At 70.7% G+C, this 112,054-nt stretch carries 105 protein-coding genes, 1 tRNA gene and 1 riboswitch (2 of these 107 only partly in view); of the genes, 73 read left to right on the forward strand and 33 right to left on the reverse strand.

Annotated elements, in window-relative coordinates; translation table 11 throughout:
* A protein-coding gene (locus D3A60_RS03015; RefSeq protein ID WP_119717202.1) for an outer membrane protein crosses the window boundary here: on the reverse strand, positions 1-176 show its 5' portion. 670 nt of this gene lie to the left of the window's left edge; only the first 176 of its 846 coding nucleotides appear in the window; the start codon lies at positions 174-176; the stop codon falls past the left edge of the window.
* A gap of 192 nt (positions 177-368) precedes the next feature.
* Here D3A60_RS03015 and rpe point away from each other — a divergent pair, with 192 nt between their 5' ends.
* The 9 genes from rpe to D3A60_RS03060 all read left to right on the forward strand — a co-directional run bounded on the left by rpe (position 369) and on the right by D3A60_RS03060 (position 8,491).
* On the forward strand, positions 369-1,055 hold the full coding sequence (gene rpe, locus D3A60_RS03020; protein ID WP_119717203.1) for a ribulose-phosphate 3-epimerase: 687 nt from the start codon (positions 369-371) through the stop codon (positions 1,053-1,055).
* A gap of 214 nt (positions 1,056-1,269) precedes the next feature.
* Positions 1,270-2,223: a lipid kinase YegS gene (gene yegS / locus D3A60_RS03025; protein ID WP_119717204.1), complete on the forward strand. Its 954-nt coding sequence runs from the start codon at positions 1,270-1,272 to the stop codon at positions 2,221-2,223.
* A gap of 180 nt (positions 2,224-2,403) precedes the next feature.
* Complete coding sequence (gene trpE, locus D3A60_RS03030) at positions 2,404-3,897, forward strand: anthranilate synthase component I (RefSeq protein WP_196778624.1); 1,494 nt, start codon at positions 2,404-2,406, stop codon at positions 3,895-3,897.
* An 83-nt stretch (positions 3,898-3,980) separates the two neighbouring features.
* Positions 3,981-4,754 (forward strand): SIMPL domain-containing protein, encoded by a 774-nt coding sequence (locus D3A60_RS03035; protein ID WP_119717205.1) that lies wholly within the window; start codon positions 3,981-3,983, stop codon positions 4,752-4,754.
* Positions 4,755-4,757: 3 nt separating this feature from the next.
* Positions 4,758-5,336 carry an anthranilate synthase component II gene (locus D3A60_RS03040; RefSeq protein ID WP_119717206.1) on the forward strand — a complete coding sequence of 193 codons (579 nt, stop codon included), beginning with the start codon at positions 4,758-4,760 and terminating at the stop codon, positions 5,334-5,336.
* Positions 5,337-5,380: 44 nt separating this feature from the next.
* Complete coding sequence (trpD, locus tag D3A60_RS03045) at positions 5,381-6,415, forward strand: anthranilate phosphoribosyltransferase (RefSeq protein ID WP_119717207.1); 1,035 nt, start codon at positions 5,381-5,383, stop codon at positions 6,413-6,415.
* A gap of 46 nt (positions 6,416-6,461) precedes the next feature.
* The gene (locus D3A60_RS03050) at positions 6,462-6,821 is read left to right on the forward strand and encodes an antibiotic biosynthesis monooxygenase family protein (RefSeq protein ID WP_119717208.1); all 360 of its coding nucleotides are present in this window, start codon (positions 6,462-6,464) and stop codon (positions 6,819-6,821) included.
* A 130-nt stretch (positions 6,822-6,951) separates the two neighbouring features.
* Positions 6,952-7,743: an indole-3-glycerol phosphate synthase TrpC gene (gene trpC / locus D3A60_RS03055; protein ID WP_119717209.1), complete on the forward strand. Its 792-nt coding sequence runs from the start codon at positions 6,952-6,954 to the stop codon at positions 7,741-7,743.
* A 10-nt stretch (positions 7,744-7,753) separates the two neighbouring features.
* Positions 7,754-8,491 (forward strand): haloacid dehalogenase-like hydrolase, encoded by a 738-nt coding sequence (locus D3A60_RS03060; RefSeq protein WP_119717210.1) that lies wholly within the window; start codon positions 7,754-7,756, stop codon positions 8,489-8,491.
* 54 nt (positions 8,492-8,545) lie between these two features.
* Here the strand turns inward: D3A60_RS03060 and D3A60_RS03065 are convergent, their stop codons facing one another.
* Entirely contained in the window at positions 8,546-8,992 is a 447-nt protein-coding gene (locus D3A60_RS03065; RefSeq protein WP_231120373.1) for a GNAT family N-acetyltransferase, read from the reverse strand.
* A gap of 14 nt (positions 8,993-9,006) precedes the next feature.
* Entirely contained in the window at positions 9,007-9,672 is a 666-nt protein-coding gene (crp, locus tag D3A60_RS03070) for a cAMP-activated global transcriptional regulator CRP (RefSeq protein ID WP_119717212.1), read from the reverse strand.
* Positions 9,673-9,886: 214 nt separating this feature from the next.
* Between crp and speD the strand changes: the two genes are divergently transcribed.
* The gene (gene speD / locus D3A60_RS03075) at positions 9,887-10,681 is read left to right on the forward strand and encodes an adenosylmethionine decarboxylase (protein ID WP_119717213.1); all 795 of its coding nucleotides are present in this window, start codon (positions 9,887-9,889) and stop codon (positions 10,679-10,681) included.
* A gap of 146 nt (positions 10,682-10,827) precedes the next feature.
* On the opposite strand, the gene coq7 is transcribed toward speD, so the two are convergent.
* Together coq7 and D3A60_RS03085 are read right to left on the reverse strand one after the other, a co-directional pair.
* Positions 10,828-11,469 (reverse strand): 2-polyprenyl-3-methyl-6-methoxy-1,4-benzoquinone monooxygenase, encoded by a 642-nt coding sequence (gene coq7, locus D3A60_RS03080; RefSeq protein ID WP_119717214.1) that lies wholly within the window; start codon positions 11,467-11,469, stop codon positions 10,828-10,830.
* A gap of 9 nt (positions 11,470-11,478) precedes the next feature.
* Complete coding sequence (locus D3A60_RS03085) at positions 11,479-12,657, reverse strand: (Fe-S)-binding protein (protein ID WP_119717215.1); 1,179 nt, start codon at positions 12,655-12,657, stop codon at positions 11,479-11,481.
* A 169-nt stretch (positions 12,658-12,826) separates the two neighbouring features.
* Between D3A60_RS03085 and rplM the strand changes: the two genes are divergently transcribed.
* The 5 genes from rplM (at position 12,827) to maiA (ending at position 15,858) form a co-directional block, all read left to right on the forward strand.
* Entirely contained in the window at positions 12,827-13,255 is a 429-nt protein-coding gene (rplM, locus tag D3A60_RS03090; protein ID WP_119717216.1) for a 50S ribosomal protein L13, read from the forward strand.
* 9 nt (positions 13,256-13,264) lie between these two features.
* Positions 13,265-13,657 carry a 30S ribosomal protein S9 gene (gene rpsI, locus D3A60_RS03095; RefSeq protein WP_119717217.1) on the forward strand — a complete coding sequence of 131 codons (393 nt, stop codon included), beginning with the start codon at positions 13,265-13,267 and terminating at the stop codon, positions 13,655-13,657.
* Between the two features lie 24 nt (positions 13,658-13,681).
* Positions 13,682-13,756: transfer RNA gene (locus D3A60_RS03100), tRNA-Gln, on the forward strand.
* Between the two features lie 259 nt (positions 13,757-14,015).
* On the forward strand, positions 14,016-14,999 hold the full coding sequence (locus tag D3A60_RS03105; RefSeq protein WP_119717218.1) for a fumarylacetoacetate hydrolase family protein: 984 nt from the start codon (positions 14,016-14,018) through the stop codon (positions 14,997-14,999).
* 175 nt (positions 15,000-15,174) lie between these two features.
* Positions 15,175-15,858, forward strand: coding sequence for a maleylacetoacetate isomerase (gene maiA / locus D3A60_RS03110; RefSeq protein WP_119717219.1), 684 nt, complete (start codon positions 15,175-15,177; stop codon positions 15,856-15,858).
* A 72-nt stretch (positions 15,859-15,930) separates the two neighbouring features.
* On the opposite strand, the gene D3A60_RS03115 is transcribed toward maiA, so the two are convergent.
* Positions 15,931-17,046: a PilT/PilU family type 4a pilus ATPase gene (locus D3A60_RS03115; RefSeq protein WP_196778625.1), complete on the reverse strand. Its 1,116-nt coding sequence runs from the start codon at positions 17,044-17,046 to the stop codon at positions 15,931-15,933.
* Here D3A60_RS03115 and D3A60_RS03120 point away from each other — a divergent pair.
* The 5 genes from D3A60_RS03120 to D3A60_RS03140 all read left to right on the forward strand — a co-directional run bounded on the left by D3A60_RS03120 (position 17,039) and on the right by D3A60_RS03140 (position 21,650).
* Positions 17,039-17,521, forward strand: coding sequence for a DUF4398 domain-containing protein (locus D3A60_RS03120; protein ID WP_231120374.1), 483 nt, complete (start codon positions 17,039-17,041; stop codon positions 17,519-17,521). The genes D3A60_RS03115 and D3A60_RS03120 overlap by 8 nt on opposite strands.
* Before the next feature lie 17 nt (positions 17,522-17,538).
* Entirely contained in the window at positions 17,539-18,480 is a 942-nt protein-coding gene (locus D3A60_RS03125; RefSeq protein WP_119717222.1) for an OmpA family protein, read from the forward strand.
* A 383-nt stretch (positions 18,481-18,863) separates the two neighbouring features.
* Complete coding sequence (locus tag D3A60_RS03130; RefSeq protein WP_119717223.1) at positions 18,864-19,082, forward strand: HP1242/YdcH family protein; 219 nt, start codon at positions 18,864-18,866, stop codon at positions 19,080-19,082.
* Between the two features lie 247 nt (positions 19,083-19,329).
* Positions 19,330-20,706 carry a pyridoxal-phosphate dependent enzyme gene (locus D3A60_RS03135; protein ID WP_119717224.1) on the forward strand — a complete coding sequence of 459 codons (1,377 nt, stop codon included), beginning with the start codon at positions 19,330-19,332 and terminating at the stop codon, positions 20,704-20,706.
* A 53-nt stretch (positions 20,707-20,759) separates the two neighbouring features.
* Positions 20,760-21,650 carry a 2OG-Fe(II) oxygenase gene (locus D3A60_RS03140; protein ID WP_157981385.1) on the forward strand — a complete coding sequence of 297 codons (891 nt, stop codon included), beginning with the start codon at positions 20,760-20,762 and terminating at the stop codon, positions 21,648-21,650.
* A gap of 1 nt (position 21,651) precedes the next feature.
* Here the strand turns inward: D3A60_RS03140 and D3A60_RS03145 are convergent, their stop codons facing one another.
* Positions 21,652-22,659: a hypothetical protein gene (locus D3A60_RS03145; protein WP_157981386.1), complete on the reverse strand. Its 1,008-nt coding sequence runs from the start codon at positions 22,657-22,659 to the stop codon at positions 21,652-21,654.
* Positions 22,660-22,714: 55 nt separating this feature from the next.
* Here D3A60_RS03145 and D3A60_RS03150 point away from each other — a divergent pair, with 55 nt between their 5' ends.
* The 12 genes from D3A60_RS03150 to D3A60_RS03205 all read left to right on the forward strand — a co-directional run bounded on the left by D3A60_RS03150 (position 22,715) and on the right by D3A60_RS03205 (position 35,567).
* On the forward strand, positions 22,715-23,893 hold the full coding sequence (locus D3A60_RS03150; RefSeq protein WP_119717227.1) for a cystathionine gamma-synthase: 1,179 nt from the start codon (positions 22,715-22,717) through the stop codon (positions 23,891-23,893).
* Between the two features lie 46 nt (positions 23,894-23,939).
* The gene (locus D3A60_RS03155; RefSeq protein WP_119717228.1) at positions 23,940-24,776 is read left to right on the forward strand and encodes an ABC transporter permease; all 837 of its coding nucleotides are present in this window, start codon (positions 23,940-23,942) and stop codon (positions 24,774-24,776) included.
* Positions 24,766-26,187 carry an ABC transporter ATP-binding protein gene (locus D3A60_RS03160; protein WP_119717229.1) on the forward strand — a complete coding sequence of 474 codons (1,422 nt, stop codon included), beginning with the start codon at positions 24,766-24,768 and terminating at the stop codon, positions 26,185-26,187. Before D3A60_RS03155 ends, D3A60_RS03160 begins: the two co-directional genes overlap by 11 nt.
* A gap of 40 nt (positions 26,188-26,227) precedes the next feature.
* Positions 26,228-28,123: a hypothetical protein gene (locus D3A60_RS03165; protein WP_157981387.1), complete on the forward strand. Its 1,896-nt coding sequence runs from the start codon at positions 26,228-26,230 to the stop codon at positions 28,121-28,123.
* The gene (locus D3A60_RS03170; RefSeq protein WP_119717231.1) at positions 28,120-29,748 is read left to right on the forward strand and encodes a glycosyltransferase family protein; all 1,629 of its coding nucleotides are present in this window, start codon (positions 28,120-28,122) and stop codon (positions 29,746-29,748) included. The genes D3A60_RS03165 and D3A60_RS03170 overlap by 4 nt, the downstream gene beginning before the upstream one ends.
* Entirely contained in the window at positions 29,745-30,806 is a 1,062-nt protein-coding gene (locus tag D3A60_RS03175; protein WP_119717232.1) for a glycosyl transferase, read from the forward strand. The genes D3A60_RS03170 and D3A60_RS03175 overlap by 4 nt, the downstream gene beginning before the upstream one ends.
* Before the next feature lie 226 nt (positions 30,807-31,032).
* Entirely contained in the window at positions 31,033-31,641 is a 609-nt protein-coding gene (locus D3A60_RS03180; protein WP_157981388.1) for a hypothetical protein, read from the forward strand.
* An 86-nt stretch (positions 31,642-31,727) separates the two neighbouring features.
* Positions 31,728-33,167, forward strand: coding sequence for a hypothetical protein (locus D3A60_RS03185; protein WP_196778626.1), 1,440 nt, complete (start codon positions 31,728-31,730; stop codon positions 33,165-33,167).
* A 133-nt stretch (positions 33,168-33,300) separates the two neighbouring features.
* Positions 33,301-34,086: a glycosyltransferase family 2 protein gene (locus D3A60_RS03190; RefSeq protein WP_157981390.1), complete on the forward strand. Its 786-nt coding sequence runs from the start codon at positions 33,301-33,303 to the stop codon at positions 34,084-34,086.
* Positions 34,086-34,460: an EamA family transporter gene (locus D3A60_RS03195; protein WP_119717236.1), complete on the forward strand. Its 375-nt coding sequence runs from the start codon at positions 34,086-34,088 to the stop codon at positions 34,458-34,460. Before D3A60_RS03190 ends, D3A60_RS03195 begins: the two co-directional genes overlap by 1 nt.
* Positions 34,461-34,509: 49 nt before the next feature.
* Positions 34,510-35,199: a glycosyltransferase family 2 protein gene (locus D3A60_RS03200; RefSeq protein WP_119717237.1), complete on the forward strand. Its 690-nt coding sequence runs from the start codon at positions 34,510-34,512 to the stop codon at positions 35,197-35,199.
* Positions 35,196-35,567 (forward strand): DUF2304 domain-containing protein, encoded by a 372-nt coding sequence (locus tag D3A60_RS03205; RefSeq protein ID WP_119717238.1) that lies wholly within the window; start codon positions 35,196-35,198, stop codon positions 35,565-35,567. Before D3A60_RS03200 ends, D3A60_RS03205 begins: the two co-directional genes overlap by 4 nt.
* Here the strand turns inward: D3A60_RS03205 and D3A60_RS03210 are convergent.
* From D3A60_RS03210 to D3A60_RS03225, 4 genes are all read right to left on the reverse strand, one after another.
* Positions 35,540-36,109 (reverse strand): class I SAM-dependent methyltransferase, encoded by a 570-nt coding sequence (locus D3A60_RS03210; RefSeq protein WP_157981391.1) that lies wholly within the window; start codon positions 36,107-36,109, stop codon positions 35,540-35,542. The two genes, D3A60_RS03205 and D3A60_RS03210, sit on opposite strands and share 28 nt — an antisense overlap.
* 68 nt (positions 36,110-36,177) lie before the next feature.
* Positions 36,178-37,251: a UDP-glucose 4-epimerase GalE gene (galE, locus tag D3A60_RS03215; RefSeq protein WP_119717240.1), complete on the reverse strand. Its 1,074-nt coding sequence runs from the start codon at positions 37,249-37,251 to the stop codon at positions 36,178-36,180.
* A 6-nt stretch (positions 37,252-37,257) separates the two neighbouring features.
* On the reverse strand, positions 37,258-38,196 hold the full coding sequence (locus D3A60_RS03220) for an electron transfer flavoprotein subunit alpha/FixB family protein (protein WP_119717241.1): 939 nt from the start codon (positions 38,194-38,196) through the stop codon (positions 37,258-37,260).
* A 94-nt stretch (positions 38,197-38,290) separates the two neighbouring features.
* Positions 38,291-39,043, reverse strand: a complete 753-nt coding sequence (locus D3A60_RS03225; RefSeq protein ID WP_119717242.1) for an electron transfer flavoprotein subunit beta/FixA family protein — start codon at positions 39,041-39,043, stop codon at positions 38,291-38,293.
* Positions 39,044-39,272: 229 nt separating this feature from the next.
* On the opposite strand from D3A60_RS03225, the gene D3A60_RS03230 reads away from it, so the two are divergent.
* The 8 genes from D3A60_RS03230 (at position 39,273) to D3A60_RS03265 (ending at position 49,191) form a co-directional block, all read left to right on the forward strand.
* The gene (locus tag D3A60_RS03230; protein ID WP_119717243.1) at positions 39,273-40,685 is read left to right on the forward strand and encodes a mannose-1-phosphate guanylyltransferase/mannose-6-phosphate isomerase; all 1,413 of its coding nucleotides are present in this window, start codon (positions 39,273-39,275) and stop codon (positions 40,683-40,685) included.
* 100 nt (positions 40,686-40,785) lie between these two features.
* Positions 40,786-41,841: a dTDP-glucose 4,6-dehydratase gene (rfbB, locus tag D3A60_RS03235; protein ID WP_119717244.1), complete on the forward strand. Its 1,056-nt coding sequence runs from the start codon at positions 40,786-40,788 to the stop codon at positions 41,839-41,841.
* Positions 41,838-42,734, forward strand: a complete 897-nt coding sequence (gene rfbA, locus D3A60_RS03240; RefSeq protein WP_119717245.1) for a glucose-1-phosphate thymidylyltransferase RfbA — start codon at positions 41,838-41,840, stop codon at positions 42,732-42,734. The genes rfbB and rfbA overlap by 4 nt, the downstream gene beginning before the upstream one ends.
* Positions 42,731-43,297, forward strand: a complete 567-nt coding sequence (rfbC, locus tag D3A60_RS03245; RefSeq protein ID WP_119717246.1) for a dTDP-4-dehydrorhamnose 3,5-epimerase — start codon at positions 42,731-42,733, stop codon at positions 43,295-43,297. The genes rfbA and rfbC overlap by 4 nt, the downstream gene beginning before the upstream one ends.
* Before the next feature lie 3 nt (positions 43,298-43,300).
* A complete protein-coding gene (gene rfbD / locus D3A60_RS03250; protein WP_119717247.1) occupies positions 43,301-44,197 on the forward strand; it encodes a dTDP-4-dehydrorhamnose reductase in 897 nt (298 codons plus the stop codon).
* Between the two features lie 100 nt (positions 44,198-44,297).
* Positions 44,298-45,038: a CoA transferase subunit A gene (locus D3A60_RS03255; protein WP_119717248.1), complete on the forward strand. Its 741-nt coding sequence runs from the start codon at positions 44,298-44,300 to the stop codon at positions 45,036-45,038.
* Positions 45,038-45,664, forward strand: coding sequence for a CoA transferase subunit B (locus D3A60_RS03260; RefSeq protein ID WP_119717249.1), 627 nt, complete (start codon positions 45,038-45,040; stop codon positions 45,662-45,664). Before D3A60_RS03255 ends, D3A60_RS03260 begins: the two co-directional genes overlap by 1 nt.
* Before the next feature lie 188 nt (positions 45,665-45,852).
* Complete coding sequence (locus D3A60_RS03265) at positions 45,853-49,191, forward strand: FG-GAP-like repeat-containing protein (protein ID WP_196778627.1); 3,339 nt, start codon at positions 45,853-45,855, stop codon at positions 49,189-49,191.
* A gap of 21 nt (positions 49,192-49,212) precedes the next feature.
* Here the strand turns inward: D3A60_RS03265 and D3A60_RS03270 are convergent, their stop codons facing one another.
* Positions 49,213-51,306 carry a glycoside hydrolase family 99-like domain-containing protein gene (locus tag D3A60_RS03270; protein ID WP_119717251.1) on the reverse strand — a complete coding sequence of 698 codons (2,094 nt, stop codon included), beginning with the start codon at positions 51,304-51,306 and terminating at the stop codon, positions 49,213-49,215.
* Positions 51,307-51,316: 10 nt separating this feature from the next.
* Entirely contained in the window at positions 51,317-52,933 is a 1,617-nt protein-coding gene (locus D3A60_RS03275; RefSeq protein WP_119717252.1) for an electron transfer flavoprotein-ubiquinone oxidoreductase, read from the reverse strand.
* Positions 52,934-53,096: 163 nt separating this feature from the next.
* On the opposite strand from D3A60_RS03275, the gene D3A60_RS03280 reads away from it, so the two are divergent.
* Entirely contained in the window at positions 53,097-53,687 is a 591-nt protein-coding gene (locus D3A60_RS03280) for an alpha-ketoglutarate-dependent dioxygenase AlkB family protein (protein ID WP_119717253.1), read from the forward strand.
* A gap of 75 nt (positions 53,688-53,762) precedes the next feature.
* Here D3A60_RS03280 and D3A60_RS03285 read toward each other — a convergent pair whose 3' ends face one another.
* The 4 genes from D3A60_RS03285 to D3A60_RS03300 form a co-directional block, all read right to left on the reverse strand.
* Positions 53,763-54,422, reverse strand: a complete 660-nt coding sequence (locus tag D3A60_RS03285; protein ID WP_119717254.1) for an ABC-type transport auxiliary lipoprotein family protein — start codon at positions 54,420-54,422, stop codon at positions 53,763-53,765.
* Complete coding sequence (locus tag D3A60_RS03290; RefSeq protein ID WP_119717255.1) at positions 54,419-55,345, reverse strand: MlaD family protein; 927 nt, start codon at positions 55,343-55,345, stop codon at positions 54,419-54,421. Before D3A60_RS03290 ends, D3A60_RS03285 begins: the two co-directional genes overlap by 4 nt.
* Positions 55,346-55,433: 88 nt before the next feature.
* Positions 55,434-56,264 carry an ABC transporter ATP-binding protein gene (locus D3A60_RS03295; protein ID WP_119717256.1) on the reverse strand — a complete coding sequence of 277 codons (831 nt, stop codon included), beginning with the start codon at positions 56,262-56,264 and terminating at the stop codon, positions 55,434-55,436.
* 76 nt (positions 56,265-56,340) lie between these two features.
* Complete coding sequence (locus D3A60_RS03300; RefSeq protein ID WP_119717257.1) at positions 56,341-57,456, reverse strand: ABC transporter permease; 1,116 nt, start codon at positions 57,454-57,456, stop codon at positions 56,341-56,343.
* A gap of 98 nt (positions 57,457-57,554) precedes the next feature.
* Here D3A60_RS03300 and D3A60_RS03305 point away from each other — a divergent pair, with 98 nt between their 5' ends.
* Positions 57,555-58,802 (forward strand): threonine/serine exporter family protein, encoded by a 1,248-nt coding sequence (locus tag D3A60_RS03305; protein ID WP_119717258.1) that lies wholly within the window; start codon positions 57,555-57,557, stop codon positions 58,800-58,802.
* A 223-nt stretch (positions 58,803-59,025) separates the two neighbouring features.
* Here the strand turns inward: D3A60_RS03305 and D3A60_RS03310 are convergent, their stop codons facing one another.
* The 4 genes from D3A60_RS03310 to D3A60_RS03325 all read right to left on the reverse strand — a co-directional run bounded on the left by D3A60_RS03310 (position 59,026) and on the right by D3A60_RS03325 (position 62,221).
* Positions 59,026-59,391 carry an H-NS histone family protein gene (locus D3A60_RS03310; RefSeq protein WP_119717259.1) on the reverse strand — a complete coding sequence of 122 codons (366 nt, stop codon included), beginning with the start codon at positions 59,389-59,391 and terminating at the stop codon, positions 59,026-59,028.
* A gap of 309 nt (positions 59,392-59,700) precedes the next feature.
* Positions 59,701-61,419 (reverse strand): proline--tRNA ligase, encoded by a 1,719-nt coding sequence (locus D3A60_RS03315; protein WP_119717260.1) that lies wholly within the window; start codon positions 61,417-61,419, stop codon positions 59,701-59,703.
* 92 nt (positions 61,420-61,511) lie between these two features.
* Positions 61,512-61,793 carry a DUF4124 domain-containing protein gene (locus tag D3A60_RS03320; protein ID WP_119717261.1) on the reverse strand — a complete coding sequence of 94 codons (282 nt, stop codon included), beginning with the start codon at positions 61,791-61,793 and terminating at the stop codon, positions 61,512-61,514.
* 8 nt (positions 61,794-61,801) lie between these two features.
* Positions 61,802-62,221, reverse strand: a complete 420-nt coding sequence (locus tag D3A60_RS03325; protein ID WP_119717262.1) for a DUF4124 domain-containing protein — start codon at positions 62,219-62,221, stop codon at positions 61,802-61,804.
* A 186-nt stretch (positions 62,222-62,407) separates the two neighbouring features.
* Between D3A60_RS03325 and pssA the strand changes: the two genes are divergently transcribed.
* The 3 genes from pssA to rimI are packed head-to-tail and all read left to right on the forward strand — an operon-like array spanning position 62,408 to position 64,069.
* Positions 62,408-63,178 carry a CDP-diacylglycerol--serine O-phosphatidyltransferase gene (pssA, locus tag D3A60_RS03330; RefSeq protein WP_119717263.1) on the forward strand — a complete coding sequence of 257 codons (771 nt, stop codon included), beginning with the start codon at positions 62,408-62,410 and terminating at the stop codon, positions 63,176-63,178.
* Positions 63,175-63,558, forward strand: a complete 384-nt coding sequence (locus D3A60_RS03335; protein WP_231120375.1) for a hypothetical protein — start codon at positions 63,175-63,177, stop codon at positions 63,556-63,558. Before pssA ends, D3A60_RS03335 begins: the two co-directional genes overlap by 4 nt.
* A 19-nt stretch (positions 63,559-63,577) precedes the next feature.
* A complete protein-coding gene (rimI, locus tag D3A60_RS03340) occupies positions 63,578-64,069 on the forward strand; it encodes a ribosomal protein S18-alanine N-acetyltransferase (RefSeq protein WP_119717264.1) in 492 nt (163 codons plus the stop codon).
* A gap of 138 nt (positions 64,070-64,207) precedes the next feature.
* Here the strand turns inward: rimI and D3A60_RS03345 are convergent, their stop codons facing one another.
* The 3 genes from D3A60_RS03345 to D3A60_RS03355 form a co-directional block, all read right to left on the reverse strand.
* Complete coding sequence (locus D3A60_RS03345; protein ID WP_119717265.1) at positions 64,208-66,988, reverse strand: valine--tRNA ligase; 2,781 nt, start codon at positions 66,986-66,988, stop codon at positions 64,208-64,210.
* A gap of 84 nt (positions 66,989-67,072) precedes the next feature.
* On the reverse strand, positions 67,073-67,498 hold the full coding sequence (locus D3A60_RS03350) for a DNA polymerase III subunit chi (RefSeq protein WP_119717266.1): 426 nt from the start codon (positions 67,496-67,498) through the stop codon (positions 67,073-67,075).
* A gap of 46 nt (positions 67,499-67,544) precedes the next feature.
* Positions 67,545-69,011, reverse strand: coding sequence for a leucyl aminopeptidase (locus D3A60_RS03355; protein WP_119717267.1), 1,467 nt, complete (start codon positions 69,009-69,011; stop codon positions 67,545-67,547).
* 203 nt (positions 69,012-69,214) lie between these two features.
* On the opposite strand from D3A60_RS03355, the gene lptF reads away from it, so the two are divergent.
* Together lptF and lptG are read left to right on the forward strand one after the other, a co-directional pair.
* Positions 69,215-70,309 carry an LPS export ABC transporter permease LptF gene (gene lptF, locus D3A60_RS03360; protein WP_119717268.1) on the forward strand — a complete coding sequence of 365 codons (1,095 nt, stop codon included), beginning with the start codon at positions 69,215-69,217 and terminating at the stop codon, positions 70,307-70,309.
* Positions 70,306-71,406, forward strand: coding sequence for an LPS export ABC transporter permease LptG (lptG, locus tag D3A60_RS03365; protein WP_119717269.1), 1,101 nt, complete (start codon positions 70,306-70,308; stop codon positions 71,404-71,406). The genes lptF and lptG overlap by 4 nt, the downstream gene beginning before the upstream one ends.
* A 674-nt stretch (positions 71,407-72,080) precedes the next feature.
* Here lptG and D3A60_RS03370 read toward each other — a convergent pair.
* Positions 72,081-73,064 (reverse strand): MBL fold metallo-hydrolase, encoded by a 984-nt coding sequence (locus tag D3A60_RS03370; RefSeq protein WP_119717270.1) that lies wholly within the window; start codon positions 73,062-73,064, stop codon positions 72,081-72,083.
* A gap of 146 nt (positions 73,065-73,210) precedes the next feature.
* Entirely contained in the window at positions 73,211-73,675 is a 465-nt protein-coding gene (locus tag D3A60_RS03375) for an RDD family protein (RefSeq protein ID WP_119717271.1), read from the reverse strand.
* A gap of 29 nt (positions 73,676-73,704) precedes the next feature.
* Here D3A60_RS03375 and xerD point away from each other — a divergent pair, with 29 nt between their 5' ends.
* The 3 genes from xerD (at position 73,705) to purL (ending at position 80,685) form a co-directional block, all read left to right on the forward strand.
* Positions 73,705-74,676, forward strand: coding sequence for a site-specific tyrosine recombinase XerD (gene xerD / locus D3A60_RS03380; RefSeq protein ID WP_119717272.1), 972 nt, complete (start codon positions 73,705-73,707; stop codon positions 74,674-74,676).
* 1,092 nt (positions 74,677-75,768) lie between these two features.
* Positions 75,769-76,617 carry a DsbC family protein gene (locus tag D3A60_RS03385; RefSeq protein WP_119717273.1) on the forward strand — a complete coding sequence of 283 codons (849 nt, stop codon included), beginning with the start codon at positions 75,769-75,771 and terminating at the stop codon, positions 76,615-76,617.
* A 114-nt stretch (positions 76,618-76,731) separates the two neighbouring features.
* Positions 76,732-80,685: a phosphoribosylformylglycinamidine synthase gene (purL, locus tag D3A60_RS03390; protein ID WP_119717274.1), complete on the forward strand. Its 3,954-nt coding sequence runs from the start codon at positions 76,732-76,734 to the stop codon at positions 80,683-80,685.
* A 123-nt stretch (positions 80,686-80,808) separates the two neighbouring features.
* Here the strand turns inward: purL and D3A60_RS03395 are convergent, their stop codons facing one another.
* Positions 80,809-83,238 (reverse strand): PxKF domain-containing protein, encoded by a 2,430-nt coding sequence (locus D3A60_RS03395; RefSeq protein WP_119717275.1) that lies wholly within the window; start codon positions 83,236-83,238, stop codon positions 80,809-80,811.
* Positions 83,239-83,498: 260 nt separating this feature from the next.
* Between D3A60_RS03395 and gspE the strand changes: the two genes are divergently transcribed.
* The 13 genes from gspE (at position 83,499) to D3A60_RS03465 (ending at position 96,387) form a co-directional block, all read left to right on the forward strand.
* Positions 83,499-85,214, forward strand: coding sequence for a type II secretion system ATPase GspE (gspE, locus tag D3A60_RS03400; RefSeq protein ID WP_407062756.1), 1,716 nt, complete (start codon positions 83,499-83,501; stop codon positions 85,212-85,214).
* A gap of 3 nt (positions 85,215-85,217) precedes the next feature.
* Positions 85,218-86,435, forward strand: coding sequence for a type II secretion system protein XpsF (gene xpsF / locus D3A60_RS03405; RefSeq protein WP_119717277.1), 1,218 nt, complete (start codon positions 85,218-85,220; stop codon positions 86,433-86,435).
* 346 nt (positions 86,436-86,781) lie between these two features.
* Complete coding sequence (gspG, locus tag D3A60_RS03410; protein WP_119717278.1) at positions 86,782-87,216, forward strand: type II secretion system major pseudopilin GspG; 435 nt, start codon at positions 86,782-86,784, stop codon at positions 87,214-87,216.
* Positions 87,217-87,237: 21 nt separating this feature from the next.
* Positions 87,238-87,693: a type II secretion system protein XpsH gene (gene xpsH, locus D3A60_RS03415; protein WP_119717279.1), complete on the forward strand. Its 456-nt coding sequence runs from the start codon at positions 87,238-87,240 to the stop codon at positions 87,691-87,693.
* A 35-nt stretch (positions 87,694-87,728) separates the two neighbouring features.
* Complete coding sequence (xpsI, locus tag D3A60_RS03420; protein ID WP_231120404.1) at positions 87,729-88,178, forward strand: type II secretion system protein XpsI; 450 nt, start codon at positions 87,729-87,731, stop codon at positions 88,176-88,178.
* Positions 88,175-88,891 carry a prepilin-type N-terminal cleavage/methylation domain-containing protein gene (locus D3A60_RS03425; RefSeq protein WP_119717280.1) on the forward strand — a complete coding sequence of 239 codons (717 nt, stop codon included), beginning with the start codon at positions 88,175-88,177 and terminating at the stop codon, positions 88,889-88,891. The genes xpsI and D3A60_RS03425 overlap by 4 nt, the downstream gene beginning before the upstream one ends.
* On the forward strand, positions 88,888-89,790 hold the full coding sequence (locus tag D3A60_RS03430) for a type II secretion system minor pseudopilin (RefSeq protein ID WP_119717281.1): 903 nt from the start codon (positions 88,888-88,890) through the stop codon (positions 89,788-89,790). The genes D3A60_RS03425 and D3A60_RS03430 overlap by 4 nt, the downstream gene beginning before the upstream one ends.
* Positions 89,787-90,947, forward strand: coding sequence for a PilN domain-containing protein (locus D3A60_RS03435; protein WP_119717282.1), 1,161 nt, complete (start codon positions 89,787-89,789; stop codon positions 90,945-90,947). The genes D3A60_RS03430 and D3A60_RS03435 overlap by 4 nt, the downstream gene beginning before the upstream one ends.
* The gene (gspM, locus tag D3A60_RS03440) at positions 90,919-91,563 is read left to right on the forward strand and encodes a type II secretion system protein GspM (RefSeq protein ID WP_331250539.1); all 645 of its coding nucleotides are present in this window, start codon (positions 90,919-90,921) and stop codon (positions 91,561-91,563) included. The genes D3A60_RS03435 and gspM overlap by 29 nt, the downstream gene beginning before the upstream one ends.
* Positions 91,553-92,368 carry a general secretion pathway protein GspN gene (locus tag D3A60_RS03450; RefSeq protein WP_157981392.1) on the forward strand — a complete coding sequence of 272 codons (816 nt, stop codon included), beginning with the start codon at positions 91,553-91,555 and terminating at the stop codon, positions 92,366-92,368. Before gspM ends, D3A60_RS03450 begins: the two co-directional genes overlap by 11 nt.
* A 7-nt stretch (positions 92,369-92,375) precedes the next feature.
* Positions 92,376-94,586 carry a type II secretion system secretin GspD gene (gene gspD, locus D3A60_RS03455; protein WP_119717284.1) on the forward strand — a complete coding sequence of 737 codons (2,211 nt, stop codon included), beginning with the start codon at positions 92,376-92,378 and terminating at the stop codon, positions 94,584-94,586.
* Positions 94,583-95,503, forward strand: a complete 921-nt coding sequence (locus tag D3A60_RS03460) for a glycosyltransferase (protein ID WP_231120376.1) — start codon at positions 94,583-94,585, stop codon at positions 95,501-95,503. Before gspD ends, D3A60_RS03460 begins: the two co-directional genes overlap by 4 nt.
* A 14-nt stretch (positions 95,504-95,517) precedes the next feature.
* The gene (locus D3A60_RS03465; protein ID WP_196778640.1) at positions 95,518-96,387 is read left to right on the forward strand and encodes a glycosyltransferase family 2 protein; all 870 of its coding nucleotides are present in this window, start codon (positions 95,518-95,520) and stop codon (positions 96,385-96,387) included.
* A 73-nt stretch (positions 96,388-96,460) separates the two neighbouring features.
* On the opposite strand, the gene pyrF is transcribed toward D3A60_RS03465, so the two are convergent.
* Positions 96,461-97,288 (reverse strand): orotidine-5'-phosphate decarboxylase, encoded by an 828-nt coding sequence (pyrF, locus tag D3A60_RS03470; RefSeq protein ID WP_119717286.1) that lies wholly within the window; start codon positions 97,286-97,288, stop codon positions 96,461-96,463.
* Between the two features lie 62 nt (positions 97,289-97,350).
* Positions 97,351-99,012, reverse strand: coding sequence for an energy-dependent translational throttle protein EttA (gene ettA / locus D3A60_RS03475; protein WP_119717287.1), 1,662 nt, complete (start codon positions 99,010-99,012; stop codon positions 97,351-97,353).
* A gap of 252 nt (positions 99,013-99,264) precedes the next feature.
* Between ettA and glyA the strand changes: the two genes are divergently transcribed.
* From glyA to thiL, 9 genes are all read left to right on the forward strand, one after another.
* The gene (glyA, locus tag D3A60_RS03480; protein WP_119717288.1) at positions 99,265-100,530 is read left to right on the forward strand and encodes a serine hydroxymethyltransferase; all 1,266 of its coding nucleotides are present in this window, start codon (positions 99,265-99,267) and stop codon (positions 100,528-100,530) included.
* A gap of 15 nt (positions 100,531-100,545) precedes the next feature.
* Positions 100,546-101,064: a transcriptional regulator NrdR gene (nrdR, locus tag D3A60_RS03485; protein ID WP_119717289.1), complete on the forward strand. Its 519-nt coding sequence runs from the start codon at positions 100,546-100,548 to the stop codon at positions 101,062-101,064.
* On the forward strand, positions 101,064-102,227 hold the full coding sequence (gene ribD / locus D3A60_RS03490; protein ID WP_119717290.1) for a bifunctional diaminohydroxyphosphoribosylaminopyrimidine deaminase/5-amino-6-(5-phosphoribosylamino)uracil reductase RibD: 1,164 nt from the start codon (positions 101,064-101,066) through the stop codon (positions 102,225-102,227). Before nrdR ends, ribD begins: the two co-directional genes overlap by 1 nt.
* Positions 102,228-102,287: 60 nt before the next feature.
* Positions 102,288-103,043, forward strand: a complete 756-nt coding sequence (locus D3A60_RS03495) for a class I SAM-dependent methyltransferase (RefSeq protein ID WP_119717291.1) — start codon at positions 102,288-102,290, stop codon at positions 103,041-103,043.
* Positions 103,044-103,132: 89 nt separating this feature from the next.
* A riboswitch (FMN riboswitch) is annotated at positions 103,133-103,307 on the forward strand.
* 131 nt (positions 103,308-103,438) lie between these two features.
* Complete coding sequence (locus D3A60_RS03500) at positions 103,439-104,035, forward strand: riboflavin synthase (protein WP_119717292.1); 597 nt, start codon at positions 103,439-103,441, stop codon at positions 104,033-104,035.
* 61 nt (positions 104,036-104,096) lie between these two features.
* Positions 104,097-105,209, forward strand: coding sequence for a 3,4-dihydroxy-2-butanone-4-phosphate synthase (gene ribB, locus D3A60_RS03505; RefSeq protein WP_119717293.1), 1,113 nt, complete (start codon positions 104,097-104,099; stop codon positions 105,207-105,209).
* A gap of 78 nt (positions 105,210-105,287) precedes the next feature.
* Entirely contained in the window at positions 105,288-105,755 is a 468-nt protein-coding gene (ribH, locus tag D3A60_RS03510) for a 6,7-dimethyl-8-ribityllumazine synthase (protein WP_119717294.1), read from the forward strand.
* Positions 105,752-106,213, forward strand: a complete 462-nt coding sequence (nusB, locus tag D3A60_RS03515) for a transcription antitermination factor NusB (RefSeq protein WP_119717295.1) — start codon at positions 105,752-105,754, stop codon at positions 106,211-106,213. The genes ribH and nusB overlap by 4 nt, the downstream gene beginning before the upstream one ends.
* Positions 106,214-106,342: 129 nt before the next feature.
* Complete coding sequence (gene thiL / locus D3A60_RS03520) at positions 106,343-107,305, forward strand: thiamine-phosphate kinase (protein WP_231120407.1); 963 nt, start codon at positions 106,343-106,345, stop codon at positions 107,303-107,305.
* Here thiL and D3A60_RS03525 read toward each other — a convergent pair whose 3' ends face one another.
* The 4 genes from D3A60_RS03525 to D3A60_RS03540 are packed head-to-tail and all read right to left on the reverse strand — an operon-like array spanning position 107,306 to position 111,158.
* Positions 107,306-107,908 carry a uracil-DNA glycosylase family protein gene (locus tag D3A60_RS03525; RefSeq protein ID WP_119717297.1) on the reverse strand — a complete coding sequence of 201 codons (603 nt, stop codon included), beginning with the start codon at positions 107,906-107,908 and terminating at the stop codon, positions 107,306-107,308. It lies immediately after the preceding gene.
* Positions 107,905-109,293 (reverse strand): FAD-binding oxidoreductase, encoded by a 1,389-nt coding sequence (locus D3A60_RS03530; protein ID WP_119717298.1) that lies wholly within the window; start codon positions 109,291-109,293, stop codon positions 107,905-107,907. Before D3A60_RS03530 ends, D3A60_RS03525 begins: the two co-directional genes overlap by 4 nt.
* A gap of 38 nt (positions 109,294-109,331) precedes the next feature.
* A complete protein-coding gene (locus D3A60_RS03535) occupies positions 109,332-109,769 on the reverse strand; it encodes a YraN family protein (protein ID WP_119717299.1) in 438 nt (145 codons plus the stop codon).
* A gap of 33 nt (positions 109,770-109,802) precedes the next feature.
* A complete protein-coding gene (locus D3A60_RS03540) occupies positions 109,803-111,158 on the reverse strand; it encodes a penicillin-binding protein activator (RefSeq protein ID WP_196778628.1) in 1,356 nt (451 codons plus the stop codon).
* A gap of 117 nt (positions 111,159-111,275) precedes the next feature.
* On the opposite strand from D3A60_RS03540, the gene rsmI reads away from it, so the two are divergent.
* Positions 111,276-112,054: the 5' portion of a 16S rRNA (cytidine(1402)-2'-O)-methyltransferase gene (gene rsmI / locus D3A60_RS03545; RefSeq protein WP_119717301.1), read on the forward strand. The gene runs 46 nt beyond the window's last position; 779 of the gene's 825 nt are visible here — the first part of the coding sequence; its start codon is at positions 111,276-111,278; its stop codon lies beyond the right edge, outside the window.

The raw sequence follows: 112,054 nt of genomic DNA on the forward strand, positions 1-112,054 counted from the left end.
TTGGTGTCGAACAGGAAGCGGTCGCTGTCGCCGTTGTCGGGCTTGTCGACGATGCCGGCGTACGCGCCGACGTAGCCGCCGTTCCAGCTGCCCTTGGCGTCCTGCGCGTTGGCCAGCGGTGCCGCGGCGACCAGCAGGCCAGCCACCAGCGCCGCGCTCATCCGATTCAGTTTCATGTGGTCTCTCTCCGTGTGATGTCGTGCGGGGTGCCGTGATGGCGGCATTGCGCGGCCCGTCCCATGCCGGTCCGCTGTGCCTGTTTACGTGAGGCTGCGGCGAGCGGATGCGTGCCGCGCGCGACGCAGCGGGTTTGGCGCGGCCACTCAAGGCGGCGACAATGGCGTCCTTCGCCCGCCCGAGCGCCGCCCATGCAGTCGACCGTCATCGCTCCCTCGATCCTCTCGGCCAACTTCGCCCGGCTCGGCGACGAGGTCGACGCCGTGCTCGCCGCGGGCGCCGACTGGGTGCACTTCGACGTGATGGACAACCACTACGTGCCGAACCTGACCATTGGCCCGATGGTCTGCGAGGCGCTGCGCAAGCACGGCGTGACCGCGCCGATCGATGTGCACCTGATGGTCGAGCCGGTCGACCGCATTGTCCCGGACTTCGCCAAGGCCGGCGCGTCGATCATCAGCTTCCATCCGGAGGCCAGCGCGCACGTGCACCGCACCGTGCAGCTGATCAAGTCCCACGGCTGCCAGGCCGGCCTGGTGCTGAACCCGGCCACGCCGATCGAGGTGCTCGACTGGGTGCTCGACGAGCTCGACCTGGTGCTGGTGATGTCGGTCAACCCGGGCTTCGGCGGGCAGAGCTTCATCCCGTCTGCGCTGGAAAAGCTGCGCCGCGTGCGCGAGCGCATCGACCGCAGCGGCCGGCCGATCCGGCTGGAGATCGACGGCGGGGTCAAGGCCGACAACATCGCGCAGATCGCCGCCGCCGGCGCCGACACCTTCGTCGCCGGCTCGGCGATCTTCAACGCGCCGGGCGCGGCCGAGCACGGCTACGCCGACATCGTCGGGCGCATGAAGGCCGCGGTCGCCGCGATCCGCTGACGCGCGCCAAAAAGAAAGCGGCAGGCCCCGGGGAAGGCCCGCCGCTGGAAGATTGGAGGCAATCCCGCCTCCTTCCGTCGTCCTTGCGATGGCCTCCCATGCTCCGCACGGGCGATGACGCGGTGATGACAGCGCGGCCTCGCGCGGAGTTCACGGCGGCCGCGCGCGTCGCTGCTAGCCTGCGATGCCCCGTCCCCCGCCGAGATCGTCCCCGATGCCACGCTGGCGCCTGATCCTCAACGGCAAGTCCGCCGGCGACGATGCGCTGCGCGACGCGGTGATGGCGCTGCGCGCGCGCGGCGTCGAGCTGGACGTGCGGGTCACGTGGGAATCCGCCGACGCCGAACGCTACGTCGCCGAGGCCATCGCCGACGGCGTCGACACGATCATCGCCGCCGGGGGCGACGGCACGCTCAGCGAGGTCTCGACGCGGCTGGCGCGTCGCGACGCACCGGCCGATGCGCTGCCGTCGCTGGCGCTGGTGCCGCTGGGCACCGCCAACGACTTCGCCGCCGCGGCGGGGATTCCGCTCGAACCCGAGCGCGCGCTCGCGCTCGTGCTGGCGACGCCGCCGCGACCGATCGACCTGCTGCGGATCACCGCCGACGGCGGGGACCACTGGTGCGCCAACCTGGCCAGTGGCGGCTTCGGCACGCAGGTCACGGTCGAGACCGACGAGGGACTGAAGAAGATGCTCGGCGGCCTGGCCTACCTGCTGACCGGGATTTCGCGGCTCGGCAAGATCGATCCCGTGCCGGCGCAGGTGCGCGCGCCCGGGGTCGAGTGGCGCGGCGAGCTGATCGCGCTGGGCCTGGGCAACGGCCGCCAGGCCGGCGGCGGGCAGGCGCTGTGCCCGGAGGCGCTGGTCGACGACGGGCTGCTGGACCTGACCATCGTGCCGGAACTGTCCGGCGAGGTCGCCGCGACGCTCGGCACGCTGGTCAGCGAGGGCCGGCAGGCCGCGCTCGAGCGGGTCGCGATCCAGCACCGCGTGCCGTGGGTCGAGATCGACGCCGAGCCGGCGCTGACGCTGAACCTCGACGGCGAGCCCGTGGCCGCGCGCCGCTTCCGCATCGACTGCGTGGCCGGCCGCGTGCGCATGCACCTGCCGGCGGACTCGCCGCTGCGGCAGCCGCACGGTCCCCCCGTCGAGCCGGCGCCGCGCTGACCGGTGTGCGGCGCGGCGGTCCCGTCGCGCCGCCGCCGTCCAGCCGCTACAGTAGGCGCATGGACGTTCGCGCGACCCAGATGCTGCTGAATCCAGTGCTCCGTGCCGGCCACCCGGCGTGGCGATGGTGGCCGCAGGCCCGCCTCGCCGTCGCCCCGTCGCCCACCAAGGATTCGCCGCGTGATCTCGCCCGCCCAGTCGCAAGAGCTCTTCCAGCAGCAGGCCGCTGACGGCCACACCCGCATCCCGGTCGTCCGCGAGGTCCTGAGCGACCTCGACACGCCGCTGTCGGTCTACCTCAAGCTCGCCGACGGCACCCACACCTACCTGTTCGAGTCGGTCGAGGGCGGCGAGCGCTTCGGCCGCTACTCGATCATCGGTCTGCCGGCGCGACGCGTGTACGCGTTCGCCGGGCATTCGCTGTTCGTCACCGAGGACGGCGAGCTGGTCGAGTCGCGCGAGGTCGCCGACCCGTTCGCCGAGGTCGAGCGCCTGCGCGCGTCGCACTCGGTGCCGAAGATCCCCGGCCTGCCGGGCTTCACCGGCGGGCTGGTCGGCTGGTTCGGGTTCGAGTGCGTGCAGTACATCGAGTCGCGGCTGGCCGCGGCCGGGCACGACAAGCCCGACGAACTGGGCACGCCCGACATCCTGCTGATGCTCAGCGAAGAGCTGGCGGTGTTCGACAACCTCAAGGGCCGGCTGTACCTGATCGTGCACGCCGACCCGCGCGAACCGCGCGCGTTCGCCCGCGCGCAGCGCCGGCTCGACGAGCTGACCCACCGCCTGCGGCAGGGCGGCCCCGGCTACCCGGAGACGCGCGACGCCAACGTGCTCGACGAGGCCGACTTCGTGTCCGGCTTCACCCGCGACGGCTTCATCGCCGCGGTCGAGAAGTCCAAGGAGCTGATCCGCGCCGGCGACATCTTCCAGGTCGTGCTGAGCCAGCGCCTGTCAGTGCCGTTCAAGGCGCGGCCGATCGACGTGTACCGCGCGCTGCGCGCGCTGAACCCGTCGCCATACATGTACTACCTCGACGTCGGCGGCACCCAGGTGATCGGCTCGTCGCCGGAGATACTGGTCCGGCTCGAGGGCGGCGAGGTCACCGTGCGCCCGATCGCCGGGACCCGCCCGCGCGGCGCCACGGCCGAGCAGGACCAGGCGCTGGAGGCCGAGCTGCTGGCCGACCCCAAGGAGCGCGCCGAGCACCTGATGCTGATCGACCTGGGTCGCAATGACGTCGGCCGCGTCGCGCAGCCCGGCACGGTCGAGGTCGGCGAGCAGTTCGTGATCGAGCGCTACAGCCACGTCATGCACATCGTCAGCGAGGTCACCGGCCGCCTGCGCGACGGGCTCAGCTACGCCGACGTGCTGCGCGCGACGTTCCCGGCCGGCACGGTCAGCGGCGCGCCGAAGATCCGCGCGCTCGAGGTCATCCGCGAGTTCGAGCCGGTCAAGCGCAACGTGTACTCCGGCGCGGTCGGCTACATCGGCTGGCACGGCGACGCCGACACCGCGATCGCGATCCGCACCGCGGTGATCCAGGACGGCCGCCTGCACGTGCAGGCCGGCGCCGGCATCGTCTACGACTCCGACCCCGCGGCGGAGTGGGACGAGACGATGAACAAGGGCCGCGCGCTGTTCCGCGCGGTCGCGCAGGCGGCGCAGGGGCTGTGAGCGCGCGCAACCCCGCCGCGGGCGCCCGCGCGTTGCATTCAGGGCGCCGACGCGGCGCGACCGATTCGACAAGGAGTCCGACCATGCACCGCACCCTGATGATCCTGCTCGCCGGCTGGCTGCTGGTCGGCGCCGCGCACGCCCAGGTCAACGCCCTGCCGCCGACCCGGCACATCCTCGTCTACGGCGATGCGCAGGCGCGCGCGATCCCGGACCGGTTCCGCATCACCATCAACCTGCAGGCGGTCGACCTCGACGCCGACGCCGCGCGCAAGCGCGTCGAGGCCAGCCTGGCGCAGGTGCTGCGCCAGCTCGATACCGCCGGCGCGGAATCGAACGAGACCGTGGCGACTTCGCTGAAGATCGAGACGCGCCGGCGCTACGACGACCAGCTCCGCGAAGAGGTCTTCATCGGCACGTCGGTGAACCGCAGCGTCACCGCCCGCTTCGACGCGAAGGAAAAGCTCGAGCGCTTCATCGCCTCGGTGCAGACCTCGAAGGAGCTGACGATCGGCGGCGTCGACACCGAGCTCGCCGGCGAGCCGGCCCTGCGCGCGGCGCTGCGCGAGAAGACGATCGCGTCGACTCGCGAAAAGGCCGAGGTCATCGCGCGCGCCTACGGTGCGCGGCTCGGCGGCGTCTACAGCGTGTCCGATGTGGCCCCGCAGTTCGAGTACGGCGTTCGCGAAGGCCGCTGGCCGGCGCTGTACGAATGGCGCGGCCGCGCCGGTGCGCAGTCGCTCGACCGGATCGAAATCAGCGGCACGCGCATCTCGCCCGAGCAGGCCGAGTCGTTCCGCACCGGCTACGTCACCTACACCGACAAGATCTACACCGTGTTCCTGCTGGCGGACTGACCCATGCTGTTGATGATCGACAACTACGACAGCTTCACCTGGAACCTCGTCCAGTACCTGCAGTCGCTCGGGGCCGAGGTGCGGGTGGTGCGCAACGACGAGCTGACCGTGCCGCAGATCCGCGCGCTGCAGCCCGATCGCATCGTGATCTCGCCCGGGCCGTGCACGCCGAACGAGGCCGGGGTGTCGGTCGACGTGATCCGCGAGCTCGGCGCCGACACGCCGATCCTCGGCGTTTGCCTCGGCCACCAGTCGATCGGCCAGGCCTACGGCGGCGACGTGGTGCGGGCCAAGACGATCATGCACGGCAAGACCTCGCGCATCCGCCACGCCGGGCGCGGCGTGTTCGCCGGCCTGCCCGACGCGTACGAGGCTACGCGTTACCACTCGCTGGTGGTGGCGCGCGACACGCTGCCCGATGCGCTCGAGGTCACCGCCTGGACCGACGCCGACGACGGCGGCTTCGACGAGATCATGGGGCTGCGGCACCGCGAGCATCCCGTCGAGGGCGTGCAGTTCCACCCCGAGTCGATCCTGACCGAGCACGGCCACGCGCTGCTGAATAACTTCCTCGAGCGCTGACGGCCGCCCGTCACCGCCGACCCGATACGACGCACGGACCCGCCATGCCCCTGACCCCGCAAGAAGCGCTGCAGCGCACGATCGAGCACCGCGAGATCTTCCACGACGAGATGGTCGACCTGATGCGCGCGGTGATGCGCGGCGAGGTCTCGTCGGTGATGACCGCGGCGATCCTGACCGGCCTGCGGGTCAAGAAGGAGACCGTCGGCGAGATCGCCGGCGCGGCCAGCGTGCTGCGCGAGTTCGCGCGTCCGGTCGACGTCGCCGATCGCACCCACCTGGTCGACATCGTCGGCACCGGCGGCGACGGCGCGCACACGTTCAACATCTCCACCGCCAGCATGTTCGTCGTCGCGGCGGCCGGGGCGAAGGTCGCCAAGCACGGCAACCGCAGCGTGTCGTCGAAGTCCGGCAGCGCCGACGTGCTCGAGGCGCTCGGCGCGGCGATCGAGCTGCAGCCGGAGCAGGTCGCGCGCTGCATCGACGAGATCGGCATCGGCTTCATGTTCGCGCCGGTGCATCACCCGGCAATGAAGGCGGTCGCGCCGGTGCGGCGCGAGATGGGCGTGCGCACGATCTTCAACATCCTCGGTCCGCTGACCAATCCGGCCGGCGCGCCGGCGATCCTGATGGGCGTGTTCCACCCGGACCTGGTCGGCATCCAGGTGCGCGTGCTGCAGGAGCTCGGGGCGCAGCGCGCGCTGGTCGTGTGGGGTCGCGACGGCATGGACGAACTGTCGCTTGGCGCCGGCACCCTGGTCGGCGAACTGCGCGACGGCGTGGTGCGCGAGTACGAGCTCCACCCCGAGGACTTCGGCATCACGATGGCGCACAGCCGCAACCTGCGCGTCGAGGACGCGATCGAATCGAAGGCGATGGTGCTGCAGGCGCTGTCCGGCGCGGACGGCCTGCCGCGCGAGATCGTCGCGTTCAACGCCGGCGCCGCGCTGTACGTGGCCGGCGTGGCCGACAGCATCGGCGACGGCATCGCGCAGGCGCGCGCGGCGATCGCGTCCGGCGCGGCGCGTGCGCGGCTGGACGCGTTCGTTGCGTTGACCCGGTCGCTGGCTGCAGCGTGAGCGCGGGGTCTGCGATCATGCCCGCCCCGCACCGGACCACTTGCCGATGAGCCCCGCGTTCGCCCGCCTGCCCGAACCGCCGTACTACGCGGTGATCTTCGCCTCGCTGCGCAACGGTCACGACGAGGCCGGCTACCAGGCCGCGGCCGAGCGCATGATCGAGCTCGCCGCGCAGCAGCCCGGGTACCTCGGCGCCGAGTCGACGCGTGGCGCCGACGGCTTCGGCATCACCGTGTCGTACTGGGACAGCGAGGCCGCGATCGTCGCGTGGAAGCACCAGGCCGAGCACGCGGCCACCCGCGCGCACGGGCGCACGCACTGGTACGAGCATTTCGAACTGCGCGTGGCGAAGGTCTCGCGGGCGTATGGAAAGCCCGCCCCCAGCGTCACCAGGTCGCCACCATGAAGAATGCCGCGCGGGCGGCCTGCGTCGGTAGACAGCAGCGTGCACTCCCACGGGTTCATCGCCCCCGGAACGCAATGCGCAATAGCCCCTCTATCGAACACGCGCACCACACCATGACTGGATTGAACGCATGAGCGACATCCTCAACACCATCCTCGCGCGCAAGCACGAGGAGATCGAGCAGCGCAGCCGCGTGCGCTCGCTGGCCGACCTGCGCGCGCGTGCGGCGGTGCAGCCGGGCACCCGCGGATTCGTCCGTGCGATCCAGCGCCGCCTCGACGCCGGCGACGCCGCCGTGATCGCCGAGATCAAGAAGGCCAGCCCGTCGAAGGGGGTGATCCGCAAGGACTTCCACCCCGCGCAGATCGCCGCCAGCTACGAGCGCGGCGGCGCGGCCTGCCTGTCGGTGCTGACCGACGTGGACTTCTTCCAGGGCAGCAACCTGTTCCTCGGCGAGGCGCGCGGCGCCTGCTCGCTGCCGGTGATCCGCAAGGACTTCATCGTCGATCCGTACCAGGTGTACGAGGCGCGGGTGATCGGCGCCGACGCGATCCTGCTGATTGTGGCCGCGCTCGAGGACGGGCCGATGATCGAGATGGCCAACCTCGCCCACGAGCTCGGCATGGACGTGCTGGTCGAGGTGCACGACATCGACGAGCTCGAGCGCGCGCTGCAGACCGACTGCCAGCTGATCGGCGTCAACAACCGCAACCTGCGCACGTTCGAGGTGTCGCTCGAAACCACGCTCGCGCTGAAGCAGGCGGTGCCGCCGGACCGCACCCTCGTCACCGAGAGCGGCATCGCGACGCGCGACGACGTGCAGCGCATGCGCGCCGCCGGCGTGCATAGCTTCCTGGTCGGCGAGACCTTCATGCGCGAGCCCGATCCCGGGGTCGCGCTGCAGCGCCTGTTCGCGGCGTGAGGGCGCGGGCGTGAGCGTCAAGGGCCGCCAGTACCCGAAGTCGCAGGCCGGCGCGCCGCTGGTCGTGTTCGACTTCGACCACACGCTGTACGACGGCGATTCCGGCAGTCATCTGTTCAAGTGGCTGATCCGCCGCGCGTGGTGGCGCACGCTGCTCGCGCTGCTGGCGGCGCCGCTGTTCGCCCCGATGATCGCGTTCCTGCCGACGCGGCGGCGCGGCATCGGCGCGTTCGTGTGGATCGGCACGGTCGGCTTCCACCGCCGCCGCGACCTCGACGAGCTGATCGCGCGCTACGTGGCCAAGCACCGCGACGCGATCCGCCCGCGCCTGCTGCCGATCGCGCTCGACGTGCTGCACCGCCATCGCGAGGCCGGCGACCGCGTGGTCGTCGCCACCGGCGCGCCGCCGGAGCTGGCGCGCGCGATCCTGTCGTTCGTCGCGCACGAAGACGTGCCGGTGGTCGGGACCGAAGTCGGCCCGCGCCTCGGCGCGGTGGTGGCCACGCGCCACTGCCACCACGAGATGAAGCTGACGATGCTGCGCGAGGCCGGCTTCCACGGCGACGTCGCGACCGCCTACACCGACAGCAGCGCCGACCTGCCGCTGCTGCGCGCGGCGCGCGCGCCGGTGGTGGTCAATCCGAAGGCCTCGCGCGTGGCGATGTTCCGCGCCGAGCTGCCGCCGGGCACGCCGATACTCAACTGGGGCTGCCCGGGACGCGCCGGCGAGCCGGTCACGCCGCGCTGATCGCCGCGCGCGACGCGGTGTCCTCCGGCGTCGGCTTGCGCGGGGCTGAGGCGATCAGTCGCCCAGGCGCTTGATCAGGTGCTGCGAGCCGTCGCTGAAGCCGCAGCACTGGTAGAACGCATGCGCCCCTTCGCGGGCGGCGCTGGCCGTGACTTCGACCCGGACCGCGCCGGCGCGGCGGGCGATGCCCTCGACCTCGCGCAGCAGCCGGCGGCCGATGCCTTGGCCGGCGCAGTGCGGCGACACGACCAGGGCATTGATGCGGGCCAGGTCGGCGCCGCGGGTGATCGAGAAGCGCACGTCGAGCGCTGCCAGCCCGCACGCCATGCCGTCGATCTCGGCGATCAGCAGGTGCTGGCGCGGGTCCTGGCGGACGTGGAGGATGCGGTCACCGGCTTCCTCGCGGGTGCACGGGTAGCCGAGCACGTCGAGCAGGGTCGCGACGTCGCAGGCGTCGCCGAGCGCCGCCTCGCGCACGGTGATCGCGCTGGCGACGGACACGGCGACCGGCTCCATCAGCGGGTGCCGTACAGCACGACGGTCTTGCCGCGGGCGTGCAGCTTGCCGTCGGCCTGCAGCTTCTTCAGGACGCGACCGGCCATCTCGCGTGAGCAGCCGACCAGCCGCGACAGCTCCTGCCGCGACACGCGCAGCTGGGTGCCCTGCGGGTGGCTCATCGCCTCGGGTTCTTTGGCCAGGTCATGCAGCGCGCGCACGATCCGGTCGGTGACGTCGAGGAACGCCAGGCGGCCGGCCTTGCGGCTGGTGTCGAGCAGGCGGCGGGAGATCTGCGCGGCGATCGAATACAGCAGCTTCGGCGCGTCGAGCGACAGCCGGGTCAGCAGCAAGTCGTAGAAGCGCTCGTGGCCGATCTCGGCCAGCTCGCACGCGCTGCGGGTGCGCAGGATCACCTCGCGCTGGTCGTTCTCGACGAACAGGCCGAGCTCGCCGACGAATTCGCCCGGGCCGAGGTAGCCCAGCACCAGCTCACGGCCGTCGTCCTCCTCGGTGATGATGCTGACCGAGCCGGACACGACGTAGTAGAGGGTCGTCGCCGGATCGCCGGGGCGGAACACGTCGGTGCGCGACGGGTAGCGGCGGCGGTGGCAGTGGGCGAGGAAGCGCTCGATCGTCGCCCCGTCGGGCAGCAACGGGCTGTGGGTGCGGTGCAGGGCAATCAATTCGGTGTCCGTCCAGGCAAGGGATGGGCGGGGGGTAATCGGGGCGAGCTTAGGGCGAAAGCGTGTCGACCCGCAAATTGGGTCAGTTGTTGTCCATCCGCGGCAGTCCCCCGCGTCGTTGCGCGGCCGGCGCGCGTGAAGGCCCTTCGTTTCCCCCCGGGGTCAATTGCCGCATAATCCCCGGCCTCCACCGCCAGACCGGAATCCCCCCATCGTGGTCAAGCCGTTGCCGCGCCTGAGGTTGCAGGGTTTCAACAACCTCACGAAGGCCCTCTCGTTCAATATCTACGACGTGTGCTTCGCCGCGTCCGAGGACGAGCGTCGCCGCTACATCGATTACATCGACGAGGCCTACAACGCCGACCGCCTGACCCAGATCCTGACGGACGTGGCGGAGATCATCGGGGCGAACATCCTCAACATCGCGCGTCAGGACTACGACCCGCAGGGCGCGTCGGTGACGATCCTCATCTCCGAGGAGCCGGTCATCGACAAGAAGGACGCGGGCAAGGAGATCATCTCCGACGCCGTCGTCGCGCACATGGACAAGTCGCACATCACGGTGCACACGTACCCGGAGACCCACCCGGACAACGGCATCGCGACGTTCCGGGCCGACATCGACGTGGCCACCTGCGGCGTGATCTCGCCGCTGAAGGCGCTGAACTACCTGATCGAGAGCCTCGAATCGGACATCGTGATCATGGACTACCGGGTCCGTGGCTTCACCCGCGACGTAAAGGGCCGCAAGCACTACATCGACCACAAGATCAATTCAATCCAGGACTACCTGGCCAAGAACGTCAAGTCGCGCTACGAGATGCTCGACGTCAACGTCTACCAGGAAAACATCTTCCACACGAAGATGCACCTGAAGGAATTCGACCTCGACAACTACCTGTTCGAGGAGAAGGCCAAGAACCTGTCGTTCAAGGAGCGCATGAAGATCGAGGCGCGCCTGCGCCGCGAGATCGAAGAGCTCTACCACGGGCGCAACCTGGTCGACTGATCGACGCGCCCCGTTCGCCGCCTGCGTGGCGATGCGTGCAACGAAAAGGCCCCGGATCCGGGGCCTTTTTCATGGGGCCGCAGGGGGCTACGAAGCGGGACGCCGCTTTGTTGCCGAAACGCGCGCGGGGCGCGTGGTCCGTGGACTCACACGCGGTAGGCGACGGCCTTCATCAGGTTCGACGCGGCGGCCATGACGCCCGGGACCGGCGCCGGGAGCCGGCGCGCACCGGCGGACTCGGCGTGGTCGGCGTGGCGCGCCTCGTCGGCCTTCATGACCTGCAGGATCGCGCGGCTGCGCGCGTCCGCGGCCGGCAGCGTGTCGAGGTGGTGGTCGATGTGGGCCTCGACCTGGCGCTCGGTTTCGACCACGAAGCCGAGGTTCCACCCATCGCCGCGCAGCCCGGCCAGCACGCCGATCGCGTAGCTGCCCGCGTACCAGACCGGATTGAGCAGGCTGGGCCGGCTGTCGAGCTCGACCAGGCGGTCGGCACACCAGGCCAGGTGGTCGGTCTCCTCCTGCGCCGCATCGAGCAGGTGCTCGCGCGTACCGGGGTCGCGCGCGACGGCGGCCTGGCCCATGTACAGCGCCTGCGCGCAGACCTCTCCGACGTGGTTGATGCGCATCAGCCCGGCGGCGTGGCGGCGCTCGGGCTCGTCGAGCACCACGTCTGGCACGTCGGCGGCCGGGTTGGCGCGTTGGGCGGGCGGCGCGCCGTGCACGGTTTCCAGCGCGCGCTGGACGTCGGACAGCAGTCGGTCGAAAGGCGAGAGCGAGCGCGAGGTCATGCGCGAAGTCTACGCCGGCGGCGGCGGGCCGCTGTCGACGGCGATGACCGCGGCGGCGAGGAATTCGAGCGGGTGCTGCACCGGCAGGTGCGTGCCGTTGGCCAGGTGCAGCCGGCATCCGATATTGGCGCTGAGCACCGCGACGACGCCGCTGCGCGCGATCTGCTCCAGCAGCGGCGCGCGCAGCGCGGCGGCCCGGGTCGGATCGGTCAGCATCTGCGTGCCGGCGGCGCCGCAGCAGCCAAAGCCCGCGTCGAGTTCGATCACCGTCAGTCCCGGCACCCGGGCGAGCAGCCGCCCCAGCGCCGGCACCGCCTGCCGGTCGCGCCGCTGGGTGCACGGCAGGTGCAGGCCGATGCGCAGGTCGCGCCGGGCGAACTGCAGCGCAGGCGCCGCGCGCTCGAGCCACGCCACCGCGTCGAGCACCTCGTGCGTGTCGCCCACGGAGTCGCGGAGCGCCTCGCGGCAGCCGCTGGCAAGGGTCAGCACCGGGCTCTGTCCGGCGAACGCGGCGCGGTTGCGGACGCCCAGCCGGGCGGCGCCCGTCGCATCGCCGGCGTGCGCGTGCACGGCGCCGCAGCACCCCTGGCCCGCAGGCACATGCAGGGCCAGGCCCGCGGCCCCGCACAGCCGCGCCAGCGCGTCGCGGAGCGGCGCTTCGTAGCTGTCGGCGATGCAGCCCACGAACACCGCGGGGTCGGCAGCGCCGCGTGCGGGGCCGGCGGAACCGGGCGAGCGGCGCCCGCGCCGCGGCGGACGCGGCAGCCAGCGCAGCGCCGGCGGAAGCGCGGGATACAGCGCCCGGTACAGCGCCAGGCCGCCGCGCAGGGATCGCGGGCGTCGCACCATCGCTTCGGCGAGCCGCTGGCGCCACGCCGGCGCAACGCGGTCGCGCTGGCGAACCCGCGCCGTATCAAGCAGTTCGCCGTACGGCACGCCGGCCGGGCAGACGGACTCGCAGCGCCCGCAGGCCAGGCAGTGGTCGAGGTGGGCGTCGCCGGTCGGCCCGGGCTCAAGCTCACCGGTGGCCCAGGCCCGCATGAGTGCGATGCGGCCGCGCGGGGATTCGGCCTCCTGCCGCGACAGCGCGTACGTCGGGCACGCCGGCAGGCACAATCCGCACTGCACGCAGCGGTCGGCCATCGCCACCAGCGGGTCGGCGGACGGCGGGCAGGGCGGGGCGGGCATGGGCCGCGATGCTAGCACGGGGGTCTAGCCCGACTTGCGGCGATCCGGATCGCCCGCTATCATTCCGCCTCTTTCGTTCCGCAATCACACAACGCGCGGCGAAATTCCGCCCCGCGGCCCGCCCGGGCCGTGCGCGGAATCAGCCCGACCAGGTGCCCATAACGCCGTCATGAAGACTTTTACTGCTAAGAACGAGACCGTCCAGCGCGACTGGTACGTCGTCGATGCCGAGGGCAAGACCCTTGGTCGCCTGGCCTCCGAGCTCGCCCGCCGCCTGCGCGGCAAGCACAAGCCGGTCTACACCCCGCACGTCGACACCGGCGATTACCTGGTGGTGATCAACGCCGAGAAGATCGCGGTCACCGGCAACAAGCTGGCCGACAAGCAGTACCACCGCTTCACCGGCTACATCGGCAACCTGAAGACCGAGACGCTCGCCCAGGCGCTCGAGCGCCACCCGGAGCGCGTCCTCGAGACCGCCGTGAAGGGCATGCTGCCGAAGAACCCGCTCGGCCGCGCGATGTACCGCAAGCTCAAGGTCTACAAGGGCTCCGAGCACCCGCATTCGGCCCAGCAGCCGCAGAAGCTGGACATCTAAGGCACGCACATGGCAACCACCCAGAACTACGGCACCGGCCGCCGCAAGTCGTCCACCGCTCGCGTGTTCCTGCGCAAGGGCGACGGCAAGATCACCATCAACCAGCGTTCGATCGAGGAGTTCTTCGGTCGCGAGACGGCGCGCATGATCGTGCGCCAGCCGCTCGAGCTGACCCAGTCCACCGACAAGTTCGACGTGACCGTGACGGTCGCCGGCGGCGGCATCACCGGCCAGGCCGGCGCGATCCGCCTCGGCATCGCCCGCGCGCTGGTCGAGTACGACGAGACGCTGAAGTCCGACCTGCGCAAGGCCGGCTTCATGACCCGCGACGCCCGCGAAGTCGAGCGCAAGAAGGTCGGCCTGCACAAGGCACGCCGCGCCACCCAGTTCTCCAAGCGCTAATCACTGCGCTAAAATCGGTTCCATAGCCCCGTCGCCAAGCGGTAAGGCACCTGACTCTGACTCAGGCATTCGGTGGTTCGAATCCATCCGGGGCTGCCAGATCCAACAAACGACCCGCCGAAAGGCGGGTTTTTTGTTGGCTGCGCGCGCAACGCCAGCATCGTCGCGGCGCCACAGCTGGGCCCGGCACGGTGGGTGACGGTCGCCGCGGCATCGTCTGTCGCGAGCGCTGCGCTCACCACAGCGCGCGTTTTTCGTGTCCGCACGCCGACAGCACGAACGGCACGGTTGTCGCCGGTCGCGAAGCCCAAGTTACAATTGAAACCATCGCGCCGAGGCGCCCGACAGTGGAGTTGCGATGAAGCTGGGATCCCTGAAGGAAGGCGGCCGCGACGGCACGCTGATCGTCGTCTCGCGCGACCTGTCGCGCGCCGTGCGCGCTACCGGCATCGCCGACACGCTGCAGCGCGCGCTGGAGGACTGGTCGAACGTCGCGCCGCGTCTCAACGCGCTGTCCGATGCCCTGAACGCCGGCACCGCCGACGGCGCCTTCGACGTCGACATGTCGGCGCTCGCTGCGCCGCTGCCGCGCGCGTACGAATTCGTCGACGGCTCGGCGTACCTGCCGCACGTCGAGCGCGTGCGCCGCGCGCGCGGCGCCGAGGTGCCGGAGAGCTTCTACGTCGATCCGCTGATGTACCAGGCGGTGAGCGCCGGCTTCTACGGCCCGCGCGACCCGGTCCGCGTGCCGAGCGAGGAGTACGGCATCGATCTCGAGGCCGAAGTCGTGGCGGTCACCGACGACGTGCCGATGGCCGTCACGCCCGAGCAGGCCGCCGGCCACATCCAGCTGGTCGGGCTGGTCAACGACGTCTCGCTGCGCAACCTGATCCCGAACGAGCTCGGCAAGGGCTTCGGCTTCCTGCAGTCCAAGCCCCGCTCGGCGCTGAGCCCGGTGTTCGTGACGCCCGACGAACTCGGCGACGCGTGGCTCGACAGCAAGGTGCACCTGCCGCTGACCACGCACATCAACGGCGCCTGGTTCGGCGCGCCCGAGGCCGGCGTCGACATGCAGTTCAACTTCGGCCAGCTGATTGCCCATGCGGCCAAGACCCGTCCGCTGTCGGCCGGCACGATCGTCGGCTCCGGCACCGTCGCCAACGAGGACACCTCGCTCGGCGCCTCGTGCTTCGCCGAGAAGCGCACCGTGGAAACGCTCGAGACCGGCAAGCCGATCACGCCGTTCATGTCGTTCGGCGACGTCGTCCGCATCGAGATGCTCGACCGCGACGGCCACAGCGTGTTCGGCGCGATCGAGCAGCGGATCGACCGGGCCGGCTGAGCCGTTACCGGGCCGCGACCGCCGGATCGGCGGCCCTCCGTCCCCGGCGGCCGGCGACCGGCGCGACTGGGATCGCGGTAAGGTCGTGCTGCGGGCGGCGTTCGCATCGCCGCTGCCAGAGACCTGCCGCGCGGGCCCGCCATGGGGCCGCCGGCTGCCAGGGGACATCGACGACATGACGCGTGATCCGGCGCCCGCCAGCGAGCGCCTGCAGCTGTACTCGTACTGGCGCTCGAGCGCCGCCTACCGCGTGCGCATCGGCCTGAACCTCAAGGGCCTGCGCTACGAAACCACGCCGGTGCACCTGCTGCGCGGCGGTGGCGAGCAGCACGCCGCGCCGTTCCGCGACGCCAACCCGCAGGGCCTGGTCCCGGTGCTGCAGCACGGCGACCGGCGCATGCGCCAGTCGGTCGCGATCCTCGAGTACCTCGACGAGACCTGGCCGTCGCCGCCGCTGCTGCCGGTCGGCGCGCGCGAGCGCCAGCGCGTGCGCGCGCTGGCGCAGGTGATCGCGTGCGACGTGCACCCGCTCAACAACCTGCGCGTGCTGCAGTACTTCGAGCATACGTGGGGCGTGCCCCAGGCCGAGCGCGAGGTCTGGGTGCGGCACTGGGTTGCGGACGGCTTCGCGGCGATCGAGGCGATGCTCGCCGACCATCCGTCGACGGGGCGCTTCTGCGAAGGCGACATGCCGACGATCGCCGACTGCTGCCTGATCCCGCAGGTCTACAACGCGCGCCGCTTCGACGTCGACCTGTCGCCATACCCGACGATCCAGCGCATCGACGCGGCGTGCGTGGCGCTGCCGGCCTTCGATCTCGCCCGGCCCGAACTCCAGCCCGACGCGCCGCCGCAGTAAGCGATCGCGCGCAGTCCATCGCGCGCAGTCCGTCGCGCCGGCTTGGCCGGCGGGCGGCGAGGGTGCGGCGCCTCAGTGCGCCGACTGGGTGTCGAACACGTCGGCGTACGGGTCGTGCTCGCCGGTGCCGCCCTCGCTGAGGCGGAACTTCAGCGCGAGGCCGTCGCGCGAGTCGGCCGCGCGCAGCGCCTCTTCCATCTCGATGCGGCCTTCCTTGTAGAGGCGGAACAGGCACTGGTCGAAGGTCTCCATGCCTTCTTCCAGCGACTCCTCCATCGCCTGCTTGATCTCGTGCACCTGGCCGCGGCGCATCAGGTCGCGCACGTGCGGGGTGTTGATCAGCACTTCGGCGGCCGGCATGCGGCGGCCGTCGAGGCCGACCACCAGTCGCTGCGAAACGACGGCCTTCAGGTTCAGCGCCAGGTTCATCAGCACATTCTTGTGCGCCGACTCGTTGAAGAAGTTCAGGATGCGCTCGAGCGTCTGGTCGGCATTGTTCGAGTGCAGCGTCGCCAGGCACAGGTGGCCGGTCTCGGCGAATGCGATCGCCGCCTCCATCGTCGTCGCGTCGAGGATCTCGCCGATCAGGATCACGTCCGGCGCCTCGCGCATCGCGTTCTTCAGTGCGTTGTGGAACGCGTGCGTGTCGAGGCCCACTTCGCGCTGGTTGACGATCGACTTCTTGTGCCGGTGCAGGTACTCGATCGGGTCCTCGATCGTGAGGATGTGGCCCGACGTGTTGCTGTTGCGGTAATCGATCATCGACGCCAGCGTGGTCGACTTGCCCGAGCCGGTCGAGCCGACGATCAGCACCAAGCCGCGCGGCTCCATGATGATGCTCTTGAGCACCTGCGGCAGCTGCAGCTCCTCGATCGACGGGATCACGCTGCGGATCGCGCGGATTACCATGCCGACTTCGCCGCGCTGCTTGAACACGTTGATGCGGAAGCGCCCGGAGTCCTGCATGGCCAGCGCCATGTTCAGTTCGAGGTCGCGCTCGAACTGCGGCACCTGGCCTTCGTTCATCAGCGAATACGCGATCTTCTTGACCATGCCGGGCGGCAGGCCGGTGTTGCCGAGCGGATAGAGCTTGCCTTCGACCTTGATGTACACCGGCGCGCCGGTGGTCAAAAACATGTCAGACGCGTTCTTCTCCGTCATCAGCTTCAGGAAATAGCCGATGTCCATGCAGGCAACCCTCATTGGCGATGGCGTACCGTTGCAAGCACGCCGCCGGCTTCCGACAATGGCCGCGCGATACCCCGTCCGCCACGGCACCCCTATGAACCCAAGCTTCGCACATATTCGTTTCGGGCTGTTCGCACTGGTTCTCGCTTCGACATTGGTCGCATGCGCGAGCCTGCCGCCGCCGACCGGCGAGATCGCCGCGGCCCGCCAGGCGGTCGTGCGTGCCGAAGGCGCCGATGCGGACCAGTACGCCGGGCCGTCGATCAACGCCGCGCGCAGCGCCCTGTCGCAGGCCCAGTCGGCGCTCGCCGACGGGCGCGAGGACGATGCGCGCCGGCTGTCGCTGGCCGCCGCCGCCGACGCGGACCTCGCCTATGCGCGCAGCCGCGAGGCACTCGCCACCGCCGAGCTCAGCCAGCGGCGTGCCGAGGTGGCCGAACTGCAGCAGCGACTGCAGACGGGAGGCACGCCGTGATCGGCGGTCGTTCCGGAATGCGCACCCTGTGCGCGGCACTGCTCGTCGCGGCCCTGTCCCTGCCGCAAGCGGCGATCGCCCAGTCGGGTGACGCCTCCGCACGGCTCGGCGCACGGCTGACCGCGCTCGACGCGGACCCGCAGCTGGCGTCGCTGGCTGCATACGAGCGCCTGCAGGCGCGGCAGGCGCTCGACGCACTGCTGCAGGCCCGCGGACGCGCGCGCGACGGCGCCCTGTACGTGGCCGAGCGTCGCGTCGAGATCGCCGAGATCACCGCACGCACCCAGGCCACGCAGCGCGACATCGACCGACTGGACCGCGAGCGCTCGGAGCTGCTGGTCGAGGCCAGCCGCCAGGATGCGGCGCGCGCGCGTGCCGAGGCCGAGCGGCTGCGGATCGAGGCGCAGATCCAGGCCGAGGAGGCCGAGCGCCTGCGCCAGCAGGCCGCCAGCACCGACCAGGCGATGCAGGACGTCGAGGCCGCGCTCGAGGGCGTGGCCGGCGTGCAGGCCGCCAAGCTCAGTGCGGCGCGCGAGCGCGAACTGGCGCTGGCCCGCGAGGAGGCCGAACTGGTCGCCGGTGCGAAAGTGCCGGCGTCGACGCGGGACAGCCGCGGCGAGGTGTTCACGCTAGCGGGCGATGCGTTCGCGTCCGGCCAGGCGACCCTGACGGCCGCGGCGGCCGCGAGCGTCCGCGCGATCGGGGCCTACCTTCAGGCGGGCGCGGCGCTGGACGTGCGGATCGAAGGGCACACCGACAGCCAGGGTCAGCCGGCGGCGAACCAGGCGCTGTCGCAGCGTCGTGCCGACGCCGTGCGCGATGCCCTGGTGGCGGCGGGTGTCCCGCGCGCCCGGATCGAGTCGCGCGGGCAGGGCTCGGCAAAGCCGGTCGCCGACAACGCCAGCGCGGCCGGCCGTGCGAAGAACCGCCGCGTCGAGATCATCCTGAAGTCAAAATAGCGTTATGAATCAGTAGGATGACGTTAATCCTCCGGGCGAGCGGGCGGCGGGGCCCCCGCTCGTCGGCCGCGGGGCCGGATGACGCCGGCAACGGGTTGCCCCTGCCGGACTGGAGGAGTAGCTTCAATACCCCAAGCGGCCGGTAACCGCTTGGCGATGAGCCAGGCCGATGACGCAGCAGCCCAGCCAGAAGGATCCCGCCGCCGATCGCTCGGTGGCAGCGGTCCGGTTGAACCCGGCCCGCTGCGCCTCCTGGTCCATCCCAACGCCCCTCGCGAACGCCTCGGCCCGAACGGCCGGGGCGTTTTTGCGTGCGGGCGTCGCTCCCCGACAGCCCGGCCGATCCCGACCGGACTCCCTGACGTGCTGAAGGAGGCAAATCCATGTTCGAAGAACAGCCGCAGCGTGACATCGACGCCCTGATCAAGGCCGATCCGGAATTCAAGCAGCTCTACCAGCGCCACCGCGAACTCGACAAGAAAGTGCTCGATGCCGAGCTCGGCGTGCTCCCGATCGACGACATGCGACTGGGCCAGATGAAGCGGGAAAAGCTCGCGGCCAAGGAACGATTGATGCGCATCTACGAAGCACAGCACCACTGACAGCTGCATCCCGCCGCGGGCGGTGGTGGCCTCCCTCGTCGGCCACCACCGCCCGCGTTGCCTGGGGTGCGACGCCGCTCCCCACTCGCGGTCGGCGCCATCGCACCCGCCCCTGCCGCAACCTGATCGCGCTGCCCCCGCTTCGCGCCCCCGCTCGGGGTGCCCGCGCCGCGCCGCCGATGGAAAGGGGCCCGGGTAGAATCGACCGGTCCGCCGCGCCCGCGGCCCGAACCACACCGGTCCCTGCATGCCCATCCATTCCTCCGTCCTCGACCTGATCGGGGCGACGCCCGTCGTCCGCTCGCAGCGCCTCGACACCGGCCCGTGCGAGCTGTACTTCAAGCTCGAGTCGCAGAACCCCGGCGGATCGATCAAGGACCGCATCGGCCTGCGGATGATCGAGGCCGCGGAGCAGCGTGGCGACATCAAGCCCGGCGACACCCTGGTCGAAGGCACCGCGGGCAACACCGGCATCGGCTTGGCCCTCGTCGCCCAGCAGAAGGGCTACAAGCTGGTGCTGGTCGTGCCCGACAAGATGAGCCGCGAGAAGATCTTCAACCTCAAGGCGATGGGGGCGCAGGTGGTGCTGACCCGCTCGGATGTCGCCAAGGGCCATCCCGACTACTACCAGGACCTCGCCGAGCGGCTGGCCCGCGAGACGCCGGGCGCGTACTTCATCAACCAGTTCGGCAACCCGGACAACCCGGCCGCGCACGAGTTCGGCACCGGGCCGGAGATCCTCGCGCAGATGGCCGAGGTCGGCGGCCTCGACGCCATCGTGTTCGGCTGCGGCAGCTCGGGCACGATGACCGGCCTGTCGCGCTGCTTCGCGCAGCACTCGCCGCACACCGAGCTGATCCTCGCCGACCCCGTCGGATCCATCCTCGAGGAATACATCAACCGCGGCACGCTGTCGGACAAGTCGGCCAGCTGGATGGTCGAGGGCATCGGCGAGGATTTCCTGCCGCCGATCTCCGACTTCAGCCGGGTCAAGAAAGCCTATGCCATCAGCGACAAGGAAAGCTTCCTGACCGCGCGGGAGGTGCTGGCGAAGGAGGGCATCCTCGGCGGCTCCTCGTCGGGCACGCTGGTCGCCGCCGCGCTGCGCTACTGCCGCGAGCAGACCAAGCCGAAGAAGGTGCTGGTGTTCATCTGCGACACCGGCAACAAGTACCTATCGAAGATGTACAACGACTACTGGATGCTCGACAACGGCTTCCTCGAGCGCGAATCGACGAACGACCTGCGCGACCTGATCCTGCGGCCGTTCTCGCAGCGCGACACGGTGGTGGTGGGCCCGAAGGACCTGCTGGTCACCGCGTACCAGCGGATGAAGCTGTACGACGTGTCGCAGCTGCCGGTGATGGACGGCGACCAGCTGGTCGGCATCGTCGACGAGAGCGACGTGCTGCTGCACGTCTACGGCGACGAGGCGCGCTTCCGCGATCCGGTGTCGACGGCGATGGTCAGCAAGCTCGACAAGGTCGACGTGCGCTCGCCGATCGAAACGCTGCTGCCGGTGTTCGACCGCGGCCACGTGGCGATCGTCACCGAGGGCGAACGCTTCCTCGGCCTGATCACCCGCATCGACCTGCTGAACTTCCTGCGGCGCCGGGTGCAGTGACCGCGACGGCGTCACCGCGACTGCTGCCGGGCGATCGCCTGCCGGACGTCCTGTTGACGCCCTTCGACGGCGGGGCACGGGTCCGCCTGCATGCCGAGTTCGGCGGCCGCCCGCTGTGGCTGGCCATGCCCGCCGACGCGGCGCAGGCGTCGGCGCTGCCGGCGCCTGCTGCCGGGGTCGACGCGCTGTGCCTCGTGGTGGATGACGCGGTCGCCGGCGCGACTGGCTGGACGCGTTACCGCGTCGACGCGGCGTCGCGCGATGGCCTCGGAGCCGGGTGCCTGTGGGTCGCCGACGGCAACTTCCGTCTGCAGGAGCGCCGCGATCTGCCGCTGCACTCGCCGCTGCCGCGGCCCAGCGAGCCACCCGCGCTCGACGCCCCGGCGACGTGGTCGATCGCGCCGGTGCTGCAGATCCCGGGCGTTTTCGAAGTGGATTTGTGCGCCGAACTGGCCCGCCATCTCGTCGACGAATGCGGCGGTGGCGAGCCCTCGCGCGTGGTCGTGTACGAGGGCGGCCGCGCCCAACCGGTGGTCGACCCGTCCGTCAAACTTCGCAGCGAAACGCCGCCCCGCGATCCGGTGCTGGAGGCGCGCATGCACGAACGCGTGATGCGCCGCGCGCTGCCGGAAATTGCCCGCGCGTTCAACTTCGCCGTGATGCGCCGCGATCCGTTCAAGCTGCTGGCCTATCCGGCCGGTGCGGGCTATTTCCGCGCGCACCGCGACAACGACACCCCGGACGTCGCCCACCGCCGCTTCGCGCTGTCGGTCAACCTCAACGCCGGCGACTTCACCGGGGGACAGTTCCGGTTCCCGGAATTCGGCCCGCATCTGTACTCCCCGCCGACCGGCACCGCGCTGGTGTTTTCGTGCTCGCTGCTGCACGAGGTGGTGCCGGTCGAGCGCGGCGTCCGCTACGCGATGACAACCTTCCTCGCCTGACTCAGGGTGGTGCCCGGAGCCGTGCCGACAGGCCGTGTTCGTCCCCGCGGGCCAGCTCGCGCGCTGCCCATTCCACGCCGGCATCGATCGCTTCGCGACACCGCGCGTACGCGTCGTCGAGTTCCTGGCGGCGCGTCGCGGCGTCGAACGGCTGCGCCGCGTCCTTGGCGTAGCGGCCCATCAGGCCTGACGTTTCGATCCGCCGTTCGAGATCGTCGGGCGCTGCGAGCCCGAAGTGGCGGGCGAGCCGGCGTGTCGCGTCGGCCGGCGCCGCGAGCAGCGTCTCGAAATCCGCGTCGATCGCGCGCCCGGGCTGCGCAGCGGCCAGCGAGGCCCAGTGCAGGTGCGTCGCAAGCCAGGATCGCGCGAGCTGGCAGGCAGCGCCGTCGGCCGGCGGCAAGGGACTCGGGCGGAGCCGTTCGGCCAGCGCGGCGTCGTCCAAGGCGCGCGCGACCAGCGCGTCGCTGCGGAGCATTGCCGCGAGCCAGCGATCCAGCGCAATCCACAGCAGGCACGCGCGGCCCCCGCTGAGCGCCAGCAGCCGGGTCGCGTCGGCCGTGACCACGCTCGTGGGCTTCACGATAACGGCGCGCGTGTCGGCGAAGCCGCGGCCGAGCAGGCGCACCGTCGGCGCCAGCCAGTCGGCGGCGCGTGGCTGCGGCGCGTGCATCAGCTGCAGCAGCGGCAGCGGTTCGCGGAGCCCGAGCACCCCGGGCACCTGATCCAGCAGCCGGCTCGCCAAGGTGGAGCCGCAGTGGCCGATGTGGAACAGCCAATGCACGGGGATTGCCGCCGCGCCGGCGGTGCCCTGTGACTCGTTCAGTTCGGCCCGGCCCACGTCCCACCCGGCCATGCCCGGCCGCAGGCCGCGCTGGTCCAGGAAGGGCGCGCTGGCGTAGTCGCCGGCTTCGAAGTGCAGCACCCACCCGCGATCCTGAACCGCATCGACCGCGTACAGCGGATACGCGGCACTTGTCGCGAAATCGGGGGGCAGTCGGGAGGCCGGCATCGCGCCCGATGCTAGAATGCCCGGCTGCGAAAGCAAGCTGAATTGGAAGGACGCAATGAGCTCATCCCCGACGGACGACGGGGCCCGCAAGCCGGGTCTCGGCACGCTGGCGATCCACGCCGGCCAGTCTCCCGACCCCAGCACGGGTGCGGTGATGACGCCGATCTATGCGACCTCCACCTACGTGCAGCGCAGCCCCGGCGAACACCAGGGCTTCGAGTACTCGCGCAGCCACAACCCGACCCGGTTCGCGTACGAGCGCTGCGTCGCGGCGCTCGAGGGCGGCACCCGCGGCTACGCGTTCGCGTCCGGCCTGGCCGCCACGTCTACGGTGCTCGAGATGCTGGACGCCGGCAGCCACGTCATCGCGATGGACGACGTATACGGCGGCACGTACCGCCTGTTCGAGCGCGTCCGCCGCCGCTCGGCGGGCCTCGATTTCAGCTGGGTCGACCTCAGTGATGCCGCCGCGTTCGAGGCGGCGATCCGCCCGAACACCAAGATGGTTTGGATCGAGACGCCGACCAATCCGCTGCTGAAGCTGGTCGATATCGCCCAGATCAGCGCGATCGCCCGCAAGCGCGGCCTCATCGTCGCGGTCGACAACACCTTCAGCTCGCCGATCGTGCAGCGCCCGCTTGAGCACGGCGCGCACCTGGTCATGCATTCGGCGACCAAGTACCTCAACGGCCACTCCGACATCGTCGGTGGCATGATCGTGGTCGGCGACGACGCGGCGATCGCCGAGCAGATGACGTTCCTGCAGAACGCCGTCGGCGGCATCCAGGGCCCCTTCGACAGCTTCCTCGCCCTGCGCGGCCTGAAGACGCTGCACCTACGCATGAAGGCGCACTGCGAGAACGCACAGGCGCTGGCCGAATGGCTGGAAACGCACCCGGCGATCGAGAAGGTCCTGTACCCGGGGCTCAAGTCCCATCCGCAGCACGGGCTGGCCAGCAGCCAGATGGACGGCTTCGGCGGGATGATCTCGATCTACCTGAAGGGCGGGTACGACGCGGCCAGGCGCTTCTGCGAGCGCACCGAGCTGTTCGCGCTGGCCGAGTCGCTCGGCGGCGTCGAAAGCCTGGTCAACCACCCCGCCGTGATGACGCATGCGTCGGTGCCCGCGGAGCGGCGGGCGGCGCTGGGGATCAGCGACAACCTGGTGCGGCTGAGCGTGGGGGTGGAGGACGTGGTGGACCTGCGCGGGGATGTGAGTCGCGCTCTGTCATGACGCTGGCCACGTTGTGTCCAGCGCACAGGCGACCGGCTGGCCAGTCATGAATGCAAGCGACACGCATCCGGTTGGCGTGGGGTTTCTCCTCAAGTCGATTTATGGACACCGAGAGCTGTTGAGGCAGCTCACGTGGCAGGAGATCGTCGGTCGATACCGCGGCTCCGTGATCGGGCTGTCGTGGTCGTTTCTCGCTCCGCTGCTGATGCTCGCCGTCTACACCTTCGTGTTCTCGGTGGTGTTCGGCGCGCGCTGGAACCTCCCGCAGTCGCAGCCGCAGGACAACGCCCAGTTTGCCGTGATCCTGTTCGCTGGCCTGGCCGTCTTCAATATATTCGCGGACTGCGTCAATCGCGCGCCGGGGATGATCGTGGCCAATACCAACTACGTGAAGCGTGTGGTTTTTCCGCTCGAGCTGCTACCGATCATCGCGCTGGGAAATGCACTCTTTCATTTCTCCGCGAGCATGCTGGTGTGGCTTGTCGTCACTGTGGTGATGCTCGGTGGAATTCCGTGGACCGCGGTGCTGTTGCCGATCGTTCTGTTTCCGCTGGCATTGGCGACGCTTGGAGTGACCTGGTTTCTCGCGTCCCTTGGTGTCTATCTACGCGATGTGAGCCAGATCACCTCGATTGTTGTCACCGGGCTGTTGTTTCTGTCCCCGATCTTCTTTCCCGCCGAAGCGGTCCCGCCGCAGTACCGCGCAGTGGTGCTGCTCAATCCCCTCGGCTACATCGTGGAGTCTGCGCGTCGCGTACTGATATTCGGCGAGTTGCCCCATGGGCCGGGTCTGTTGATCGCGATGGCCGCGGGCAGTGCCATCGCATGGGTCGGTTTCTGGTGGTTTCAAAAGACACGGAAGGGGTTCGCGGATGTCCTCTGAGCGAGCCGCCATCCGGATCGAGAACGTGGGCAAGTGCTACCCGCTCTACGAGCGTCCCGCCGACCGGCTCAAGCAGTTCATCCTGCCCCGCTTCAGCCGACTGGCCCGACGGGAGCCTGCCCGATATTTCGAGGAGTACTGGGCGCTCAGGGACGTCTCGTTTGAGGTGGCCCGTGGCGAGCAGGTGGGCATCGTGGGACGCAATGGCGCCGGTAAGTCGACCCTGCTGCAAATCATATGCAACACCTTGGCGCCCACCACTGGGACCGTGAACGTCGAGGGCAGAGTGGCGGCCCTGCTGGAGCTTGGCGCCGGCTTCAACCCCCAGCAGACGGGGGAGGAGAATGTGTTCCTCAACGGCTGTGTCCTCGGCCTGAGCCGCCAGCAGGTGGAGGAGCGGTACGACCGCATCCTCGCATTTGCGGATGTCGGTGACTTCATCGCGCAACCGGTCAAGAACTACTCCAGCGGCATGTACATGCGTTTGGCATTTGCCATCGCGGTGCACGTCGAGCCTGACGTCCTCGTCGTAGACGAGGCCCTCTCCGTCGGCGATGAGGCGTTCCAGCGCAAATGCCATGCACGAATCAAGAAGATCCGGGATGACGGAGCGACCATTCTGTTCGTCTCCCATTCTGCCGGCCACGTGACCGAGGTCTGCAGTCGCGCGATCTTGCTTGACGGAGGTGAACTGCTGTCGGTGGGACCGGCGAAGCACGTGATTTCGCGGTACCAGAAATTGCTTTACGCACCCGCGAGCCGAGCGCAGGCGATTCGCGACGAGCTCAGGCATGAGCATCTGCAGGGCGGGTCGATTGGGCCGCTGCACGAAGAGGCGCCCAGCGCCGGAGCCGGCTTGGCGAGGCCCGACTCTGCCGATACGCCGCAATCGGCGGACGGCGTCGACACGGCCTACTTCGATCCCGGCCTGGTGCCGCGCAGCACCGTTGTCTACCCGTCCCTGGGTTGTGCAATCGAAGATCCGCACTTGCAGTCCCTCGAGGGGCGACGGGTCAATGTCCTGCAGGCGGGCAGGGAGTATGTATACGCCTACCGCGCGCATTTCGACGCCGCCGCCGTAGCGGTGCGGTTCGGGATGATGATCAAGACCGTCACCGGCGTGGAGCTTGGTGGGGCGGCCTCCGCGCCCGAGGTGGCACCGCATGCATACTTCGCCGGCGGTCAATCGGTCGCAGTGCGTTTCCGTTTCCGCGCGATGCTCGCACCGGGCACGTATTTTCTGAATGCCGGCGTGGTGGGCCTGTTGGGCGAGCAGGAACAATACCTGTGCCGGTATGTCGATATCGCGATGTTTCGCGTCGGGCCGGTGAGCGACGGGATGGCGACGGGGATGGTTGATTTTGGTATCACGCCGGAGATCCGGGTGGCGGACGATGACAGCTCCAGCTGAACGACCCGGCACCGGCACAGATGCGATCCTGGTGCTTGGCATGCACCGCAGCGGCACGTCGGCCGCCGCTGGCGCCCTGCGTCTGCTCGGCGCCCGATTGGGCGACCGGCTCGTGCCTGCCGCGGATGACAATGCCAAGGGCTACTGGGAAGATGCCGACGTAGTCGACCTGCACGAACGCTTGCTCGAAGGGCTGTCGCGCAGCTGGGACGACGTCCGCGCATTGCCTTCACAGTGGGGCTCGGCGGAGTGCACCCGCCAGGCGAGGGGCCACATCCGTCGGGTGGTGGCGGGCTTTGCCGGGGACGCGCTATGGGCGGTCAAGGATCCGCGCATGGCGAGGTTCGTCCCGCTTTGGCTGGAGGAAATCGGCCGAGCGCGCCAGCGCGCTGCCTGTTTGCTGGTCGTGCGCCATCCGGACGAAGTAGCGGCCTCGCTCCGTGCGCGTAATGGACTACCCAGTCTGGTTGGGCACCTGCTGTGGTTGAGACACGTGCTTGAATCGGTGCGGGACTCCGCCGGCGCGCCTCGCGTGATGATTCGGTACGAGCAACTGCTCGGCTCGCCCACCGAATGCTTGCAGCGGGTTGGGGCGCACTTGGGACTCACGTGGCCGGTTTCGATCGAGCAGGCGCGCAGCGCGCTGGAGCGCTTCGTCGACAGCGCCGAACGCCACCAAGCCGCTGCTTCTGGCATGCCGGCCACTACCGGTCCACTTGGCCAGCTTGTTCACGATGTGTACGCGCACTGCCTGGCCGTCAGCCAGGACGAGGGACAGTGGGCCGGATTCGCGCCGTTGCTCGACGCCGGCGCGGCGGCCCTCGACGCGGCGGCGACCTGGACCGACGCCATCGGGGAAGTTCAAGCGGCCGATGCAATGGCGTTGCGCAGGTATGACGCCACCCACCGGATGCGAATGGAAGCGGTTGAAGGCGCCAAACGCGACGCGGAGCAGATGGCCATCGATCGGCTGCGGGAGCTGCAACGCACGACAACCGAACTCGAGGAAACGCGCCGCTTGGCGTTGGACCGTGAGAAGGAGCTCTCGGCGCTCGGTGCAGCACTGTCCGAGGCGCAGCAGCTCGCACTGCAGCGTCTGGCCGACACCCAGACGATCGCGAAGGCGCTCTCGGCGGCCGAGACGCTTGCCGTGGCCCGGCGGGAGGAGCTGGAGGAATTGTCACGCGCGCACCGCGCCACTCAAGAGCTCGCCGTGTCGCGTTTGAACGAGGTCGAGCGACTCGCAGTGGCGCTGGATGATTCCAATGCGCTAGCGCTGGAACGACAGGCGCAGCTGGAAACCCTGACGGCGGCGCACCACGACGCGGAGCGGCTCGCCCGACAGCGCTTGGGCGAACTCGAGCAGCTTTCTGCGGCGCACCAAGACGCTGAGCGTCTCGCCCGACAGCGCTTGGGCGAACTCGAGCAGCTTTCTGCGGCGCACCAAGACGCTGAGCGTCTCGCTCGACAGCGATTGGGCGAGCTCCACCAACTCTCCGCCGCTCACGACCAGGCTGCGGAATTGGCCCTGAAGCGCCTGTCGGAAGTCAGAGAGCTATCTCTCGCACTCGACGCCTCCAATGCGCTGGCGCTGGCCCGACAGGATGAGCTCGAGGCGTGGGCGAAGGCGAAGGAAGATATCGAGCAGTTGGCGTTGGCGCGACTGACTCAGATCGAGGCGCTGTCGGAAAGTCTTGCGCGCTCGCAAGAACTGGCACGTAAGCAGGAGATCGAGCTGGAGCAGACGCGCGGGGAGCTGGCGAGCGCCAAGCAGGCAATGGCCGATCAGTACGCCCTCATCGAGCGGCTCGAGAGCGAGGTGCTCGCGTTGCGGACCGAGCTGATTGCATTGCGTTCAACGCTGTCCTGGAAGGTTGCTGCGCCGGTCCGGGCCGTTGAATCCTGGAATCGGCGCCGGGCCGCGAGGGACGCATGACGGTGCACTACGCGGTGGACCAGTTGACCGTTCGTGATGGACGGTTCTTCGGTTGGGGATGGCTGTTGCACGAGTCGATCCCCGCGCGACGCGTGGAGCTGCGGGTAACCCTGGACGACCGAGTCGCCGTCGTTGAATGCCTGCGGGCGGGCCCACGGCCTGACCTCGCGGCCGCGTTTCCCAACGTGGCCCACGCGGCAGGGTGTGGTTTCCTGCTGGTCGGGCGAGTCGATGGACTGCCGCCGAGGGCGCCTGCAACGCTGGTCGCCCATCTTGAGGACGGCAGCAAGGTCGAACGGCAATTGCCCGACTTTCCAGCGCGATACGTGGTCTCAACGGCGTTGGCGACGCGCGTGCGCGCGCGGCTCGTATCCCTTGTGCGCCATGTGCGCGACGACGGGGTCGTCACGACCATCCGCGCCATGGCCGATCGGCTCGAGGGTGTCGCCAAGCGGGTTCAGCGCTGGCTGGCCACGGGCCTCAGCCGCGTCAGGCCCGCCCGACCCATCGTGGTCTTCGATCACGCCATGGGGGGGGGCGCCAACCGGTTCCGCGACGAGCGCATAGCAGATTACCGCGCGGCGGGGCGCGACGTGTGCCTGGTCACCCCATCGCTTGCGCGACTCTCGTATCACGTCCTCGAGTGGACGAGCGTCGGCGAGCGTTGCCGCGAGGTCGCGACTCTGTTTCAGGCACTTGAGCACTTGGAATCGTACGGCGCATGCGACGTGGTTCTGAACGATCTTGTGTCATTCAGTGAGCCGCTCACGGTGGTCGACTGGGCGCTACGCCAGAAGGCCAAGGGCGGCAGGCTGAGCTTCTTCCTGCACGACTACTTCGCTGCATGTCCCTCCTGGACATTGGTGGACGACCGAGGACGCTATTGCGGCATTCCTGAGATGGAGCGCTGTGCACAGTGTCTCGCCCACAACCGCGTCCCGTTCTTGACGTTCTACGGCGAAATTTCGCTACCGCAATGGCGAGCAGCTTGGTCGGCCTTGCTGGGCGTCTGCGACGATCTCGTGGCGTTCTCGGTTGCGTCGGCCGACATCCTCGTCAAGGCCTTCCCGGAGCTGCCCCGCGAGGGCATCCGCATCGAGCCGCATCGGATGGATTATCTTCCGTCCGGACTGCGGGCCCGGCCGGCGCTAACCAAGCCGCTTACAGTCGGCATCGTGGGCCACATCAGCGAACATAAGGGCGCCGCGCTGGTCCTTGCCTTGGTCGACGAGGTCCGCCGCACCGGCGCACCCCTGCGGTTCAAGGTCTTCGGGACGCTCGAAGGCACGGCGCCGCCCGGTCTGCTTGACGTGCTGGGCCGGTACGATGCAGCCGATCTGCCCGCCCTTATGGAGCGCCACGGCGTGGGGATCTGCTTGTTGCCCTCCATTTGCCCAGAGACGTTCTCGTACGTGACCTCCGAGTTGATCCACTTTGGAATGCCGCTCGCGGTATTCGACCTCGGCGCCCCTGCCGAGCGCACCCGGGGGTATGCCCTCGGGCGGGTGCTCGAGTCCATGGAGCCCGCCCACGTCGTGGCCGAGCTGCTGGAGTTCGGCGACTCGATGCGCACCCGCTTATCACTTCCTGTGCCCCCACATTCGTCGAGCTATTGCCCGCAATGAGAACCATAGCCTTCACCTCCGCCGCGCTGAACTACCTTCCCAAGGTCCGGAAGTTGTGCGCGTCCATCAAAAGGTTTCATCCGGAGTTCGAGGTAGTGCTGGCGCTCTCCGACGAGCGGAGCACCGAGGTCGACTTCTCGCAAGAGCCCGTGGATCGCGTGTTGGCCGTCAGCGATCTGGACATTCCCGATCGCACTCGATGGGCGTTCTTCCATACGATTGTGGAGCTCTCGACGGCGATCAAGCCGTTCGTGCTCCAGCGCCTTCTTGCCGAGGGCGACGTTGCGCGGGTCATCTACTTCGACCCTGATATGGTGCTGTTCTCGCGTCTCGACGACATGCTCGCGACGCTCGACGAGAGCAGCCTCGTACTTACGCCGCACCAGACCAAGCCCGAGCTTACCCTCGAAGCGGTCATGGACAACGAGATGTCGAGCCTGCGCCATGGCGTCTACAATCTCGGGTTCCTCGGGGTGCGGCCCACCGACGAGGGGCGGCGATTTGCCCAGTGGTGGGCGGATCGCATCTACCACTTCTGCATTGCGGATATCCCTCGCGGTCTGTTCACCGACCAGCGATGGATCGACTTGGCCCCGGCCTTTTTTGACGGAGTCGGCATCCTCAAGTCCCCGCGGTTCAACGTGGCCACCTGGAACTTGACCACCCGGCACCTCAGCGGCCATGCCGGGTCGGGCTTCCAGGTGGACGGAGAGCCGCTCGGTTTCTATCATTTCACCGGGTTCGATAGTGGAGCTCACCGCACGATGGCCGGCAAGAATGCGCCGGGCAACGATTCGGTGATGGAGCTCGTGGATTGGTACCAGGAGGCGACCCGATTCGACCGGGAGGATCCCGTGTCCCGGATTGCGTGGAAGTTTTCCACTTACTCGGATGGTTCTCCAATTCCCCTGGCGCACCGCCGCCTTTATCGCGCCCGTCCCGACTTGCAAGTTGTATTTCCTAATCCTTTCGACGTTTCGGCGGGATTCAACCTCAGGGGATGGATGGAAACGCAGGGGCGGATCGAGCATCCGGAGTACTTCGAAAAAAAAAACTAGCGTCCTCGCGTCCGAGCCTGTCGCGCACGCGCCAGTTGATCGCGCTGTCGCGCCTCGCGTTGGTGGACTCGAATGTCCGATCGAACCTGGTGCAGCGCGCGGTCCGCAGAATCCGCCTCCACGGCTTCTGGAGTAGCGTCAGGGCCTGGATCGTCGGGGCGTAGGGCAACAGCGCCCGACCGGTCCAAACCTTCATTTCTTTCCCACCATTCCCGGAGATATACGCATGAACAAGCTGCAAGCAGGATCCCAATCCATCCGGATCGCCGCACTGGTCGCGGTCGTGGTCCTTTCAGCGTGTAGCGAACGAGCCGACCGCGCTCCCACCGCCGCCGCCCCGGCGGCGGAGCAGACACCCGCGACCGAGCAGCAGGCCAAGCCCGCACTGGCGCCGGAGGCACGCTTCGCCGCGTCGACGGAAACGCTCGAAGGACTGATGGCGATGCAGACGACGGGCGTGTGCTCGCTGGAGAACGTCGTCACCATCGACGCCAACGAATCAAGTCCGGGCGACAAGCCGAACAGCTACAAGGTGGACCGCGGCCAGAACTACCGAATCGTCGGGTTCGCGACGAACAAGGACCGTGGCGTGGTCCCGGCCGACATCGAGATCGTGCTGGCAGGCATGCGCACCTACTCGATCCGCCTGTCGACCGGGCGGCCCCGCGAGGACGTCGCCGACTTCTTCGACAATCCCAGCTTCGCCAACGCCGGCTACCTGCACGATGCGGACTTCGCCGCTGTGGAGCCGGGCGAGTACGCGGTGTTTGTGGTGGAACACCATGCCGACGCGAAGGCAGCGTGCTCGACCAACCAGTCGGTGACGGTCATCTGATCTTTTCGCTGGTGCTGCCTGCCCGCCGCGGGCCGGCACTCTCCGGGACCGTGAAGGTCGTGGTCGCCAGCCCACCCATTGAGCCCATGCCCTTGAAGATCCGCTTCGCTACTTTAGGCCCCGCCTTCGTCCTCGCCGCCGCGGCCCTAGCGCTCGTTGTCCTCAGCGTGCGCGCACACCTGCCTGGGCAGGTGTCGATGGATGCGAGCATGCAGCTGTACGAAGCGAGCCTGGGACGGTCGATCACCTGGAATCCGCCCTACATGACCGCGATCCTGCGGTGGCTGGGGGGCGGGCCGGGGGCATCCAGTTGGATGGTGGTGTTCAACAGCGCCGTGACCTACCTGACGCTGGCGCTTCTCGCAGGCGCGGTCCTAGTCAAACGCGCCGTCGTCCATCGCACGGGCCACGGCTGGCAATGGCTCCGCGCGGGTCTGATCCTGCTGCTGCTGGCCAACCCGATCCTTTACCTGTACGTCGGCATCGTGTGGAAGGACGTTCTCTTCAGCTCACTGCTGATGCTGGGCCTGGCGCTTGGTTTGGCTGCGTGCCTGGCCGATGATCGCCGGGCCGCAGTGGCGTGGGCGGTGGGCGCCACCGTGGCGCTGGCGGTGGCGATGAAAGTGCGCCAGCAGGGTATTTTTATGTCTCCCGTCCTGCTCGGCGTGCCCCTGATTGGATTGACCCTGGGGCGAGGGCTGAGCCGGACGGCCGCCGCGACGACCTGCGTGGTTTTCGTGTGCTTGTTCGCAGGCGCGTCGATGGCGATGAGCGCACTGGTGGCCCGCACGATCCAGACCGAAGAGCGATTCGGCAACAGCGTGGGCTACAAGGGCGTAATGCAGTACGACATCGCCGGCATCGTCGCGCTCTCACCTACGGCTACGGACAAGCTCGCCATCCCGATGACGGAGGAGCTGCGCAGCGAGATCCGCCGTCTATACACGCCCGACCGGGGCGACTTCCTGTGGCGCAGTCCGGCCGTGACGCAATGGCAGTCGTCACCCACCTACGAGGTGATCAAGGATCGCTGGACGACCCTGATCCGCGCCGAACCGCGCGCCTACGCGGAGCACAAAGCGAGGGCGTTTGCCGCGGTACTTGCGGTCGACGGCGTCAAGGCCTGTCTGCCCGTCCACGTCGGCATCGACGGCAACCACGAGTATCTGCGCGAGATTGGCTTCACGCCGGGTGTGGACGCACGGGATCAGGCGCTGTGGGGTCTGTCGCAGGACATCATCCGCTGGCCGGTCTACCGTCACTGGGTCTACGTTCTGGCCTTGGTTGTGGCGGCCGTAGCGCTCGTCACGCTGCGGATGCCAGTGCGCCTGCGCGCGGGCGCCCTGGTGGCTGCCTTGGCAACGGCGCTGCTCTATCTCTCGTACCTCCCCACTTCGATCGCCTGCGATTTCCGGTACTTGTTCGCGGGTATCTGTCTCGTTTCGCTGCTCTGGGCCGTGATCCTGGCGGGCGCCTTCGGCGCACCGCGCGTGCCGTCCTTGAGGGCGGTCTGGGCGCGGCGATGAGCCACGTAGGGGACATGGGCGCCAGCGGACAGATTCGACGGTGTCGGACGGTCCCCCTGCACCGCGAGCCATGTGGTCCCTGCCAGTGGCCAAGCAGTGCACGTTGTCGTCCGTCAGAGCGGCGGGATGCTCGATGAAGGAGCATTCGTTCGTCGTGCCGACGTACGGGCGTTCGCCCCACCTCGAGGCATGCCTGGCGTCGCTCGCGGCGCAGCGCGTCCGGAGTGAGGTCGTGGTCTGCACGTCCACTCCGTTTCCCGAGTTGCCATCGCTGTGCGAGACGTTCAGAGCCCGTCTTGTCGTGCACGGTCCGAATGCAGGCATCGGGCGCGACTGGAACGCCGCGCTCGCGGCGAGCGAGAGTGCGCTGGTCACCATTGCGCACCAGGACGACCTGTATGGCTCTGGGTTCGTCGAAGAAACTTTGGAGACCCACCGCCGGTGGCCCGACTCGGTGCTGTACTTCTGCGATGCGGAAGAGATCACCGAGGCCGGCCAGCCCCGTGCAGGAGGGCGAAACAGCGCCCTCAAGCGCCTGATGGTGGCCGCTGCGTACGGTGGCGGGGAGACTATTCGTAGTGCGATTGCCCGCCGCGCGCTTCTCGGATTCGGCAATCCGATCGTCTGCCCGACCGTTACGATCAACCGCCGGGTCGCCGCCGACTTCAGATTCCGCGAAGAACTTCGCACAAACATGGATTGGCTGGCCTGGCTGGACCTCAGCGGGATGGGGCCCGTCACCCGTATCAGACGCCCTCTGGTCAGCCATCGCGTGCATACCGATAGCGAGACAGCGCGTTGCCTCGACGATGGCGCGCGTTGGGCGGAAGACCAGATGGTTTTCAGGCAATTGTGGCCGACCCCGTTCGCCAACCTGCTGGCGCGCGTCTATAGCTACTCGTACGGGGGATACCTCTGATGGCCTTGACTTACCTGCTCATTGCGACCACGACGCTGTGCACGCTCGCCGCGCAGCTGATCCTGAAGAAGGCGGTGACCGGTGCCGACCTGAAGGTGGCGCTGGCGGACGGCCCTCTTTCCTTCATTCTGGGTGCGGCGATGCATCCGCTCGTCTGGCTGGCGCTCGCGCTCCAGGTCTTCGGATATGTCGTCTGGTTTTTCGTGCTGACACGGGAGAAGCTGGCCGTCTCGTTCGCCCTCAGCGGAGCGCTGATTTACACCATCACGGCGTTCGCCGCCTGGTATCTCTATGGGGAACGCCTGGGCCCGATGCAGTGGGCCGGCATACTCATGATTTCGGCCGGAGTGCTGCTCGTGGCCTATCACAACTGACGAATGGTGACGTCAGGTCGGCTGTTGGATCCCTTACCCTTGGTTTGCGATGCCTACTGAACAACAATCCGGTGCTGCGGTGGTGATCGCGGCCTACAACGAAGCCAAGATGATCGGCGAGGTCGTCGCCGACGTCAGGCGCGTGTTCGATCAGGTGATCGTGGTCGACGACGGTTCGCGCGACGGCACCGCCAGAATCGCGCGGGACGCGGGCGCAACCGTGCTGGTTCATCCGATCAATCTGGGGCAGGGCGCCGCGCTGCAGACGGGAATAGCGTACGCGCTGCGTTTAGGCGCGGAGCAGGTGGTGACGTTTGACGCCGACGGCCAGCATCGCCCCGAAGATGCGCTCAACATGATCGCGGTGATGGCCAGAGAGGAGGCACAAGTTGTTCTGGGCAGTCGATTCCTCGGCGCTACGGAGAACATGCCGGTATCGCGCCGTTTGTTGCTGCGAGCCGCGACGGTGTTCACGCGGCTCACGACAGGTCTCAAGGTGACGGATGCACACAACGGGCTGCGCTTGTTGCGCGCCGACGCAGCGGCCTCTATCCGGATCCGACAGAACCGCATGGCGCACGCCTCGGAGATCCTGGAGGAAATCGCGCGACACGGACTAAGCTACGTGGAGGCGCCCGTGGTTGTGCGTTACACGGAATACTCCCGCGCCAAGGGCCAGTCTGGATTTGGAGCCTTCAATATCCTGCTCGACCTACTGCTTGCGAGGATGCGGAAATGATCAAGCTCGTCCTCAGCGTTTTCGCTCTCCTGGTAGTCGCCTATGGGCTGAGAGAATGGCGGCGCTCCCGGGTGGTGGGGCTTTCCCTGATCGTGGTGAGCGCCATTGGTGCGCTCTTCGTCTGGTTCCCCGCGGTGGCCGACAGGATCGCCATTGAGTTCGGCGTGAGCCGCGGCGCGGATCTCGTCCTGTATTGCTACAGCGCCATCAGCTTCCTGATGATTCTCAACTTGGGGCTAAAGCAGCGCGAACTCCATCAGTCGATTACAGAGTTAGCGCGACACATCGCCATGGCCTCACCGCCTACGTCGGGCGCGGCACCGCGAGGTGGCGGGGCCGATCACTCGGCGGAGAACTCAAGAATGTAGTTCGGTCGATTTCTAGGCAACAGCCCTAGCTCTTTCGATTTCCTGCCGGGGGATGCAGCTTCAACGATTCTGGTTAGCTCATGCATCGAGACGAGCGAGACCCCTCGGTCACCGCTGATGTAAAGGTCCGAATAGAGACTTAACGTTGCGACTGGGTGCCCGGGCTCGATGTCCTTCACAAAGAGCGGTGCGTTTGGTTTCAGTGCAAGGCACACATCCCGAATGAATCCTTCGCGGAAGTCTGTGGGAATGTGGTGCATCACGTCGCTGACGATCGCGGCGTCGTACTTTTGCGCTGCGTCGACGACGTGACGTTCAATTGGGGTGGCCGGAAGAAACGTCACCCGCGAGAGGTGCTCCCGCTCAAGAAAGCGACCTACCGACGGAGCTATGTCAACCATCGATACAGTAAGGTCGTGCCGCAGTGACAGGAGGCTGTTGAGGAGTTCCCCGTCTCCACCCCCGATGTCAAGCACATGGGCGTTTGGTGGCAAGGCTGTAGCAAGGTGATCCGCGACCTTGTGGAGATCAACGAAGATCAAGCGATACGCTTGGGCTGCGCGTCTTTCAAGGGAGTACGGCAGGAGGCGGCGAATAGCTGGCCCTAGCTTCATGACCTTGTTCCAAGAGTAGATGGACTAGCGATAAAGGGTGAGTCTGCGAGTTGGCTATTCCCGCTCTTATTATTGCTCACGCGACACTGCCAGCGCCATGCGTCAGCGCACATTTGATCCAAGTCGAGTTGAGCGCGCCAGCCGAGTACGTCCTCCGCCAGCTTTGTATCGGCAAAGCAACTCGACACATCGCCGGGCCGCCGCTCCACGATGCGCCGCTCAATTTCGTGTCCACACGCCTTCTCGAACGCTGCGATTACCTCAAGAACGCTGTGCCCGCGCCCCGTTCCGAGATTCACCGTAGTGTTCCGACGATTCGACGCAAGATAGTCCAGCGCGTCCACATGGGCGCGAGCTAGGTCCACGACGTGCAGGTAATCGCGCACACCCGTGCCGTCCGGCGTGGGGTAGTCCCCCCCGAAGACCCTGACGAACTCCCGCTCTCCTGCCGCAACCTGGGCGACAAAAGGCAGGAGGTTGTTCGGAACGCCGCGCGGGTTTTCCCCCAACAATCCCGAAGGATGTGCACCCACCGGATTAAAGTATCGCAGGATAGCCGCGTTGAAACCGCGCTCTGCGTGGCCGTAGTCGGTGATGATCTCCTCTGACATCAGCTTGGTACGTGCGTAGGGATTGGTCGCCCGCGTGGGGGCATCCTCGCGGATCGGAAGCGTTTCCGGCTCCCCATACACGGTTGCTGATGAACTGAACACCAAAGCGCCCGCGCTCGTCGCGGTCATTGCATGAAGCAATGAAAGCGTCCCACCGACGTTGTTGTCGTAATAGGCCAGCGGGCAAGTCCAAGACTCGCCCACCGCTTTAAGTGCGGCAAAATGCAGGACGGCATCTACGCGGAACTCCGCCATGACGTGCTCTAGGTGCTTCTGGTCGCGGACGTCACCCTGATGGAATGACACCACTCGTCCAGAGACTGCTTCGATGCGGGAAACAACATCGCTGCTGCTGTTGGACAAGTTGTCGAAAATGACCACCTCATGCCCGCGGGCAAGTAGGTCGATACAGGTATGCGACCCCACGTAACCCGTACCGCCTGTAACCAGTGTGCGCATCGGGAGTTACAGCTCCGCTTCCAAGGCAGGCAAGAGCTGGAATAAATCCGCCACCAGCCCGATATCCGCAATCTCGAAGATCGGCGCATCGCCGTCCTTGTTGATCGCCACGATCGTGCCCGCATCCTTGATGCCGGTCAGGTGTTGGATCGCACCGGAGATACCGACGGCGATGTACAGCTCGGGGGCGATGATCTTGCCGGTCTGGCCGACCTGCAGCTCGTTGGGCACGTAGCCGGCGTCGACCGCGGCGCGCGAGGCGCCGACGGCGGCGCCGAGCTTGTCGGCGAGGTCGTAGACGATCTTGAAGTTTTCCGCCGAGCCGACGCCGCGGCCGCCCGACACGACGCGCTTGGCGCTCTGCAGGTCCGGGCGGTCCGATTTGCCGGCGGCGAGGCCGACGAAACGGGTGTGCGTGGGCAGCGTCGCCGCGACGGCAGCGGTCTCGATCGCGGCGCCGCCGCCCTTGGCGGCCTCCGGCCACGAGGCCGTGCGCACGGTGGCGACGACGGTCCGATCGGCGGGCGCCTGCACGGTGACGATGGCGTTGCCGGCGTAGATCGGGCGCTTGAAGGTGTGGCTGCCCTCGACCGCCATGACGTCGGAGACCTGCGGCACGCCGAGCACCGCGGCGACGCACGGCATCAGGTCCTTGCCGAACGTCGTGCTCGGCCCGAACACATGGGTATAGCCGGCGGCGAGCGCGGCGACCTGAGGCGCCAGCACCTGCGCGATCGGATTGGCGTTGGCCGGGTTGGCGACGGTCAGCACCTTGGCTACGCCGGCGATCTGCGCGGCCTCGGCGGCGACGCCGGCGGGATCGGCGCCCAGCACCAGGACGTGGATCGCCTCGGGCTGCAGCGCCTGCGCGGCCGACACGCACTTGGCGGTCGAGGCGTTGAGCTTGCCGTCGAGGTGCTCGGCGATGATCAGGACGTTGGACATGAAGCGTTCTCCGGTGGCGTCGGGCGGGCTCGCGCGGCAGGTGCCGGTCGCGCGCCGCGGCCCGGAGCTCCCTCGTGGGAGCGGGCGATGGCGGTTACAGCAGGCCCTTGGCCTTCAGCGCCGCGACCAGTTCGGCGGCGTCCTTGACCATGACGCCCTTGCTGCGCTTGGCCGGCGGGGCGTAGTGGGTGGTGCTCAGGCCGTTGCCGTTCGCGACGCCGAGGTCGGCGAACGGGATCGACTCCAGCGGCTTGCTCTTGGCCTTCATGATGTCCGGCAGCTTGATGAAGCGCGGCTCGTTGAGGCGCAGGTCGGTCGTGACCACGGCCGGCAGGTCGACTTCGAGGGTTTCGAGCCCGGCATCAACCTCGCGGACCACGGTGGCCTTGCCGTCGGCCACGTCGAGCTTCGACGCGAACGTGGCCTGCGGGCGGCCCCACAGGGTGGCCAGCATCTGCCCGGTCTGGTTGGCGTCGTCGTCGATGGCCTGCTTGCCGAGGATCACCAGGTCCGGCTGCTCCTTCTCGACCAGCTTCAGCAAGGCGCGCGCGGCGGTCAGCGGCTGCACGTCTTGGCCCGGCTCCACCACCACGTGGATCGCCCGGTTGGCGCCCATCGCCAGGCCGTTGCGCAGGTGCGCCTGGGCATCGGCGGGGGCGATCGTGGCGACCACGACCTCGGTCGCAATGCCCTTGTCGCGCAGGCGCAGCGCCTCTTCCAGCGCGATCTCGTCGAACGGGTTCGGCGACAGTTTGACGCCGTCGGTGACCACGCCGGAGCCGTCCGGCTTGACCTGGATGCGGACGTTGTAGTCCACCACGCGCTTGTAGCCGACGAGAATCTTCATCGTGCGGGGGTTCCTTGCAGGGGAGGCGCGGCCGCGGGCGGCCGAGAGCCCGGAATTCTAGCCGAGGGGCGCGTCTGCCGCAGGCGGGCGACACGAGCGGGGCCGTCAATGCCGGCAGGCGAACGGGACAGCCCTCGGCTCGGGTGGCGTCTTGCGGCCCTGCGACGCCCACCCGGCCAGAGGCGGTTCCGGTACCCTGCAGGCCGCAGCGTCGGAGTGCGGAGCGCAGATGCTTTACCCGGTGATCCTCAGCGGCGGCAGCGGCACGCGACTGTGGCCCCTGTCCCGGCAGAACCAGCCCAAGCAATTCCTGGCCTTGATCGGCGACCGTTCGCTGTACCAGGAGACGGTGCTGCGGGCCAGTCGACTGCCCGACGCGCAGCCACCGATCACCGTGTGCAGCGACGAGCACCGGTTCATGGTCGGCGAACAGCTGCAGGCCGTCGGTTTGCGCAGCGGCGGCATCCTGCTGGAGCCCGTTGCCCGAAGCACGGCCCCGGCGATCGCGCTGGCGGCATTGCACGCGTTGACGCACGACGCCGACGCGACGGTGCTGGTCATGCCCGCCGACCACCTCATCGACGACGAGGCTGCGTTCCGCGCCGCCACTGCCACCGCCCAGTCGCTGGCCGCCGACGGTTGGCTGGTTACGTTTGGAATCACGCCGGATTATCCGGAGACCGGATACGGCTATATCCGCCGCGGTGACGGGCTGTCGCCGGGCGGATTCCGGGTCGAGCGTTTCGTCGAGAAGCCGGATCTCGAGACCGCCAAGCGCTACGTCACCGACGGAGAGCATGCGTGGAACTCCGGCATGTTCCTGTTCCGTGCCGACCGGTACCTGGACGAGCTCGAGCGGCATGCTCCGGCGATCGCGACCGCGGCGCGGGCAGCGTATGCGGTATCCGCGCGGGACCTGGATTTCACCCGCATCGATTCCGATGCCTTCGCCGCCAGCCCCAGCGACTCGATCGACTACGCGGTCATGGAGAAGACCGCGCGCGCGGCGGTGGTGCCCGTCAGCTGTGGCTGGAGCGATATTGGCTCGTGGTCGTCGCTGTGGTCGGTCGCTGAACGTGACGACGATGGGAACCGGCACGATGGCGATGTGATCGCCGTCGACACCCATGACAGCCTGGTGCGCGCATCCGAACGCCGGCTGATTGCCACGATTGGCGTCGAGGATCTGGTGATCATCGACACCGCCGACGCAACCCTGGTGGCCCGCAAAGACCGCGTCCAGGACGTGAAGCTGGTCGTCGACCGGCTGAAGGCAGCGGGTCGCACCGAACACCTGCTGCACCGGAAGGTGTACCGCCCCTGGGGCAGTTACGACTCGATCGGCGTGGGGGGGCGGTTCCAGGTGAAGAAGATCGTCGTCAAGCCCGGCGCGGCGTTGAGCCTGCAGAAGCACGAGCATCGGGCCGAGCACTGGGTGGTCGTGTCGGGGGTAGCGGAAGTTACCTGCGACGGGCGCGTGTTCGAACTGCGCGAGAACGAGAGCACGTTCATTCCCCGCGGCAGCGTCCATCGGCTGCGCAACCGCGGCGAACAGCCGGTGGAGCTGATCGAGGTGCAATCGGGCGGCTACCTCGGCGAGGACGACATCGTCCGCCTCGACGACGCGTACGGGCGAAGCTGAACAGCGGCGCTCGGCGCTCCTGCCCGCTCCCCCGGGGAGCGATGCCAACGGGCCGCCGGTATACTCGCGGGCCGCATATCAGGACGGCAGCTGGAGCAGCATGAGCGTATGGATGGTCACCGGCGGTGCCGGTTTCATTGGCGGTAATTTCGTTCTGGACGCGGTCCGCCGCGGTATCAAGGTAGTCAACCTCGACGCGCTGACCTACGCGGGCAACCTCGACACGCTGTCGTCGCTCGACGGCAATCCCAATCACTTCTTCGTCGAGGGCGACATCGGCGACGGCCCGCTGGTCGAGCGGTTGCTGGCCGAGCACCGCCCCGTCGCGATCATCAACTTCGCCGCCGAGAGCCACGTCGACCGCTCGATCGACGGCCCGGCGGCGTTCGTGCAGACCAACGTCGTCGGCACGCTGTCGCTGCTGGAGAAGGCGCGCGACTACTGGAAGTCGCTCGACGCGCCGGCGCGCGACGCGTTCCGCTTCCTGCACGTGTCGACCGACGAGGTCTACGGCACGCTCGGCGAAACCGGCAAATTCACCGAGACCACCCCGTACGCGCCGAACTCGCCGTACTCGGCCTCGAAGGCCGCCTCCGACCACCTGGTCCGTGCGTTCCACCACACGTACGGCCTGCCGGTGCTGACGACCAACTGCAGCAACAACTACGGCCCGTACCACTTTCCCGAGAAGCTGATCCCGCTGGTCATCGCCAAGGCGCTGGCGGGCGAGCCGCTGCCGGTCTACGGCGACGGCAAGCAGGTGCGCGACTGGCTGTTCGTCACCGACCACTGCGAGGCGATCCGCACGGTGCTGGCCAAGGGCCGGGTCGGCGAAACGTATAACGTCGGCGGCAACTCGGAGAAGCAGAACATCGAGGTGGTGCAGGCGATCTGCGCGCTGCTGGACGAGCGCCGTCCGCGCGAGGATGGCAAGCCGCGCGCCTCGCAGATCGCGTACGTTGCCGACCGCCCGGGCCACGACCGCCGCTATGCGATCGATGCGTCCAAGCTGCGCGACGAGCTCGGCTGGGAGCCGAAGTACACGTTCGAGCGCGGCATCGCCGAGACGGTCGACTGGTACCTGGCGAACCAGGACTGGGTGCGCCGTGTCCTCGACGGCAGCTACCGCCTCGAACGCATCGGCGGTGCAGCATGACGGGCGCCATCAACCGCAAGGGCATCATCCTGGCCGGTGGCTCCGGCACGCGGCTGTACCCGATCACGCAGGCGATCAGCAAGCAGCTGCTGCCGGTGTACGACAAGCCGATGATCTATTACCCGCTCAGCGTGCTGATGCTGGCCGGCATCCGCGAAGTGCTGATCATCAACACCCCGCATGAGCAGGCATTGTTCCAGCACCTGATCGGCGACGGCTCGCAGTGGGGCATGAAGATCGAATACGCGGCCCAGCCCAGCCCGGACGGCCTGGCGCAGGCCTTCCTGATCGGCCACGAGTTCCTCGCCGGGCAGCCGAGCTGCCTGGTGCTCGGCGACAACATCTTCCACGGCCCGGGCCTGACCGCGATGCTCAAGCGCGCCGATGCGCGCGAGCACGGCGCCACGGTGTTCGGCTACTGGGTCAGCGACCCGGAGCGGTACGGCGTCGCGGAGTTCGACGGGGAAGGGCGCGTGATCGGGCTGGAAGAGAAGCCCGCGCAGCCGCGCTCGCATTACGCCGTCACCGGGTTGTATTTCTACGATGGCCGCGCGAGCGATTTCGCGGCCGAGCTGCAGCCTTCGCCGCGCGGCGAGCTGGAGATCACCGACCTCAACAAGCGCTACCTCGACGAGGGCTCGCTGCACCTCGAGCAGCTCGGTCGCGGCTATGCGTGGCTCGACACCGGCACGCACCAGTCGCTGCTCGAGGCCTCGAACTACATCGAGACGATCGAGGCGCGTCAGGGCCTGCGCGTGTGCTGTCCCGAAGAGATCGCGTGGAACAACGGCTGGATCAGCGACGCCGATCTGGCGGCGCTGGCGCAGCCGCTTAAGAAGAATGGGTACGGCCAGTACCTGCTGGGGCTCGCCGAGCGCGGGTTCGTGCCATGAAGTTCATCGAAACCGACCTGCCTGGCTGCCTGGTATTCGAGCCGCGCGTCTTCGGCGACGAGCGCGGCTTCTTCTTCGAATCGTTCAACCACGACAAGCTCGCCGAGCACGGCCTGCAGCCGAACTTCGTGCAGGGCAACGTGTCCTCGTCGCGGCGCGGCGTGCTTCGCGGCCTGCACTACCAGTGGCCCAAGCCGCAGGGCAAGTTCGTGTCGGTGGTCGAGGGCGAGGTGTGGGACGTCGCGGTTGACATCCGCCGCGGCTCGCCGACGTTCGGTCGCTGGACGGCCGTCGTGCTCAGCGCCGAGAACAAGCGCCACTTCTGGATCCCGGAAGGCTTCGCGCACGGTTTCGTGACGCTCAGCGAGCGCGCGGTCTTCACCTACCTGTGCACCGCGACGTACTACCCGGCCGCCGATGCCAGCGTTCGTTGGGACGACCCGCAGCTGGCGATCGACTGGCCCATCCGCGACGTGCAGCTGTCCGACAAGGACGCTCGCGCGCCGCTGCTTGCCGATATCGCCGCCGAGCGGCTGCCGGTCTACTCGCCCGCGAGCGCCTGACGCATGTCGATTCTCGTGCTGGGGGGCAACGGGCAGGTCGGCTTCGAACTGCTGCGCAGCCTCGCGCCGCTGGGCACCGTCGTCCCCACGACCCGAAGCGGCATGCTCGACGACGGCTCGCCCTGCGAAACGCTCGACCTGGACCACGCCGACGCGATCGCGCCGCTGCTCGATCGGATTCGGCCTGAGGTGGTCGTCAATGCGACCGCGTACACGGCGGTCGATCGCGCCGAGGACGAACCCGACGCGGCGTTCCGCGCCAACGCGTTCGCGCCTGGCGTGCTGGCCGGATGGTGCGCCGCGAACGCGGCGACGCTCGTCCACTATTCGACCGACTACGTGTTCGATGGCGCTGGAGCGCGTCCCTACCGCGAGGCCGACCCCGTTGCCCCGCTGGGCGTGTACGGCGCCAGCAAGCTTGCCGGCGAGCAGGCGATCGCCGAAAGCGGCGCGAATCATCTGATCCTGCGCACGGCCTGGGTCTACGGGCTGCGCGGCGGCAACTTCCTGCGCACGATGCTGCGGGTCGGCGCCGAGCGCGACGAGCTGCGCGTCGTCGGCGACCAGCACGGAACGCCGACACCGGCGTGGCTGATCGCTGACGCCACCGCGGCCATCCTGTCGCAAGGCATCCGAACCGCGGGGGTGCGGCACCTGGTTGCCGGCGGCCAGACCACGTGGCGCGGGTTCGCCGAATCGATCTTCGACGAGGCCGTGGCGCGGGGTCTGATGGCACGCGCGCCACGCGTGGTGCCGATTGCCACCGCCGAGTACCCGACCCGCGCCTCCCGGCCGGCTTGGTCGGTGCTGGATACGTCCCGGCTGTCATCGGAGTACGGGCTGGCCCTCCCGGACTGGCGCTCCGCCCTGGCCACTACGTTCGATCGCGGCGCCCACTGACCTGCAAGCCGGCGCGAGCGAACTGTACTTGTCCGTTGGTACGTATCGTCGTTCGTGCCGCCACCGGTAAACTGCGCGTCTCGTTCCATCGGGCCTGGCCATGACTGCGCACGCGACTTCGACCCGCCCTGCCGGCTCCGGCAAGGTCTATCCCAGCGCTGCCGAGGCGCTCTCCGGCCTCGTCGCCGACGGCCAGACCCTCGCGGTCGGCGGCTTCGGCCTGTGCGGCATCCCCGAGGCGCTGATCGCCGCCCTGCGCGATTCCGGCGCGAAGGGCCTGACCGCCATTTCGAACAATGCCGGCGTCGACGGCTTCGGCCTCGGGCTGCTGCTCGAGACGCGGCAGATCAAGAAGATGATTTCGTCGTACGTCGGCGAGAACAAGGAGTTCGAGCGCCAGTTCCTGTCCGGCGAACTCGAGCTCGAATTCAATCCGCAGGGCACGCTCGCCGAACGGCTGCGCGCGGGCGGCGCCGGCATCCCGGCGTTCTTCACCCGCACCGGCTACGGCACCGTCGTGGCCGAGGGCAAGGAAACGCGCGAGTTCGACGGGCACCACTACGTCATGGAAACCGCATTGAAGGCCGACGTGTCGCTGGTCAAGGCGTGGAAGGCAGACCGCTCCGGCAACCTCGTGTTCCGCAAGACCGCACGAAACTTCAACCCGGCCTGCGCGATGGCCGGCAAGGTCTGCGTGGCCGAGGTCGAGCAGCTGGTCGACGTCGGCGAGATCGACCCGGACCACGTGCACCTGCCCGGCATCTATGTCGACCGCATCGTCGTCAATGCGTCTCCCGAAAAGCGCATCGAACAGCGCACTGTCAGCGCAGGAGCGAAGTAATGGCCTGGACCCGTGATGAGATGGCCGCACGTGCGGCGCAGGAGCTGACCGACGGCGCCTACGTCAATCTCGGCATCGGCCTGCCGACGCTGGTGGCCAACCATATTCCTGTCGGCATGGACGTCTGGCTGCAGAGCGAGAACGGCCTGCTCGGCATCGGCCCGTTCCCGACCGACGACCAAGTCGATGCCGACCTCATCAACGCCGGCAAGCAGACGGTGACCGCGCGGCCGGGCGCCAGCTTCTTCGGCAGCCACGACTCGTTCGCGATGATCCGCGGCGGCCACATCGACCTGGCGATCCTCGGGGCGATGCAGGTCACCGACAAGGGCGACCTCGCCAACTGGATGGTGCCCGGCAAGATGGTCAAGGGCATGGGCGGGGCCATGGACCTGGTTGCCGGGGTCAAGCGGGTAGTCGTGCTGATGGAGCACACCGCGAAGAACGGCGAGCACAAGATCCTGCCGCAGTGCACGCTGCCCCTGACGGGTGTCGGCGTGGTCAACCGGATCATCACCGAGCTGGCGGTGATGGATGTGACCGAATCCGGTCTCGCGGTGGTGGAGATGGCGCCGGGCGTAGACATGCAGCACCTGCAAGAGCGGACCGGAGCCGCAATAAGCTGAATGCGGCTTTGGCCGCCGCCCAGCGCGCCGGGCCCCATGTGACGTGAATGAACGGAGCTGCGCTCTGTCTGAACGTCAGGCGGACTCGCGAGGGGCCAGAGGCCAGCCGGCGGCCGCGCGAGCTTGCGCACGGGGGGCCGGCGCTGCAGCATGGCCCATTCCTGCCACTCCCCCGGCACGCAGCCATGATGAAGAAGGCGCTCGTTTTCGCTCTGGTCGTGGCCGGTTGTGTGGGGTGTCGTCCGCCCTCCGATGAAGGGAGTACTGCGGCTGGATACGGCCGTGCCGGCGCAGGTGTTGCGACCGCGCCCAATCCCACGGCGCTGAATGTGCTCCCTTCGATGCGGCTGCCGCGCGCCTCGTCGTTTGCCGGGCTTCCGGACGGCGGCGATCTGTTCGCTTACGCCCCGGGCGGGGCTGCACGACACGATGGTGCGTACACATGGCACGCGGCGCAGATCAGCGAAGCCCACGCCTTCCAGTCACTGCGGTCGGGCACGCTGCGCATTACCTCGCCCAGCGGACAACCGCTCCAATACAGATATGTCCGGCACATCGAGCACCCGTCCGGCGACTGGACATGGGTCGGCCGACTTGACGACGGCGAGCAATTCGATGAGGCGATCATCACATTTGGAGAGCGCGCTGCATTCGGCTCGATTTCCGAGCCCGGGAAACCGGATCTACGTCTGACCACGTGGCGTGGGGCGGCGTGGTTGGTGGAGACCGACCCGACCAAAATTGCGGACATCCGAAACGAATCGACGCGGCCGAGCGCGCCGGACTATCTGTTGCCGCCTGCAGCCGTCGCGGCGGTCGCCGATAGTAGCCGCACCTCCGCGGGCACGGGCTCGGCCCCCGCAACGGCCAACGCGGTGACCGCGGCCGCCGCCACGACGGTGGATGTCGTACTTGGCTACACGAGTGGCTTCGCCGCATCGCTCGGCGGCCAATCGCAGGCCATCACCCGCTTGAACAATCTGGTCGAGATCGCGAATCAGGCCTACCTGAACAGCCAGGTCGACGCCGAGATCCGGCTGGTGCATGCGCTGCAGGTCCAGTACCCGGACGCTACCACGAACGCCTCCGCTCTCGAGTCGCTGACCGGGTATCGCTCGGGCACCGGGGGCGGTCAGATTGCGGTCGATCCTGCCTTCAGTGCGTTGCGGGCAGCGCGCGACCAGTATGGTGGTGATCTGGTCACGCTGGTCCGGAAGTTCGAGACGCCGGAGAACGACGGCTGCGGAATCGCGTGGCTGATCGGCGGTGGCCGCAGCGGGCTCGATACCGGCGATGCGCCGTTTGGCTACTCGGTCGTCAGCGACGGCCAGGATGTCGGCAGCGACGGGCGGACCTACTTCTGTCGACAAGAGACTCTTGCCCATGAGCTGGGGCACAACATGGGCTCCCAGCACGATCGCGTCACGGCTACCGAGAACGGAACGCTGAACTATGGCGTCTTTACGTATTCGTTCGGCTACAAGGCCGCCGCCACGGCCGGTAATTTCTACACGGTCATGGCGTACGGCGACACAGGACAGATCGCGTATCGCGTTTTTTCCAACCCGCGTATTTCGTTCTGCGGGGGGTTGGCGTGCGGAGTCGCTGAAGAGGCCGACAACGCTCGCTCCCTAGCCCAGACGATGCCCGTCGTCGCGCAGTTCCGGGGCTCGGTCGTGGCGCCGCCCCCGCCGCCCCCGCCGCCGCCGCCGACAGCCCGCCGCGTTGCCAGTGATGTCAACGGCGACGGAAGGTCGGACATCCTGTGGCACAACGCGGTTTCCGGCGAGCTGTACTACTGGGCAATGAACGGCGCCTCCATCGCGGGCGGGCAAGGCAGCGCGACCCTGCCGATGGGATTCGCGGCAATCGGTTCAGGTGATTTCAACGGCGATGGTCGCGCCGACGTTCTGTCCTCCAGTGTAAGCGAGGTGCGGGTTTCGTTAGCGTTGGACACCGGCGCCTACGGGGCTGCGACATCGCTATCCGGGCGTCCGTCGGCGGGCTGGACCTTCGCGGGAGCGGGCGACGTCAATGGCGACGGCCGTTCCGAAATTCTCTGGCACAACGTGATCTCGGGCGAGCTGTACTGGTGGGTCGTAAACGGCGCGGTGATCACGGGTGGCCAGGGCGGCTCGAGTGTTCCGGTCGGATATTCGGTACTGGGTCTGGGCGACCTCAACGGCGACGGGCGCGTCGACCTGCTGACCGCGAACAGCGCGGATGTTCGCGTTTCGTTCGCGCAAGCCAACGGCGCGCTGGCAGCCCCCGTCGTGATTGCCGGCCGCCCGCCCGCGGGGTGGCGCTTTGCCGGCGCGGCAGACGTGAATGGAGACGCACGCTCAGACGTGGTTTGGCACAACACGAATTCGGGCGAGCTCTACTACTGGGCCATGAACGGCTCCACCATCGCGGGAGGGCAAGGGGCTGCGTACTTGGCGGAGGGTCACGCAGTGCTCGGGCTTGGCGACTTCAACGGCGATGGCCGCGCCGACGTGCTGTCTGCCGGAAGCGCGGATGTCAGGGTGTCCTTCTCGCTGGGAGCGGCGCTCGCTTCGCCATCGCTTGTCGCCGCCCGTCCGCCGTCGGGCTGGAGTCACGTCGGTGCGAGCCGCAGAAATGATGGAGGTCCGCTGAGCGATGTCTCCGGCGATACGCGCTCTGACATGATCTGGCACAACATCAATTCCGGTGAGCTGTACTACTGGGCCATGAGCGGAGCCTCGATCGCCGGCGGGCAAGGCGCGGCATACCTGCCGATGGGATACGAGACTTTGGCGTTTGCCGACTTCAATGGAGACGGACGAGCCGACGTACTTTCGGCAAGCAGCGTGGACGTGCGGATTTCCCTCGCCCAAGGCACGGGGTCGTTTGGCGCGTCGGCAACGATTTCCGCACGTCCGCCGGCGGGGTGGTCCCTCGCCGGCGCCGGTGACGTCAACGGGGACGCCAGGGCCGACGTGATCTGGCACAACGTGAACTCTGGAGAGCTGTACTACTGGGCGATGAGCGGCGCGTCCATCGCAGGAGGCCAAGGCGCCGCATACCTGCCGATCGGCCATTCCGCGATCGGGGTCGGTGACGTGAACGGTGACGGACGGGTCGACGTGATTTCGGCCAGTTCGGCCGACGTACGCATCTCGTTGGCACTGGGTGCGGGCAGCTTCGGGGCCGCCACCGCCATTTCCACCCGCCCTCCAGCAGGCTGGAATTTTTCCGGTTCCGGTGACGTCGACGGCAACGGCAAGTGGGACATCATCTGGCACAACGTCAACTCGGGCGAACTCTACTACTGGGCCATGAGTGGCGCCGCGATCGTGGGCGGCCAAGGAGCCGCATACCTGCCGCCGGGCCACACCACGATCGGGATTGGCGACTTCAACGGTGATGGCCGATCGGACATCGTCTCCGCCAATGTGGTCGAGGTGCGCGTTTCATTGGCCCAGGGTGCCGCGAGTTTTGGCCCTTCCGCCTATGTCTCGACCCGGCCTCCCGCGGGCTGGCGGCTGGTCAGCGTGCGTCCCTGACCAAGGCGCAGTCCGCGCGCGTCAGTCGCGGCGGGCATAGGGGTAGGAGCGCCTGAGGGGTACCTCCGGCGCGCCGCAGGCGTGGGCGGCGGTGATGACCGTCAGGCCCAGCTGGCGGGCGGACAGCGCGAACAGTCGCTCCACCGCGTGTGCGAGCGTGCCGTCGACTTGCCCGGCCTCCGCCTCGAACGCGAGATCGTCGAGATCGGCGTCCAGAAGTGGCGCCAGCGCAGACAGCCTGACCCAGAACATGCTGCCGGAGACGAACTCGTCGTTGCCGGAGTCGGGAGGGGCAATCCCCATCAGCCTGGCTACGTGGCGAGTCGCAGCCGCATTCGCGCCCCAATAGTAGCTAAGCGGCTGCAGATGTCCTTCCGGCGCCACGATGCCCAGGCGTGGGTTCGAGTGGAACGCGCGCTGGATCGCAACCACTCTCGAGCGGCACGTCAAGGCACGAATCATGTCCCGTCGCCACGCGCCGCCATCAGCGCGGTGGGGCGACTGTTTGGTGTGAAGCTTGAGCACGATTTCCTCGCCCTCGTCGCGCAGCCGGCTCGCCACACGGAGGAAGGGCAGCACATCGCGCCCCCTGTTGGGCATCGTCACGACCTCAGCGGTCAGGTGATGGCGCGCCAAGGCGGCATCGACATCCCGCGCGGTCGCTGGGGGCGTGGTGACCACGAGTCGGAATGACATGGCGGACTCGGTGAGCGCGGAGAGAATCTCCTCAAGAATGTCGGGATACCACGCGTGCAGCACTACGCAGGGGCGTCGGGCGACCGGGCGCTCCGTGAGCGACAGTGAGCTCTGGGGGCGGGCGCCGAGGCCCCGCCTGCAAGCGTGAAGCCAAGCTAGGCCGTGGCGCCCGTCGGGTTCGAGAACGGCGCCTTCGGCCCACTCGTTCCATGCGTTGACGAATACATGCCTGTCCGCGTCGGGGGTCCGCGAGAGGCGGTTATCAATTGTGGCTCGAACCCATTCGGAAAACCCATGCGTCGAGGCGTGGATAAAGGTCCGCCCTCTTCCAGGCTTTCTTGGCTCGTTGTCCCACCCGCAATTGACCCCCGGGAATAGCCGGTACTCCGGCATCGGGCGTTCGGAGTACTCGCGCGCGACGTCGCGCCAGTCGAGTACCTCGCCCTGGTAATCCGGGTTGAGCAGGGTCTGCCGCTCGGTGATGTTGGTCGGGGTGGACAGGTTCGGCGGGAACTCGACCGCCACGTCGAAGCCGATGTCGCGCGGGTCGGGGCGCTCGAATGACTGCACGTAGCCGATGCACAGCTCGCCGATGCCGTTGTCGCGGCACCAGCTGCGCCAGCGATCGGCGGTGGCCTTGGGATCGGGCAGCTTGCCCGGGCGGTAGACCAGCAGCAGTGGCTTGCCGTCGACGCGCAGGTAGCGCGGGTCGCGCAGGTACTGGGCGACGTGGGCGATGTAGGCCAGGTCGTCCTCGAGGCTGTGCTGCTGGGCGATCAGCACGTCCTCGGCGCGGCCGTCCCAGGTGCGGGTCCAGTTCTCGTTGGCCCAGCACAGGCAGATCGGCAGCGTGATCGACGGATCGTTGAGCCACTGCTGATGCGGCAGCTCGAGCAGGGTCTTGCCGCCGAACCAGTAGAAGTACATGCAGAACGCGCCGATGCCGTACGCCTGCGCGAGCTCGGCCTGGTCGCGCAGCACCTGTGGGTTGCGCAGGTCGTAGAAGCCCAGATCACCGGGGAGGCGGGGCTGCGCGTGGCCCTCGAACTGCGGCAGCGCGCGGGCGACGTTGCGCCACTCGGTGAAGCCCTTGCCCCACCATTCGTCATTCTCGGGAATGGTGTGGAACTGCGGCAGGTAGAACGCGACCAGCGTCGCCGGCAGCGGGTCGGGCAGGGGCTCGTCGGTGCGCTCGACGTAGCCGATCGCGCGGCCGCCGGCGTGCACGCGGGCGCGCCGCTCCATCGTCGGCACCGCCTGCCCCTGCGGGGTGATCGGGCGGATTGTCGGGAAGCGCTCGAGGAACCGCTGGCGCATTGCGTCCCGCGTGGCCTCGCTGATCGGCAGCGCGCGGAAGCCAGCGCGCAGCGCGTGGAAGATCGCGCTGCGCAGCGTCCGACCGGATCCGTTTTCGGTCATGCGGGTGTCGTCACAGGTTCTGGTAGTTCGGACCCGCGCCGCCTTCCGGCGTCACCCAGTCGATGATCTGGTACGGGTCCTTGATGTCGCAGGTCTTGCAGTGCACGCAGTTGGCGGCGTTGATCTGCAGGCGCTTGCCGGCGGCGCTGCCGGGGTCCGCGACGATCTCGTACACGCCGGCCGGGCAGAAGCGCGTGCACGGGTTGTCATACTCGGACGCGCAGGTGGTCACGCACACCGACGTGTCGCGCACGCGCAGGTGCACCGGCTGGTCCTCGTCGTGCTCGGTGGCCGCGTAGTACACGCCCGCCAGGCGGTCGCGCGGGGCGAGGGTGCGCTCGACGTAGTCGCGCTTCGGCGCTTCGTGCGCGCCGATCTTGTCGAGCGACGACCAGTCGGCCTTGTTCTTCAGCGTCCACGGCGAGCGGCCGCCGGTCAGCGTTTCCCACGCGGCATTGAGCATGCCGAACCACAGGCCGCGCTTGAAGCCCGGCTTGACGTTGCGCACGGTGCGCAGCTCGGCCATCGCCGGTGACGCGCGCAGCGCGGCGTCGAAGCCCTGCGGCGCGAGCTGGTTCGCGGCCAGGTGCTCGGCGGCGAGCATGCCGCTGCGGATCGCCTGATGGGTGCCCTTGATCTTCGGCACGTTGAGCAGGCCGGCGGTGTCGCCGATCAGCAGCGCGCCGGGCATCTCGACCTTCGGCAGCGACTGCCAGCCGCCGGTGACGATCGCGCGCGCGCCGGCCGAGAGGATCGTGCCGCCGTCGAGCAGCGGCTTGATCATCGGGTGGTTCTTCCACTGCTGGAACGCTTCCCACGGCTTGTACTGCGGGTCGGCGTAGTCGAGGCCGCTGACGTAGCCCAGCGCGATGCGGCCCTTGTCGAGGTGGTACAGGAAGCTGCCGCCGTAGGTGCGGCTGTCGGCCGGCCAGCCGAAGCTGTGCACGATCTTGCCGGGCGTCACGCGGTCCTCCGGCACCTGCCACAGCTCCTTGATGCCGATCGAGTAGCCCTGCGGGTCGCTGCCCGCGTCGAGCTTGAACTGCTGCACCAGCCGCTTGGTCAGATGGCCGCGCGCGCCCTCGGCGAGCACGGTGACCTTGGCGCGGATGTCGATGCCGGGCGTGTAGCCGGGCTTGTGCGAGCCGTCCTTCGCCACGCCCATGTCGCCGATGCGCACGCCGACCACGGCGCCGTCGGTGTCGTGCAGCGTCTCGGCAGCGGAGAAGCCCGGGTAGATCTCCACGCCGAGCGCCTCGGCCTGCGGCGCCAGCCACGCGCACATCGCGCCGAGGCTGACGATCACGTTGCCGTGGTTGTTCATGCCCGGCGGCACCGGCAGCTTGCGGCCGCCGGTCTTGGTCAGCAGCCAGAACTCGTCGTCGGTCGCCGGCACGCACACCGGCGGCGGGTTGTCGCGCCAGTTCGGCAGCAGCGCGTCCAGGGGGCCGGTTTCGATGACCGCGCCGGACAGGATGTGCGCACCGATCGTCGAGGACTTCTCGATCACGCAGACGCTGATGTCCGGGTTCAGCTGCTTGAGCCGGATCGCGAACGACAGCCCCGCCGGGCCGGCGCCCACGGTGACGACGTCGTACTCCATCACGTCGCGTTCGATCTCGGTCATGCGCTGCACTCCACGGGCAATGCCGCGATTTTCCCCGGTTTGCCTGCGGTGCGGCAAATCGGCCCCGGGGCGCGCCGGCGCGCGGCGCGGCGGGATCCGCGCGGCGGGCGCGCCCGTATCCTGCTCCGGTGCGCCGCCCGGCGCGGTGAGGAACACAACGCCCATGCCGCTGGCCCCGATCGAGCTGCCCGACGCGTCGCTCCGGCTCGACCCCGCGTGGCTGGTCGCGGACGAGGCGGACGCACTGTTCGCCGCGCTGCTCGCCGGCGTGCCGTGGGACGTCCACCGGATCCGGATGTTCGGGCGCACCGTCGACTCGCCGCGGTTGAGCTGCTGGATCGGCGACCCCGAGGCGACGTACCGCTACTCGGGCACGCGCTTTGAGCCGCGGCCGTGGCTGCCGGTCCTGCAGCGCCTGCGCGAGCGGCTGGCCACCGAGCTGGGCGCGCCGTTCAACAGCGTGCTGGCGAACCTGTACCGCGACGGTCGCGACGCGATGGGCTGGCACAGCGACGACGAGGCCGAGCTCGGATCGGCCCCGGTGATCGCCTCGGTGAGCCTGGGGGCCGAACGCCGGTTCCTGCTCAAGCGCCGCGACGCGCCCGCGGTGCGCGCGGGGCTGGCGCTCGGCCACGGCAGCCTGCTCGTCATGGCGGGAGACACCCAGCAGCACTATCGGCACGCGCTGCCGCGCACCGCCAGGCCGGTGGGCCCTCGGATCAACCTGACGTTTCGCTCGATCGCGCCGCGCTGAGCGGTGTGAGCCTTGTCGCACGAGGACGGCGCCCGCACGCGAGCGTCGCAATGCGGGTGGCGTCGTGCCGTCCGCTCAGTGCTTGCCGCTGCGCTCGTGCGCGTCGCCGGCGGTCAGCACCCAGCCGGCGAGCTCCCGCGTGCTCTGCGCCAGCGCCTGGTCGAACGCGGCGACCACGTCCGGCACCGCGGTCGACGTTGCCGGCTGCGCCTGGCGGAACGTGCGCGCAGCGACGACCTGCTGGTCTTGCGCGTGCAGCAGTTTGGCGTTGAGCTCGATCGTCGCCGCCGGAACGGCGGCGCCGGCGTAGTCGGCCTCGAACCGGCGGACGTCGAGCACCAGCTTGTAGTCGGCCGAGATGCCGCTGCCCTGGCGCGCCACCGCCGGGATCTTGCCCGAGTCCTCCAGCGTGCGCAGCAGTGCGTCCTCGACCATGTCCGTGGGCCGCTTTGCCCAGCTGGCGCCCTTGTACACCTGCAGCTCGGCCGGGTTGGGACGCACCGCGATGCGCAGGCTGTCGATCGCGCGCGCTGCGACTGGTGAGGTCACCGACAGCTGCCACGGCACGGTTGGCCACGACGCTTCGGCGGCAACGCGCGGGTCGGGCGCGTACTGCACGACTTCGTCGCCGCGCTTGGGGCCGATCAGCGAGCAGCCGCCGAGCACGCCGGCGCACAGCAGTGCCGACAGGGGAACGCGCAGCGAGAGGGGCAGGGACAGCCGCACGGTGCTCATTGGGGTTCGAACTCCTTCGGCGCTTGCCGGCCGAGGATGTAGCCGGCCGGGTTGTTGTCGACGCGGTCGCTGATGCGGCGCAGGTCGCGGACCAGCGAGCGCAGCTCGGCCAGGGTCGGGCCGAGCTGGGCCAGCCCGTCGTTGGCGAAGCTGTTTATCGCGGCGCGGTTCTCGTTGAGGATGCCGTTCGCGCCGGCGGCGGCCGAGTCGAGCTTGGCCAGCGTGCTGTCGAGCTTGCCGATCAGCGCCGGCAGCTTCTGCACCAGCTCGCGGTCGATGTCCTGCACCGCGCCGTTGGTCGTCGCCAGGGTCTGCTCGAGCTGCTCGCTGGCCTTGCGCGCGTTGACGATCAGCGTCGCCAGGTCCTCGCGCTGGCCCGCGATCGAGCCTGTCACCGACTCGACGTTCTCGAGCGTCGCCGAGAAGCGCTTGACGTTCTCCTCGCTGAGCATCTGGTCCATGCGCGCGACCAGGCGGTTGGCGGTGTCGGCGATGTTCTGCAGCGCGGACGGCTCGGTCTGGATCACCGGGATCTCGCGCGGGTCGACGTCCGCCAGCGCCGGGCTGCCCGGACTGCCGCCGGTCAGCTGGATGATCGGCGTGCCGGTCAGGCTGGTCATCGAGATCTTCGCGCGGGTGTCGGCCTTGATCGGCGCGTCGGCCTGCAGGCGAAGCTGCGCGAGCACGCGGCGCGGGTCGTCCGGCGCCAGCCGCAGCGTCTGAACGGTGCCGACCGAGATGCCGTTGTACTGGACCGAGCTGCCTTCCGACAGGCCGGTGACCGGCTCGTTGAAGATCACCGCATAGGCGCGCCAGCCCTGTTCGGACGAGAACTTCGCCGCCCAGAGCGCGAACAGCAGCAACAGCATCGTGGCGATGATCGTGAACGCGCCGATCAGGACGTAGTTGGCCTTGGTTTCCATCAGGCACCTGCCGGGGTGGGGACCGGCGCGAGGGAGCTGGCGGCATCATGCCAGCCGGGGGTGAACGCCGGCGAGACGGCGCGGGGCGTCATCCGTCGACCGCGGCGTTGCGGTCGCGCGCGACCTGCGCCGCGCGTGCGCGCGGGCCGTGGAAGTACTCCTGCACCCACGGGTGGTCGACCCGCTCGATCTCCTCGACCGTGCCGCAGGCGACGACCTTGCGGTCGGCCAGCACCGCGATGCGGTCGCAGATCGCGTACAGCGTGTCGAGGTCGTGGGTGATCAGGAACACCGTGAGTCCCAGCGCTTCCTGCAGCGTGCGGATCAACCGGTCGAATGCAGCCGCGCCGATCGGGTCGAGTCCGGCGGTCGGCTCGTCGAGGAACAGCAGCGGCGGGTCCAGCGCCAGCGCGCGCGCGAGCCCGGCGCGCTTGCGCATGCCGCCGGACAGCTGCGACGGCAGCTTGTTGAGCGCGTCGGCCGGCAGCCCGGCGAGCTTGACCTTCAGCAGCGCCAGTTCGTAGCGCAGCGAGTCGGGCAGGTCGCGGTGGTACTCCTTCAGCGGCACCTGCACGTTCTCGCCGACGGTCAGCGACGAGAACAGCGCGCCGTCCTGGAACAGCACCCCGGTGTTGCGCTCGATCAGGCGGTGGTGCTCCGGCGCGGGGTCGCGCGCGTCGATGCCCAGCACTTCGATCTCGCCCTCGTCCGGCTCGCGCAGCCCGAGGATCGAGCGCATCAGCACCGACTTGCCGGTGCCCGAGCCCCCGACCACGCCGATGATCTCGCCGCGGCGCACGTCGAGCTCGAGTCCGTCGTGCACGACCTGCTCGCCGAAGCGGTTGACCAGCCCGCGCACGCGGATGATCGGCGTGTCCGGCGAGGCGGGGGTCGGCAGGGTGTTCTCGGCCTCGGTCACGGCCGTCCCTCCGCGTTGCCGGCGACGGCGCGGGCAACGGCCCGCGCCGTCGCGCGTTGCGCGAAGGCGGGCGCGGTCACAGCCCCACCTCCATGAACCAGATCGCGAAGAACGCGTCGAGGATGATCACCATCGAGATCGCCTGCACCACCGACGAGGTCGTGCGCTCGCCGACCGACTGCGCGGTGCCCTCGACCTGCAGGCCCTCCAGGCACCCGACCAGCGCGATCACCAGCGCGAACACCGGCGCCTTGACCAGGCCGACGATGAAGTGGCGCAGCTCCATCGTGTCCTGCATGCGCGCCAGGTACTGCTGCGGCGGGATATCGAGCCCGTAGGCGCCGACGGTCAGGCCGCCGAGCAGGCCGAAGATCATCGCGACGAACGTCAGCAGCGGCAGCATCACCAGCAGCGCGAGCATGCGCGGGATCACCAGCAGGTCGATGGGATCCATGCCGAGCGTGCGGATCGCGTCGACCTCCTCGCGGCTGACCATCGCGCCGATCTGCGCGGTAAACGCGCTGGCGGTGCGGCCGGCGAGGATGATCGCGGTCAGCAGCACACCGAACTCGCGCAGGAACGCGATGCTGACCAGCTCGACGACGAAGATCGTCGCGCCGAAGTCGCGCAGGATGTTCGAGCCGAGGAACGCCACCACCGAGCCGACCAGGAAGCACAGCAGCGCCACCAGCGGCACCGCGTCGAGGCCGACCTGCTCCATGTGGTGGACGGTCGCGGTCGGGCGGAACCGGGTCGGCTCCTTGAACAGGCGCAGCAGCTTGACCAAGGTCTCGCCGAAGAACGCCACCAGCGCGAGGAATTCCTTCCAGTTGTCGTGGACTGCGTAGCCGAGGCGGGCGAGGGCGGCGGCGACGCCGTACTCGCGCTTGCGCTTGGGCCGGTCGTCGGCGACGTCCTCGATCGCGCACACCAGCGCGCGGTGGTCGTCGCGGAACGCCACGGTCTCGAAGTCGAGGTCGCGCCGCCGGGCGAAGCGCAGCAGCTGCAGCACGCCGAGCGAATCGAGCCGGGTGACCTCGCGCGCGTCGATGCCGGACGCGTCCGCCGGCGCGTCGCCGAGCGCGCGGCCGACGTCGAGCGCCTGGTCGAGCGTCCAGTCGCCGCGCAGGCGCAGCTGCGACGACTCGGCGTCGAACTCGATCGAAGGGGGGGTCTGGGCGGGGCGCGGCATCGGGCCGAAGCATACCGGCTGCGCGTGAGGCGGGCGTCGGCCGGCGCGGCGTCCTGCGCGACTGTCGGGCCGCAAACCCGGCGTGCCATGCTTTGCGCATGACCCCGTCGCCCCTGAGTTCCGCCACCTACGCTGCGCGCATCGCCTTTGTCGTCGAGCTGGCCGAGCGCCTGCATGCGTACGGCACCACCGCGCAGCGGCTCGAGGGGGCGATCTCTGCGGTCGCGCAGCGGCTGCGGCTGGAGTGCGAGCCGTGGTCGAACCCGACCGGCCTGATCCTGACCTTCAGCGACCCGCAGCGCCCGCCCGGCGAGAGCGACACCACGCGCGTGATCCGCCTGCCGCCGGGCGAGAACGACCTGTACCGCCTCAGCGAAACCGACCGCATCGCCGAGGAAGTGATGGCCGGGCGGCTCGGCCTGGCCGACGGCCACGCGCAGATGAGCGCGCTCGACCGTCCGCCGACGTGGCGGTCCCGGGCGATGCAGGTGCTCGCGTTCGGCCTGGCGGCCACCGCGATCGCCGGCCTGCTGCGGCTGCCGTGGCTCGACATCGGCGTGGCCGGGCTCAACGGCGTGCTGATCGGCCTGCTGCACCAGATGTCCGACTCCCGCCCGCGCTTCCGCGAGGCGTTCGACGCGGTGGCGGCGACGGTCGCGGCGGCCGTGACCATCCTGGTCGCGACGTTCATCGCGCCGCTGAACCAGAACACCGTGATCATCGCGTCGCTGATCGTGCTGCTGCCCGGCATGGGGCTCACCAACGCCGTCAACGAGCTGACCAGCCAGCACCTGGTGTCGGGCACGGCGCGCTTCGCCGGTGCGGTGACGACGGTGCTGAAGCTCGCCGTCGGCACGGTGATCGCGCTGTACGTGGCCGACCTGCTCGGGCTGCAACCGATCGTGCGCGCCGCGCGACCGCAGCCGGAATGGGTAGAGTGGGGCGCGCTGGCGGTGGCGGCGTTCGCGTTCGCGGTGCTGTTCCGCGCCCACCGGCGCGATTACCCGCTGGTGATGGCCGCGGCGGCCGCCGGCTACCTGATCTCGCGCTTCGCCGGCGAGGCGTTCGGCAGCCCGGCCGGGATATTCCTGTCGGCGCTGGTGATGACCGCCGCCGGCAACGCGTTCGCGCGCTGGGCGCACCGGCCCGGGGCGATCATCCGCGTCCCCGGGATCATCATGCTGGTGCCCGGCAGCACCAGCCTGCGCGGTATGCTGACGCTGATCCAGCAGCAGGACGTCGGCGCCGGCCAGGACGCACTGCTCGCGGTGCTGAATATCCTGCTGGCGCTGATCGCCGGACTGCTGTTCGGCAACCTGCTCCTGTCGGCGCGGCGGAATCTCTGAAGGCCGGATTGCGAATTCGCAGTGGGCTGGAAATCAGCGGGCAAGCGGCGGGTCGACGCCGGGGCGAGGGCGAGCAGCACGCCACTCGCGTCGCACGCGCATTAATCGGCGGCCGGGCGCTGCGGGTTCTCTTGGGCAAACCCGGCATCGGCGATCGCAAACCGTGAAAACGAAAACGCCGGCGCGAGCCGGCGTTTCGAGTTTCATCCGGCATCCGCACGGATCACTTGATCAGGAAATCCTCGACCTTGCGACCCTGCGCGGTCAGCGCGGCCATCCAGCGTGGCTGCTTGCCGCGGCCGGTCCAGGTTTCGGCCGGGTTGTCCGGATTGCGGTACTTCGGCGCGACCTTGCCGCCGCTCTTGCGCGGGCCCTTGGCGGCCTTCGGCGCCTTGGCGGCGCGGGCCGGGGCGGCGCCGGTGCCGAACAGCTCGGCGACGGTATACCCCTCGGCCTTGATCAGGCGCATCAGCCGCGTCCGCACCGTGGCCAGCGGCTTGCGCTTGTTCAGCACCGTCTTGCGCTTCTTGGCCTGGCTGATCAGGGACTCGAGTTCCTTGGCGGACAGGGTGTTGATGTCGATCGACATGAAGCCTCCGGTTAATGGGGTGGGATTCTCGCCGATCCCTGGCCGTGTGCCGGGATCATAAGCGGTGCAGCCCGCTCCGGTAAATGCCGGCCGGTGTTTATCGGGTATATCGATCGATAACGGCCTGCAGTTTTCGCCCGGTTCCCGCCCGTTGAATGGAATCAGGTTTTGGCGAGCACCGCGCTGACGCAGGGGCTGCGACCGGCCCGGGCCATCGCCGCGCCGATTCGAACGGCGACTGCCGTACCGAAAACAAAAAGGGCCGGCGCACCGCGCCGGCCCTCGTCCCTTGCCCGGTCGGGGCGGGGATTACCGCTGCGTCGGCGCCACGCGCGCGAACAGGGCATCGCGATCGAGGTTTTCGGCCTCGGCGGCGCGGCGGTGGCGGTACTCGAAGCTGCCCGCGGCCAGCCCGCGCTCTGACACCACGATCCGGTGCGGGATGCCGATCAGCTCCATGTCGGCGAACATCGCGCCCGGCCGCAGGCCGCGGTCGTCGAGCGCAGTGTCGACGCCGGCGGCGTTGAGCTCGCGGTACAGCGCCTGCGCGGCCTCGGCCACGGCGGCGTCCTGCTTCGGGTTGATTACGCACACCACGGCCTGCCACGGCGCCATCGCCTCGGGCCAGCAGATGCCGTTGTCGTCGAAGTTCTGCTCGATCGCCGCGGCGACGATGCGCGACACGCCGACGCCGTAGCAGCCCATCAGCGGCACGGCCGCCTTGCCGGTCTCGTCGAGCACGGTGCACTTCATCGCCTCGGCGTACTTGCGGCCGAGCTGGAAGACGTGGCCGACCTCGATGCCGCGCGCGATGGCGAGCGTGCCGCGGCCGTCGGGCGACGGATCGCCGGCGACGACGTTGCGGATGTCGGCGACCTCGGGCTCGGGCAGGTCGCGGCCCCAGTTGACGCCCGCCAGATGGAAGCCGTTTTCGTTGGCGCCGACGACGAAGTCGGCCATCGCCGCGACGCTGCGATCGGCCACGACGCGCACCGGCTGCTTCGTCCCCACCGGGCCGAGGAAGCCCGGCTGCGCGCCGAGGTGCGCGACGATCTCCGCCTCGGTGGCCAGGCGGTAGTCGCCCAGCCCCGCCAGCTTCGAGAGTTTGATTTCGTTGACGACGTGGTCGCCGCGGACCAGCGCGAGCACGAACTGCGGCGCACCGTCGGCGGCGGCGCCCATCACCGCGACCGACTTGACCGTCCGCTCCAGCCCGATGCCGAGCAGCGCGGCGACGTCCTCGCAGGTCTTCTGTGTCGGCGTGTCGACCTTGCGCAGGGCTTCGGTCGCCGCCGCGCGCGGGCCCGGCGACACCGCCTCGGCCAGCTCGACATTGGCGGCGTAGTCAGAGCCGGTCGAGAAGGCGATCGCGTCCTCGCCCGAGTCGGCCAGCACATGAAACTCGTGCGACGCGCTGCCGCCGATCGCGCCGGTGTCGGCAAACACCGCGCGGAACTTGAGCCCGAGGCGCTGGAAGATGCGGCCGTACGCGTCGTACATGTTGCGGTACTCGCGGCCCAGGCACTCTTCGGTGAGGTGGAACGAGTAGGCGTCCTTCATCAGGAACTCGCGCGCGCGCATCACGCCGAAGCGCGGGCGGATCTCGTCGCGGAACTTGGTCTGGATGTTGTAGAAGTTGACCGGCAGCTGCTTGTAGCTCGACAGCTCGTCGCGCGCGAAGTCGGTGATGACCTCCTCGGCGGTGGGGCCGTAGCAGTAGCCGGCCTCCTTGCGGTCCTTGATCTTCAGCAGCTGGCCGCCGAACTTCTGCCAGCGCCCGGTCTCCTCCCACAGCTCCTGCGGCTGGATCGTCGGCATCAGCAGCTCGATCGCGCCGGCGGCATCCATCTCCTCGCGCACCGCGCGCTCGACCTTGCGCAGCACGCGCAGGCCCAGCGGGCTCCACGTGTACAGGCCGGCGGCGAGCTTGCGGATCATGCCGGCCTTGAGCATCAGCTTGTGGCTGACGATCTCGGCATCGGCCGGAGTTTCCTTGCTGGTGTGGAGGTGGAACTGCGACAGGCGCATCGGGGGGATTCACGCGGCGGAAAGTCCGCATTTTGCCACGCGCGGCGCGGCGGCCGTCCCGGCCCCGCCGGCGCCTGCGCGCCGCGCGGGCGTCAGTCGCCGCGGATCTCGATGCCGTCGCGCGGCTCACGGTCGAGGCGCTCCACCTTGCCGACGGCCTCGCCGGTGCGCGGCGCCTCCTCGGTGATGTGCAGCACGCCGCCGGCGTCGCGCCAGCGGTACAGGACCGGGCGGGCGTCCTCGGCGTCGGCCGCGGCGGCCTGCGCAGCGCGCTGCTGCTTGCGCTGCGCCTGCCCCGGGGTGTCGCGCGACGCCCACCACGCGACCGCGGCGCCGATCGCGACGCCGCCGACGATCGCCCAGCCCAGCCGCATCGGTGGACTCAGCGGCTGGCGGCGGGCGCGGCCGGGGCGACGCAGCGCACCCGGATCGCCGCCTCGGCCAGCTTGACCTGGTCGGCGCGCTGTTCGGCGCTGAGCTCGGCGTCGGGCCGCCCGTCGCCGTTGGCGTCGAGGCCGACCGCGGCGCTGCCTTTCAGCCGCTCGAGGTTCTGCCGCGCGATCGTGCACTGCGGGTCGATGGCGGGCGTGGCCGCCGCGGTCGGAGCGGGCACGTCCTGGCGGATCGTGCGGTTGCGGTAGGCGCGGTCCTTCGGCGGCGCGTCGGAGTAGTGGGTCACGCCCTTGGCGTCCTTCCACTGGTACACGCCGGAGGCGACGACGGCCGGGGCCAGCGCGATCGCGAACGCCAGCAGCGCCCACGGCGCGGCGCGGCGGAAGGGGCGGGGTTCGATCGCGTGCATGGGCGTCTCCGGTCCGCGGCGGCGGGGTGTCCGGATTGCAGCACCGCGACCGGTCGCAGGCAAGCGCGCCGGCCGCGCTCTGCCACCGGATGCGCGATTCGCGCGACCGCCTCGGAGCGTGCCGGGCCACGGTCGCGCAGCGTCCGTGCCGCCGAAGCCGGTGGCCACCGGCGCTACACTTCGTTGATGGAAGCCACGCCGCCCCCGACCCGACCCCGCGCCCGCGGCATCTACCTGCTGCCGAACCTGTTCACGACCGGCGGGCTGTTCGCGGGCTTCTACGCGATCATCGCCGCGACCCAGGGCCGCTTCGACGACGCCTGTATCGCCGTGTTCATCGCCGGCGTGCTCGACGGCGTCGACGGCCGCGTCGCCCGCCTGACCAACACCCAGAGCGAGTTCGGCGTGCAGTACGACTCGCTGGCCGACCTGGTCAGCTTCGGCCTGGCGCCGGCGCTGGTGATGTACCACTGGGCGCTGGCGTCGATGCGGCTGGACGGCATCACGCCGGGCAAGCTCGGCTGGATCGCCGCGTTCCTGTACGCGGCCTGCGCCGCGCTGCGGCTGGCGCGGTTCAACTCGCAGGTCGGGCAGGTCGACAAGCGCTGGTTCATCGGTCTGGCCAGCCCGGCGGCGGCCGCGCTCGTGGTCAGCTTCGTCTGGACGTGCCACGAACTGGGCTACACCGGCGAGCAGCTGCGGCTGCCGGCGCTGGCGCTGACCGTCGCGGCGGGCCTGCTGATGGTCAGCCGGGTGCGCTACTTCAGCTTCAAGGGCGGCGGCCCGCGCCACGACCGGGTGCCGTTCCTGGCGATCGTCGTGGCGGTGGCGGTGGTGGTCGCGATCGCGATCGACCCGCCGATCGTGCTGCTGGCGATCGCCGCGCTGTACGCGCTGTCGGGACCGCTGTACTGGGCCTACCGACGGCTGCGACCGGCCGCGGAGGTCGCGCCGTGAGCGAAGGCTGGAGTCCGCAGCAGCACGAGTGGCTGCAGGCGATGGGCCTGCAGGTGTTCGCGCTGGCCGGCACCGAGCCTGCCGTCGCCGAGCCCGCCATCGCCAAGCCAGCCGTCGCCGAGGCGCCGGCGGCCGAGTCACGGCGTCCGGCTGCTGGCGCGCCCGCGCGTTCGGCCCGCGGCGCGCCGTCGCCGGCGCCGCGAGACGCCGCCGCGGGTCAGCCCCCGCTGCTGCGCGCGCTGCTGAAGGCGGCGCGACGCGAGGCGGCCGATCCCGAGTTCACCCGCGCCGTGCCCGACGTCGACGCGCTGCGCAGCGCGGCGGCCAAGCGCGCCGCGTGGCCGCGACTGCGCGCGCTGCGTCGCGCCGGGCGCGCGTGACCCCGTCGGGTCGGATGCGATGAGCGCGCGACCGATCCCGCCCGTCGTGGCGCCGATGCCGGCCGCGCTGCGGCCGATGCACGAGGACGACCTCGACGCGGTGCATGCGATCGAGCTGCGCGCGTACGCGTTCCCGTGGACGGTCGGGATCTTCCGCGACTGCCTGCGCGCCGACTACCCGTCGTGGGTGATGCTGCGCGACGACGCGGTGGTCGGCTACTTCCTGATGAGCCTGGCCGCGCGCGAGGCGCACGTGCTGAACATCTGCGTCGACCCGGAGCTTCAGGGCCAGGGCCTCGGCCGGCGCCTGCTGCGCGCGCTGCTGCACCTGGCGCGCGCGCGCCAGGTCGAACGCGTGTTCCTCGAGGTGCGCCCGTCGAACACCGGCGCGATCGCGCTGTACCACGACGAGGGCTTCAACGAGATCGGCCGCCGTCCGCGCTACTACCCCGCCGCCGACGGCCGCGAGGACGCGCTGGTGATGGCGATCGAGCTGCTGCCGCCGGAGTAGGGCGCCGCCGCAGGCGCGAGTCCAGATGTCGGGGCGCGCTGCGAGTGCTGCACGACGGCGAGGTCGGTCGCCCGGCCCGCCGCAGCGGGGCGGGCGTTCGCGCGGCCTGCGCGGCCGTGCCGCGCTAGCAGGCCGCGCTCACCCCAGCTTCGCGCGCTGGGCGGTGAGCCCGTCGAGCTGCACGTTCCAGTCGACCAGGCGCTTGCGCTCCTGCTCGACCACCGCGGCCGGCGCGTTCTGCACGAAGGTCTCGCTGGCGAGCTTGCCGTTGCACTTGGCGATCTCGCCCTGCACGCGCTTGATCTCCTTGTCCAGGCGCGCGCGTTCGGCCGACAGATCGACCAGGCCTTCCAGCGGGACCAGCAGGGTCAGCTCGCCGACCACGGCCGGCGCCGACGCCGGCGCGGCCTGCGCGTCGGCGATGAACTCGATCCGCTCCAGCCGGGTCAGGAACCGCAGTTGCGAGTCGAACCGCTGGGCGCGCTCGCGGTCGGCCGGCGTGCCGTCGGCCAGCAGCAGCGGCACCAGCTTCGACGGCGCGACGTTGAGCTCGCTGCGGATCCGGCGCAGCGCGGTGACCATCGCCTTGAGCCACTCGATGTCGGCCTCGGCCGCCGTGTAGTCGGCGCCGGCGAAGTCCGCGGCCTGCGGGTACGGCCGCAGCATGATCGTGCGCTCGGCAATGCCGAGCTTCGGCGCGACCGCCTGCCACAGCTCCTCGGTCACGAACGGCACCAGCGGGTGCAGCAGCGACAGCAGCCGCTCGAGCACGTACAGCAGGGTGTGGCGGGTGCTGTCGGCGGCGGACGCGTCGTCGCCGTTGAGCGCCGGCTTGGCGAACTCGAGGAACCAGTCGCACACGTTGTTCCACGCGAACTCGTACAGCGACTGCGCGAGCAGGTCGAAGCGGTACGCGGCGAAGTGCTGCTCGGCCTCGGCGGCGGTCTTCGCCAGCTGCGCGAGGATCCAGCGCTCGGCGTCGGTCGCAGGCGTAGGCACGCCGGTGTAGCTCGCGCCCTCGGTGTTCATGAGGACGAAGCGCGTGGCGTTCCACAGCTTGTTGCAGAAGTTCTTGTAGCCCTCGGCGCGCCCGAGATCGAACTTGATGTCGCGCCCGTGCCCGGCCAGCGCGGCGATCGTGAAGCGCAGCGCGTCCGCGCCGAACGCGGCGATGCCGTCGGGGAACTCCTTGCGCGTCGCCTTCTCGATCTTCGGCGCATCGGTCGGCTTCATCAGCCCGGTCGTGCGCTTGGCGACGAGGTCGTCGAGGCTGATGCCGTCGATGATGTCGATCGGGTCGAGGACGTTGCCCTTGGACTTCGACATCTTCTGGCCGTGCGCATCGCGGATCAGGCCGGTGATGTAGACGTCCTTGAACGGCACGCGGCCGGTGAAGTGGTCGGTCGTCATGATCATCCGGGCGACCCAGAAGAAGATGATGTCGAACCCGGTCACCAGCACCGACGTCGGCAGGTAGCGGTCGAAGCCGCGCTGCTGCATCAGGTTGTCGTTCGGCCAGCCGAGCGTGCTGAACGGCCACAGCGCCGACGAGAACCACGTCTCGAGCACGTCGTTGTCCTGGGTCAGCGCGACGTCGCCGGCGAGCCCGTGCGCGGCGCGCACCTCGGCCTCGCTGCGGCCGACGTAGATCCGGCCCGCGGCGTCGTACCACGCCGGGATGCGGTGGCCCCACCACAGCTGGCGGCTGATGCACCAGTCCTGGATGTTCTCCATCCAGTGGCGGTAGGTGTTGATCCAGTTCGGCGGAACGAACTTGACGTCGCCGCGCTCGACCAGCTCGAGCCCGCGCGCGGCGAAGCCGTCCATCTTCACGAACCACTGGTCGGTCAGGTACGGCTCGATCACCTGGTTGGTGCGGTCGCCGCGCGGCACCTGCAGCTTGTGCGGCTTGGTTTCGATCAGCAGGCCGGCGGCCTCGAGGTCGGCCAGCACCGCCTTGCGCGCGACGTAGCGGTCGAGGCCGCGGTATTTCTCCGGCACGGCGTCATTGGTCGCCGCGTCGGGGGTGAAGATGTTGATCATCGGCAGCTTGTGGCGCTGGCCGACCTGGTAGTCGTTGAAGTCGTGCGCCGGGGTGACCTTGACCACGCCGGTGCCGAACTCGCGGTCGACGTAGGCGTCGGCGATGACCGGAATCTCGCGGCCGGTCAGCGGCAGGGTCACGGTCCGGCCGATCAGGTGCGCATAGCGCTCGTCGTCGGGGTGCACCATCACCGCGGTGTCGCCGAGCATGGTCTCCGGGCGCGTGGTCGCGACCACCAGCGCCCCGCTGCCGTCGGTGAGCGGGTACGAGATCGACCACAGGTGGCCGTCCTCTTCCTCGTTGACGACTTCCAGGTCGGAGATCGCGGTCTTCAGCACCGGGTCCCAGTTGACCAGCCGCTGGCCGCGGTAGATCAGGCCCTGCTCGTGCAGCTTGACGAACGCTTCGACCACGGCCTCGGCCGCCATCGGGTCCATCGTGAACACGCTGCGCGACCAGTCGCCGGACGTGCCGAGCCGGCGCATCTGCCGCTCGATCGTGTCGCCGGACTGCTGCTTCCACTCCCACACCTTGCCGATGAAGCCTTCGCGGCCGAGCGAGTCGCGGGTCTCGCCGTTGCCTTCAAGGGCGAGGTTGCGCGCGACCACCATCTCGGTGGCGATGCCGGCGTGGTCGGTGCCCATCTGCCACAGCGCGTCGAAGCCGCGCATGCGGTGGTAGCGCACCAGCGCGTCCATCAGCGTGTGCTGGAACGCGTGGCCCATGTGCAGCGTGCCGGTGACGTTCGGCGGCGGCAGCAGGATCGAATAGGGCTGGCCCTCGCCGCGCGGCTTGAACGCGCCGCTGCTTTCCCACTGCTGGTACAGGCGGGTCTCGAAGTCGGTCGGGTCGTAGCTGGGCGAGAGCGTGGTCATCGGGTCGGGATCGGCAGTGGGGGTGGGGCGCCGGCGGGCGGCGAACCGGTGCGTGCCGGTGCCGTGCCGCCGTCGCCCGGACGGCTACATGTCGTGCTTGTTCAACGCAAAGCCGAGCGACTGGTAGTGCTTCCAGCGCTCGCGCAGCGGGCCGCGCGCGGACGCGTCGGCCGGCACCACCTCGAGCACGCGGTCGAACGTGCCCTGCACCGGCGCGTCGCGCAGGTTGATGACCAGCGGGCGCAGCGCGGCGTCGTGTCCGGGCGGGGCGATCAGCACGTCGGCCTCGTCCTCGTCCTCGTCGAGGCCGGCGATCTGGTGCGGGATGTAGGCGTCCTCGCCCATGTCCCACAGCAGGTCGTCGAGCGATTCGGCCTGCGCGGTGTCGCGCGCGAGCACCAGCGTCGGCAGCCCGGCGGCGTGCGCCTTGCGGACCAGTTCGCACACCAGCCGCAGCGGTTCGGCCTCGAACCGCGGCGTGGTGATCAGGTAGAAGTCGGCGCGCGGCATCGGCGTCAGCGGGCGGGGCAGGGCGCCGCCGCGGCGGCGCGCGGCCTCACGCCACGCGGTCCAGCAGCCACTGGCTCAGCAGGCCGACGGGGCGGCCGGTGGCCATGCCCTTGCGGCCCTCGTCCGACGCGCTGCCGGCGATGTCCAGGTGCGCCCAGCGCTGGCCCTCGGCGAAGCGGGCGAGGAAGCAGCCGGCGGTGATCGCGCCGGCCCAGCGGCCGCCGATGTTGTAGACGTCGGCGTAGGTCGAGTCGAGCATCGTCTGGTACTCGTCCCACAGCGGCAGGCGCCACGCGCGGTCGAACACGTGCTCGCCGGCGCCGAGCAGCTCGTTGGCGAGGTCGTCGTGCTTGCTCATCAGGCCCGAGGCGTACTTGCCGAGCGCGACCATGCACGCGCCGGTCAGCGTCGCGACGTCGACGAGCGCGGCCGGCTCGAAGCGCTGCGCGTAGGTCAGCGCGTCGCACAGGATCAGGCGGCCCTCGGCGTCGGTGTTGCCGACCTCGATGGTCTTGCCGGACATGCTGGTCAGCACGTCGGACGGGCGGTACGCGTCGGCGTCGGGCATGTTCTCGACCGCCGGCACGATGACCACCAGGTTGACCGGCAGCTGCATGCCGACCGCGGCGACGAAGGTGCCCATGACGGTGGCGCCACCGCACATGTCGAACTTCATCTCCTCGATCCCGCCCTGGGTCTTGAGGTTGATGCCGCCGGTGTCGAACGTGATGCCCTTGCCGACCAGCACGAACGGCTTGGCGTCGCCGCCGTTGTTCCACTTCAGCACGACCAGCTTCGGCGGGTTGGCCGAGCCGCGGCCGACCGCGAGCAGCGAGCCCATGCCGAGCTCCTGCATCTGCGCGCGGTCGAGCACCTCGCACTCGGCCTTGTCGAAGCGCGCGGCGAACTGCTGCGCCTGCTGCGCGAGGTAGGCCGGATTGCAGATGTTCGGCGGCAGGTTGCCGAGCTCGCGGGCGAACTGCACGCCGGCGGCGATCGCCTTGCCCTGCGCCAGCGCGGTGCCGTCGTCGCCCTGCAGCAGCAGCGTGCGCAGGCCCGGCTCGTCCTTCTTCTTCAGCGTCGCGGTGTAGCGGTAGCAGGCGTGGTCGGCGGCGATCGCGGCCTGGCGGATCGCCCAGGCGGCGTCGCGGCCCTGCACCGGCACCTCGGTCAGGGTCAGCAGCGCGGTCGCGACCGGGCCGGCCTTCAACGTGCGGGCGGCGTCGGCGACGGCCTTCAGGTACTGGGCGACGCCGAACTTGGCGGCGTCGCCCAGCCCGACCACGAGCACGCGCGGCGCGGTGACGCCGGGCAGGTCGTGCAGCAGCGCGGTCTTGCCGGTCTTGCCGCCGGCGTCGCCGCGTTCGAGCAGGGCGGCGATGCGGCCGCCGCTGGCGGCGTCGAGCGCCTGGCCGGCGGCGGTCAGCGTGCCGTCGGCGTAGGCGCCGATCACGACGCAATCGGCGGCCGTGGTGGCCGGCGCAGCGTGGTTCAGGTCGAATTCCAAGGCCATCGAACAGATTCCGGGGGGAGTAAGAGGGAAGGTGTTTCCGTACAATCCGGCGGTCCACGGCCGCGGAGGCCGCCCTGGACGCCGGTCCGGGCCCCACGCGCCGAGCGGTGGCGGGCCGCGGGGCGCCCCACGGTCCTATCCGGGGCGTCACGACAAGCCCCGCAGTCTAATGCAACCACCCCGGATGCCGAAGCCGACGCCTGATGCCCAAGCTTGACCGCTACCTGATCGGCGAACTCGCCCAGGCGACGTTCGCCACCCTGACGGTGCTGCTGATCGTCAGCTTCGGCGGCGTGTTCGCCGACGTGCTCAAGGACATCGCCGCCGGCCGGGTGCCGGTCGGGATGATGTTCCCCCAGCTCGGCCTGCTGCTGCTGAACTGGCTGCCGCTGATCCTGCCGATGGCGCTGCTGCTGGGGCTGATGCTCGGCATCGGCCGGCTGTACCGCGATTCGGAGATGCCGGTGCTGGCGTCGATCGGGGTCGGCCCGCCGCGGCTGCTGCGCCCGCTGATGTGGGTCGCCGTGCCGATCGCGGTGGTCGTGGCGGTATGTTCGCTGTGGCTGGGCCCGTGGGCCGAGCGCCAGTCCAAGCAGATGGTCAACGAGGCCAACCGCAACCTGATCGTCGCCGGCCTGCAGCCGGGCACGTTCACCGAGATCCCGGGCGGCGGCGGGGTGATCTTCGTCGGCAGCATGTCGACCGACGGCAGCCGCTTCCGCCGGGTGTTCGTCTACCGCCAGTCCGAGGACCGCCTCGACGTGATCACGTCCAACGACGGCGAGCTGACGGTCGACGAGAACGGCGAGCGCTTCCTGACCCTCAACCGCGGCTTCGAGGTCGAGGGCCCGCTCGGCGGCGGACTCGACTACCGGCTGCTGCGCTACGCGCGCAACCAGGTGCACGTGGCCGCCGGCGAGAGCCGCTACGACCCCAACGACCCGGAGCTGCTGCCGACGCTGCAGCTGCTCGGCGACTCGCGTCGCGAGGCGATGGCGCAGGTGCACGCGCGGCTGGCGCCGCCGCTGATGACGCTGGCGTTCGCGCTGCTGGCGGTGCCGCTGGCCCGCAGCACGCCGCGCCAGGCCCGCTACGGCCCGATGCTGATGGGCTTCCTCGCGTACCTGGTCAGCGTGTTCCTCGCGCGGCTGGGCACCAACTGGCTGGCCGACGGCAAGATCGCCGGGCCGCTGGGCCTGTGGTGGATGCTGCTGCCGCTGCTGGCCGTGGCGCTGTGGCTGTACTTCCGCGACGGCCGGGTGCGCGCCCCGCGACTGCTGCGCAGGGCCGCCGCATGAAGCCGTTCCCGAAGATCCACGACGTGTTCGTCGGCAAGGTCGTGCTCGGCACGGTGCTGCTGACCTGGGGCGTGCTGCTCGGCCTGGACGTGATGCTGAGCCTGGTCGGCGAGTTCAGCGACGTCGGCAAGGGCGGCTACGGCTTCGGCCAGGCGGTCGCGTACATGGCGTACACCGTGCCGCGCCGCGCGCACTACCTGTTCCCGACCGCGGCGGTGATCGGCTCGCTGATGGCCCTTGGCCAGCTGGCCGCGAGTTCCGAGCTCACCGCGCTGCGCGCGCTGGGCCTGTCGCGCCGGCGCCTGAGCATCGCGGTGGCCGGCTCGCTGATGATCCTGACCGCGCTGATGGTCGTGAACGGCGAGACGCTCGGCCCGTGGGGCCAGCGCCGCGCCGACGCGCTGAAGGCCTCGGCCAAGTCCGACAACATGATCGTCGCGCAGTACTCGGGCCTGTGGGCGCGCGAGGGCGACATCATCCTCAACGCCAACGGCGGCGAGGAGCGCGACGACGGCACGGACCGCTGGCTGGAGCTGCGCGACGTGCGCCTGTTCGAGTTCGAGGAGGACGGGCGGCTCAAGTCGGTCGCGATGGTCAAGCGTGCCGAGCACCGGCCGGGCGGCTGGCTGTTGCGCGACGTGACGCGCACGACGTTCACCGACACCTCGGCGACCCAGATCCGGATCCCGGAGGAGCGCTGGGCGTCGAAGCTCGACGCCACCGCGCTCAGCGCCGACATGGATCGCCCGCGCTACCTGTCCGCGGCCGAGCTGCGCAGCGCGATCGAGTACCGGCGGCGCAACGCGCTCGACGCCGGCGAGTTCGAAGAGCACTACTGGGGCCGCTGGTTCTATCCGATCAACGTGCTGGCGCTGTGCCTGGCCGCGGTGCCGTTCGCGTTCGGCACGCTGCGCAGCGGCGGCCTCGGCCGGCGGCTGTTCGTCGGCATCGTGTTCGCGCTCGGCTTCTGGCTGCTGCAGACGCAGTTCGTCAAGCTCGCCGAGGTGTTCAAGTTCGACTACCGCGTGGCCTACCTGCTGCCGACGCTGGTGATGGTCGGCGTCTCCGCCTGGCTGTTCAAAAAGCGGAGTGGGTGAGGGCGCGCTGCTCGCACGGCACTGCCGTGCGCGCGCCCGAACGCCAAAACGCTATGCGTTTTGGCCGGAAGCGAACCGACCAGCCTTAAGCAAGCGACCGTATCCTCCCACGGCACTGCCGCGCGCACTGCCGAACGCCAGAACGCTATGCGTTTTGGCCGGAAGCGAACCGACCAGCCTTAAGCAAGCGACCGAATCCCCGCGCGGCACTGCCGCGCGCACTGCCGAACGCCAAAACGCTATGCGTTTTGGCCGGAAGCGAACCGACCAGCCTTAAGCAAGCGACCGAATCCCCGCGCGGCACTGCCGCGCGCACTGCCGAACGCCAAAACGCTATGCGTTTTGGCCGGAAGCGAACCGACCAGCCTTAAGCAAGCGACCGAATCCCCGCACGGCACTGCCGCGCGCACTGCCGAACGCCCAAGCGCCATGCGCTTGGGCCGGAAGCGAACCGACCAGCCTTAAGCAAGCGACCGCATCCCCGCACGGCACTGCCGCGCGCCCTGCCGAACGCCCGCCGCGCTGCGACGGGCCGGAAGCGGAACGCCTCGTCTTGAGCAGGTGGCTCGATCCCCTGCGCGCATCGCCGCGCGTCCCCTCGCGCCGTCGCGTGCCGGCCGCCGAAACAAGAACGGCGCGCCCCCGCGCGCCGTTTCCGATCGAACTACGCCGGCCTACTTCAGCGACGAGTAGTTCAGCGGCACGAACGTGTAGCCCACGCCGTCGTCGGCGGGGCGCAGGTGGCCGATGCCGGGGAACGGTAGGTGGGTCGCGGCCACCAGGTAGCCCTCCTTCGCCGCGTCGGCGTAGGCCTTCCGGCGTTCGGCGGCGGCCGGGGCGCTGTCGGTGTCGAACTGGATGGTCACGTCCGGGTTCTTGAACTGCACGGCGGCCAGGTGCATCAGGTCGCCCCACAGCACCAGCTTCTTGCCCTGGCTTTCGACCACGTAGGTCGTGTGTCCCGGCGTGTGCCCGTGCGACGGCATCGCGGTCACGCCCGGGACCAGTTCGGTGCGCCCTGAGAACGTCTTGAGCCTGCCGGCGGCGGCGTACGGATTGGCCGACGCCATCGCGCCCTGGAAGAAGCCCTTGGCGCTGTCCGGCGCCGCTTTCAGGTTGGCCTCGCTGAGCCAGTACGCCGGGTCCGCGGCGTCGATGTGCACCGTCGCATTCGGGAACGCCCGCTGGCCGCCGGCCATCAGTCCGCCGACATGGTCCGGGTGCATGTGCGTGATCAGCACCGCGTCGACCTGCTCGGGCCGGTAGCCGGCGGCCTGCAGGTTGGCGAGCACGTTGCCAAGCGTCGGGCCGAACAGCCCGGCAGCGCCGGTGTCGACCAGCACCAGCCGGCTGCCGGTATTGATCAGGTACGCGGTCACCGACGCCTCGACCGGGTGGTCGAGGAAGTGGGCCTTCAGCGCGGCCGCGGTCTGCTCGCGCGTGGTGTTGGTCAGCAGGTCGAGCATCGGCAGCTTGACCGTGCCGTCGGAGATCGCGGTGACCTCGAAGTCGCCGAGCATCATCCGGTGGTAGCCGGGCGCCTGGGTCTTGACCATCGGCGCGGCGGCGGTGGCCAGCGGCGCGTGGGCGGTGCCGGCGGCGGCGAAGGCGAGCGTGGCGGCGATCAGCGACAGCCGGATCGGGCGGGGTGCGTGCATGGGAGGTCCTCCGTGGCGGGCGTCGAGGATGACGCGCGGCACAGGTTCTGGGATCCGCGCCGGACGGATGCAGCGTTGCGCGGGTGCGCGCCTCCGCGGGCGGCACCCGGCGCCGGGGCCGGGGCCGGGGCCGGGGCCGGGGCCGATCAGCGTTTCGGCTCGCGCCGCATCCGGGTGCCGCTGGCGCGGTCATGCCAGGTCAGTCGGTCGCGGTCGACCCACGCCCACCAGAAGCCCGCGCCGGCCAGCAGCAGCGAGGCGGTGCCGACCGCGTAGCGCGCCCACAGGGCGCGCCACGACGGGGCGGCGCCGTCGCCGCCGACCACCCGCAGTCGCCACGGGCGCATGCCGAGCGTCTGCCCGCCGCGTCGCCAGCTGATCGTCGCGTACGCGCCGCTGAGCGCCCAGCACGCGACCCACAGCAGCACCTGCACCGGGCTGAACGGCGCGATGTTCTCGCGCGCGTCGTGGCCGGCGAGGTAGTAGCCGAAGGTGAACAGCGCCGAGGCCAGCAGCCACAGCGCGACCACCGGCATCAGGTCGTAGACCAGCGCCAGCAGGCGCCAGCCGACCAGCGCGCGCGGCGCGGGGTGCGGTTCGTTCGATGTCATCGCAAAAGCATAGCCGCTAAGCTCCGGCCATGACTTCGCCGAGCGACACGCGCGCGCGCACCCCCGCCGAGCGCCGCCAGCACGCCATGGCGCTGCCGCCGCTGGGCGACGCCGATGCCATCGAGATCGAGCGCTTCCTCGAGGCGCTGTGGGCCGAGTCGGGGCTCGCGCGGCAAACGCTCGACAGCTACCGGCGCGACCTCGAAGGCCTGGCGCGCTGGCGCGAAGGCCGCGGCGGCGGGCTGGCCGGCGCCGATCGCGCGATGCTGTTCGACTACCTGGCCGCGCGCAGCGGCGACGGGTATTCACCGCGCAGCAACGCGCGCCTGCTGTCCGCGCTGCGCGCGTACTACGCGTGGTGCGTGCGCCGCGGCGCGCGCGTCGACGATCCGACCGCGCTGCTGCAGCCGCCGAAGCTGCCGCGCTCGCTGCCGAAGGCGCTGGCCGAGAGCGAGATCGAGGCGCTGCTGGCCGCGCCCGACGTCGAGCAGCCGCTGGGATTGCGTGACCGCGCGATGCTCGAGCTGATGTACGCCGCCGGTCTGCGCGTCAGCGAACTGGTCGACCTGCCGTCGACCGCCGTCAACCTGCGCCAGGGCGTGCTGCGGGTGATGGGCAAGGGCAGCAAGGAGCGGCTGGTGCCGCTGGGCGAGGAAGCGCAGCACTGGCTTGAACGCTACCTCGCGCACGCGCGCCCGCAGCTGGCCGGCAAGCGCGCCCTGGCGCCGCTGTTCCTCAACGCCAGCGGCGAGGCGCCGACGCGGCAGCAGTTCTGGACGCTGGTGAAGCGGTACGCCGCGGCGGCCGGCATCGACCCGCGCCGGGTCAGCCCGCACGGGCTGCGCCACAGCTTCGCGACGCACCTGCTGAACCATGGCGCCGACCTGCGCGCGCTGCAGATGCTGCTCGGCCACGCGTCGCTGTCGACCACGCAGATCTACACCCTGGTCGCCCGCGAACAGCTCAAGCGCCTCCACGCGCAACACCACCCGAGGGGGTGAAATGCCGCGCTTGCGATGGTCCTGCGGACCATCGCGCGGCATTTCACGCCGGGGGCAGGAGCCCCCGGCCGGAGCGACTTGGCGAGCGCTGGACGCGCGAGCCTAGTCGCCGCGGTTCGACTTCAGCGCGTCAGCACTCCCGCTTGCGCGGCACTGCCGCGCGCACTGCCGAACGCCCAAGCGCCGCGCGCCTGGGCCGGGGGGCGCAACGCATCGGCTTCAGCACGTTCTGGCTTCAAGCGCGCACTGCCGCGCAGGGCGTGCGAACGCCCGCCGCGCTGCGGCCGGCCGGGTCGCAGCGACTCGACTTCAGCGCGTTCCCGGTCCTTTCGCTTATCGCGCGGCATTTCACGCCGGGGGCAGGAGCCCCCCGGCCGGAGCGACTTGGCGAGCGCTAGACGCGCGAGCCTAGTCGCCACGGTTCGACTTCAGCGCGTCAGCACTCCCGCTTGCGCGGCACTGCCGCGCGCACTGCCGAACGCCCAAGCGCCGCGCGCCTGGGCCGGGGTCGCAACGCATCGGCTTCAGCACGTTCTGGCTTCAAGCGCGCACTGCCGCGCAGGGCGTGCGAACGCCCGCCGCGCTGCTGCCGGCCGGGTCGCAGCGACTCGACTTCAGCGCGTTCCCGGTCGTTTCGCTTATCGCGCGGCATTTCACGCCGGGGGCAGGAGCCCTCGGCCGGAGCGACTTGGCAAGCGCTGGACGCGCGAGCCTAGTCGCCGCGGTTCGACTTCAGCGCGTTAGCGCTGCCGCTTGCGCGGCAATCCTCAATGCCCAGACGCTTCGCGCCGGACCCGGCGACCCGAGGCCCCGGCCTCCGCGCCTCAAGCCCGAGTTCGACCAGCGCCGCAATCGCCGCCCGGCCACGCCCGCCTTCCATCCCCCGCGACGCGCCACCCGTCGCGACGCCGGGCCCGGCCCGACGCGGCAGCGTGAGGCCGCGAGGCCCGTCCAGGCAGGCGTCCAGCCCGCACGGCGAACCAGGGCACGGGCCGATCCGCCGCTGCATGCCACAATCGGCGGGAACCCTGCGCCGCACGCGGCGTCCAATGGCGACCGCGGTCGACGCCATCCCCCGATAGGACCTTTTCGATGAAGCGCATCACCCTTGCCCTGCTCGGGGCCATGAGCCTCTCCGCCTGCGCGCAGGCGCCACAGCCGGGTGCGACCGCCGATGCCGGCGCGCAGGCGCGCACGGCCCAGGCCACGGCGCCCGCGAAGGCGGCCGCGCCGGTCGCCGGCACGCCCGACGCGCGCGCGACCGAGGCGATCCGCGCACTGAACCCGCGCGTCACCGTCGACCGCGTCGGCGCTGCGCCGATCCCGGGCTTCCGCGAGGCGGTCGTCGCCGGGCAGGTCGTCTATGTCAGCGACGACGGCAAGTACCTGTTCCTGCCCGGCTCGGGCGGCGCGCTGTTCGACGTGGCCGCCAAGAAGAACCTCAGCGAGGGCGCGCTGGCCTCGATGCGCCAGGAGCTGCTGCGCCAGATCCCGGCGAAGGAGCGCATCGTGTTCGCGCCGCCGAACCCGAAGTACACCGTGTCGGTGTTCACCGACGTCGAGTGCGGCTACTGCCGCAAGCTGCACAGCGAGATCGCCGAGTACAACCGGCAGGGCATCGCGATCGAGTACCTGGCGTTCCCGCGGATGGGCGTGGGCAGCGAGGACTTCAAGAAGATGGTGTCGGTGTGGTGCTCGAGCGACCGCAAGGCCGCGCTGACCGCCGCCAAGTCCGACGGCCGCCTGCCGGCCAAGGACTGCAACAACACCGTGCGCATGCAGTACGACATCGGCCAGCGCGCCGGCCTGACCGGCACGCCGATGATCCTGACCGCCGACGGCACCCAACTCGGCGGCTACGTGCCGCCGGCGCAGCTGCGCGCGGCGCTGGACAAGATCGCCGGCGAAGGCGGCCAGCCCGCGGCGCCCGCCGGGGCCTGATCCCGCCACCGCAGGCGTCCCGGCCGCCGGGACGCCTGCCGGGGCCGCGCCCGCCGGGCCGCCCCGGGCGCTCGGCTACAATGGCCGGCCCGTTTCGACCACGGTTTCCCGGACATGATCGTCCTCGAGGGCCCCTCGGCCCTTTCCGCGTTCCGCCGCGAACGCCTGCAGTCCCGCCTGCAAGCCCTGCATCCCGACGTCCGCCTGCTCGGCGCCTGGCCCGTGTACTGGGTCCAGCCCGACGCCGGCGCCGTGCCCGATGCCGACGCGCTGCACCGCATCCTGCAGGCCGGCGCGCAGCCGGCGGCGCGCGATGACGGCGCGGTCTCGCGCTACGTCACCCCGCGGCTGGGCACGCTGTCGCCGTGGGCGAGCAAGGCGACCGAGCTGCTGCGCGGCGCCGGGCTGCCGGTGCACCGGGTCGAACGCGGCACCCGCTACGACCTCACGGGCTGGCCGGCCGACACCGCCACCGCCGCCGCGCTGGCCAAGGTGCTGCACGACCCGATGACCGAGTCGCTGCTCGACACGCGCGAGGCGGGCGAGGGCCTGTTCGCGGTGCCGCCGCGCGGCGAGCTCGAGCGCATCGCGCTCGACGACCTCGAGGCCGCCAACGCGCGCCTCGGCCTGGCCCTGGCCGACGACGAGATCGCCTACCTGCGCGAGCGTTACGCCGCGTTGGGCCGGCAGCCGTCCGACGTCGAGCTGATGATGTTCGCGCAGGCCAACTCCGAGCACTGCCGGCACAAGATCTTCAACGCGTCGTGGACCATCGACGGCCGCGAGGCGACCGTCAACGGTGGCCCGCAGTCGCTGTTCAAGATGATCAAGAACACCCACGCACACACGCCCGAGCACACGCTGTCGGCGTACAGCGACAACGCCGCCGTGGTCGAGGGCTACGCCAGCCAGCGCTTCCGCGCCGATCCGGCGACCGGCACGTACCGCGCCGAGCCGACCGCCGATTCGGCGTTCTGCATCAAGGTCGAGACCCACAACCACCCGACCGCGATCGCGCCGTTCCCCGGCGCGAGCACCGGCAACGGCGGCGAGATCCGCGACGAAGGCGCGACCGGCCGCGGCGGCAAGCCGAAGGCGGGCCTGTGCGGCTTCAGCGTGTCGCACCTGCGCATCCCGACGCTGCCGCAGCCGTGGGAGACGACGCGCGCGCTGAACCCGCGGATGGCGCCGGCGCTGGACATCATGCTCGACGGCCCGCTCGGCGCGGCCGCGTTCAACAACGAGTTCGGCCGGCCGAACCTGACCGGCTACTTCCGCACGTTCGAGTTGGACGAGGGCACCCACGCGCGCGCCTACGACAAGCCGATCATGCTCGCCGGCGGCCTCGGCGCGATCGACCGCGAGCAGGTCGCCAAGCTCGGGCTGAAGCCAGGCTATGCGGTCGTGGTGCTCGGCGGCCCGGCGATGCTGATCGGCCTCGGCGGCGGCGCGGCCAGCTCGGTCGCGTCCGGCGAGAGCGCCGAGGACCTCGACTTCGCCAGCGTGCAGCGCGACAACCCGGAGATGGAGCGCCGCTGCCAGGAAGTGATCGACCGCTGCGTCGCGCTCGGCTCGCGCAACCCGATCGCCAGCGCGCACGATGTCGGCGCCGGCGGCCTGTCGAACGCGATCCCCGAGCTGCTGCACGACTCCGGCCTCGGCGGCGTCATCGACCTGGCCCGCGTGCCGAACGACGATCCGTCGCTTTCGCCGATGCAGCTGTGGTGCAACGAGTCGCAGGAGCGCTACGTGCTCGGCCTGCCGCCCGACCGCGTCGACGAGTTCGCCGCGATCTGCGCGCGCGAGCGCTGCCCGTTCGCGGTCGTCGGTCATGCCACCGCCGAGGAGCGGCTGGTGGTCGGCTACGGCGCCACGGTCGAGACCGCGCGCGACGCGTCGCGCGAGTGGCCGATCGACCTGCCGATGGACCTGCTGTTCGGCAAGCCGCCGAAGATGCACCGCGACGCGCGCCACCCGGCGCCGGCGCCGTGGCCGGCGCTGCAGTGGCAGGGACTGGACCTGCGCGAGGCCGCGCTGCGCGTGCTCGCGCACCCGACCGTCGCGGCCAAGAACTTCCTGATCACGATCGGCGACCGCAGCGTCGGCGGCCTGACCGCGCGCGACCAGATGGTCGGCCCGTGGCAGCTGCCGGTCGCCGACTGCGCGATCACGTTCACCGGGTTCGACGGCTTCGTCGGCGAGGCGATGGCGATCGGCGAGCGCACCCCGCTGGCGCTGCTCGACGCCGGCGCCGCGGCGCGCATGGCGGTCGGCGAGGCGATCACCAACCTGTGCGCCGCGCCGGTCGAGTCGCTGGCGCGGATCAAGCTGTCGGCCAACTGGATGGCCGCGGCCGGCCACCCCGGCGAGGACGCGCTGCTGTTCGACGCGGTCAAGGCGGTGGGCATCGAACTGTGCCCGGAGATCGAGCTGAGCATCCCGGTCGGCAAGGACTCGCTGTCGATGCAGGCGCAGTGGCAGCAGGACGGGCAGGCGCACAAGTCGGTGTCGCCGGTGTCGCTGATCGTCAGCGCGTTCGCCGCGGTGACCGACGTGCGCCGCCAGCTGACCCCGCAGCTCGAGCGCGACGGCGACAGCGAGCTGTGGCTGATCGGCCTGGGCGCCGGCAAGCAGCGCCTCGGCGGCTCGGTGCTGGCCCAGTGCCACCCCGACGCGGCCGACGCCAATGGCCACTCGTCGCTGCCGGCGTTCGCGGGCGTCGCAGAGCGCGGCGAGTCCGGCGTGCCGGATCTCGACGATCCGCAGCGGCTGCGCGATTTCTTCGAACTGGTCCGCGAGGCGCGCGAGGCCAACCTGCTGGCGGCGTACCACGACCGCTCCGACGGCGGCGCGTTCGCCGCGCTGTGCGAGATGGCGTTCTGCTCGCGCGTCGGGCTGGAGATCACGCTCGACGGCTGGGGCGACGACCCGTTCCGCACCCTGTTCAACGAGGAGCTCGGCGCGATCGTCCAGGTCAGCGGCGACGACCGCGCCGAGTTCGCCGACCTCGTCGCGCGGCACGGCCTGATCGACTGCGCCCAGCGCATCGCGCGCCCGGTGCTGGCCACCTCGGCTCCGACCGTGCGCGTGCGCCGCGACGGCGACACGCTCGCCGAGTGGCGCTGGGACGAGCTGTTCGACGCCTGGTGGTCGACCACGCACGCGCTGCAGAAGCTGCGCGACAACCCGGAGTGCGCCGACGAGGAGCGCGCGATCGCGCGCGACTTCGACGCGCCGGGTCTGAAGCCGAAGCTGACGTTCGACCCGGCCGACGACGTCGCCGCCCCGTTCGTCAACGCCGGCGCGCGCCCGCGCGTGGCGGTGCTGCGCGAGCAGGGCGTCAACAGCCACTACGAGATGGCATGGGCGTTCACCCGCGCCGGCTTCGAGGCGGTCGACGTGCACATGAGCGACCTGATCGCCGGCCGCGTGACGCTCGACGGCTTCAAGGGCCTGACGGCGTGCGGCGGCTTCAGCTACGGCGACGTGCTCGGTGCCGGCCGCGGCTGGGCGACGTCGATCCTCGAGCGCGCCGCGCTGCGCGAGGCGTTCGCGGCGTACTTCGCGCGTCCGGACACGTTCTCGCTCGGCGTCTGCAACGGCTGCCAGATGATGGCCCAGCTCAAGCCGATCATCCCCGGCGCCGAGCACTGGCCGGTGTTCCTGCGCAACCGCAGCGAACAGTTCGAAGCGCGGCTGGGCCTGCTGGAAGTCGTCGAGACCCCGTCGGTGCTGCTGCGCGGCATGGCCGGCTCGCGCATTCCGGTCGCGATCGCGCACGGCGAGGGCCGCGCGGCATTCGACAGCGCGCTCGACCAGTCGGCGGCCGCCGTGGCGCTGCGCTACATCGACGGTCACGGCCAGGTGGCCACGCAGTACCCGCTGAACCCGAACGGATCGCCCGACGGCGTCGCCGGGCTGAGCAGCGCCGACGGCCGCGCCACGATCCTGATGCCGCACCCGGAGCGCACGCCGCGCAGCGCGAACTTCAGCTGGGCGCCACGCGACTGGCCGGACGAATCGCCGTGGCTGCGGATGTTCCGCAACGCGCGGGTGTTCGTCGGCTGACGGCGTGCCCGGACCGCGCCGGCGCCCGGCGCGTAGGCGCGGTCGCCATGCGCGGCGTGCAAACGAAGAAAGCCTGGCCCTCGCGGGCCAGGCCTGGTGCGCGCCGCTTGCGCGGGCGCTGCGTTACTTCAGTTTGAACAGCGCGGAGCGGACCTGCCCGTCGCGCAGGACCAGCTTCAGCACACGGCACTGGCCGGTCCACGACTTGTCCGTCTTCCAGACGTAGAGGTACTGCCCGGCAGTCGCGTCGTACTGGAGGCTGCTGCTGCCGGCCGTCACGGTTTCCTCGACGGCGTCGCCATCGCTCGCGCTGCATGCGATCGCGCCCGACGCTGGCGAGCCGGCGGCGAAGATCGCGAGCCCCTGGTTGCCGCCGAGACGGAACTTCACCGGGACCGCGCTGCCGGCCTTCACCGTGTTGAACGTGCCGGGGTTGTCGACGGGCGCGAAGAATCCGGTCCAGACGTACGACACGACCACGTTGAACTGCACCGGCGCGGCCTGGTTGCCGCGGCTGTCCGCGGACGTGCAGGTGACCGGGGTGGTGCCGACGGCGAAGCTGCTGCCGCTGGCCGGCAGGCACGTCACGGTCGCCGGACCATCCACCAGGTCGTGCGCGGTCGGCAGCGCATAGGCCACCACGGCCTGCGAGTTGGCGGTCGCCGCCGCCTCGACATCGGCGTGCGGGGCGATCAGCGGGCCCGTGGTGTCGCGCACGGTGACGGTGAAGCCGGCGGTGGCCGCGTTGCCGAAGTCGTCGGATGCCGTGCACGTCACCGTGGTCGTTTCGTCCAGCGGGAACGTGGATCCGGATGCCGGCGTGCACGACACCGGCACCGCGCCGGCCACCACGTCGATCGCGGTCGGCGCGAACCCGACGCTCGCGCCGGCCGCCGAAGTGGCCTCCACGGTCTGGTCGCCGGGCAGGTTCCCGATCGTCGGCGGCCGGGTATCGAGGACGCTGACCGTGAAGAACCTGGGCTCGGCGACGTTGGCGTGCGCGTCGGTCGCGCTGCAGGTCACGGCGGTGTCGCCCAGCGCGAAGGTGCTGCCCGAGGCCGGCACGCACGTGGCGGGGCGCTGGCCATCGACGATGTCGTCCGAGGTGGCGCTGAACTCGACCACGGCTCCCGCAGGCCCGGTGGCCTCCGCCGCCTGCGACAGCGGCGCACTGACGACCGGGGCGGTGGTGTCGACCACGCGCACGCCGAATCCGGCTTCGGCGCCATTGCCCGCCGAGTCGGTGGCAACGCACAGCACCGGCGTGGTCGCGTCGAGCGCGAACAGCGTGCCCGGCGCGGGCTCGCAGACGAAGTACTCGCCGCTGTTCACCGCCGGCAGCGGCCCGTCGACGAGGTCGCTCGCGGACACCAGATAGCCCTGATCCGCGCCGACGTGCGCGCCGGCTGCCGACGTCGCCTCGGCGCTGATGGTCCCGGCGGGCACGCCGAGGGTCGGCGGCGTCACGTCGCGGACGAACACGTCGCACTCGCGGAACGTGTACAGGCCGCCGGAGTCGGTGACGGTGAGCCGGTAGGTGAATTTTCCGACCTGCTGGTAGCCCAGCTGCGGTGCGGTGAGCGCGATGGCGCTGGTCGCGAAGTCGCCCAGCGGCAGCACCGCGGAGCCGTCCCAGCCCGACGTCAGCGTGGTCCACGGGCCGCCGCTCCACGCATATTCGAGGGTGGTGCCGTCCTCGTGGTCCTGCGATGCGCTGCCGTCCAGCGAGAACGCTTCGCCTTCGGACAGCTCGAGCAGGTCCATCGGACAGGCGAGCTGCGCGACCGGCGGGTCATTGACCCACGACACGTTCACCGTGACCTCGGCCACGTCGCTCAGCTGCGCGTCGGACACCGTCAGTCGGAACGTGAGCGTTGCGCCGCCGCTGCCGGCGGTATTCGGCGCGACGAAGCTGGTGTTCGCCGCATCCGCATCGGCCAGCGCGACCGCCGGTCCGTCCACCTGCGTCCATCGGTAGCTCAGCGTGTCGCCATCGGCATCGGTGCCGCTGCCGAGCAGCTGCACCGTGGCGCCGTCCGTGACGAGCGCCGGGCTGGCGCTGGCGGTCGCCTCCGGCGCGAGGTTGGCCGAGTGGCTGTTCTGCAGGTTCACCGTCACCGTGTCGGTGGCGGTCTGGAGGACACCGTTGGCGCCAACGCAGCTGACCTGGAGCTGGAACGTCAGCGGCGTCTGCACCGCGACGTCGGGCGCCTGGAAACGGGCGTACAGGTCGCCCTGGTTGTCGGTGCCGGTTTCCAGCGCGACCGCCGTGCCGCCGGTCTGCGTCCAGGCGTAGAGCCCGCCGCTGCTGCGCTTGGGCTTGGAACCGCTATTGCCGGGCTGCGGCGTCAGCTGGATCGTGTTCGGCACCCACGTCCCGTTGGTCAGGACGAAGTCGGCCTCGGTGCGCGGGTCGCTGCCCTGGATGACCGCGCTGGGCTCCCCGCGCTGGCAGGTGGCAGTCGCTGCGACGGCCGGCCCGGCCGCGGCGGCCAACGCCACGCACGCGCATGCCAGCGCGGCCCCGTAGCGGGGCCTGAATCGAAATTTCATTGTCTTCCCCTGTTTGTGTGGCGGCTACCGTGCGGAGGCCCCATGTCCCGGCGCCAGGCCGGATCGCGTCTCCACACAGCAGGGGCAACGCGTCCGGCCGGCGGCACCGGCCATGCCGTGCTCGTGCACGGCCGGTGGACTGCCGCGGCGAACTCGGAGCCCCCGGTGGGCTACGCTTCGGCACGGATCCGCGGCGTCGGCCACGCTATGCCCAGCTGCTAAAGTCCGGGGACGCACGGAGAACAGTCGTGAATGCAGTCGTGGATACCCACTCGCATGCGCCGGACGGAGAAAGCGCCGACGAGCGCATCGTCGCCGCGCTGCTGGCCAAGGGCCGGCTCAAGGACGCGGACCTCGCGCGCGCGCGCCGGCTGCAGGACGAAACCGGCGGCGGGCTGCTGACCCTGCTGACCCGGCTGGGCCTGGTGTCCGAGCGCGACCACGCCGAGGCCTGCGCCGAGGTCCTCGACCTGCCGCTGGTCAGCACCAAGGACGCGCCGGAACTCCCGCCGGAAGGCGTGGCGCTCACGCTGAAGTTCATGAAGCAGTTCGCGGTCTGCCCGATCGCCGACAGCGAGTCGATCGTCGACGTCGTGCTCGCCGACCCGCAGGATGCCTACACCCTCGACGCCGTGCGTCTGGCCACCGGCCGCGACGTGCGCCCGCACGTGGCGCTGCGCTCGGAGATCGACGACCTGATCGAGCGCTGGTACGGGCAGGGCCGCAGCGCGATGGGGGCGATCGTCGAGACCGCCGAGGGCGAGACCGGCGGCGACCTCGAGGACGTCGAGCACCTGCGCGACCTTGCCTCCGAGGCGCCGGTGATCCGGCTGGTCAACCTCGTGATCCAGCGCGCGGTCGAACTGCGCGCGTCGGACATCCACATCGAGCCGTTCGAGAACCGGCTGAAGGTCCGCTACCGCGTCGACGGCGTGCTGATCGAGGGCGAGAGCCCGCCGGCCAACCTGACCGCGGCGGTGATCAGCCGCATCAAGATCATGGCCAAGCTCAACATCGCCGAGCGCCGCCTGCCGCAGGACGGCCGGATCATGCTGCGCGTGCAGGGCAAGGAGCTCGACCTGCGCGTCAGCACCATGCCGACCGCGCACGGCGAGAGCGTGGTGATGCGCCTGCTCGACCGCGAGACGGTGGTGTTCGACTTCAAGCGGCTCGGCTTCACCGACCACTTCCTGCCGCAGTTCCAGAAGGTGCTCGACCAGCCACACGGGATCCTGCTGGTGACCGGCCCGACCGGCTCGGGCAAGACCACCACGCTGTACACCGCGCTGAGCAAGCTCAACACCGCCGACGTCAAGATCATCACCGTCGAGGACCCGGTCGAGTACCAGCTCGAGGGCATCAACCAGATCCAGGCCAAGCCGCAGATCGGGCTCGACTTCGCCCACGCGCTGCGGTCGATCGTCCGCCAGGATCCGGACATCATCATGATCGGCGAGATGCGCGACCTCGAGACCGCGCGCATCGCGATCCAGTCGGCGCTGACCGGCCACCTGGTGCTGTCGACGCTGCACACCAACAATGCCGCCGGCGGAATCACCCGCCTGCTCGACATGGGCGTCGAGGACTACCTGCTGACGTCGACGATCAACGGCATCCTCGCCCAGCGCCTGGTGCGGCGGCTCGAGCCGACCCACGCCGAGCGCTACGCCGCCTCGCCGGAGCAGATCGATAAGTTCGGCCTGCGCCGCTACCAGCCCGACGGCGAGATCCACCTGTACCGCGCGCGCGGTTCGGCGCTGGCGCCGACCGGCTACCTCGGCCGCACGACGATCATGGAGTTCCTCGTGATGAACGACGAGCTGCGGCGCGCGGTGATGCGCCACGCCGGCATGGGCGAGCTCGAGCAGCTCGCGCGCGACGCCGGCATGCGCACGATGTACGAGGACGGCATCGCCAAGGCGCTGGCCGGCGAGACCACGATCGAGGAAGTGCTGCGCGTGACCGAGGACGCGTAAGCGATGCCGCTCTACCACTACAAGGCGCTGAACGCCCGCGGCGAAGTGCTCGACGGCCAGATGGAGGCCGCCAGCAACGGCGAGGTCGTCGCGCGTCTTCAGGAGCAGGGCCACCTGCCGATCGAGGCGCGGCTGGCGAGCGAGGGCGGCGGCGCGTCGACCTGGCGCGCGCTGCTGAAGCCCAAGCCGTTCGCCGGCGCGCGGCTGGTGCAGTTCACCCAGCAGCTGGCGACGCTGCTCGGCGCCGGCCAGCCGCTCGACCGCGCGCTGACGATCCTGCTCGAACTGCCCGAGGACGAAGCGGCGCGCCGCACGATCGCCGACGTGCGCGACGCGGTGCGCGGCGGCAGCGCGCTTTCGACCGCGCTCGAGCGCCAGCACGGCACGTTCTCGCGGCTGTACGTCAACATGGTCCGCGCCGGCGAGGCCGGCGGCACGATGCACGAGACGCTCGCGCGGCTGGCCGACTACCTCGAGCGCGCGCGCGCGCTGCAGGGACGGGTGATCAACGCGCTGATCTACCCGGCGATCCTGCTGGTGATGGTCGGCCTGAGCCTGCTGTTCCTGCTCGGCTACGTGGTGCCGCAGTTCGCGCAGATGTACGAGAGCCTGGACGCGCCGCTGCCGTTCTTCACCAAGATCATCCTGGCGCTGGGCCTGTTCGTGCGCGACTGGTGGATCGTGCTGCTGGTGGTGCCGGCGCTGGCCGCGCTGTGGTTCGACCGCAAGCGCCGCGACCCGGTGTTTCGCGAGGCCTTCGACGGGTGGCTGCTGCGGCGCAAGCTCGCCGGTGGACTGGTGGCCAAGATCGAGACCGCGCGGCTGGCACGCACGCTCGGCACGCTCGTGCGCAACGGCGTGCCGCTGCTGACGGCCCTGGGCATCGGCCGCAACGTGCTCGGCAACCGCGTGCTGGCCGCCGACGTCGACGCCGCCGCGGCCGAGGTCAAGAACGGCGTGCCGCTGTCGATCGCGCTCGGCAAGGGCAAGCGCTTCCCGCGCCTGGCGCTGCAGATGGTGCAGGTCGGCGAGGAGTCCGGCGCGCTCGACGCGATGCTGGTCAAGACTGCCGAGACGTTCGAGACCGAAACCGGGCTCGCGCTCGACCGCCTGCTTGCGGCGCTGGTGCCGGTGGTGACGATCGTGTTGGCCGGGATCGTCGGCATCGTGGTGATCGCGGTGCTGATGCCGCTGTACGACCTTACGAGCGCGATTGGGTGAGCAGGGCCTGCTCGCGCGGCACTGCCGCGCAGGCCCTGCGAACGCCCGCCGCGCTGCGGCGGGCCGGAGTCGCGACGATCCGGCTTCAGCGCGGCATTCGCCTTCTCCACGGTTGCCGCAGCCGCATGCTCCAGCGCCGTGCGCATCCAAAAGAAGCGCTGTCCCGAGGCCATCGCGTGATTTATCTAGCTGTCTGTTCCGACAACCGCGCCGCGCAAGCGTGCACCACGGCCGCGCGCTCGCGCACAATCGGGCACAGGCAACCCTATAGCGCGAATGGAGCTCGCGGCCCGGCCGGCGCTCCGTTCCGACTTCCTTCCACCGACGTTTGAACTTGGACCCGACGATGCGCAACCGCCGTTCCCTGACCCGCTCCCCGTCCGCCGCCGCGCAGCGCGGCATGAGCCTGATCGAGATCATCATCGTCATCGTGCTGATCGGCGCGGTGATCGCGTTCGTCGGCACCCGCGTGATTGGCGGCAAGGACCGAGGCGACTACAACCTGGCCAAGTCCCAGGTGTCGACCCTGGCCGGCAAGATCGAGGCGTTCCAGATGGACACCGGCCGCCTGCCGGCCTCGCTCGACGAACTGGTCACACAGCCCGGCGACGCCAGCGGCTGGCTCGGCCCGTATGCGAAGGAGGCCGAACTGAAGGACCCGTGGGGCCGCGCTTTCGACTACCGGACCCCGGGTGAATCGCGCGATTTCGATCTGGTCAGCCTCGGCAAGGACGGGCAGCCGGGCGGCACCAGCGTCGACGCCGACATCGTTTACGAGTAAGCGCCGGCGCAGGCCACGACCATGCAGCATCGCGTCCGCGGCGTGTCGTTGCTGGAGATGCTGCTCGTGGTCGCGCTGATCGCCGGCGCCAGCGTGCTGGCGATGGCGGCGTTCGGCGGCGGCATGGCCGGCCTCCAGCTGCGCAGCGAGGCGCGCGAGATCGCCGCGCAGCTGCGCTTCACCCGCACCCACGCGATCGCCACCGGTCAGCCGCAGCGCTTCACGATCAACCCGCAGGCGCATGCGTGGACCGCGCCGCGAAACCGCAGCGGCACCGTGCCCGATACGCTCGGCGTGACGTTCACCGGCGCGCGTGAGCTGCAGCCGTCGGAGGGCGAGGGCGCGATCGTGTTCTTCGCCGACGGCGCGTCGACCGGCGGCCGTGTGCAGCTGCGGCGCGAGCAGGCGGCATGGAACATCGACGTGGCGTGGCTCACCGGCGAGGTGAAGCTGCGCCAGGTGGAGGCCGAGCGGTGAGCCGGTCGCCGCGCCTGCCGCCGCACCCGGCATGCGTGCGCGCGCGTCGCCCGCTCGGCCGTGCCGGGCGCCACGCGCAGCGCGGCTACACGCTGCTCGAGGTGATCGTCGCGTTCGCGCTGCTCGCGCTCGCCTTGACGCTGCTGCTCGGCACGCTGTCGGGCGCGGCCCGGCAGGTGCGCTGGTCCGGCGATGCCGGCCGCGCGGCGCTGCATGCGCAGTCGCTGCTCGACCAGGTCGGCGTCGGCGCGCCGATCGAAGTGGGCGAGTCCGGCGGCGAACTCGACGGCGGCCGCTACCGGTGGGCGCTCGACGTGCGCCCATGGCGCGACCCGTCGACGCCACCCGACGCGCCGCTCGAGCCGGCGGCGCCTCAGCTGTTCGAGATCACCCTGTCGGTGCGGTGGGGCGAGGGGCGTCCCGGCGATCGCGTCGAACTGCGCACGCTGCGGCTGGCGCCCGCGACGGCGGAGGTGGCGCTGTGAATCCGCGCGGCCGCTTCCCTCCTGCACGCCGCCCGTACGGCCCCACTGCCGCTGGACGGCACGCCGGCGCGCAGCGCGGCTTCACCCTGATCGAAGTGCTGCTGGCGACCGCGCTGCTCGCCGGCGGACTCGCGCTCGCGTTCGCCACGATCGCGGCGGCGACCCGCACCAGCGCGCGCGGCGAGGCGATTGCCGCGGACAGCGAGCGCATGCGCGCGGTCGCCGGGTTCCTGCGCGCGCGCATCGGCGCCGCGCGTGCGGTGCCGTTCGCGCTCGACGAATCCAGCGCCCTGCCGCAGCGCTTCATCGGCGAGCCCGACCGGCTGCGCTTCGTCGCCGACCTGCCGGACTACCTCGGCCAGGGCGGGCCGTACCTGCACGACTTCGCCGTCGAGGACGCCGACGACGGCGTGCGCGTCACGCTCGCGCTGTCGCTGGTGCTGGCCGGCGAAACCTTCGACGACGACCCGCCGCGCGCGCCGGAGCCTCTGGTCGAAGGCCTGTCGGAAGCCGGGTTCCGCTACCGCGCGCTCGACGAAAGCGGCGAACTCGGCGAGTGGCAGGAGCGCTGGACGACGACCGACCAGCTGCCGCTGCTGGTCGAGGTGACCCTCGTCGACGGCACCGGCCGGGCGTGGCCGCCGCTGGTGATCGCGCCGCGGCTGGCGGTGCCCGCGACTGCCGGGCAGGCGGCGCCGGTGATCACCGAATGAGCGCGCCGCTCGCCACCCGAACGGGTGACGGCGCGCGCGGCGCGGCGCTGCTGCTCGTGCTGTGGCTGATCGCGCTGCTGGCCGCGGTGGTCGGTGCGTTCGCGCTGACCGCGCGCATCGAACAGATGCAGGGGCGCGTGCTCGCACGCGGCCTGGCCGCCGAAGGCGCGGCGCGCGCCGGGATCGAGTACGCACTCACGCGCGTCAATGCGAGCGACCCGCGGCGCCAGTGGCAGCCCGACGGTCGCCCGCACGCGTGGCGCTTCGCCGACGCCGAGGTCGAAGTGGCGCTGGTCGACGAGAACGGCAAGGTCGACCTCAACCAGGCCGACGCGACGCTGCTGACCGAACTGCTCAATCGACTCGAGGTCGAGCCGCAGGCCGCCGCGCGGCTGGCGTCGGCGATCCTCGACTGGCGCGACCCCGACACGCTGACCCAGCCGGCCGGCGGCGGCGAGGACGCCGACTACGCCAGTGCCGGCCGCATCTACGGCGCCAAGGACGCGGAGTTCGAGAGCGTCGCCGAGCTCGAGCAGGTGCTCGGCTTCACCCCTGCGCTTTACGCGCGGGTGCGGCCGCACGTCACCGTGTACAGCGGCCGGCAGCGTCCCGATCCGGCGTTTGCCAGTGCGGAAGTGCTCGATGCGATGGGGCTGCAGGGGAACGACCTCGTCGCGCAGCGGCGCCAGTGGAATCCGGAGTCGGGCCAGCCAGCGCCGGGGCTGCCGACGGGGGAGTCGCTCGTGGGCAGTCAGAGCGGCACGTATAGTATCGACAGCCGCGCGCGGCTCGGGGATGGTCGCGAAGCGGTCCTGCGGGTCGTCGTGCGCACGGGCGGTGCAGGGCCGGGTATGGCCTACACGCCGCTGCGCTGGGAGGAGGGAGCTTCACCGCGATGAGCCTGTGGACAGACAGCCGCCTGTACGAACGCGCCGGCCGCTTCGGCGCCCGTCTCGGCGCGCGCGGGTTCTTCTCGTGGTGGGGCCGGTCGCTGGCCGCGTGGCTGCCGCCGCGCGCACGCGTCGCCCTCGGCCTAGACCGCGGCCGCCTGCTGCTGCAGGTCGACCGCGACGCCGTGCAGCTGCGCCTGCAGCGCGGCGGTGAAGTCCGCGACCTCGGCCACGTGCCGCTGCCGGCCGAGGCCGCGATCGCGGTCGATCCGTTCGCACCGTTGCTCGGCGCGCGCCTGTCCGACCTGCCGCGCTGGCTGCTGCTGCCGGCCGCGTCCGCGCTGCGCCGGCGCCTGTCGCTGCCGAGCGCCGCCGCCGACCGCCTGCGCGACGTGGTCGGCTTCGAGATCGAACGGCAGACGCCGTTCACCGCCGACGCGGTGGTGTTCGACGCGCGCGTCGTCGGCCGGCGCGATGCGGAAGGCCAGATCGACGTGGAACTCGTCGCGGTGCCGCGCACCGCGCTCGACCCGCTGCTGGCCGCGCTCGGTGCGGCGTCGACGACGCTGGCCGGCATCGACGTGGCAACCGCCGACGGCCGTCCGCTCGAGGTCAACGTGCTCGACCCGGCGCTGCGCCGCAGCCAGGCCGACCCGTGGCGCGTGTGGAACTGGGCCTTCGCGGCGATCGCCGTCGTCGCGCTGGCTGCCGCGCTGTGGCAGGTGCTCGACAACCGCCGCATCGCCGCGGAGATGCTCGAAACGCAGATCGCCACCCGCGCCGAGCCCGCGCGCCGCGCCGCGGCCGAGCGCGGGCGGCTGGTCAACCGCATCGAAGGCCAGGCGTTCCTCGATCGCACGCGCGCGGCGCGCCCGACCGCGGTCGAGGTCATGGACGAGCTCAGCCGCCGGCTTCCTGACGGCACGTACCTGGAGAAGCTCGCGATCGAGGAGGAGCGCCTGACGCTGCTCGGCCTCAGCAACGAGGCGCCGGCGCTGATCGGCCGCCTGCAGGGTTCGCCGCTGTGGCGATCGCCGGCGCTGGCCGGCGCGCTGCAGCCCGACCCGGCGTCGGGCCGCGACCGCTTCACCCTCACCGCCGAACTGACGCCGGCGACCGCAACGCAGGAGACGAACCGTGGCGTCCGCCCCGCTGCCCGTCGCTGACCGCGACCGCTGGCTCGCGCTGGGCCTGCTGGCCGGCGCGCTGCTCGTCGCATACCTCGTGCTCGTCCACCCGTGGTGGACGGTGCCGATGCTCGAAGCCAACGCGCGCATCGACGCGCTGCAGGCGCGCGAACTGCGCCAGAGGATGGAGCTGCAGCAGGCGCCGCAGGTGCGCGAGCGCCTCGCGCAGCTGGAAGCGCAGCAGGCCGGGATGCCCGGCTTCCTGCCCGAAACCAGCGCCGAACTGGCGACCGCCGCGCTGATCCAGCGGCTGGAGACCGTCGTCGCCGAGGCCAGCCCGGGCAACCGCAGCTGCGTGATCCAGAACCGTTCGCCGCTGTCGGAAGCCTCGCGCGACCGCTACCCGCGCGTGGTCGTGCAGGCGCGCCTGCGCTGCGGCACGCCGGAGCTGGCGAGCGTGCTGTACTCGATCGAGAACGGCTCGCCGCGGCTGTTCGTCGGCAACCTCAACGTGCTGGCGCAGCGGTACTTCTTCGCACCGGGCGCGGCCGATCGCGGGCCGCGCGAGGGCGGGCTCGACGTCAGCTTCGACCTGTACGGGTACCTCGCGCCGACCCCGGGCGCCGCGAACGCGGAGGTGCGGCGTGCGCGCTGACACGGCCGGAGCGCGGACCTGGCTGCTCGCCACGACGGCGGGCTGGGCGATCGTCGCCTGGATGCTCGCGTTCGCCGGCATGGGCGGGCGCGTGGAGGCGCCGGTCGACGACCCGACCCTGCTGCGTCCGCTGCCGGCGCTGCCGCGGCCGGTCGACAGCCGGCTCGGCCCGCTCGGCCAGTACACCGAGATCGCCGCGCGGCCGCTGTTCTCGCAGGACCGGCGGCCGAAGCCGTTCTCGCTGCAGCCGGCCGGCGAGGCGCAAGTGCAGGCGTTCGACTACGTGCTCAGCAGCGTGATGATCACCCCGACGCTGCGGATGGCGATCCTGCAGAACCCCGACGGCTCGCAGTCGCTGCGGGTCAAGCTCGGCGAGGCGCCTGAGGGACAGCCGGGCTGGCGACTGGTCGCGCTCAACGCGCGCAGCGCGGTGTTCGCCGGCCCCGAGGGCGAGCGCACGATGGACCTGCGCGTGTTCGACGGGCGCGGCGGCCAGATGCCGACCGCCGTCGCCGCGCCGCCCATCGCGCCGCGCCCGGCGCCGACCGGCGTGCCGGTAGCGCCGCCGGGCGACATCGAGCGTCCGGGCCGCGTCAGCGCGATCGAAGTCGCGCCCGGCCAGCCCGCCGTTCCGGCCGATGCGACCAAGCCGGGCGCATCGACCCCGACGCCCGCCACCACCGCCGCGCCGTCACCGGAGCAGGCGCAGATGGAAGCCATCCGCAAGCGCATCGAGGCGCGTCGCGCCGCGCTGCGCCAGGAGGCGCAGCAGAACCAGTCACCGCCGCCGCCGCCCACCAGGTAGAGCCCGCATGAAGCAGTCCACTCCCCTCCGCGCATCGCAGTCCGCGCTCGCCGCCGCCCTCGCGGTGGCGCTGGCCGCCTGCGCCACCGCGCCGGTGCCGAGCGTGCGCCGCGAAGGCAACCCCGCCGCCGTTGCGGCCACCGGCGTCGCCGGCACGTCGACCGACGGGCCGGTGAGCACCGCGCCGCTGGCTGAGTACGACGCCGACGGCCGTCCGCGCGCGCAGATCCGCCGCGGCACCGGCCAGGTCATCAACCGCGCCGCGGCGTCGGCGCCGCCGCCGAACCTCGGCGCGAGCACCGGCTCGGCCACGTTCAACTTCGAGGGCGAGCCGGTCCAGGTCGTGGCCAAGGCGATCCTCGGTGACATGCTCGGCCAGAACTACGTGATCGCCCCCGGCGTGCAGGGCACCGTGACCCTCGCCACGCCCAAGCCGGTGAGCCCGGCCGAGGCGCTGAGCCTGCTGGAGATGGTGCTCGGCTGGAACAACGCCCGCATGGTCTACAGCGGCGGGCGCTACAACATCGTCCCGGCCGACCAGGCGCTGGCCGGCAACGTCGCTCCGCGCACCGGTGGCGCGTCCAATGCGCGCGGTTTCGAAGTGCGCACCGTGCCGCTGCGCTACGTGTCCGCCGCGGAGATGGAGAAGATCCTCAAGCCGTACGCGCGGCCGAACGCGATCGTCGGCATCGAGCCGTCGCGCAACGTCATTACCATCGGCGGCAGCCGCGCGGAGCTCGAAAACTACCTGCGCACGATCGAGATCTTCGACGTCGACTGGCTGTCGGGCATGTCGGTCGGCGTGTTCCCGCTGCAGTCCGGCAAGGCCAGCAAGGTCGTGTCGGACCTGGAGAAGGTGTTCGGCGAGCAGAGCAAGTCGCCGGTCGCCGGCATGTTCCGCTTCATGCCGCTCGACGGCGCCAACGCGATCCTCGTGATCACGCCGCAGGCGGCCTACCTCGACGACATCCAGCAGTGGCTGGACCGGATCGACGGCGCCGGCGGCGAGATGCAGCTGTTCTCGTATGAGCTCAAGTACATCAAGGCCAAGGACCTCGCCGACCGACTGTCGGAGGTGTTCGGCGGCGGGCGCGGCGGCGGCAGCAGCGACAGCGGCGCCGCGCCGACGCTGATGCCGGGCCTCGACTCGGTCGAGCTGCGCGACGGCGACGGCACCAGCACCGCCGACATCGGCGGCCGGACCGACGGCATGTCGGGCGGTACCGGGTCGGGCGGCGGCGAGATGTCGCTGAACACCCGCCAGGGCGGCAACGCCAGCGTCACCCTCGACGTCAACGGCGACCGGGTCGGCGTGTCGGCGGTCGAGGAAACCAACTCGATCATCGTGCGCAGCAGCCCGGCCGCGTGGAAGTCGATCAAGGACGTGATCGAGCGCCTCGACGTGATGCCGATGCAGGTGCACATCGAGGCGCAGGTCGTCGAGGTGCAGCTCAGCGGCGCGCTGAAGTACGGCGTCAACTGGTACTTCGAGCGCGCCGTCACCGACGCCGGCCTGCCCAGCGCGGTCGGCCGCAGCACCTGGAGCACGATCGCCGGCAGCATCACCGAGCCGACCGCGAGCAACGCGGGCGGGCTGGCGTGGACGTTCCTGGGCCGCAACGCCGCGGCGGTCATCAGCGCCCTCGACGAGGTCACCGACCTGCAGCTGCTGCAGACCCCGTCGGTGGTGGTGCGCAACAACGCCGAGGCCACGCTCAACGTCGGCAGCCGCATCCCGATCTCGTCGGTGACGTTCAACCCCGGCGTCGGCAACGACAACACCTTCAGCCAGGTGCAGTACCTCGACACCGGCACGATCCTCAAGGTGCGCCCGCGCGTCAGCAAGGACGGCATGGTGTTCCTCGACCTCGTGCAGGAGGTCAGCTCGCCGGGCACCACCGCCGACCGCAACGGCAACGTGCGAATCGACACGCGCAAGCTCAAGACCGAGGCGGCCATCCAGAGCGGCGACACCGTGCTGCTGGCCGGCCTGATCAGCGATGGCGTCGAGCGCGGCTCGGCCGGCTTCCCGGGCCTGAGCCGCATCCCGGTCATCGGCGGCCTGTTCGGCACCCAGCGCTCGGCGACCACGCGCAACGAGGTGATCGTGCTGCTGACGCCGACGATCGTGCGCAATCCGCAGGAAGCCCGGAACCTGACCGACGAGTACGGCCGCCGCTTCCGCGCGCTCGAGCCGCTGAACCTGCGTCCCAAGTGACGGCGGCCACGGCGGTCGACCTGCCCGTCGTGGTGGTCCCGGTGGGCGTCGACGACGACGCCCTCGACGCGTGCCTGGCGGCGCTCGACGCCGGCACCGCGCGCGGCACGCGGGTGTGGCTGGCCGACGACGCGCAGGCCGGCCCGCGCGCCCACGCCATCGTCGAGCGCTGGCTCGCGCGCACCGCGCTCGATGCGCACTACACCCGGCGCCAGCGCAGCATCGGCGAGGCTGCCCACCTTCACGAGGTGCTGGCCGCGTGCGGCGACGCCGACGTCGCCGTGCTGGCCGCCGACGCGGTGCCCGCGCCGGGCTGGCTGGCGCGCCTCGGCGCGTGCCTGCGCAGCGACGGCGCGATCGCCACGGCGACGCCGTGGTGCAACGCCGGCGAGGCCGCCGGCTGGCCGCGCATCGGCGAGATCGAACCGGTGCCCGCCGACCTTGAGCGCCTGTCGCGCGCGGCGGCCACGCTGCCGGCGACCCATCCGGAGCTGCCCGCCGCGGTCAGCCACGCGGTGCTGCTGCGCGGCAGCGCGCGCAAGCGCGCCGGTGGGCTGGACGCGACCCACTACGGCTCGTGGTACGCGGCGCTGACCGACCTGTCGCTGCGGCTGTCCGGCCTGGGCTGGCGCAACGCGCTGTGCGAGAACGCATTCGTCGCGCGCCGCGGCGAGGGTGTCGCGTTCGACGGCGACATGGAGCGGCTCGCGGTGCGCTGGCCGGACTGGCACGCGCGGCTGGCGAACTTCCTGATGGCCGATCCGCTGCGCGCGCTGCGCGAGCGCCTGCAAGCGCAGTGCGATGCGGTCGGACCGGCCGACGCGCAGCGCGACCTGTTCGCCAGCGACGCGGCGCTGGACGACGCGCCGTCAACGCCTGCGCCGGACGTCGCGCTGCCCGCGGACGATCGGGCATGAGCGCGGCCGACGCGTTGCGGGCGCAGATCGCCGCCCTGGTCGTCACCCACCAGAGCGAGTCGACGATCGATGACTGCCTGTCGCGCCTGCGCGCCGCCGACGGGGTTGCGGCGATCCGCGTCGTCGACAACAGCTCGACCGACGGCACCGTCGCAATCGTCCAGCGCCACGCCGCCGCCGATGCGCGCGTGCGCTTCATCGCCAACCCCGACAACCCCGGCTTCGCGGTCGCCTGCAATCAGGGCGTGGCCGATCTCGGCGACGCGGCAGCCGACGCCTGGCTTGCGTTCGTCAATCCGGACTGCCTCGTCGAGCCCGACGCGATGGCGCGCCTGCGCGCGCACGGCGCCGGACTCGGCGACTGCCTGCTCGGCGCGGACCTGGTCGACGATGCGGGCGTGCGCGATGCCGCCGCGCGGCGGCGCGACCCGGACTTCGCGGCGATGCTCGCGCGGCTGTGGCGGTCGCCCACCGATGCCGGTCGTCTCGGCGTCGCCGTCGACGCGGCGCGCGCCGTGCAGCCGGTCGAGGCCGTGTCCGGCGCGCTGATGTTGCTGCCGCGCAGTCTGTTCGACCGGCTCGGCGGCTTCGACACGGGGTACCGCCTGCACGCCGAGGACCTTGACCTGTGCCGGCGCGCGCGCGAGGCGGGTGCCACCGTCGCCGTCGGCAACGACGTGCGCGTGCTGCACGTGCGCGGCGTGTCGAGCCGGCGTCGGCCGCTGTTCGTCGAGTGGCACAAGCACCGCGGGCTGGCGCGCTACTTCGGCAAGTTCGAGGCGCCGCGCCGCAGCGCGCCGGTGCGGATCGCGGTCTACGCGGTGATCTGGGCGCGCTTTCCGCTGGCCCTGGCGCGCGCGTGCCTGCGCGCCGTGACCGGCTGACGCTGCGCCGCCGCCGGAGCGATGCGGCGGAACGGATGGTGGAGTGGGCGGTGGGCTGGGCGGTACGCGGGGGTCAGCGGAAGCGGTTGATCGCCTCGCGCAGCGTGCGGGCCTCGCGGGCGGCGGCGTCGGCGTAGTCGTCGCCGCGCGAGGCGTACAGGATCGCGCGCGAACTGCTGACCATCAGGCCGGTGCCGTCGGCCGTACGCGCATGGGTGACGACGGCCTCGACGTCGCCGCCCTGCGCGCCGACGCCGGGCACGAGGAACGGCATCTCGCCGACGATCGCGCGGACCTCGCGCAGCTGCTGCGGCCACGTCGCGCCGACGACGAGCGCGCAGTTGCCGTGGCCGTTCCAGTCGCGCGCGACGGTCTCGGCCACGCGCTGGTACAGCGGGCGCGTGGCGCCGTCGGTGCCGGCGACCGGCAGGTCCTGCAGGTCGGCCGCGCCCGGGTTCGAGGTGCGGCACAGGATCACCACGCCGCGGTCGGCGCGGTCGAGGAACGGCTGCAGCGAGTCACGGCCGAGGTACGGGTTGGCGGTCACCGCGTCGGCGCCGTAGCGGTCGAAGGCCTCGGCGGCGTAGTGCTGCGCGGTGCTGCCGATGTCGCCGCGCTTGCTGTCGAGGATCACCGGCACGCCCGGGTGCGCGGCGTGCAGGTGCGCGACGAGGCGGGCGAGGGCGTCCTCGGCGCCGAGCGCGGCGAAGTGCGCGATCTGCGGCTTGAACGCGCAGGCGTACTCGGCGGTGGCGTCGGCGATGTCGCGGCAGAACGCGAACACCGCGTCGGGATCGGACGCGAACCGCGCCGGGAACTTCGCCGGCTCGGGATCGAGCCCGACGCAGACCAGCGAATCGGCTTCGGACCAGCGGCGGCGCAGCGCCTGCATGAACGACATCGACGTGTGCTCCGGAAGATGCGGCGACGCCCGCGTTGCGGCGGGCGTCGTCGGGGTCGCGGTTACTTGAGCGCCTTGAAGCGCAGGCGGTGCGGCGCCGCGCCTTCGGCGCCGAGGCGGCGCTTCTTGTCTTCCTCGTACTCGCGGTAGTTGCCCTGGAAGAACTCCACGTGCGAATCGCCCTCGAACGCGAGGATGTGCGTGGCGATGCGGTCGAGGAACCAGCGGTCGTGCGAAATCACGAACGTGTTGCCGGGGAACTCCAGCAGCGCGTCCTCGAGCGCGCGCAGCGTCTCGATGTCGAGGTCGTTGGACGGTTCGTCGAGCAACAGCACGTTGCCGCCCTGCAGCAGGGTCTTGGCCATGTGCAGGCGGCCGCGCTCGCCGCCGGACAGCGAGCCGACCATCTTCTGCTGGTCCTGGCCCTTGAAGTTGAACCGGCCGATGTACGCGCGCGACTGGATCTCGATGCCGTTGATGTTGAGGATGTCGAGGCCGCCGGACACTTCCTGGAACACGTTGTGGTTGCCGGTGAGCGCGTCGCGGCTCTGGTCGACGTAGGCCAGCTTGACGGTCGGGCCGGTCTCGATCGTGCCGGAGTCGGGCTTCTCCTTGCCGGTGATCATCTTGAACAGCGTCGACTTGCCGGCGCCGTTCGGGCCGATGATGCCGACGATCGCGCCGGGCGGGACGCTGAAGCTCAGGTTGTCGATCAGCAGGCGGTCGCCGAACTTCTTCGACACGTTCTTGAACTCGATGACCTTGTTGCCCAGCCGTTCGCCCGGCGGGATGAAGATCTCGTTGGTCTCGTTGCGGCGCTGGTAGTCGACCGACTGCAGCTCCTCGATGCGCGCCAGTCGCGCCTTGCCCTTGGAACGGCCGCCCTTGGCGTTCTGCCGCGCCCACTCGAGCTCCTTCTGGATCGCCTTCTGCCGCGACTTCTCCTGGTTCTCTTCCTGCTTCAGGCGCTCGTCCTTCTGCACCAGCCAGTCGGTGTAGTTGCCCTTCCACGGGATGCCGCGGCCGCGATCGAGTTCGAGGATCCACTCGGCGGCGTTGTCGAGGAAGTAGCGGTCGTGGGTGACGGCCACCACGGTGCCGGTGTAGCGGGCGAGGAACTGCTCCAGCCACTCGACCGATTCGGCGTCGAGGTGGTTGGTCGGCTCGTCGAGCAGCAGCATGTCCGGCTTCTGCAGCAGCAGCTGGCACAGCGCGACGCGGCGCTTCTCGCCGCCCGACAGGTTGCCGATCACCGCGTCCCACGGCGGCAGGCGCAGCGCGTCGGCGGCGACTTCGAGCTGGTTCTCCAGCGTGTGCGCGTCGCCGGCGGCGAGGATCGCCTCCAGCCGCTGCTGCTCGGCGGCGAGCTTGTCGAAGTCGGCGCCTTCCTCGGCGTAGGCGGCGTAGACGGCGTCGAGCGCGGCCTGCGCGTTGATGATCTCGCCCAGGCCCACCTCGACCGCCTGGCGCACGGTCTGGGTCGGGTCGAGCTGCGGCTCCTGCGGCAGGTAGCCGACCTTGATGCCCGGCTGCGGGCGCGCCTCGCCGGAGAAGTCGGTGTCGACGCCGGCCATGATCTTCAGCACCGTCGACTTGCCCGCGCCATTGAGGCCGAGCAGGCCGATCTTCGCGCCCGGGAAGAACGACAGCGAGATGTCCTTGATGATCTGGCGCTTCGGCGGAACGGTCTTGCTGACGCCGTTCATCGTGTAGATGTATTGCATGGAATCTCCGCGGGCGGACGGCGGCGACCTGCCGGGGCAGGGCCGCAAAGGGGTATCGGGATGCCGCGATTATCCCGGATGCGGCTCCCGACCGCCAATGAATCCGGCCCGTCAGGGCAGTTTCCGGCGCAGCGCCGGGCCAGCGCGCGCCCGCCGGCGCGCCCGTGCAGCACGGGTCCGGGCCGTCGCCGCGGTGGCCGCAAGTGCGCGCCGCCGCTACACTTTCGACCTTCCCCAACCCCCGGAGTGGCGATGTTTCCGCGCGATGCCCGTATCGAAGGTTTCGACCCTGAACTCGCCAAGGCCATCGCCGACGAGGCCCGCCGCCAGGAAGACCACGTCGAACTGATCGCGTCGGAAAACTACGCCAGCCCGCGCGTGCTCGAGGCCCAGGGCAGCGTGCTGACCAACAAGTACGCCGAAGGCTACCCGGGCAAGCGCTACTACGGCGGCTGCGAGTACGTGGATGTCGCCGAGAAGCTGGCGATCGAGCGCTGCAAGCAGCTGTTCGGGGCGGGCTCCACGGAAGGGATGTACGCCAACGTGCAGCCGCACTCGGGCTCGCAGGCCAACCAGGCCGTATACCTGGCGCTGCTGCAGCCGGGCGACACGATCCTCGGCATGAGCCTGGCCCACGGCGGCCACCTGACCCACGGCGCCAAGGTCAACTTCAGCGGCAAGCTGTTCAACGCCGTCCAGTACGGCGTCAACGACCAGGGCCTGATCGACTACGACGAGGTCGAGCGCCTCGCGGTCGAGCACAAGCCGAAGATGGTCGTCGCCGGCTTCAGCGCGTACTCGCAGGTCATCGACTGGGCGCGCTTCCGCGCGATCGCCGACAAGGTCGGCGCGTACTTCTTCGTCGACATGGCGCACGTCGCCGGGCTGGTCGCCGCCGGCGTGTACCCGAACCCGGTCCCGCACGCCGACGTCGTGACCTCGACGACGCACAAGACCCTGCGCGGTCCGCGCGGCGGCATCATCGTCGCGCGCGCCAACGAGGAGCTGGAGAAGAAGCTGCAGAGCATCGTCTTCCCAGGCATCCAGGGCGGCCCGCTGATGCACGTCATCGCGGCCAAGGCGGTGGCTTTCAAGGAAGCGCTGGAGCCGGAGTTCAAGGCCTACCAGCAGCAGGTCGTCAAGAACGCGCAGGCGATGGCCAAGACCATCATCGCGCGCGGCTACAAGATCGTCTCCGGCGGCACCGACAACCACCTGATGCTGGTCGACATGATCGGCAAGGGCATCACCGGCAAGGCCGCCGAGGAGGCGCTCGGCCGCGCGCACATCACCGTCAACAAGAACGCGGTGCCGAACGATCCGGCCAAGCCGTTCGTGACCTCGGGGCTGCGCATCGGCACGCCCGCCGTCACCACCCGCGGCTACCTCGAGCCCGACTGCGTGGCGCTGGCGAACTGGATCTGCGACGTGCTCGACGCCCCGGCCGACGAATCCGTCATCGCCGGCGTGCGCGAGAACGTCACGAAGCAGTGCCGCCAGTTCCCGGTCTACGGCTGACGGCGCGGAACGACCTTGCACTGCCCGTTCTGCCAGCACCAGGACACGCGCGTGATCGACTCGCGCGTGTCCGACGACGGCGCGACGATCCGGCGCCGGCGCGTGTGCGAGGCCTGCGGTGAGCGCTTCAGCACGCTCGAGACGATCGAGCTGAAGCTGCCGATGATCATCAAGGGCGACGGCCGGCGCGAGACGTTCGACGCGCGCAAGCTGCGGTCGGGCTTCGACCGCGCGCTGCAGAAGCGGCCGGTCTCGGAGGAGCAGATCGAGGCGGCGGTGCGCGCGGTCGTGCACCAGCTGCGGATGACCGCCGAGCGCGAGCTGCCGTCGCGCCGCGTCGGCGAATTCGTGATGGCCGAGCTGCGCAAGCTCGACCATGTCGGCTACGTGCGCTTCGCGTCGGTGTACCGCGCGTTCGAGGACGTCGCCGACTTCCGCGAAGTGCTCGACCGGCTCGAGCACGACGCCAGCGTCGAGGGTCAGCTGCCGCTGCTCGACGAGGACCGGCCGGCGCCGGAGCGCAAGAAGCGCTGATGGCCGGGCCGTCCGCCGCGTTCAGCGCCACCGACCACGCGCTGATGGCGCGCGCGCTGCGGCTGGCCGAGCGCGGCGCGTACACGACCCGGCCCAACCCGATGGTCGGCTGCGTCATCGCCGACGGCGACGAGGTGGTCGGCGAAGGCTGGCACGTCCGCGCCGGCGAGCCGCACGCCGAAGTGCACGCGCTGCAGGCGGCCGGAGGGCGCGCGCGCGGCGCCACCGCCTACGTCACGCTCGAGCCCTGCGCGCACCACGGCCGCACGCCGCCGTGCGCCGACGCGCTGGTCGCGGCCGGCGTCGGCCGCGTCGTCGCGGCGATGCGCGACCCGTTCCCGCAGGTCGACGGCGCCGGGTTCGACCGGCTCGCCGCGGCCGGCATCGCCGTCGCCAGCGGCCTGATGGAATCGCAGGCGCGCGCGTTGAACCGCGGCTACCTGTCGCGGCTGGAGCGCGGCCGGCCGTGGGTGCGCGTCAAGCTGGCGACCAGCCTCGACGGCCGCAGCGCGCTCGCCAGCGGCGAATCGAAGTGGATCAGCGGCGAGGCCTCGCGCCTCGACGTGCAGCACTGGCGGGCCCGCGCCGGCGCGATCCTGACCGGCGCCGGCACGGTGCTGGCCGATGACCCGTCGCTGACGGTGCGGATGGGGCCCGACGATGCCGGCCAGCCGATCGCGTTCGAGCCGCCGCTGCGCGTCGTGCTCGATCCGGGCCTGGCGACGGTCGCGCGCGGCCGGGTGCGCGAAGGCGAGGCCCCGACGCTGTACCTGCACGCCCCCGACGCCAAGCCGCCGCGCGGGCTGACCGCGCAGACCGCGGCGATCGCCCAGCGCGAGGGCCGCTTCGACCTGCACGCGGTGCTGGCGACGCTGGCCGCGCGCGGCATCAACGAGGTCCAGATCGAAGCGGGCGCGACGCTGGCCGGCGCGTTCCTGGCCGCCGGCCTGGTCGACGAAATGCTGCTGTACGTCGCGCCGGTGCTGCTCGGCGATCGCGCGCGGCCGCTGTTCGACGGCTTGCCGATCCACACGATGGCCGACAAGCTGCGCCTGCACCAGGTCGACTCGCGCGCGATCGGCGAGGACTGGCGGCTGCTGCTGCGGCCGGCCGACGACGCGCCGCCGGCCGCGCCCGCCGTTACCGACCCGCAGCGCGACTGAGGGCGGGCGCGGCGAACATCGGGCCGAACCGGATCGCCCGCACGCACGGAGGACCGATCGATGGCGTTCAAGGACCACTTCTCCGGCATCGCCGACGCCTACGCCGCCGCGCGGCCCGAATACCCGGACACCCTGTTCGACGCGCTCGCCGCCGAGGCCCCGCCGGAGTCGCTGGTGTGGGAGCCGGGCGCCGGCAGCGGGCAGGCCACGCGCGGGCTCGCCGCGCGCTTCACCCACGTACACGCGACCGATCCCAGCGCCGCGCAGCTGGCCCAGCACTGGGCCCACGCCGGCGCGGCCGACGTGTCGCTCGCGGTGGAGCCGGCCGAGTCCACCGCGCTGGGCGACCACAGCGTGCAGCTGGTTGCGGTCGCGCAGGCGCTGCACTGGTTCGACCGGCCGCGCTTCTTCGCCGAATGTGAGCGCGTGCTCGCGCCCGGCGGCGTGCTCGCGGCGTGGGGCTACCAGGATTTCGACCCGCCGGCCGGGCTCGAGGCCGCGGTGGCGGGGTTCCGCGTGCGCATCGCGCCGCACTGGCCGGCCGAGCGAGCGCTGGTCGATGCGCGCTATGCCGGATTCGAGTGGCCGTTCCCGGCGATCGACGCGCCGTCGCTGTGGCTGGAGTCGCGCTGGCCGCTGCCGCATTTCCTGCGCTACCTCGCCAGCCTGTCCGCGACCGCGCGCTGCGCCGAGGCGACCGGCGAAGACCCGGTCGCGCGCCACGCCCCGGCGATCGCCGCGGCGTGGGGCGATCCTGAAGCCGTCAAGCCGATCCGCTGGCCGCTGTTCCTGCACCTGCGGCGCCGGCCGGCCTGACGGCGCCGGCGGAACAGTCCGTCCGCGCCGGCGGGCGGCGCGGGAGCGGGTGGTAAACTGCGCGCCGCCTGCCTGCAGGCACTCACACGTAACGTCTTCAGGGCGGGGTGCGATTCCCCACCGGCGGTAGGCGCGATGCGGCCCCACGGCCGTCCGCGCGAGCCCGCGAGCGCCTCCCGCGCCGGCTCCGGCCGAGCGGAAGGGTCAGCAGACCCGGTTCAATGCCGGGGCCGACGGTCACAGTCCGGATGAAAGAAGACGGCTTCCGCGCGGCGCCACGCCGCGCGCCTGCCTCTGCGCCGCTGGAGGCGTTTCTTCGCCGTCGTCGCGGGAAACGCTGCCATGTCCAAGCCCCACTGCCGCCGCTGCGCCGCCTCCCCGGCGGGGGCGCGCTGATGTTTACCGGGATCATCGAAGGCGTCGGCGCGATCGCCGCGCTCGAGCCGCGCGGCGGCGACGTGCGCCTGACGGTCGACGTCGGCGCGCTCGCGTTCGACGAGGTGCGCCTCGGCGAGAGCATCGCGGTCAACGGCGTGTGCCTGACCGTCGTCGCCTTCGACGCGCGGACCTTCGCCGCCGACGCGTCGACCGAAACGCTCGCGCTGACCACGCTCGGTCGGCTCGCGCCGGGCAGCGCCGTCAACCTGGAGCGCGCAATGCGCCCGACCGACCGGCTCGGCGGGCACCTGGTCAGCGGCCACGTCGACGGCGTCGGCACGGTCGTGTCGGTCAGCGACGATGCGCGCGCGCAGCGCTGGCGCTTCAGCGCGCCGCCTGCGCTGCTGCGCTACATCGCCAAGAAGGGATCGATCTGCGTGGATGGCGTCAGCCTGACCGTCAACGAGGTCGACGACGCCGGCTTCGAGGTCGCATTGATCCCGCACACGGTGGCGCACACCGCGTTCGCGAGCACCGGCGTCGGCGACGCGGTCAACCTCGAGATCGACCTCGTCGCCCGCTATGTCGAGCGCCTGCTCGCCGGGCGCGGCTGATCGCCGCCCGTTCCCTCTTCCTGCGCGCCACGCGTCCCCACGCCTTCCGGAACCCGACCCCATGGCCTTCTCCCCGATCCCCGAGCTCCTCGAGGAAATCCGCGCCGGCCGCATGGTCGTCATCGTCGACGACGAGGACCGCGAGAACGAGGGCGACCTGATCATGGCCGCCGAGCTGGTGCGGCCGCAGGACATCAACTTCATGGTCACCCACGCGCGCGGGCTGGTGTGCCTGTCGCTGACGCGCGAGCGCTGCCGCCAGCTCGGCCTGCCGCCGATGGTCCGCGACAACACGTCGCCGCACCACACCAACTTCACCGTGTCGATCGAGGCGGCCGAGGGCGTCACCACCGGCATCAGCGCGTACGACCGCGCCCACACCGTGCGCACCGCGGTGCGTCCGGATGCGGCGCCGGCCGACCTCAGCCAGCCGGGCCACATCTTCCCGCTGATGGCGCAGCCCGGCGGCGTGCTGAACCGCGCCGGCCACACCGAGGCTGCGAGCGACCTGGCGCTGCTGGCCGGGATGGAGCCGGCCGGCGTGCTGGTCGAGATCCTCAACCCCGACGGCTCGATGGCCCGCCGGCCGGAACTGGAAGCGTTCGCCGCCGAGCACGGCCTGAAGATCGGCTCGATCGAGGAGCTGATCCGCTACCGGCTCGAGACCGAGCACACCGTCGAGCGCGTCGACGCGCGGCCGATCGAGACCGAGCACGGGCCGTTCGAGCTGGTCAGCTACCGCGACCGCCTCAGCCACGCGCTGCATTTCGCGCTGCTGCGCGGCGAGCCCGACGCCGCCACGCCGACGCTGGTCCGCGTGCACGTGCAGAACCCGCTCGCCGATTCGCTGCACTGGCGCCGGCCGGATTTCGGCCCGGCCGTCGGCGACGTGCTCGCGGCGATCTCGCGCGCCGGCCGCGGCGCGCTGGTGCTGCTCGGCGACAACGCCGGCGCCGACGCGCTGCTGGCGCGCGTGCGCGCGACCCCGCACGAGCCGGAGGCCGCGGGACCGGCCCTGCACGAGTGGCGCCGCAACGGCGCCGGCGGGCAGATCCTCGCCGACCTCGGCCTCGGCCGGCTGCGGGTGATCGGCACGCCGCGCAAGCAGATCGGCCTGGCCGGGTTCGGGCTGGAAGTCGTCGAGTACGTCGACCTCGCCCACCTGCCGGCGTGAGCGCCGGCCGCGCCGGAACGCCGGCGCGGCCCACCGGCTAAACTACGCGGCCCCACCCCCACGAGCGTCGCCCCGGCCATGCCCCACATCGAAGGCGACCTGCGCAGCCCTGCCGGCGCGCGGTACGCGATCATCGCCAGCCGCTGGAACCCGCGCATCACCGATACGCTGGTCGCCGGCGCGCGCAAGAGCTTCGCCGACCACGGCGTCGCCGATGACGCCCTCGACGTGGTCCGCGTGCCTGGCGCGTGGGAGATCCCGGTGGTCGCCGCGCGGCTGGCCGCCAACGGCGAACACGCCGCGATCGTCGCGCTCGGCTGCATCGTCCGCGGCGACACCCGCCACTACGAGCACGTCGCAGACCTGTGCGCCGAAGGCCTGATGCGCGTGCAGCTCGACTTCGGCCTGCCCGTGGCCAACGGCGTGCTCGCCGTCGAGCGCCACGAGGACGCCGAGGCCCGCGCCGGCGGCAGCCACGGCAACAAGGGCGAGGAGGCCGCGCAGGCTGCCCTCGAGATGTCGCACCTGATGGAGCAACTGCCGTGAACCGTCGCCGTCCGGATGGCATCGACCCCGTCGCCCGCTCGCGCGCGCGCCGCCGCGCGCTGCAGGCCGTCTACGCCTGGCAGCTGTCCGGCACCGGCGTGCGCGAGGTCATCGCGCAGTTCGCCCACGAGCAGGCCAAGGAGCCGGCCGACCTGGAGTACTTCGAAGACCTCGTGCGCGGCGTCGACCAGCACCAGGAGGACCTCGACCACGCGCTCGGGCCGTTCCTCGACCGCGACGTCGAGCAGGTCGATCCGGTCGAGCGCGCGGCGCTGCGGATCGCCGCCTACGAGCTGCGCCACCGCCCCGACGTGCCGTACCGCGTGGTCATCAACGAGGCGATCGAGGGCGTCAAGCGCTTCGGCGCGGAGCACGGCCACACCTACGTCAACGGCGTGCTCGACCACGCGGCCGCCGACTGGCGCGCGGTCGAAGTGCAGTCCGCGCGGCGCAGGTAAATCGTCCGTCGCGGGCATGCCTTCCGCAGCGGCGACAGGCAGGCCAGCGACCATGTACGTTCCTGTTCAAGGCATGGCATGTCGGCGTTCGCCGCGCGCGCTGGCGCGTTGGAGACCATCGTGACCCCAGTGTCCCCAGGCACGGCCGAATTCGACCTGATCGAACGCATCCGTCGCCGCGCGGCCACGCGCGGCGACGTCGTGCTCGGCATCGGTGACGACGCCGCGGTGCTCGCCGTTCCGCGTGACCGGCAGCTGGTCGTCGCGATGGACACGCTCAACGCCGGCGTGCATTTCCCCGACGGCACCGCGCCGGCCGACCTCGGCTGGAAGTCGCTGGCCGTCAACCTCTCCGACCTCGCCGCGATGGGCGCCGCGCCAGCGTGGTGCACGCTGTCGCTGTCGCTGCCCAGTGCCGACGCGGGCTGGATCGACGCGTTCCTCGACGGTTTCCTCGCGCTCGCCGACGCGCACGGCGTCGCGCTCGTCGGCGGCGACACCACGCGCGGCCCGCTGTCGGTGTGCGTCACCGCGCACGGCCTCGTCGCGCCGGGCGCGGCGCTGCGGCGCGCCGGCGCGCGCGTCGGGGACGACGTGTGGGTCACCGGCACGCTCGGCGACGCCGCCGGCGCGCTGGCGCAGTGGCGGGCCGGCGGCGCGCGCGATGCCGCGCTGCGGGAGCGCCTCGACCGGCCGATGCCGCGCGTCGCGTTCGGCGTCGGCCTCGTCGGCCTCGCTCACGCGTGCATCGACGTGTCGGACGGGCTGCTGGCGGACCTCGGCCACGTGCTGGCGGCCAGCGGCGTCGGCGCCGAGGTGCAGCTCGACGCGCTGCCGTCGTCAACGGCGCTCGCGCGCGCGTTCGACGCGCCGGCGCGCCGCGCGCTGCAGGCGGCCGGCGGCGACGACTACGAGCTGTGTTTCACCGCGCCGCCGGGCGCGCGCGACGCGATCGACGCACTGGCGTCGGCGACGCACGTGCCGGCGACGCGGATCGGCGGGATCGTCGCGGGCGAGGGCGTACGCGCCGTCGACGGCGATGGCGCGGCGTGGGCTCCGCCGGCGCGCGGCTACCAGCACTTCGTCGGCTGATCACGGCGCGGCGTGGTCGTCGCCCATCAGCGTGCGCACCCGCGCGCGCAGCTCCGGGACCACCTCGCGCTCGAACCACGGATTGGCCTTGAACCAGCCGACGTTGCGCGGACTCGGATGCGGCAGCGGCAGCAGTGCCGGCGCGAACTCGCGCCACGCGCGCACCGTGTCGGTCAGCGTCGCCTTGCGACCGCCGCCGAGGAAATACGCCTGCGCGTACTGGCCGATCAGCAGGGTCAACCTGACGTTCGGCAGCAGCGGCAGCAGCCGCGGATGCCATGTGGCGCGGCACTCCGGCCGCGGCGGTGCGTCGCCGGAGCCGGCCCGGCCGGGATAGCAGAAGCCCATCGGCACGATCGCCACGCGCGACGCATCGTAGAAGTCGTCCGGTTCGATCCCGAGCCAGTCGCGCAGGCGCCGGCCGCTGGCGTCGTCCCACGGTACGCCGCTGGCGTGCACCCTGGTGCCGGGCGCCTGCCCGACGATCAGCAGCCGCGCGCCCGCGCTCGCGCGCAGCACCGGGCGCGGGCCGAGCGGCAGCGACGCTTCGCACAGGCGGCACGCGCGGATGGCCGCGAGCAGGTCGTCCAGCGCGTCGCTCACGAGGGCGGCAGCAGCTTGCCCGGGTTGAGCAGGCCGTCGGGATCGAACACCGCCTTGAGCTGGCGCATCAGCGCCAGCGTCGGCGGCGTGACCGCCTGCGGCATGAAGTCGCGCTTGGCCAGGCCGATGCCGTGCTCGCCCGACAGGGTGCCGCCGAGCGACAGCGCCAGCGCGAACACGCGCGTCATCGCCGCGTGCGCGCGCGCGGACTGCGCCGCGTCGGCGGGGTCGTAGAGCAGGTTGACGTGCAGGTTGCCGTTGCCGGCGTGGCCGAAGCAGACGATCGGCAGCGCGAACTCGCGCGCCAGCGCCTGCACGCCGTCGACGAGCGCCGGGATGCGCGACACCGGCACGACCACGTCCTCGTTGATCTTGCCCGGTGCCAGCGTGCGCAGCGCCGGCGACAGCGCCTTGCGCGCGGCCCACAGGCGCTCGCGCGACGCGTCGTCGGCGGCGTCGTCGAGCGACACCAGCCCGTCGCCGGCCGCCGCGCGCATCAGCGCCTCGACGTCGTGCGGCAGCGTGTCGGCATCGCCGTCGGCCTCGATCATCAGCAGCGCGCCGGCGTCGCCCGGCAGGTCGGCGCCGCCGACGTCGCGGGCCAGTTGCACCGCCTGCGCGTCCATGAACTCGAGCATCGACGGGGTCACCGGCTGCGCCATCAGCCGCGCGACGGCCTGCGCGGCGCTGTCGACGTCGCGGTAGATCGCGCGGATGGCGCGGCGCGCGCTCGGCAGCGGGGTGAGTCGCAGCGTCGCCTCGACGATCAGCGCAAGCGTGCCTTCGCTGCCGACCAGCAGCCGGTGCAGGTCGTATCCGGTCGCGCCCTTGGTCGTCGCGGTGCCGCAGGTGACCAGCTCGCCGGCGCCGGTGACCGCGGTCAGCGCGAGGACGTTGTCGCGGCTGGCGCCGTACTTCACCGCGCGCGGTCCGCCGGCGTTGCAGGCGAGGTTACCGCCGACCGTGCTGTACGCCGCGCTGGTCGGGTCGGGCGGCCAGAACAGGCCGTGCGCGACGAGCGCCGCCTGCAGGTCGCCGTTGAGCACGCCCGGCTCGACGACGGCGCAGCGGTCGCCCGGGCGGATGTCGACGATCCGGTCCATCCGCTCGAACGACACCACGACGCCGCCGTCGACCGGCACCGACGCGCCGGTGGTGTTGGTGCCGCGCCCGCGCGCGACGATCGGCACGCGGTGTGCGCGGCACGCCTGCACGATCGCGACCACGTCGTCGCGCGTGCGCGGCAGCGCCACCGCGTCGGGCAGCGCGTGGCGGCGAGAGTTGTCGTAGCCGTAGGCGAGGCGCTCGCTGGCGTCGACCAGCCAGCCGTCGGCGCCGAGCCGCGCGGCGAGGGTGCGGTGCAGGGCGTCCGGCAGCGGGTGCATGCGGGGATTATCGCCGCGGCGCGTTCGCCGCGCGTGGGCTAGGCGTCGTCGGCGCGGAACGCGTCGCGCAGCCAGTGCAGCTGCGGCGCGGCGGGGTCGCCGCTGGCGTCGACGACGTCGAAGCGGCACGCCGCGTCGGCGTATGCGGGGTGCGCCGCGAGGAAGGCGAGGGCGGCGTGGACCAGCTTGCGGCGTTTGCGCGCGTCGACCGACGCGGCGCCGCCGCCGAAGCGCGCGCTTGCGCGGTAGCGCACCTCGACGAACACCAGCGTGCGCTCGGGTGCGTCGAACATCACCAGGTCGAGTTCGCCGAAACGGTAGTTCGCGTTGGCCGCGACCGGCGACAGGCCGGCGCGGACGAGATGGGCTCGCGCAGCGGCCTCGACCCGCGCACCGCGGGCGCGGCGGTCAGCGGTCGCCGGATCGTCCGGCGTCGCAGGGGTTTCGCGATGCCGCCACCGCAGCGGCCACTTCATTCGCCGGCGTCCGTGCCGTGGGTGCGCGACGGATCAGCGCCGCGCCGCATCCGCCAGCGGCACCGCAACGCCGCCGCTGAACGTCGACCACGCCGGCGTGCGCTGCACGACGCCGAAGCCGTCCATCCGCAGCACGCCGGTCGCGCCCTCGACCGCGCCGTCGGCGGTCGTCGCAAGGCGCTCGAGATACGCGGTCAGCTGCCAGGCGTCGAAGCCGAACGCGAACAGCCGCGCGGCCGGGCCTTTGGCGGTCGGCAGCATCGCGGCCGCGCTCGCCGCCGACGGCAGCCCGCGCGTGCCGCGCAGGGTCCAGGTTTCGCCGGGGAATGCGATGCCGTCGAGCACGCGGTCTTCGGCGGGCTTGCCGGTGCCGGCCAGCAGCTGCGAGGTCGCCACGCGCGGCTTGCCGGCGAGGCCGGCCAGCGCGAGCTTCGGCATCAGGGTGCGCGCGGCGGAGCCGCGCGTCGCGATGAACACCGCGTCGACGCCGCCCTCTTTCTGCGCGAACGGCGCGAGGTCGGCCGTGCCTTCGCCGACCGAGTCGGTCACGAGCGCGCCGCGTTCGGCCAGACGCTCGCGCAGCGACGCGACGGCGCGACGCTGGCTCTCGTCGTCGCCGGTGATCACCAGCACGCGCCGCGCATTGCGCTCGAGCAGGAACTCGGCCGCGGCGATGCCCTCGTCTTCCGGCGCCAGCGAGAAGCTCGCGTGGCCGCTCGGCGGCGCGACGGTGCCGCGGTTCAGCGCGAGCACCGGCACCGGCAGCTCGGCGCGGTTGAACAGTGCGCTGACTTCGTCGCGTCCGAGTGGGCCGACAACGAAATCGCTGCCTTCGGCCGCGGCGCGCTCGTACGCGGACAGCGTGCCGCCGGCATTGCCCTGGGTGTCGTAGAACACGATTTCCGGCCGGCGCCGCGTCTCGCCGTAGTAGCCGGCGAGGAAGCCGTCGCGCACCGGCGCGGTGGCGGCGGCCATCGAGCCCGACAGCGGCAGCAGCATCGCGACCTTGACTGGCGGGCGGTAGCCGTCCCGGTCGGCCGGCGGGCGATTGCCGGCGTCGAAGCGCCAGGCTTCGCCGCGGTCGAACGGGCGCGGCAGCGGCAGGCCGCGGCGCAGCAGGGCGCGGCCGGCGTAGTTATAGAGCGGGTCGCCGGCCGGCAGGCGTGCGGCCTCGGCGGCCAGCGTGGCGTTGTCGAGCCCGGACAGCAGGCGCTCGATCTGGCGGTCGCTGTCGCTGCGCGCCGCGCCGCTCAGCGCCGCGCCGGCCTGGGCCAGCTCGCGGGCCTGCTGCACCTGCGTGTTGCGCGACTCGACCGGAGCCGTCACCGACGACGTCGGCGCCATCGTCGCGCAGCCCCCGAGCAGCAGCGCGGCGGAAGCGGCGATCACGATCCATGTGGAAGCGCGGGAGCGGTGCGGCATGCGGCTCATCGGTGTGTGTGCGCCGCGCGCGGCGCTCCTGGGGGGACCGGTTACGATTCTAACCGTCCCCCCTGTGGAAGCACGATGCAAACGCCCGGCACCCTGCACGTGGTCGCGACGCCGATCGGCAACCTCGGCGATCTGTCGCCGCGCGCGCTGGAGACCCTGCGCACCGTCGATGCGATCTGCGCCGAGGACACGCGCCACACCCGCCAGCTGCTGTCGCACTTCGGCCTCGAGCGCCCGCTGCTGGCGCTGCACCAGCACAACGAGGACGCGCAGGCGGCGCAGCTGGTCGATCGGCTGCGCGGCGGACAGTCGCTGGCGCTGGTGTCGGACGCCGGCACGCCGCTGGTCAGCGATCCCGGGTTCCGGCTGGTCCGCGCGGCGCGCGCGGCCGGCGTCCGCGTGTCGCCGGTGCCCGGCGCGTGCGCGGCGATCGCCGCGCTGAGCGTCGCCGGCGTGCCGTCCGACCGCTTCGTGTTCGAGGGCTTCCTGCCGGCCAAGGCCGGCGCGCGTCGCGAGCGCCTCGCCGCGCTGGCGGGCGAGCCGCGCACGCTGCTGTTCTACGAGTCGGCGCACCGCATCGAGGAGTCGCTGGCGGATCTGGTCACTGCCTTCGGCCCGGATCGCCGCGCGGTGCTGGGGCGCGAGCTGACCAAGCTGTTCGAAACGGTGCTCGATGGCCCGCTGCCGGACCTGCTCGCGCAGGTGCAGGCCGACGCGAACCAGCGCAAGGGCGAGTTCGTGGTCGTCGTCGAAGGCGCGGGCGATGACGCCGACGCGCGCGTGGCCGAAGGCCGGCGGCTGTACGCCAAGCTGACCGAACACCTCAAGCCGTCGCAGGCGGCCAAGCTCGCCGC

The sequence above is a fragment of the Cognatilysobacter tabacisoli genome (assembly GCF_003586305.1).
Lineage (GTDB): Bacteria > Pseudomonadota > Gammaproteobacteria > Xanthomonadales > Xanthomonadaceae > Cognatilysobacter_A > Cognatilysobacter_A tabacisoli.

Excerpts from the sequence above, each read along its gene's own strand:
- rpe (WP_119717203.1), top strand. The coding sequence starts at position 369 with ATGCAGTCGACCGTCATCGCTCCCTCGATCCTCTCGGCCAACTTCGCC.
- yegS (WP_119717204.1), top strand. The coding sequence starts at position 1,270 with ATGCCACGCTGGCGCCTGATCCTCAACGGCAAGTCCGCCGGCGACGAT.
- D3A60_RS03035 (WP_119717205.1), top strand. The coding sequence starts at position 3,981 with ATGCACCGCACCCTGATGATCCTGCTCGCCGGCTGGCTGCTGGTCGGC.
- D3A60_RS03040 (WP_119717206.1), top strand. The coding sequence starts at position 4,758 with ATGCTGTTGATGATCGACAACTACGACAGCTTCACCTGGAACCTCGTC.
- trpD (WP_119717207.1), top strand. The coding sequence starts at position 5,381 with ATGCCCCTGACCCCGCAAGAAGCGCTGCAGCGCACGATCGAGCACCGC.
- D3A60_RS03050 (WP_119717208.1), top strand. The coding sequence starts at position 6,462 with ATGAGCCCCGCGTTCGCCCGCCTGCCCGAACCGCCGTACTACGCGGTG.
- trpC (WP_119717209.1), top strand. The coding sequence starts at position 6,952 with ATGAGCGACATCCTCAACACCATCCTCGCGCGCAAGCACGAGGAGATC.
- coq7 (WP_119717214.1), bottom strand. The coding sequence starts at position 11,469 with ATGACCTCGCGCTCGCTCTCGCCTTTCGACCGACTGCTGTCCGACGTC.
- D3A60_RS03085 (WP_119717215.1), bottom strand. The coding sequence starts at position 12,657 with ATGCCCGCCCCGCCCTGCCCGCCGTCCGCCGACCCGCTGGTGGCGATG.
- rplM (WP_119717216.1), top strand. The coding sequence starts at position 12,827 with ATGAAGACTTTTACTGCTAAGAACGAGACCGTCCAGCGCGACTGGTAC.
- rpsI (WP_119717217.1), top strand. The coding sequence starts at position 13,265 with ATGGCAACCACCCAGAACTACGGCACCGGCCGCCGCAAGTCGTCCACC.
- D3A60_RS03105 (WP_119717218.1), top strand. The coding sequence starts at position 14,016 with ATGAAGCTGGGATCCCTGAAGGAAGGCGGCCGCGACGGCACGCTGATC.
- maiA (WP_119717219.1), top strand. The coding sequence starts at position 15,175 with ATGACGCGTGATCCGGCGCCCGCCAGCGAGCGCCTGCAGCTGTACTCG.
- D3A60_RS03120 (WP_231120374.1), top strand. The coding sequence starts at position 17,039 with ATGTCCATGCAGGCAACCCTCATTGGCGATGGCGTACCGTTGCAAGCA.
- D3A60_RS03115 (WP_196778625.1), bottom strand. The coding sequence starts at position 17,046 with ATGGACATCGGCTATTTCCTGAAGCTGATGACGGAGAAGAACGCGTCT.
- D3A60_RS03125 (WP_119717222.1), top strand. The coding sequence starts at position 17,539 with ATGCGCACCCTGTGCGCGGCACTGCTCGTCGCGGCCCTGTCCCTGCCG.
- D3A60_RS03130 (WP_119717223.1), top strand. The coding sequence starts at position 18,864 with ATGTTCGAAGAACAGCCGCAGCGTGACATCGACGCCCTGATCAAGGCC.
- D3A60_RS03135 (WP_119717224.1), top strand. The coding sequence starts at position 19,330 with ATGCCCATCCATTCCTCCGTCCTCGACCTGATCGGGGCGACGCCCGTC.
- D3A60_RS03145 (WP_157981386.1), bottom strand. The coding sequence starts at position 22,659 with ATGCCGGCCTCCCGACTGCCCCCCGATTTCGCGACAAGTGCCGCGTAT.
- D3A60_RS03150 (WP_119717227.1), top strand. The coding sequence starts at position 22,715 with ATGAGCTCATCCCCGACGGACGACGGGGCCCGCAAGCCGGGTCTCGGC.
- D3A60_RS03155 (WP_119717228.1), top strand. The coding sequence starts at position 23,940 with ATGAATGCAAGCGACACGCATCCGGTTGGCGTGGGGTTTCTCCTCAAG.
- D3A60_RS03160 (WP_119717229.1), top strand. The coding sequence starts at position 24,766 with ATGTCCTCTGAGCGAGCCGCCATCCGGATCGAGAACGTGGGCAAGTGC.
- D3A60_RS03165 (WP_157981387.1), top strand. The coding sequence starts at position 26,228 with ATGCACCGCAGCGGCACGTCGGCCGCCGCTGGCGCCCTGCGTCTGCTC.
- D3A60_RS03170 (WP_119717231.1), top strand. The coding sequence starts at position 28,120 with ATGACGGTGCACTACGCGGTGGACCAGTTGACCGTTCGTGATGGACGG.
- D3A60_RS03175 (WP_119717232.1), top strand. The coding sequence starts at position 29,745 with ATGAGAACCATAGCCTTCACCTCCGCCGCGCTGAACTACCTTCCCAAG.
- D3A60_RS03180 (WP_157981388.1), top strand. The coding sequence starts at position 31,033 with ATGAACAAGCTGCAAGCAGGATCCCAATCCATCCGGATCGCCGCACTG.
- D3A60_RS03185 (WP_196778626.1), top strand. The coding sequence starts at position 31,728 with ATGCCCTTGAAGATCCGCTTCGCTACTTTAGGCCCCGCCTTCGTCCTC.
- D3A60_RS03190 (WP_157981390.1), top strand. The coding sequence starts at position 33,301 with ATGAAGGAGCATTCGTTCGTCGTGCCGACGTACGGGCGTTCGCCCCAC.
- D3A60_RS03195 (WP_119717236.1), top strand. The coding sequence starts at position 34,086 with ATGGCCTTGACTTACCTGCTCATTGCGACCACGACGCTGTGCACGCTC.
- D3A60_RS03200 (WP_119717237.1), top strand. The coding sequence starts at position 34,510 with ATGCCTACTGAACAACAATCCGGTGCTGCGGTGGTGATCGCGGCCTAC.
- D3A60_RS03205 (WP_119717238.1), top strand. The coding sequence starts at position 35,196 with ATGATCAAGCTCGTCCTCAGCGTTTTCGCTCTCCTGGTAGTCGCCTAT.
- galE (WP_119717240.1), bottom strand. The coding sequence starts at position 37,251 with ATGCGCACACTGGTTACAGGCGGTACGGGTTACGTGGGGTCGCATACC.
- D3A60_RS03220 (WP_119717241.1), bottom strand. The coding sequence starts at position 38,196 with ATGTCCAACGTCCTGATCATCGCCGAGCACCTCGACGGCAAGCTCAAC.
- D3A60_RS03225 (WP_119717242.1), bottom strand. The coding sequence starts at position 39,043 with ATGAAGATTCTCGTCGGCTACAAGCGCGTGGTGGACTACAACGTCCGC.
- D3A60_RS03230 (WP_119717243.1), top strand. The coding sequence starts at position 39,273 with ATGCTTTACCCGGTGATCCTCAGCGGCGGCAGCGGCACGCGACTGTGG.
- rfbB (WP_119717244.1), top strand. The coding sequence starts at position 40,786 with ATGAGCGTATGGATGGTCACCGGCGGTGCCGGTTTCATTGGCGGTAAT.
- rfbA (WP_119717245.1), top strand. The coding sequence starts at position 41,838 with ATGACGGGCGCCATCAACCGCAAGGGCATCATCCTGGCCGGTGGCTCC.
- rfbC (WP_119717246.1), top strand. The coding sequence starts at position 42,731 with ATGAAGTTCATCGAAACCGACCTGCCTGGCTGCCTGGTATTCGAGCCG.
- rfbD (WP_119717247.1), top strand. The coding sequence starts at position 43,301 with ATGTCGATTCTCGTGCTGGGGGGCAACGGGCAGGTCGGCTTCGAACTG.
- D3A60_RS03255 (WP_119717248.1), top strand. The coding sequence starts at position 44,298 with ATGACTGCGCACGCGACTTCGACCCGCCCTGCCGGCTCCGGCAAGGTC.
- D3A60_RS03260 (WP_119717249.1), top strand. The coding sequence starts at position 45,038 with ATGGCCTGGACCCGTGATGAGATGGCCGCACGTGCGGCGCAGGAGCTG.
- D3A60_RS03265 (WP_196778627.1), top strand. The coding sequence starts at position 45,853 with ATGAAGAAGGCGCTCGTTTTCGCTCTGGTCGTGGCCGGTTGTGTGGGG.
- D3A60_RS03270 (WP_119717251.1), bottom strand. The coding sequence starts at position 51,306 with ATGACCGAAAACGGATCCGGTCGGACGCTGCGCAGCGCGATCTTCCAC.
- D3A60_RS03275 (WP_119717252.1), bottom strand. The coding sequence starts at position 52,933 with ATGACCGAGATCGAACGCGACGTGATGGAGTACGACGTCGTCACCGTG.
- D3A60_RS03280 (WP_119717253.1), top strand. The coding sequence starts at position 53,097 with ATGCCGCTGGCCCCGATCGAGCTGCCCGACGCGTCGCTCCGGCTCGAC.
- D3A60_RS03285 (WP_119717254.1), bottom strand. The coding sequence starts at position 54,422 with ATGAGCACCGTGCGGCTGTCCCTGCCCCTCTCGCTGCGCGTTCCCCTG.
- D3A60_RS03290 (WP_119717255.1), bottom strand. The coding sequence starts at position 55,345 with ATGGAAACCAAGGCCAACTACGTCCTGATCGGCGCGTTCACGATCATC.
- D3A60_RS03300 (WP_119717257.1), bottom strand. The coding sequence starts at position 57,456 with ATGCCGCGCCCCGCCCAGACCCCCCCTTCGATCGAGTTCGACGCCGAG.
- D3A60_RS03305 (WP_119717258.1), top strand. The coding sequence starts at position 57,555 with ATGACCCCGTCGCCCCTGAGTTCCGCCACCTACGCTGCGCGCATCGCC.
- D3A60_RS03310 (WP_119717259.1), bottom strand. The coding sequence starts at position 59,391 with ATGTCGATCGACATCAACACCCTGTCCGCCAAGGAACTCGAGTCCCTG.
- D3A60_RS03315 (WP_119717260.1), bottom strand. The coding sequence starts at position 61,419 with ATGCGCCTGTCGCAGTTCCACCTCCACACCAGCAAGGAAACTCCGGCC.
- D3A60_RS03320 (WP_119717261.1), bottom strand. The coding sequence starts at position 61,793 with ATGCGGCTGGGCTGGGCGATCGTCGGCGGCGTCGCGATCGGCGCCGCG.
- D3A60_RS03325 (WP_119717262.1), bottom strand. The coding sequence starts at position 62,221 with ATGCACGCGATCGAACCCCGCCCCTTCCGCCGCGCCGCGCCGTGGGCG.
- pssA (WP_119717263.1), top strand. The coding sequence starts at position 62,408 with ATGGAAGCCACGCCGCCCCCGACCCGACCCCGCGCCCGCGGCATCTAC.
- rimI (WP_119717264.1), top strand. The coding sequence starts at position 63,578 with ATGAGCGCGCGACCGATCCCGCCCGTCGTGGCGCCGATGCCGGCCGCG.
- D3A60_RS03345 (WP_119717265.1), bottom strand. The coding sequence starts at position 66,988 with ATGACCACGCTCTCGCCCAGCTACGACCCGACCGACTTCGAGACCCGC.
- D3A60_RS03350 (WP_119717266.1), bottom strand. The coding sequence starts at position 67,498 with ATGCCGCGCGCCGACTTCTACCTGATCACCACGCCGCGGTTCGAGGCC.
- D3A60_RS03355 (WP_119717267.1), bottom strand. The coding sequence starts at position 69,011 with ATGGCCTTGGAATTCGACCTGAACCACGCTGCGCCGGCCACCACGGCC.
- lptF (WP_119717268.1), top strand. The coding sequence starts at position 69,215 with ATGCCCAAGCTTGACCGCTACCTGATCGGCGAACTCGCCCAGGCGACG.
- lptG (WP_119717269.1), top strand. The coding sequence starts at position 70,306 with ATGAAGCCGTTCCCGAAGATCCACGACGTGTTCGTCGGCAAGGTCGTG.
- D3A60_RS03370 (WP_119717270.1), bottom strand. The coding sequence starts at position 73,064 with ATGCACGCACCCCGCCCGATCCGGCTGTCGCTGATCGCCGCCACGCTC.
- D3A60_RS03375 (WP_119717271.1), bottom strand. The coding sequence starts at position 73,675 with ATGACATCGAACGAACCGCACCCCGCGCCGCGCGCGCTGGTCGGCTGG.
- xerD (WP_119717272.1), top strand. The coding sequence starts at position 73,705 with ATGACTTCGCCGAGCGACACGCGCGCGCGCACCCCCGCCGAGCGCCGC.
- D3A60_RS03385 (WP_119717273.1), top strand. The coding sequence starts at position 75,769 with ATGAAGCGCATCACCCTTGCCCTGCTCGGGGCCATGAGCCTCTCCGCC.
- purL (WP_119717274.1), top strand. The coding sequence starts at position 76,732 with ATGATCGTCCTCGAGGGCCCCTCGGCCCTTTCCGCGTTCCGCCGCGAA.
- D3A60_RS03395 (WP_119717275.1), bottom strand. The coding sequence starts at position 83,238 with ATGAAATTTCGATTCAGGCCCCGCTACGGGGCCGCGCTGGCATGCGCG.
- xpsF (WP_119717277.1), top strand. The coding sequence starts at position 85,218 with ATGCCGCTCTACCACTACAAGGCGCTGAACGCCCGCGGCGAAGTGCTC.
- gspG (WP_119717278.1), top strand. The coding sequence starts at position 86,782 with ATGCGCAACCGCCGTTCCCTGACCCGCTCCCCGTCCGCCGCCGCGCAG.
- xpsH (WP_119717279.1), top strand. The coding sequence starts at position 87,238 with ATGCAGCATCGCGTCCGCGGCGTGTCGTTGCTGGAGATGCTGCTCGTG.
- D3A60_RS03430 (WP_119717281.1), top strand. The coding sequence starts at position 88,888 with ATGAGCGCGCCGCTCGCCACCCGAACGGGTGACGGCGCGCGCGGCGCG.
- D3A60_RS03435 (WP_119717282.1), top strand. The coding sequence starts at position 89,787 with ATGAGCCTGTGGACAGACAGCCGCCTGTACGAACGCGCCGGCCGCTTC.
- gspD (WP_119717284.1), top strand. The coding sequence starts at position 92,376 with ATGAAGCAGTCCACTCCCCTCCGCGCATCGCAGTCCGCGCTCGCCGCC.
- pyrF (WP_119717286.1), bottom strand. The coding sequence starts at position 97,288 with ATGTCGTTCATGCAGGCGCTGCGCCGCCGCTGGTCCGAAGCCGATTCG.
- ettA (WP_119717287.1), bottom strand. The coding sequence starts at position 99,012 with ATGCAATACATCTACACGATGAACGGCGTCAGCAAGACCGTTCCGCCG.
- glyA (WP_119717288.1), top strand. The coding sequence starts at position 99,265 with ATGTTTCCGCGCGATGCCCGTATCGAAGGTTTCGACCCTGAACTCGCC.
- ribD (WP_119717290.1), top strand. The coding sequence starts at position 101,064 with ATGGCCGGGCCGTCCGCCGCGTTCAGCGCCACCGACCACGCGCTGATG.
- D3A60_RS03495 (WP_119717291.1), top strand. The coding sequence starts at position 102,288 with ATGGCGTTCAAGGACCACTTCTCCGGCATCGCCGACGCCTACGCCGCC.
- D3A60_RS03500 (WP_119717292.1), top strand. The coding sequence starts at position 103,439 with ATGTTTACCGGGATCATCGAAGGCGTCGGCGCGATCGCCGCGCTCGAG.
- ribB (WP_119717293.1), top strand. The coding sequence starts at position 104,097 with ATGGCCTTCTCCCCGATCCCCGAGCTCCTCGAGGAAATCCGCGCCGGC.
- ribH (WP_119717294.1), top strand. The coding sequence starts at position 105,288 with ATGCCCCACATCGAAGGCGACCTGCGCAGCCCTGCCGGCGCGCGGTAC.
- D3A60_RS03530 (WP_119717298.1), bottom strand. The coding sequence starts at position 109,293 with ATGCACCCGCTGCCGGACGCCCTGCACCGCACCCTCGCCGCGCGGCTC.
- D3A60_RS03535 (WP_119717299.1), bottom strand. The coding sequence starts at position 109,769 with ATGAAGTGGCCGCTGCGGTGGCGGCATCGCGAAACCCCTGCGACGCCG.